We start from the raw sequence: 111,894 nt of genomic DNA, 5'->3' as shown, positions 1-111,894 counted from the left end.
GCCGCGGGAGGAAATGGTCGCTTGCCCCGCGGCAAGGACGTTCCGCAACCAGTCCACTTCCGTGCCGTAGGGCAGCGGTATGACGAACCCGCCGTCCGTCCGGTCCGCCACGACCGGGGTGGCGTACTGCTTGCCCGACCGTCGCCCGGTGTGATGGACGACCGATGCGTACCAATGCTTGCGGCCGGCCAGGCGCAACATCAGTGGGTTGAGCAGGTATCTGTTGGAAACGCGGATCGCGCCCAGCAACGGCTTGGGCCACGTCTCGGGTAGCAGCGCACTCATGACCCCACGATGACCCATGGGCCGGAGCCGAAGCCAGGGTCTTTAGTCGCCGGATTCGATGAGCGCCGAAGCCGCCTGCAGATGCTTGATCGCGTCGCGCACCACCGAGTCGATCAGTTCGGCGCACGACGGCAGGTCCTCGAGGATGCCGGCCACCTGGCCGGAGGCGAGCACCCCGGCCTCGGTGTTGCCCTCGACCAGCCCGGCCTTCAGCAGCATCGGGGTGTTGGCCGCCATCACCACCTGCGACCAGGTCAGCTCCTTGCCGTGGCGCATCGCCAGGCCGTCGCGGATCATCGACCGCCAGGTCATCTGCGACATGTGCTTGAACTTCGCCGCGTTACGCACCGCCGCCGTGAGACCCCTTACCGGCGAGCCGCTTTCCAGCCTCTCGACCAGGCCGGTGCGCAGCACGCGGTGCGGCATGCCGTCGACGCGCGTGGTGACCACCGTGCCGTCCAGCGCCGCCTCCAGGTACCGCCGCTTGACCGCGTCGGGCACGGTCGAGTCGGAGGTCAGCAGAAAACGGGTGCCCATCGCCACCCCGGCGGCGCCGTAGCTCAGCGCCGCCGCGAGCCCGCGCCCGTCGAAGAATCCTCCCGCCGCGATCACCGGGATTCCGGTGCCCTGCACGGCGTCCAGCACCGAGGGCAGCAGCAGCGTCGTGGCGACGGGTCCGGTGTGCCCGCCGCCCTCGCCGCCCTGCACGATCATCGCGTCGGCGCCCCAGGCCGCGACCTTGCGCGCGTGCTTGGCCGCGCCGATCGACGGAATCACCACCGCACCGGCCTCTTTCAGCCGGGCGATCAGCTCCTGCTTGGGCGCCAGGGCGAACGACGCCACCTTCACGCCCTCGCGGATCATCAAGTCGACGCGGTCGCCTGCGTCGGCGGCGTCGGCGCGGATGTTGACCCCGAACGGCTTGTCGGTGGCGGCCTTGACCTTGCCGATCGCCGTCGCCAACTCGTCCAGCGTCATCGTGGCCGACGCCAGGATGCCCAGCCCGCCCGCGTTGGCCGTGGCGGCCACCAGCCGGGCACCGGCAACCCAGCCCATCCCGGTTTGCACCACCGGGTGCTCGACACCGACCAGCTCGGTCAGCGGCGTGCGCAACCTCATCAACGGATCTCCCTGTCGCGCAGGGACTTCGGATCGATCACCTCGCGGATCAGGCGCAGCTCGTCCTCCGTCGGCAGCCTGGTCTCGCCGGCCTCGTCCAGGCCGTGCACCTCGAACGACGTGGCCTCGCGGACGTCGCCGGGCGACACCCCGGGATGCAGGGACACGGCGCGCATGCTGTGGTCCGGCCCGCCGAAGTCGAACACCCCGAGGTTGGACACCACCCGATACGGGTTGGCGAAGCGGAACGCCGGATTGCCGGAGTCGATCTTGTCCCAGCCGATGCCGCAGACCACGTCGACGGCCGCACAGAACACCCGCTTGGAATGGTTGCCCACCCAATAGCTGGTCGCGTGGTTGATCGCGTTGCCGGGAGCGCCCCTCAGGCCGAACATCTGCCTGGTCGGGTGTTGCAGCGGACCGAACGCCGAGATGTTCTGATTGCCAAAGCGGTCAACCTGATTCGCGCCCATCACGACGTGCCGCCGCCCCCAGGCCAGCGTCTCGAACACCCGGCCGAACGGCATCCAGCCCTCCACGGGTCCGGTCTTGCCCAGAGCCGGCGTGTCCGCCAGCAGCTGTGCCTCGCCGTCGGTCAGCAAGATGTCCGGTGAAAAGGTCAACCGGGCCAGCCGCGCGCCGACCGAGGCCATGTTCGTCATCGGGCTGACCATGATTTCGCCCGCTCCGGCGAACAATTCGGCACAGGCGACGGCGCACACTTCGGCGCGGGTGCTGCTCACTTTTCAGCCCTCCTCTGCGAACGCGCGGACCGCCGCCTGGTAGTCGTCCTCGCTGCCCGACAGGTAGGTCTGGACGAAGGCCTGCCAGCCCTCGTCGGTGGCGGCCGCCTCGGCGTAGTGCCGCTGAAACTTCTCGTCGCGGCCGTAATCCGGTGCGGCGGTGGTGAAGTGGGCGCCGCCCGGCGCCTCGACCACGGAATCGACCATCATCCGGTTCACCAGCAGGGCCTGCGGGGGAACGGCCTTGACCAGCTCCTCCGTGGAGACGACGCGCTCGACCGACAGGAAGCGCTTGTCGGCGGCCATCAGGAACAGGTCGTCGAAGTAGGGATCGATCCCGGTGTAGGCCGCATTGCCCCGGCAGTCTCCGAGATTGAGGTGCGCGAAGGCCGCGTCCAGGCGCAGCGCCGGCATGGCGATCAGCGTCTCGTGCCCGCCGTCCGTTTTGTAGGGCGAAGTCACGGTTTGCAACTCGCCCTCCCAGAAGTCCGGCACCGAGCTGCCCAGCCCGGCGCGAATCGGCAGGAACGGCAGGCGTTGCGCGGCGGCTTGCAGGCCGCAGCGCAGCATGCCCTCGTCCATTTCCCGGGCCTCGAGGGCGCCACTGGTGCGGGCCTTGGCGAACCAGGGGTCGTAGAAGGGCGGGGAATCCAGCGATACGAAGCCGTAGTAGACGCGCTTGACCTTGCCGGCCGAGCACAGCAACCCCAGGTCGGGCCCGCCGTAGGTGACCACCGTCAGGTCTTTGACGTCGGTGCGCAGCATGGCCCGCACGAACGCCATCGGTTTGCGCCGCGAGCCCCAGCCGCCGATGCCGATCGTCATGCCGCTGCGCAACTGCGCGACGGCCTCGTCGAGGGTGGTTCGCTTGTCGGTCACTTGTCCTTGCCCTTTGCCGTACCGGCGAACGCATCGCGGTGTTCATCGGCGACCCCGGCCAGATTGAGTTCGAACGTAAAGCCTTGTTCCATGCGGTAACTCGAATTCACGCGCTGCACGTCGATGAGGTTGAGCGCCTCCTTGGCCGCGCGGATGACGCGGGTGTCCTTGGCGGCGATGTCTCTCGCGACCCGCAACGCGGCCTCGTCCAGCTGGTCGCGCGGCACCACCTCGTGCACCGAGCCGAAGTGGTGCAGGGTGGCGGCGTCCACCGTGGCGGCGGTGAAGAACAGCCGCCGCATCATGTGCTGCGGCACCAGCCGGGACAGGTGGGTGGCCGCGCCGAGTGCGCCGCGTTCGACCTCGGGCAGCCCGAAGGTGGCGTCGTCGGAGGCCACGATGACGTCGGAGTTGCCGACCAGGCCGATGCCGCCGCCGACGCAGAACCCATTCACGGCGGCAACGACGGGCACCGGGCATTCGTAGACCGCGCGGAAGGCGGCGAAGCAGCCGCGGTTGGCGTCGATCAGCGCGGTGAATCCCTCGGTGCGCTGCATCTCCTTGATGTCGACCCCGGCGTTGAAGCCGCGGCCCTCCGCCCGCAGGATGACGACGTGGGTCTCGGGGTTCTGGCCGGCGGCCGTGATGGCGTCGGCCAGCTCGAACCAGCCGCGCGATGGGATGGCGTTGACCGGGGGAAAGTCGACGGTGACCGCGACGATGCCCGGTTCGGTGGTTGTCGATGTGATGGGCAAGGTGCCACTTCCTTATGGGGCTTCCGGGGGCAACTACCTAAGCAAGCACTTGCTTGGTACGCTAGCACAGTGACCCGCGCCTCAGCACCCGACGCCATCAACTTGGGGCTGGCCGGGCGGGTGGTTCTGGTCACCGGCGGGGTTCGCGGGGTGGGCGCCGGCATCAGCTCCGTCTTCGCCGGGCAGGGCGCCACGGTCGTCACCTGCGCACGGCGGCCCGTCGAGGGCCTGCCCTATGAGTTTCACTCCTGCGACGTCCGCGACGACGACGCCGTGCAGGCGCTCATCGACTCCATCGTCGACCAGCACGGCCGGCTGGACGTGGTGGTCAACAACGCCGGCGGCTCGCCCTACGTGCTGACCGCGGAGTCCAGCGCGAAGTTCAACCGCAAGATCATCGAGCTCAATCTGATTGGCGCACTGTCGGTTTCACAACACGCGAATGACAAGATGCAAACCCAGGACGGCGGCGGGTCGATCATCAACATCTGCAGTCTCAGCGGTCGACGGCCCTCGCCCGGCACCGGCGCCTACGGGGCGGCCAAAGCCGGCCTGGAAAGCCTCACGCAGACACTGGCCGTGGAATGGGGCCCGAAGGTCCGGGTGAACGCGTGCGTGGTCGGCATGGTCGAGACCGAGCAGTCCGAACTGTTTTACGGTGACGCCGAGTCCATCGCCGCGATCTCCAAGAACGTGCCGTTGGGTCGGCTGGCCCAGCCCGAGGATGTCGGTTGGGCCGCGGCATTTTTGGCGTCCGACGCGGCGTCCTACATCAGCGGCGCCTCGCTGGAGGTGCACGGCGGCGGCGAGCCGCCGCACTATCTGGCCACCACCAACGCCAACGCGATCAAATAGAGGAGACACGAACAATGGGAGTGGTTGACGGCCGCGTCGTCATCGTCACCGGAGCGGGCGGCGGCATCGGCCGCGCGCATGCGCTGGCCTTCGCGGCCGAGGGCGCGCGCGTGGTGGTCAACGACATCGGCGTGGGCCTGGACGGCTCACCGGCCGGCGGGGGCAGCGCCGCCCAGGGCGTGGTCGACGAAATCATCGCCGCCGGTGGGGAAGCCGTCGCCAACGGATCCAACGTCGCCGACTGGAGCGAATCGGCCGGCCTGATCCAGACCGCCGTCGACACCTTCGGCGGGCTGGACGTTCTGGTCAACAACGCGGGCATCGTGCGCGACAGGATGATGGCCAACACCAGCGAGGAGGAGTTCGACGCCGTCATCGCCGTGCACCTCAAGGGCCATTTCGCCACGATGCGGCACGCCGCGTCGTACTGGCGTGGGCTGTCCAAAGAGGGCAAGACCGTCGACGCGCGCATCATCAACACCAGTTCCGGTGCCGGCCTGCAGGGCAGCGTCGGGCAGGGCAACTACAGCGCCGCCAAGGCGGGCATCGCGGCGCTGACTCTCGTCGGCGCGGCCGAGATGGGCCGGTACGGCGTGACTGTCAACGCCATCGCGCCGTCGGCGCGCACCCGCATGACCGAGACCGTCTTCGCCGAGATGATGGCAACGCAGGACCAGGATTTCGACGCGATGGCGCCGGAGAACATCGCGCCGCTGGTGGTGTGGCTGGGCAGCGCCGAATCCCGTGACGTCACCGGCAAGGTGTTCGAGGTCGAGGGCGGCAAGATCCGGGTCGCGGAGGGCTGGGCGCACGGCCCGCAGATCGACAAAGGTGCGAAGTGGGACCCTGCGGAGCTCGGGCCCGTCGTCGCCGACCTGCTCGCCAAGGCGCGCCCGCCGGTCCCGGTGTACGGCGCCTAGCGGCCGCCGTTTGCGCCGAGCGTGAAACTGTTGCGAAAAAACGCGACTTTTCTCGCAACAGTTTCACTTTCGCCGAAGCGGTTCGCACACCACCAACGGGATTACCCGGTCGGCGGCCTCGCGGTACTCGCGGTAGCGCGGGTACATCTCGACTAGCTGGGGCCAATACTTGGCGCGCTCTTCTGCGGTGGAGTCGCGGGCGACCAGATCGAGCCGCTGCGCCCGAATCTGCACCTGCACTTCGGGATTCTCCTGGAGGTTGAGGTACCACGACGGGTTATCCTCCCGGCCCCCGAAGGACGCCGGCAGAATCACTTTTTCGCCGTCGCGCAGGTACAGCGTCGCGGTGGTGCGCGGCTCGTCCGACTTGCGTCCGGTCGTGGTCAGCAGCGCCGCTGGGAAGCGCAGCAGCTTCGCGCCGATCCTGCCGTCGGTTCGCCGATACACCCAAACGTGCGCACGCGCGAAGTACTTCAGCAGCAGGGCGATCGGTCGTGAGTTGCGAATCCAGTTGGGCATCGTGCTCGGGTGATTCCCGCCCGGCGCCCTGGGAAAACGCTACGGGTCGCAGATGACGACCGGGATCACCCGATCCGTCCACGACTGGTAGTCGTCGAAGTTGGGGTACATCGCCACCAGTTTCGGCCAGTACTGTGCGCGCTCTTCGGGTGTGGCGTCGCGCGCCTGTAACTGCAACACCTCGTCTTTGATCTGCACGGATACTTTCGGGTTGGCCTTGAGGTTGAGATACCACAGCGGGTGCTTGTCGCGGCCGCCTTGTGATGCCACCAGCAGCACGCGATCGCCTTCTCGCATGTAGAGCAACGGGCTCACGCGCGGTTGCCCGGTCTTGCGTCCGGTGGTGGTCAGCAGCGCGACCGGGTTCTTCTGAAACGTGCCGCCCCACTTGCCCTTGCTGAGGCGATACATCCAGGTATTGCCTCGCGACATCCACTTGATGATGAAACCGGTCATGGGCGAATTCAATGATTTGGGCTTTTCCACGACAGTCCTTAGCGCTGGATGAACGGTTGGAAGCGAACCTTGATGTGCTGGATTTCGGCTCTCCCGCTCGGAGTTTCGGCGGGGATCACGAAGGTCTCGTTGACCCGGGCGGCCAGTCGCCGGCCGCCGAAGGCCGCCTTGGTCAGCACGACGTACGCGGCATGCACCCGGTCGCCGTCGACCCGGTAGTCCGGCGGCGTCGTGTCCGCGAGCAATCGGTACTGGGGGCCGCGATTCAGGCTGCGGCGCAAATGGTTTCCGGAAAACCCGTTCTTCATCCCTTGCTCGATGCGGGTGCACCCGGCGGCGAACGGAACGGAGTCGCCGTCATGGCTGACGAGCGCGTCGATGTACGACTGCGCCGCGGCGATGCGGCTCTCTGCGGAGACCAGCACCGAGGGGCTAGATGCGCTCGATGATGGTGCCGGTGGACAGGGCGCCGCCCGCGCACATGGTGATCAGCGCGGTGCTCTGGTCGGTGCGCTCCAGTTCGTGCAGCGCGGTGGTGATCAGCCGGCTGCCGGTGCTGCCCACCGGGTGACCCAGCGCGATGGCCCCGCCGTTGACGTTGACCCTGGCCATGTCGGGCTCGTGGACGCGCGCCCAGGACAGCACTACCGACGCGAACGCCTCGTTGATCTCGACGAGGTCGATGTCGCCCATCTTCATGCCCGCCTTCTCCAGCACCTTGGCCGTCGACTGCACCGGGCCGTCCAGGTGGTAGTAGGGCTCGGCGCCCACCAACGCCTGGCTGACGATGCGCGCCCGCGGCCGCAGCCCGAGCGCCTTGGCCTTGTCCTCGTCCATCCACAGCACGGCCGCGGCGCCGTCGGAAATCTGCGACGACGTTCCGGCCGTGTGGATACCACCCTCGATGACCGGCTTCAGCGCGCTCAGTCCCGAGAGGGTGGTGTCGCGCAGGCCCTGATCGCGGGAGATGATGACCCGCTCCGACGTCGGTCGCTTGTTCTCGTCCAGCGCCGGCGCCTCGATCGGGGAGATCTCGCGGTCGAACCGGCCCTCTTCCCACGCCAGCTTGGCCTTGGCCTGGGACTGGTAGCCGAACTCATCGATGTCTTCGCGGGTGATGCCACGCCGCTTGGCGATCCGCTCGGCCGCGGTGAACTGGTCGGGCAGGTCGATGTCCCACGACTCGGGCCGCAGGATGGTGCGGTCGGGGCCGGCGTTGGCGCCGAGTCCGACGCGGCTCATGGCCTCGATGCCGCACGCGATGCCGATGTCGATGGCGCCCGCCGCGATCAGGCCGGCGATGAGGCCGTTGGCCTGCTGGCTGCTGCCGCACTGGCAGTCCACGGTCGTGGCGCCAACGTGCTCCGGCAGCCCCGCGACGAGCCAGCTCACCCGCGTGATGTTGTTGGACTGCTCGCCGTACTGCGTCACGCAGCCGCCGATGACCTGTTCGACGTCGCCGGCGTCGATGCCGGCCTTCTCAACCAATGCCTTCTGCACCGCACCGAGGAGCTCGGTGGCGTGCAGCCCTGACAGCCATCCATTGCGTTTGCCGATCGGGCTGCGCGTGGCTTCGACGATTACCGGGTTACCCATTCCGTCAGGCTAGAACACGTTTCATTAGTCTGACAAGCGAGGATGGCTACCTGCCTTTTATCTGCGGAAGAGCCGTGTTTTACTGGCACTAGAACACGTTGCAATTGAGGAGCGCACACATCATGGCACCCCCCAACATCCCCGCCGACTTCGACTTTCTCGATCCTGACGTCAACCTCGCAGGGTTGCCAGTCGAGGAACTCGCCTGGCTGCGCAAGGCGGAGCCGATCCACTGGGTCGAGATCCCCAACGGCGCGGGTGGCTTCGAGGACCACGGATATTGGATCGTCACCAAGCACGCCGACGTCAAGGAGGTGTCGAGGCGCAGCGACGTCTTCTCGAGCTGGATGAACGGCGCCATCCCCACATGGCCGCCGGAGATGAAGCGTGAGCAGGTCGAACTGCAGCGCAGCGTCATGCTCAACATGGACGCACCCCATCACACCCGGCTGCGCAAGATCATCTCCCGCGGGTTCACGCCCCGGGCCATCGGGCGGCTGGAAGCGGAACTGGCCCAGCGCGCCCAGAACATCGCCAAGACCGCGGCGTCCGAGGGCAGCGGCGACTTCGTCGAGCAGGTGGCGTGCGAGCTGCCGTTGCAAGCCATCGCGGGCCTGCTCGGGGTTCCGCAGGAGGATCGCGACAAGCTCTTCCGCTGGTCCAACGAGATGACCGGCGGCACCGACCCCGAGTACGCCGACGTCGATCCCGCGCAATCCTCGATGGAACTGATCACGTACGCCATGGCGATGGCCGCGGAGCGAAACCAGAATCCCACCGACGACATCGTCACCACGCTCATCCAGGCCGACATCGACGGCGAAAAGCTTTCCGATGACGAGTTCGGCTTCTTCGTGGTCATGCTCGCTGTGGCCGGCAACGAGACCACGCGCAACTCGATCACCCACGGCATGATCGCTTTTGCCAACAACCCCGATCAGTGGGAGCTCTTCAAGAAGGAGCGCCCGTCGACCGCCGCCGACGAGATCATCCGCTGGGCCACCCCGGTTTCCGCCTTCCAGCGCACCGCCAGCGAGGACACCGAGTTGTCCGGCGTGCGGATCAAGAAGGGTGAGCGGGTGGTGATGTCTTACCGGTCGGCCAACTTCGACGAAGAGGTCTTCGACGACCCGCACACGTTCAACATCCTGCGCGACCCGAATCCCCATGTCGGTTTCGGCGGGACGGGCGCCCACTACTGCATCGGCGCGAACCTGGCCCGCATGACCATCAACCTGATCTTCAACGCGGTCGCCGATCACATGCCGGACCTCGAGCCGATCGGTGAGCCCGAGCGGCTGCGGTCGGGCTGGCTCAACGGGATCAAGCATTGGCAGGTGGACTACACCCGCAAGGCGGCGGTGACGTCCTGATGGACTTCGACCTCACTGCGACGCAACAGGCCGTCGCCGATGTGGTGACGTCAGTTCTGGACCGGGAGCTCAGCTGGGATGCAATGGTCAACGGGGGCGTGACGGCGCTGCCGGTGCCCGAGCGTCTCGGCGGCGACGGCGTCGGCCTGCTCGAGGTCGCCACGGTGCTGACCGAGGTCGGTCGCCACGGCGCCGTCACGCCGGCGCTGGCCACGCTCGGCTTCGGCGTGCTGCCGCTGCTCGACCTGGCCTCCGACGAACAGCAGGACCGGATTTTGGCCGGTGTCGCCAAGGGCGGCGTGCTGACGGCCGCGCTCAACGAGCCCGGCACCGCCCTGCCCGATCGACCGACGACCGCCTTCGCGGGTGGCCGCCTGTCGGGCACCAAAGTCGGTGTCGCATATGCCTCGTCGGCGGACTGGATCGTCGTGACCGCCGACAACGCGGTGGTCGTGGTGTCGCCGACGGCCGACGGCGTCCAGCTGGTTCGGACGCCGACATCGAACGGCTCCGACGAGTACACGGTGACGTTCGCAGACGTCGCGGTCGCTGACTCCGACGTGCTCGCGGGCGCGACGGCGCACCGGGTCAATCAGCTGGCGCTGGCGGCCATCGGCGCCTACGCCGACGGGCTGGTGGCCGGGGCGCTGCGCCTCACCGCGGACTACGTGGCCAACCGCAAGCAATTCGGCAAACCGCTTTCGACGTTCCAGACCGTGGCCGCCCAACTCGCCGAGGTCTACATCGCTTCGCGCACCATCGATTTGGCGGCGAAGTCCGTCGCTTGGCGGCTGTCCGAAGGACGGGACGCCGACGACGACCTGGATGTCCTCGGCTACTGGATCACCTCGCAGGCGCCGCCGGTGATGCAGCTCTGCCACCACCTGCACGGCGGCATGGGCATGGACATCACCTATCCGATGCACCGGTACTACTCCACTGTCAAAGACCTGACCCGGCTGCTGGGCGGGCCTTCTCATCGTCTCGACCTCGTGGCGATCGCAAGCGCGGCGAAGCCGGGCGCAGCGGGTCGCCACGCAGAGAATCTGGTTGGGGCGCAATGTTCATAGACCTGACCCCGGAACAGCGTCAGCTGCAAGCGGAACTGCGGGAATACTTTTCGAACCTGATCTCCTCCGACGAGATGAAGGCGATGGAGCAAGATCGCCACAACGAGGCCTATCGTGCGGTGATCCGGCGGATGGGCCGGGACGGCAAGCTCGGCGTCGGGTGGCCAAAGGAGTTCGGCGGCTTGGGCTTCGGCCCGATCGAGCAGTCGATCTTCGTCAACGAGGCGCATCGGGCCGACGTGCCGCTGCCCGCGGTGACGTTGCAGACGGTCGGTCCCGTCCTGCAGCAGTTCGGCAGCGAGGCGCAGAAGAAGAAGTTCCTGCCGGCGATCCTGGCCGGCGAGGTGCACTTCGCGATCGGTTACACCGAGCCGGAGGCGGGCACCGACCTGGCTTCCCTGCGCACCACCGCCGTGCGCCAGGGCGACGAGTACATCGTCAACGGGCAGAAGATCTTCACCACCGGCGCCCATGACGCCGACTACATCTGGCTGGCCTGCCGCACGGATCCCGAAGCCGTGAAGCACAAGGGCATTTCGATCCTGATCGTCGACACCAAGGACCCTGGCTACTCCTGGACGCCGATCATCCTGTCCGATGGCGCCCACCACACCAACGCCACCTACTACAACGACGTGCGGGTGCCCGCCGACATGCTGGTCGGCGAGGAGAACGGCGGGTGGCGGCTGATCACCACCCAACTCAACAACGAACGGGTCATGCTGGGCCCCGCGGGCCGTACCGCCGGCATCTACGACCGGGTGCATGCCTGGGCGTCCAAGCCGGGTAGTGACGGGGTCACGCCCATCGACCACGCCGACGTCAAGCGGGCACTCGGTGAGATCCACGCGATGTGGCGGATCAACGAGCTGCTGAACTGGCAGGTGGCCGCCGCGGGTGAGGACATCAACGTGGCCGACGCGGCGTCGACGAAAGTCTTTGGCACGGAGAAGATTCAGTACATCGGCCGACTCGCCGAGGAGGTCGTCGGCAAGTACGGTAATCCCGCAGACTCGGATACCGCCGAGCTGCTTCGCTGGCTGGACTCGCAAACCAAGCGCAACCTGGTGATCACCTTCGGTGGAGGCGTGAACGAAGTCATGCGGGAAATGATCGCGGCCGCGGGCCTCAAAGTGCCGAGGGTGCCACGGTGACCGATATTCAGGAAGCGATCGCCGAGATCAAGGCGGCGGGCGACCCCAAGCCGCGCTCCGGCCGCGATCCGGTGAACCAGCCGATGATCAACAACTGGGTGGAGGCCATCGGCGATAGCAACCCCATCTACGTCGACGAGGCCGCCGCACGAGCCGTCGGACACCCGGGAATTGTCGCCCCGCCGGCCATGATTCAGGTGTGGACCATGTTCGGCCTGGGCGGGGAGCGTCCGAAGGACGACCCGATGGGCCCCATCATGGAGTTATTCGACAACGCCGGCTACATCGGCGTGGTCGCCACCAACTGCGAACAGACCTATCACCGCTACCTGCAGCCCGGTGAACACGTCAGCATCACCTCGGAGATGGGTGACGTGGTCGGGCCCAAGCAGACCGCACTGGGCGAGGGCTGGTTCATCAACCAGCACATCATCTGGCGCGTCGGAGACGAAGACGTCGCCGAGATGAATTGGCGCATCTTGAAATTCAAGCCGCGCTCGGAGTCTGAGACGTCCCAGGTGCCCGCTGACCTCGATCCCGACGCCATGATGCGTCCGGCGTCGTCGCGCGACACCGCCTTCTTCTGGGAGGGCGTCAACGCACACGAGCTGAGGATCCAGCGCCGGCCCGGCGGCAGCCTGCAGCACCCGCCCGTGCCGGCGGTGTGGCAGGACAAAGCCGCCCCGATCGACTACGTGGTGGCCAGCGGCAAGGGCACCGTGTTCAGCTTTGTCGTGCACCATGCCCCGAAGGTGCCCGGCCGTACGCTGCCGTTCGTCATCGCTTTGGTGGAGCTCGACGAGGGCGTGCGAATGCTGGGCGAGTTGCGCGGGGTGGACCCCGCCAAGGTGAAAATCGGAATGCCGGTCCGCGCAACCTATATCGACTTCCCGGCCGGCCCCGCCGGCCCCGAGTGGACCCTGTATGCCTGGGAGCCCGCGGCATGAGCGCACCCGCCATCCAAGTCGGCACCGTCCTGCCTGAGCTGAAGCTGCACGGCGACCCGACCTTCATCATCTCGACGGCCCTGGCGACGCGGGACTTTCAGGACGTGCACCATGACCGCGATCTGGCGCAGGCCAAGGGGTCGAAGGACATCTTCGTCAACATCCTGACCGACACCGGGCTGGTGCAGCGCTACGTCACCGACTGGGCGGGACCCTCCGCGCTGATCAAGTCCATCGGGCTGCGGCTCGGCGTGCCGTGGTACGCCTACGACACGGTGACCTTCTCCGGCGAGGTGACCGCCGTGGACGACGGCCTCATCACGGTGAAGGTGTTCGGGCGCAACAGCCTTGGCGACCACGTCATCGCGACCGTGACGCTCACGATGGGGGACTCCTGATGCTCTCCGGTAAAGCGGCGATCGCCGGAATCGGCGCCACCGACTTCTCGAAGGACTCCGGTCGAAGCGAGCTGCGGTTGGCGGCCGAGGCGGTGCTGGACGCCCTGGACGACGCCGGTCTTTCGCCGTCGGATGTCGACGGGCTGACCACCTTCACGATGGACACCAACAACGAGACCGCGGTCGCGCGCGCGGTCGGCATCGGTGACCTGAAGTTCTTCTCGCAGATCGGCTACGGCGGCGGCGCCGCGTGCGCGACCGTCCAGCAGGCGGCGCTCGCCGTCGCCACCGGGGTGGCCGAGGTCGTGGTGGCGTACCGGGCGTTCAACGAACGGTCGGGCATGCGGTTCGGTCAGGTGCAGACCCGACTGGCCGGAGATGCCCGCGCACAGGCCGATTCGACCGCGGCGGACAATGCGTTCTCCTACCCGCACGGGCTCTCGACCCCGGCCGCGCAGGTCGCCATGATCGCCCAGCGCTACATGCACCTGTCCGGTGCGACCAGTCGCGACTTCGGTGTCATCTCGGTGGCCGACCGCAAGCACGCCGCCAAGAACCCGAAGGCCTACTTCTACGAGAAGCCGATAACCATTGAGGACCACCAGAATTCGCGGTGGATCGCCGAGCCGCTGCGGCTGCTGGACTGCTGCCAGGAAACCGACGGCGCGGTCGCGATCGTGGTGACGTCCGTGGAGCGCGCGCGGGACCTCAAGCAGCGGCCGGCCGTCATCGAGGCGGCGTCGCAGGGCTCGAGCCCCGACCAATACACGATGGTCAGTTACTACCGGCCGGAACTGGGTCTGCCCGAGATGGGCGTGGTGGGTCAGCAGCTGTGGCAGCAATCCGGCCTGCAGCCCTCCGACATCCAGACCGCCATCCTGTACGACCACTTCACCCCCTTCACGCTGATTCAGTTGGAGGAGTTGGGGTTCTGCGGCAAGGGCGAGGCCAAGGACTTCATCGCCGACGGCGCAATCGAGGTTGGTGGCCGGCTGCCCATCAACACGCATGGCGGGCAACTCGGCGAGGCCTACATCCACGGGATGAACGGGATCGCCGAGGGCGTGCGGCAATTGCGCGGCACCTCGGTGAACCCGGTCCCCGACGTCGAGCACGTCCTCGTCACCGCGGGAACCGGTGTGCCGACCTCGGGCCTCATCCTCGGCTAACCCGACTCTTTTGGCCTCGAGCGTGACGCTGCGGTCACGCTGGGCCGCGACCGTGACCACAGCGTCACGCTCGAGCCGTGTCGGTGGTCGCTGACACACTGCGGCCATGGGAGAACCGTTCATCGGCAGCGAGGCCGTGGCCGCCGGAGCCCTATCGCATAGTCAACTGCGCCGGAAGTACACGCGGGTGTTCCGCGATGTCTATGTAACCGAAGGAACCGAGCTCACTCATCGGCTTCGTGCCCGGGCCGCGTGGCTGTGGTCGGGCCGCCGCGGTGTCATTGCCGGCTTCTCGGCCGCGGATCTGCACGGTAGTGAGTGGGTCGACGCACATCGGCCCGTGGACGTCATCCATGACAACCGGCATGCACTGCCGGGTCTGCAGATATGGGGGGATCGGCTCGAAAGTGACGAGGTCGGGCTGATCGACGGCATCGCGGTTACGACTCCGGCGCGCACCGCGCTCGACCTCGCTTGCTGGTATCCACAGACAACAGCGGTCGCCGCGATTGACGCGCTGGCTCGCGCCACCGATGTCAAGATGGCCGACGCCGAACTGTTGGTGGCTCGATACCGCGGACGTCGCGGAATTGAACGAGCACGCGGCTCACTCGACCTGGTGGACGCCGGCGCGCAGTCGCCGAAGGAGACCTGGTTGCGCCTGGTTCTGGTGCAGGCGGGTCTGCCACGGCCACAGACGCAGATCCCGGTGTTCGACGAATTCGGGAGTGCAATCGCATATCTGGACATGGGTTGGGAAGATGTCAAAGTCGCGGTCGAGTACGACGGGGACCAGCATCGCAACGATCGCTCCCAGTACCACTGGGACATCAGGCGACTAGAGAAGCTGCAACGTCGCGGATGGATAGTCATCCGGGTGGTCGCAGGCGACCGCCCAGCCGACATCGTTCGCCGAGTAAGGGCAGCACTGGCTTGTCGAGCGTGACGTTGCCGTCACGCTGGGCCCCGAATGTGACTGCAGCGTCACACTCGGGGCGAGGGCCCCTAGGCGGGCACCAACTCGACGCCGCTGAGCACCACAGCGTTGTCGCGCGAAGGCGCGACAACGCTGGCCAGCAGCCGCCCGCCTTCCTTCCAGATGCCGACGTTGAGCGTCTCGCCGGGGAACGCCACCCCGGCGAAGCGTGCGCCGTAGGCGGCCACCGCCCCGGCGTCGCCGTCCAGCAGCGTGTCGACGATCGCCTTGCACGTCATGCCGTACGTGCATAGGCCGTGCAGAATGGGCTGCGAAAAGCCGGCGGCCGCAGCGAATTCCGGATCGGAGTGCAGCGGGTTGCGGTCCCCGCACAGCCGGTACAGCAGCGCCTGCTGCGGCAGGATCGGCACCGCGACCTCCATGTCCGGCGCCCGGTCCGGCGCCGCGTCGCCCGTCGACGGGCCGCGCTCGCCGCCGAATCCGCCCTCGCCACGGGCGAAGATGGACCGCCGCTGCGTCCACAGCAGCGTGCCGTCTGGCGCGCTGACCGTCGTCTCGCTCCAGATCACCGCTGCCTTGCCCTTGTCCCAGATATCGGTGAACCGGGTGACGGCGCGGGCCGACCCCGAGGGCGGCAGCGGCCCGGGCACCTCCACCCGCTCGCTGGCGTGCAGCACCTTGCCCAGCTCGATGTCGATGCCGGGGAATTGCACGGTCGGCGGCTTGGTCATGTGGAAGGAGGCCGCGACGTTGCCGAACGTCGGCAGAACCTGCGGTGTGTCGTCAGCGAGGTAGCGCAGTTCGCGCGGGTCCATGGGGTCCTTACCCGCCCCCAGCGCAAGGTGGTAGAGCTGGACATCGCTGCTCGTCCACGAGAAGTCGATGGGCTCCAGCTCGGCGGCCAGCGCGACGTCTACGTCAATGGGCATCAGCGTTCCCCCGCAATGTGCAGTGCGGCCAGGTATCCGAAGGTCATCGCCGGCCCTATCGTGCCGCCCGGCCCCGGATAGGTGTGGCCCATCACCGGTGCGCTGACATTGCCTGCGGCATAAAGGCCTTCGATGATCGTGCCGTCGTCCCGCAGCGCACGGCCGTGGACGTCGGTGCGGACGCCGCCCTTGGTGCCCAAGTCCCCGGGCACCATCTTGGCGGCGTAGTACGGCGCGTGGGTGAGCTCGCCCAGGTTGGGATTCGGCTTGTTGGTCGGGTCGCCGTAGTAGCGGTCGTACGCGCTCTCGCCGCGGTGGTAGTCCTCGTCGACGCCCGAGCGGGCGAAGCCGTTGAATCGCGCCACCGTCGCGGTGAACTCGGCAACGGGCAGGCCGGCCTTCTGGGCAAGCTCCTCGAGCGTCTCGCCCTGGATGATGACCCCGGAATCCATCCACTTGCGGGGAATGCGTTGTCCCGGCTGCAATCCCGCGAAGATGTAGCGGTCCCGGTATTGCTGGTCGAACACCAGCCACGCCGGAATGTTCTCGCCCGGCCCGGGCCCCTGGCCGAATTCCCCGCCGTACATGTGGTGGCAGGCCTCGACGTAGGGCATCGACTCGTTCATGAACCGCTTGCCCGACATGTTGACGATGATCGATCCCGGCGAATTGCGTTCCGACAACGCGAACCACGGCGCACCCACCAGCGGCACCGTCGGGCCCCACCAGGCATCTTCCATCAGTTCCAGTGCGGCCCCGAGCTTTTCGGCGGCGAGGATGCCGTCGCCGGTGTTGGCCTTGGCTCCGACGGTCCACTCCGTGGTGATCGGCGCACGCTGATACTTCACCCGCATCTGTTCGTTGTGCTCGAAACCGCCGGAGGCGAGGATCACCCCCCGCCGGGCCCGGATCAGCCTCGGCTCGGATGACTCCGATGCGCCGGTGTCGCGGACATAGACCCCGCGCACCACGTCGTCCTCGACGTACAGGTCGGTCAGCGCGGTGTTGAGCAACACCGGAACGCCGGCCTCCTGCAACCCGATCCGCAGCGGGCCGATCAACGCCCGGCCCATGCCGACGAGGTTCTTGCCGGTCGCCTTCGCCCACATCGTGCGGGCGCCGACCCTCAGGCTGCGCAGCACGCCCCGCGGGTGCCGCTTCAGCTGGTTCAGCCGCACGTAGTCCTGTTGCATCACAACGACGTTGAGCGGCACCTTGCCGTAAGCCGGCTCCAGCCCGGGCATGTCGGCACCCAGCTTGCGGGCGTCGAATGGCTTCGGCTCGATCGAGCGGCCTTCGGCGCGGCCGCCCGGCGCCTCGGGGTAGTAGTCGGAGTAGCGCGGAACCCAGCACATCTTCAGCGGGGTGTGCTTCAGCACAAACGAGAGCATCTCGGGCCCACGGTCGAGGTAGGTGTCGATGCGCTCCGGTTCGACGATGTCGCCGATGATGCCGTGCAGGTAGGTCCGGGCCGCCTCGGCGCTGTCCCGGACGCCGTCACGCTTGAGCACCTCGTTGTTGGGAATCCAGACGCCCCCACCGGACCGTGCGGTCGAGCCGCCAAAATGCGCAGCTTTCTCGATGACTACGGTGGAAAGCCCCTGGTGAGCGGCGGTAAGGGCAGCCACCATGCCGGCTCCGCCGCTCCCGACCACGACGACGTCGTGCTCCTGTGCTGTCATGTAGAACACGTTATAGAATTGCGCGGGCCGGGCGCTACTGGGCCGGTCACACGGACGAGGGGACTTCTGCAGATGCTCAGTGTTGCGACACGAGACGAGCTTGCTGCCGACCTGGCGCAGGCCGAACGGAGCCGCCTGCCGATCGCTCCGCTGACCGCCGCCCACCCGGACATCGACGTCGTCGACGCGTATGAGATCCAGCTGATCAACATCCGCCAACGGGTCGCCGAGGGGGCCCGGGTGCTCGGCCACAAGGTGGGCCTGTCGTCGAAGGCGATCCAGCAGATGATGGGGGTCGACGAGCCGGACTACGGGCATTTGCTCGACGAGATGCAATTGTTCGAAGACACCCCGGTGGAGGTGGGTCGCTACCTGTGGCCGAGGGTCGAGGTGGAGGTCGGTTTCATCCTCAACGCCGACCTGCCGGGCGCCGACTGCACCGAGGACGACGTGCTGGCGGCCACCGAGGCGCTGGTCCCGTCGATCGAGTTGATCGACACCAGGATCACCGACTGGAAGATCGAGTTGTGCGACACCATCGCCGACAACGCCTCGTCGGCGGGCTTCGTGTTGGGCAAGGCTCGCGTCTCGCCGCACGACCTTGACGTCAAGGGGATCGATGCGGTCCTCACCCGCAACGGTGAGGTGGTCGCCAAGGGCCGCACCGACGCGGTGCTGGGCAACCCGGTCACCGCGGTGGCCTGGCTGGCCCGCAAGGTCGAGGGCTTCGGCGTACGTTTGCGCAAGGGCGACGTGGTGCTACCCGGATCGTGCACGCGAGCGATCGACGTGCACGCCGGCGACCAGTTTGTGGCCGACTTCGCCGGGCTTGGTTCCGTTCAGTTGTCATTCGAATAGTCTCGATTTAAATCGTCGGACTTAAATATCGAGACCTTCGCAAAGGAGCGTCATGCCGGCTAAGGCGAGTGTGGCCTTAAAAGTGGCGATTGTCGGGTCGGGAAACATCAGTACTGACCTGCTGTACAAGCTGCTGCGGTCCGACTGGCTCGAGCCGCGCTGGATGGTGGGCATCGACCCGGACAGCGAGGGCCTGGCCCGGGCCCGCAAGCTGGGCCTGGAGACCACGCACGAGGGGGTCGACTGGTTGCTGGCCCAGCCGGAGAAGCCCGACCTGGTGTTCGAGGCGACCAGCGCGTACGTGCACCGGGACGCGGCCCCGAAGTATGAGGCCGCGGGGATTCGGGCCATCGACTTGACCCCGGCAGCGGTGGGCCCGGCGGTAATCCCGCCGGCGAACCTGCGCCAGCACCTGGACGCGCCGAACGTCAACATGATCACCTGCGGCGGCCAGGCCACGATCCCGATCGTCTACGCGGTGTCGCGCGTGGTCGACGTGCCCTACGCCGAGATCGTGGCGTCGGTGGCTTCCGTTTCCGCGGGTCCCGGGACGCGGGCGAACATCGACGAGTTCACCAAGACCACCAGCAGGGGCGTGGAGACCATCGGTGGCGCCAAGCGCGGCAAGGCGATCATCATCCTCAACCCGGCCGATCCGCCGATGATCATGCGCGACACCATCTTCTGCGCCATCCCCGAGGACGCCGACCGCGACGCGATCGCCAAGTCCATCCACGACGTGGTGGCCGAGGTGCAGACCTACGTGCCGGGATACCGGTTGCTCAACGAGCCGCAGTTCGACGAGCCGTCGCTCAACTCCGGCGGCCAGGCGGTGGTCACCACCTTCGTCGAGGTGGAGGGCGCCGGCGATTACCTGCCCCCGTATGCGGGCAACCTGGACATCATGACCGCCGCGGCCACCAAGGTCGGCGAGGAGATCGCGAAGGAATCCCTGTCCGCGACGGCGGGAGGAATGCAAGCATGAGCACCAAGGAGATTTTCTTCAACCCGGTTTGGGACGTCCGGCTGACCGACACGTCGTTGCGCGACGGCTCCCATCACAAGCGCCACCAGTTCACCAAAGAAGAGGTGGGTGCCATCGTGGCCGCCCTGGACACCGCGGGGGTGCCGGTCATCGAGGTCACGCACGGTGACGGGCTGGGCGGGTCGAGTTTCAATTACGGGTTCTCCAAGACCCCCGAGCAGGAGCTGATCAAGCTGGCCGCCGAGACGGCGAAAGAGGCCAAGATCGCCTTCTTGATGCTGCCCGGCGTGGGCACCAAGGAGGACATCAAGGAAGCCCAGAACAACGGCGGGTCGATCTGCCGGATCGCCACCCATTGCACCGAGGCCGACGTCTCCATCCAGCACTTCGGCCTGGCCCGCGAGCTGGGCCTGGAGACCGTCGGGTTCCTGATGATGAGTCACACGATTCCGCCGGAAAAACTCGCGCAGCAGGCCCGAATCATGGCCGACGCCGGTTGCCAGTGCGTCTATGTGGTCGATTCGGCCGGCGCGCTGGTCCTCGAAGGCGTGCGCGACCGGGTGGCCGCACTGGTCGCCGAGCTCGGCGACGACGCCCAGGTCGGCTTCCACGGGCACGAGAACCTGGGTCTGGGGGTGGCCAACTCGGTGGAGGCCGTCCGTGCCGGGGCCAAGCAGATCGACGGCTCGTGCCGCCGGTTCGGCGCGGGCGCAGGCAACGCGCCCGTCGAGGCGCTCATCGGGGTGTTCGACAAGATCGGCGTCAAGACCGGCATCGATTTCTTCGACATCGCCGATGCCGCCGAAGAGGTCGTCGCCCCGGCCATGCCCGCCGAGTGCCTGCTGGACCGCAACGCCTTGATCATGGGCTATTCCGGGGTGTACTCGAGCTTCCTCAAGCACGCCATCCGCCAGTCCGAGCGCTACGGCGTGCCGGCCCACCAGCTGCTGCACCGCGCGGGTCAGCGCAAGCTCATCGGCGGCCAGGAAGACCAGCTCATCGACATCGCGCTGGAAATCAAGCGGGAGCAAGAAAGCGGCGCCGCCGCCACCAAATAGCCGCCCCTTCGCCCACAGGCTACGCAAAGCTGCCGCGGGTAACCTGGCGCGCATGACCGTGACATCCAGGACATCTCGTGGCAGCGGACGGTCCCGCGCACTCGCCGGAGGTTTGCTGGCGGCTACCGCCGCGACGGTGATCGCGTTCCCGGTGGCCAACGCGGCGCCCCAATGTGATCAGACCGTCGGCCAATCCATCGACTCGTATCTGCAGCGGCATCCCGACCTCCACCGGCAGCTGCAGGCCAAGGCGCAGGCGGAGGGCGGCAACGGCAACGTCATCGACTATCTGAATCGGCATCCGGACGTGCGGCAGCATCTGATCGACCTGTCGCAGCAGTGCGCGCCCTAGTGAGTCGGCCTCGTCGGTGAACTCCCCGTCCGAGGCGCGAGAACGTTCGCCATTGACGAAAAAGTAGAACACGTTCTAGCGTCTATGCGTGTTCTCTGATCCCCTTACCCAAGCGATCGCCGAGGCCGAGAAACTGGTCGCCGACGCACCCTTCATCGAGACCGAAGCGGACCTGCTCGAAGGCCTGCAATACCTGGCGGGCTGCGTCTCGGCCTGCATACACCTGGCCTTCGACTACGAGCGCGACCACCCCTTCCTGCAGTCCGGAACCGGGCCGTTCACCAAGATGGGTCTGGACAATCCCGACACCCTCTACTTCGGCACCCGGGTGCATGCCAATCACGACTACGTCGTCACCGGCCGGCGCGGCACCACGACCGACCTGAGCTTCCAGCTGCTCGGCGGCGAGTACACGGACGACAACGTGCCGGCCAGCCAGGCCGCGTTCGACGACCGCGAACTCGAGATCGCTGCCGACGGCAGCTTCGAGTGGCGGGTGCGGCCCACCAGTAACGGGCAGCTGGTCATCCGCGAGGTCTACGGTGACTGGTCGGCGCGGCGCGGCACGCTCGCCATTTCACGGCTGGACACCGCGGGCACCGCCCCGCCGCCCCTGACTCGCGAGACCATCGAAAAGCGTTACGCCACAGCCGGAAAGCAACTCGTCAACCGGGTGAAGACCTGGCTGCAGTTCCCGCAGTGGTTCTATCTCGATCTTCGCGTCAACACCATGGTCGCGCCCCGGTTGACGCCGGGCGGCCTGGCGACCCAGTATTCGTCGGTCGGCCACTACGACCTGCGATCCGATCAGGCGCTGGTGATCACCATCCCGGTCTCCGACGCGCCCTACCTCGGCTTCCAGCTGGGCAGCCTGTGGTACATCTCGTTGGACTACATCAATCACCAGACTTCGCTGAACAACACTCAGGCGCAAGCTGATCCGGACGGCAAGGTGCGTATCGTCGTCGCAGACCAGAACCCGGGAGTGACCAACTGGGTGGAGACGCTGGGCCATCGGCGTGGCTTCTTGCAGTTCCGCTGGCAGCGGGTGTCGCGTCAACTCACCGAGGCGGATGGCCCCGCCGTGCAGCTGGTCGACTTCGACGCCATCCCGGCCACGTTGCCATACTTCGAGCACAATAAGATCTCCGACGACGAATGGCGGGCGCGAATAGCGCTGCGCCAACAACAAATTGCGGCAAGGATGCTGGGGTGACGATGTCAGGCTTGCTCAACGGAAAGGTCGTCGTCATCAGTGGCGTCGGGCCGGGGCTCGGCACCACCCTGGCGCACCGGTGCTCCCAGGACGGCGCCGAGTTGGTGCTGGCGGCGCGCACGGTGGAGCGGCTGGAAAGCGTCGCTAAACAGGTCAACGACACGGGGCACAAGGCGTTGGCGGTGCGTGCCGACATCACCGACGACGACGAGGTCAACTACCTCGTCGAGACCACCATGGCGACCTACGGCAAGGTCGACGCGCTGATCAACAACGCCTTCCGGGTGCCATCCATGAAGCCGTTGGCGGGCACAAGTTTTCAGCACATCCGCGACGCGATCGAACTCAGCGCGCTCGGCGCATTGCGGCTCATCCAGGCTTTCACACCCGCGCTGGAAAAGTCGCACGGATCGATTGTCAACGTCAACTCCATGGTGCTGCGCCATTCGCAGGCCAAATACGGCGCCTACAAGATGGCCAAGTCGGCGCTCCTGTCCATGTCGCAGTCGCTGGCCACCGAGTTGGGCGAGAAGGGTATCCGCGTCAATTCGGTTGCCCCCGGCTATATCTGGGGCGACACCCTGCAGGCCTACTTCGAACATCAGGCGGGCAAGTACGGCACCACGGTGGACCAGATCTACGCGGCCACCGCGGCCAACTCCGATCTGAAGCGTTTGCCGACCGAAGACGAGGTGGCCTCGGCGATCATTTTCCTGGCCAGCGACCTGTCCAGCGGCATCACCGGGCAAACCCTGGACGTCAACTGCGGGGAGTACCACCACTGATGTCCGATCGCACCGATATCGGCACCGTCGAGGAATTGCACGCATCGGCCACCAAGCTGACCGGGCTCGACGACTTCGGTACCAACGACGACAACTATCTCGAAGCGCTTCAGGTGCTGCTGGACTCCTACCGGCGTGAAGCCGGCCTTACGGTGTTGGGCAGCAAGATGAATCGGTTCTTCCTGCGCGGTGCGCTGGTGGCTCGGCTGCTGTCCGAGGCTTCGTGGAAGCAGTACCCGCAGCACGCCGACGTCGTGATCGAACGCCCGATCTTCGTCACCGGCCTGGTGCGCACCGGCACCACCGCGCTGCACCGGCTACTGGGCGCCGACCCCGCGCATCAGGGCCTGCACATGTGGCTGGCCGAATTCCCGCAGCCGCGTCCACCGCGCGAAACCTGGGATTCGAACCCGATGTATCGCCAGCTTGACGCGCAATTCAACCAGCACCACCAGGACAACCCCGGCTACACCGGCCTGCACTTCATGGCCGCATACGAACTCGAGGAATGCTGGCAGTTGCTGCGGCAGTCGCTGCATTCGGTGTCCTACGAGACGTTGGCACACCTCCCGAGTTACGCGCACTGGCTCTCGGAGCAGGACTGGGCGCCGTCCTATCAGCGGCACCGCAAGAACCTCCAGCTGATCGGGCTCAATGACGCCGAAAAGCGCTGGGTGCTCAAGAATCCCAGCCATCTGTTCGCGTTGGACGCTTTGATGGCGACCTATCCCGACGCGCTGGTGATTCAAACCCACCGCCCGGTCGAGACGATCATGGCGTCGATGTGCTCGCTCGCGCAGCACACCACCGAGGGATGGTCGACGACGTTCGAAGGCGCCCAGATCGGTGCGGACGCAATGGATACCTGGTCGCGTGGACTGGAGCGCTTCAACACCGCGCGCGCCAAATACTCGCCGGCCCAGTTCTACGACGTCGACTACAAGGAGCTGATCGCCGACCCGATCGGCACGGTGGCCGACATCTACCGGCACTTCGATCTGACGCTGACCGACGAGGCGAGGGCGGCCATGGAAAAGGCGCACGCCGACAGCCAGTCCGGTGAGCGCGCGCCGAAACACCGGTACACGCTGGCCGATTACGGGCTGACCGCCGACACGGTCAAAGAGCGCTTCGCCGGGCTGTAGGTCAGTCGTCCCCGGGCACCGGCTCGCCCAGGTAACCCTCCGCGACCGCATGCTCGATGCTGTCGCTCAACTTGGGACACGACCGGGTGCGTGCGGTATCGCCACCGGAGTTGCGCACCTCGGTGAAGTACGCACACCGTTGCCAGGCTTCGGTGTTCCACTGCACCGCGGTGTGTCCCGGCCCGAGCCTTCGGACGGTGACCGTGACATGGCAGAACCGGCAGTCCACCGGCAGCAGGCCCGAAGTGAGGTAGCGCTCCCGGTCGGCGCGGCTGGCCTCGGCGACTGCGGCGGCGCGCTGCGGATCGTTGGCGAAATCCCTTGACTTCGACCAGGATCCCGAGCCACCCTCGCCCACGGGCGTGTCGTCGTGATCGTGGTGGTCACCGTGCAGCATCAGCATCGACCGCGCGAGCCGGTCGACGTCTGGTACCGCCGGTTCATCCTGGCTCATGGGAGTCAGTGTTGTTCCGCGGGCATTTCGTCTCTGGCCTTCAGGTTCTCTTCGACCTCGGCATTCCAGTACTCGTTGGCCCGCGTGGTGTCCACCTCGATCTCGAAGCGTTCCACCATCTCCGGCTGGATGTCGGCAACGTCGACGTAGAACTGCTGATACCAGCGGCGCAGCTGATAGACGGCGCCGTCCTCCTCGACCAGCAGCGGATTGTCGATGCGGGTCTTGTGCTTCCAGATCTCGACGTCCTGCAGGAAGCCCTTGCTGACGCCTTCGGTGAACACCCGCGACAGCTTGTCGGTCATCTCTTCGTCCATGCCCTTGGGCTTTTCGACGATGACGCCCCACTGCAGCACGAACGAGTTCTGGGTCACCGGGTAGTGGCAGTTGATCAGGATCGACTCGGCCTTATAGCCGCCGTAGCTGTTGTGCAGCCAGTTGATCATGAACGACGGTCCGAAGTAGGACGCCTCGGAGTCAAGGTGCGCCTCGCCGTAGGAGGTGCCCAGGTCGTTGACATCGGGCCGGCCCACGTTGTGCAGGTACTGCGACGCGATGTGCCCCTCGAAAACGTTCTTGAAGTACGTCGGCAGACCGAAATGGATGTAGAAGAAGTGCGCCATGTCGGTGACGTTGTCGATGATGTCGCGGCAGTTCGACCCCTCGATGAGGATGCGGTTCCACCGCCACTCCGTCCACTCGTCGCTGGCGGCTTCCGGGATGTCGGGAATCCGGACCGCGGGGTCGGGCGGATTCTGTTCGTGGTCGTGCCAGACGAACAGCAGGCCGCCGCGCACGTCGGTTGCCCACGAGCGGGTGCGCGCCGTCTTGGGCGTGCGCTTGGCGTACGGCACCAGCTTGCAGCGCCCATCGCCGCCCCAGCGCCAGTCGTGGAACGGGCAGGCCACCTCGTCGCCCTTGATGGTGCCCTGCGACAGATCGCCACCCATGTGCCTGCAGTAGCCGTCCAGAACCTTCAGGTCCCCATGTGAGTCGGCGAAAACCACCAGTTTGGTGCCGAACGCCTCGACCGAGTGCGGCTTACCGTCCTGGAATTCCTTCGCGACGCCCAGGCAGTGCCAGCCCCGGGCGTACCTCGTCGGCAATGCGCCGGGATCGATCTCCCGGATGCCGACCGCCTTGGTGTCGGTACTCACCTGTCACCTCCAACTCACGAGCCCTCTAACTAGAACACGTTACAGTTTTGCGGCGGGGGCGCGCAATGACGGCGGGTCCGACCGGGATACCCACGGCGTATGCGCGCTCGGGGTATATCTAGACGATGCCGCTGTTTGCTTTCGAGGGTCGGGCGCCGCGGGTCGATCCGACCGCGTTCGTGGCCCCCACCGCCACCCTGATTGGCGACGTTGTCGTCGAGGCCGGTGCGTCGGTGTGGTTCAACACCGTGCTGCGCGGCGATTACGGGCCAATCGTGGTGCGCGAGGGCGCGAACGTGCAGGACGGGTCGGTGCTACACGCGCCACCCGGCATCCCGGTCGACATCGGCCCCGGCGCCACGGTGGCGCACCTGTGCTGCATTCACGGCGTGCACGTCGGATCCGAGGCCCTGATTGCCAACCACGCCACGGTCCTCGATGGCGCGGTCATCGGCGCGCGCAGCCTGATCGCGGCCCACTCGCTGGTGACGGCCGGCACCCAGATTCCGGCCGGCATGCTGGCGGTGGGCGCGCCCGCCCAGATCAAGGGTCCGGTCGCCGGAACGGGCGCCGAGATGTGGGTCAAGGTGAATCCGCAGGCCTACCGCGAACTGGCTCAGCGGCACCTGGCCGGGCTCGAGCCGCTTTAGACCTTCCGGGCCGAGGCGGCCGCGCGGTCCATCTCCCAATAGGCGCGCAGCGCGATCAGCTTGCCCTCGTCGTCGGCCTTGTACGTGAAGACGCCCTCCGCGGTCACCTGGTAGTCGCCATGGGTGATGAGGATGTGCCCGACGTTGGCTTCCTCGTTGCCGCATTGGTAGGTGTCGCGGAACACGAACTCGATCCTGGTGGTGGGGGCAATGGCCTTGTCCCAGAAGGCCGAGATCGCGTCGCGGCCCCGGTGCCCCTTGCCTTCCGGGTCGAAGGCCGACGGCCCGATCGGGTCCTCGACGATGGCGTCGTCGGCGAACACCGCCAGCCACGCTTCTTTGTCCCTGGCGATGACCGCCTCGCGCGAGCGCCGGCCGGCCTCGTGCGCGGGATGCTCGCTCACGCGCCGACTTTCTCCGGCGTCGGCTTTTCCGCGCCGACCACCCACATGGAGTAGTACTGCGAGCCGCCGCCGTAGGCGTGCCCCAACGCCTTGCGCGCGCCCGGAACCTGGTGATCCCCGCCCTTGCCCATCACCTGAATCGCCGCCTCGGCGAACCGGATCATGCCCGAGGCGCCGATCGGGTTCGACGAAAGCACACCGCCCGACGGGTTGACCGGCAACCGTCCACCGATCGCCGTTTCGCCGGCTTCGGTCAGCTTCCAGCCCTCGCCCTCGGGCGCAAACCCCAGGTTTTCCAACCACATCGGCTCGAACCACGAGAACGGAACGTAGATTTCGGCGACGTCGATCTCGTCGATCGGGCTGGTGATGCCCGCCGCCTTCCACAGCGCGGCGGCCGCATCGCGTCCGGCCTGCGGGCTCACCTGGTCGCGGCCGGAGAACTGCAGCGGCTCGGTGCGCAGCGCGGTGGCGTGAATCCAGGCGACCGGATTGCCTTGCGCCAACCGGGCTTCGGCGGCCTCCTCGTTACCGATCACCACCGCGCAGGCGCCGTCCGACGATGGGCACGTCTCGTCGTAGCGGATGGGGTCCCACAGCATCGGCGACTGCATCACCTTCTCGAGGGTGATGTCGGGCTGGTGCAGGTGCGCCAAGGGGTTGCGGGCTCCGTTGAGCCGGTCCTTGACCGCCACCATGGCACCGATGTTCAACGGTGCGCCGGAGCGGCGGATGTACGACCGCACGTGCGGGGCGAAGTACCCGCCGGCACCAGCGCCCACCGGCTTGATGAACGGGACCGGAATCGACAACGCCCACATGGCGTTTGACTCCGACTGCTTCTCCCACGCCATCGCCAGCACGCGCCGGTACTTCCCGGACTGCACCAGGCTGGCGGCCACGATGGCGGTGGATCCGCCGACCGAACCCGCGGTGTGCACCCGGATCAGCGGCTTGCCGGTGGCTCCCATCGCGTCGGCCATGAACAGCTCCGGCATCATGACGCCCTCGAAGAAGTCGGGCGCCTTGCCGACGACGACGGCGTCGATGTCGTCGAACGTCGAACCGGAATCTTCCAGCGCACGGTCGATCGCCTCGCGCACCAGGCCGTTCATCGAAACGTCTTTGCGCTTGGCTACATACTTGGTTTGCCCGGTACCCAGTACCGCGGCGAGGTGCGCACCTGCACCGGCCATCAGTTCTTTCCTTCCATGACCGCGACCAGGTTCTGTTGCAACGCGGGCCCGCTGGTGGCGTGCGCGAGTACCCGTTCGGCCGACCCGTTCCAGATGTGTTGCGCCGCAAAGCCGATGCGCTCGAGGCCGGCTGAGAACATGGGGTTGGCGGCGAGCGCGCCGCCGGACGGATTGACTTTGGTCGGCCCGGGTATCCGGATGGCTTCCTCGATGATCAAGTGCTGGTGGGTGAAGGGCGCGCAAATCTCGGCCACGTCGAGGTTGCCGGTCTTTCCACCCGTGGCGACTTGGGCCGCCACCCTGGTCGACTCGGACTCGGTGAGGTCGCGCGCGCCCAGGGACGGGGTTTCGATGCGGTGCTCGATTCCCGTGATCCAGGCCGGGTTTTCGCGCAGCTCGCGCGCCCGGCCGTCCGCCGCGAGCACGATGGCGGCGGCGCCGTCGGTGATGGGCGCGATGTCATGGCGCCGCAGCGGCTCGGCGTAGAACGGCCTTTCGAGCAATTCCGCGACGCTGATCGCCGGTTCCACGGAGTCCACCCGGCGGGCATTGGCAAAGGAGTCGAACGCGACGCGCGCCATGTGCTCTTCGGTCCACTTACCGGTGTCGAGCCCCATGCGGGCTTGCAGCGCCGCCATCGACACCGAGTCCGGCCATAACGGCGCGACGGTGTAGGGGTCGGTCTGCCGCGACAAGATCTGGCGCAGGATCCCGGCCGAGGACTTGCCGAACCCGTACACCAGTGCGGTGTCGACCTCGCCGGTCAGGATCTTGATGTAGGCCTCGTAAAGGGCCCACGCCGCGTCCATCTCGACGTGTGATTCGTTGATCGGCGGTACGGCGCCGATCGAGTCGATCGCCGAGATGAACGAGAAGGCCCGGCCGGCAAGGTAATCGGACGATCCCGAGCACCAGAAGCCGATGTCGGCCTTGGTGATCCCGAGCTCCTTGTAGAGTTCGGCGAAACACGGCATCAGCATCTCGACGCCGTTGGTGGTGCCGTCGGTGCGGCGTACGTGTGGGGCGTGGGCGAAGCCGACGACCGCAACGTTGCGAGCGCTCATTGATAGGTAAGCCCTTTACAGGTGGTGCTTGTAGGTGTCGTAGTCGGCGTCGGGTTCCCCCGTCGGCCGGAAGTACTCGATGTTGTCGATGCCAAAGCCCCACTCCTCGCGGGGTTTCCACACCGCCTCGACGCGCATGCCCATCCGCACCTCGTGCGCGTCGACGTCGGCGACCAGATGCAGAAAGGGGATGTCGGCCCCGTCGAGCAGCACGTAGGCCGCCACGTAGGGCGGTTTGATGCGCTGCCCCTGGAACGGGATGTTGATGATCGCGAACGTCGTGACGGTGCCCTTGTCGGGCAGCTCGACGAACTCGGTGGTCGGCTGGCCGGTGGCCGGGTCTGCGCCGTGCGGCGGGAAGTAGACCTTCCCTTCCGCGCCGGTGCGCGCGCCCAGCAGCTTGCCCTGGGCGATGGCGCGCAGGTAGGCGCTCTCCTCGTGCGAGGCGGTGTGCTGGATCGTCAGCGAGATCGGTGTGACGATCATGGTCACCGGATCCTGTTCGCCCGCCGCCTGTTCGGGCACGGGTTCGGCTTTTTCGCCGAGCTCGAAGTAGGCGATGTCGGTGATGGCGCCCACCGGCTCGTCGGCCCAGTGCACGTGCACCCGCGAGCCGGTCTTGATGGCCGAAGGACCGGCGGCTCCCACATCCACGGCATGCATCATCGGCGTGTCCGCACCGTCGAGCTTGATCAGCGCCCAGGCGAACGGACGGTCCAGCGGCTGGCCTTCCAACGGTTCGGGTTGCCACGCCCAGGAAACGACGGTGCCGACACTGGACACCGGAACCATCTCGCCCAGCGGCTCGTAGGTGACCGGGTCGTATTCTGCCGGCGGTACGTGAACCCGGCCGTCGGATCCGCGCACCCCCAGGACGTGGCGCTCACGCAGTGCGGTGAAGAACTTGCTTAGCGTGGGGCCGACCGAACGGGTGTAGTCGAAAGCCAATGTCAGTGGCGCGGAGAGCGGTGGCTCAGTGGGATCCGTCAAGGTCGGGCTGCTCGAGCTGGCTGTCACGCCATCGAGTAGAACAGGTTCTAAGAACGGTTTCAACATCGGGATGCCCTAGGAAGGGTCAGTGACTATGAAGCTTGGGTTGCAGCTCGGATATTGGGGCGCTCAGCCGCCGGGGAATCACGCGGAGCTCGTCGCCGCGGCCGAGGAAGCCGGGTTCGACGCCGTGTTCACGGCCGAGGCGTGGGGGTCGGACGCCTACACGCCGCTGGCCTGGTTGGGATCGTCGACCCGCCGGCTGCGGCTTGGCACCTCGGTGATCCAGCTGTCCGCGCGCACCCCGACGGCAACTGCGATGGCCGCGCTCACGCTCGACCACCTGTCCGGGGGCCGGCACATCCTCGGGCTCGGCGTCTCCGGGCCGCAGGTGGTGGAGGGCTGGTACGGCCGGCCGTTCCCCAAGCCGCTGGCCCGTACCCGTGAGTACATCGACATCATGCGGCAGGTTTGGGCGCGGGAGAAGCCAGTCACCAGCGACGGCCCGCACTATCCGCTGCCGTTGACGGGCTCGGGGACCACCGGCCTGGGCAAGGCGCTCAAGCCCATCACGCACCCACTGCGCGCCGACATCCCGATCATGCTGGGGGCCGAGGGGCCGAAGAACGTGGCCCTGGCCGCCGAGATCTGCGACGGCTGGCTGCCCATCTTCTACACGCCGCGGATGGCGGACACCTACAACGAATGGCTCGACGAAGGGTTCGCGCGGCCCGGGGCCCGACGCAGCCGCAAGGACTTCGAGATCTGCGCGACCGCCAACATCGTCATCACCGACGACCGCGCCGCGGCCTTCGCGGCCATGAAGCCCTATCTGGCCCTCTACATGGGCGGCATGGGCGCCGAGGACACCAATTTCCACGCCGACGTGTACCGCCGGATGGGCTACGCCGAGGTGGTGGACGAGGTGACCAAGCTGTTCCGCAGCAACCAGAAGGACAAGGCCGCGGCGATCATCCCCGACGAGGTGGTCGACGACGCCGCGATCGTCGGCGACATCAACTACGTCCGTGAGCAGGTCAAGGTCTGGGAGGCCGCCGGCGTGACCATGATGGTGGTCAACGGACGCAACGAGGCGCAGATCAGGGAGCTCGCCACGCTGATCTGACCCGGTATTGCCCAATGAATAGAACGCGTTCTAGATTGGCCCGATGACAGCCTCGCAGCACACCATCGCGGGCACCGTACTGACGATGCCGGTGAAGATTCGCCAGGCAAATCAACACATGGCGATGTTCTCCGTCGACGCCGACGCCGCGCAGCAGATGATCGACTACAGCGGTCTGCGGGTCTGCCGCTACCTTCCCGGCCGCGCGATCGTGGTGCTGATGTTGATGCACTACATCGACGGCGACCTGGGCCGGTATCACGAGTTCGGCACCAGCGTGATGGTCACCCCACCGGGCTCGAAGGCGAGCGGGCCCCGCGCCCTGCAGTCGGCCGGCGCCTTCATCCACCACCTCCCCGTCGACCAGGCGTTCACGTTGGAGGCGGGAACCAAGATCTGGGGCTACCCGAAAGTGATGGGCGAGTTCACCGTTCGGGAAGGCCGGCAGTTCGGGTTCGACCTCAGCATCGACGGCCAACCGGTGATCGGCATGGACTTTCGCCGCGGCCTGCCGTTCCGGCTCACCCCGCGCCAACAATCGCAACGCACCTACTCACACCGCGATGGGATCACCCGCGAAACCGCCTTCGAACACACCCTGGACGGCGTGCGCACCCGATTCGGTGGCGTGAACGTCCGGCTCGGTGACCATCCGTACTCGAAAGAGCTTGCGTCGTTGGGTCTTCCAAAGCGCGCCCTAGTGTCCAGTTCCGTCGACCACGTACAAATGTCCTTCGGTGATGCCCAGGAGATCTCATGACCATGACCAGGCCCGACGTCGACCTCACCGACGGGACCTTCTACGCCGGTGACTCTCGGCCCGTCTACAAGTGGATGCGCGAGCACGAGCCGGTCTTTCGGGACCGCAACGGATTGGCCGCCGCCTCGACCTATCAGGCCGTGATCGACGCCGAGCGCAACCCCGAGCTGTTCTCGAACGCGGGCGGCATCCGCCCCGACCAACCCGGGGTCGAGATGATGATCGAGATGGACGACCCGCAACACCTGTTGCGCCGCAAGCTCGTCAACTCCGGCTTCACCCGCAAGCGCGTCAAAGACCAAGAGGCCAAGATCGTTTCGCTGTGTGACACGCTGATCGACGCGGTGTGCGAACGCGGTGAGTGCGATTTCGTCTGGGATCTGGCGGCACCCCTGCCGATGGCCGTCATCGGCGACATGCTCGGGGTGCTGCCGGAGGAACGCGAGATGTTCCTCAAGTGGTCCGACGATCTGGTCGGCGCGTTGAGCAGCACGGCTGCACAAGAGGACATGCAGGTCACCATGGATGCCTTCGCCGCCTACAGCCAGTACATGATGGGGATGATCGAGGCCCGCAAGTCCGAACCGACCGACGACCTGGTCAGCGTCCTGGTGCACGCCGAGGTCGAGGGCTCGCGGCTGGAGGACCACCAGATCGTCACCGAGGTGCTGCTGCTGCTGATCGGCGGCGACGAGACCACGCGCCACACGCTGTCCGGCGGGACGCGGCAGCTGTTGCTGCATCCCGATCAGCACCGGCGGCTGGCGGCCGACCTGAGCCTGCTGCCCAACGCGATCGAAGAGATGCTGCGGTGGACGGCGCCGGTGAAGAACATGGCCCGCACCCTCACCGCCGACACCGAATTCCACGGCGCCCAGCTGCACCAGGGCGAGAAGATGATCCTGCTGTTCGAGTCGGCGAACTTCGACGAGAAGGTCTTCGACGACCCGGAGACCTTCAACATGGAGCGCTACCCGAACAACCACCTCGCCTTCGGCTTCGGCACGCATTTCTGCCTCGGCAATCAGCTCGCGCGGCTGGAGCTGTCGATCATGCAGACCCGGTTGCTGCAACGTCTGCCCGACATGCGGCTGGCGTCGGACGCCGAGCTGCCCCTGCGGCCGGCCAATTTCGTGTCCGGCCTGGAGAAAATGCCGGTGGCGTTCGCGCCGAGCGCGCCGCTGGGCTAAGCGCCCTGGCGCCTCCGCGCCGAGCGCGCCGCTGGGCTAAGCGCCCTGGCGCCTCCGCGCCGAGCGCGCCGCTGGGCTAAGCGCCCTGGCGCCTCCGCGCCGAGCGTGAAGCTGCTGCGAAAAACCGGCGAAAATCTCGCGACAGTTTCACGCTCGGCGATCCCATGCCGCTGATACCCGGGCGATGATGCCGCCCTCGGTGTCCTCGGCCGTGACCCGGACGTCGATCCAGCCCAGCTCTGCAAGCGCTTCGGCGCGTCTGATGTCACGGTTGAACCGCCGCCGGTCGGTGCGGTGGTGGTCGCCCTCGTAGTCCACGGCGATCTTGACGTCCTCCCAGCCCATGTCGGCAACCGCGACCAGCTGGCCGTATTGGTCACGCACGGGGATTTGAGTGCGCGGCCGCGGAAAGCCGGCCCGGATGAGCAAGAGGCGCAACCATGTCTCGCGGGGCGATTCCGCACCGGCATCCACTAGGTCCAACGCGCAGAGCGCCCGCCGGATGCCTCGGCGTCCTTTGTAGCGCTCCGCGAGTAGCTCGACATCGGGCATCTTGAGGCGGGTTGCCCGGGCGAGGGCGTCGATCAGCGCGACCGCCCTGCCTGGCGGATAGCGCGATGCCAGGTCGAGGGCGGTGCGCGCCGGTGTGGTCACCGGCATTCCCTCAAGCGTCGCAACCTCGTCGTCCTCGATTCGATCAGCCCAGGTGCGGATTTGGGTGGGCGCGTGCCGATTGTCGTAGATGAGTTCGGCGGGTGCGTTTCCATCGATCCATTTGGCGCCGTGCAGAGCCGAGGCGGATCGGCCTGCGATGACGCCGCGCCGCCGCGACCACAGCCAAGCCGCCTCGGCGCGCAGCGTCGCGGTGATTTCGGTACCCCTCGTGACGTAGACGTCGCGGTGGATCGCGATAAACCTGCTGCGCAGCGCGTAGGGCGTAACGCGGCCGGATGCGACGGCCTCGCTACCTATGAATAGCTCTCCCACGCGCAGGAGTGTGCCGGGTAGGACCGACACCTCGCCGAGCGTGAAGCTGCGGAGAGAAAAATGCGGAAAACTCGCAACGGCTTCACGCTCGGCGCGCGAAGGAACGGGTGGTCAGCGGTTCTGGAAGTTGGGCTTGCGCTTCTCGGCGAACGCCCGGGGGCCTTCCTTGGCGTCGTCGGACAGGAACACCTTGATGCCGATCTGGGTGTCGATCTTGAAGGCCTCGTTCTCGTGCATGCCCTCGGTCTCGCGGATCGCCCGCAAGATGGCCTGTACGGCCAAAGGTCCATTATTTTCGATCACCTCGGCGATCTCGAGCGCCTTGGACAGCGCCTGCCCGTCCGGCACCACATGCCCGATCAGGCCCATCTCCTTGGCCTCGGCGGCGGTGATGTGCCGGCCGGTCAGCAGCAGGTCGCACGCGACGGTGTATGGGATCTGGCGCACCAGCCGCACGGCCGACCCGCCCATCGGGTACAGGCTCCACTTGGCCTCCGAGATGCCGAACTTGGCGCTCTCGCCGGCCACGCGGATGTCGGTGCCCTGCAGGATCTCGGTCCCGCCGGCGATCGCCGGGCCCTCGACTGCCGCGATGAGGGGCTTGGTCAGCCGACGGCCCTTCAACAACGCGTCGATTCGCGACGGGTCGTAGCTACCGTCCTTGAACGACTCACCCGGCGGCTTCTTGGTTGCCGCCTTGAGGTCCATGCCGGCGCAGAAGTAGCCACCGGCGCCGGTCAGGATGCAGCAGCGGATGTCCGGATCGTTGTCGACGCGGTCCCAGGCCTCGACCATGATTTGCATCATTTCGGTGCTCAGGGCGTTGCGTGCGTGTGGCCGGTTCAAGGTGACGATGAGGGTGTGCCCACGCTGTTCGACGAGGGCGTCGGGCTGTTCCTGGGGCTCGCTCAACGGGGTCCGCCTTCCTGCGCCGCTACCACAAACTTGTCAAGAAATGTAACACGTTCTAATTTGGTGGCCGTGGCCCTGAATATTGCCGATCTCGCAGAGCACGCCATCGACGCTGTGCCGGACCGTGTCGCCCTGATCTGCGGCGACGAGAAGATCACCTACGCCCAACTGGAGGAGAAGGCCAACCGCCTGGCCCACTACCTGATCGATCAGGGGGTGAAAAAGGACGACAAGGTGGGGCTGTACTGCCGTAACCGCATCGAGATCGTCATCGCGATGCTCGGCATCGTGAAGGCCGGGGCCATCCTGGTGAACGTCAACTACCGCTACGTCGAGGGCGAGCTTCGCTACCTGTTCGACAACTCCGACATGGTCGCCCTGGTCCACGAGCGCCAGTACTCCGACCGGGTGGCCAACGTGCTGCCGGACACCCCCAACGTCAAGACCATCCTGGTCATCGAGGACGGCTCCGACAACGACTATCAGCGCTACGGCGGCGTCGAGTTCTACTCGGCGATCGCGCAGGGCTCACCCGAGCGCGACTTCGGCGATCGCAGCGCCGACGACATCTACCTGCTATATACGGGTGGCACGACCGGCTTTCCTAAGGGCGTGATGTGGCGCCACGAGGACATCTACCGGGTGCTCTTCGGCGGAACCGACTTCGCCACAGGCGAATTCGTCAAGGACGAGCACGACCTGGCCAAGGCCGCGGCCGCCAACCCGCCGATGGTCCGCTACCCGATTCCGCCGATGATCCACGGCGCCACCCAGTCGGCCACCTGGATGTCGATCTTCTCGGGCCAAACCACCGTGCTGGCACCGGAATTCAACGCCCACGAAGTGTGGCGCACGATCCACGAGCACAAGGTGAACCTGCTGTTCTTCACCGGGGACGCGATGGCGCGGCCGCTGCTCGACGCGCTCGACACCGACCACGACTACGACCTCTCGTCGCTGTTCCTGCTCGCCAGCACCGCGGCGCTGTTCTCGCCGAGCATCAAGGAAAGACTCCTCGAGCTGCTGCCCAACCGGGTCATCACCGACTCGATCGGCTCCTCGGAGACCGGATTCGGCGGCACCAGCATCGTCGCCAAAGACGCGCCGCACAGCGGCGGACCACGCGTGACGATCGACCACCGCACCGTCGTCCTCGACGAGGAAGGCAACGAGGTCGAGCCCGGCTCGGGCGTGCGCGGTTTCATCGCCAAGAAGGGCAACATCCCGATCGGCTACTACAAGGACGAGAAGAAGACGGCCGAAACCTTCAAGACCATCAACGGGGTCCGCTACGCCATCCCCGGGGACTGGGCCACGGTCGAGGAGGACGGCACGGTCACCATGCTGGGCCGCGGCTCGGTGTCGATCAACAGCGGCGGCGAGAAGATCTACCCCGAAGAGGTGGAGGCGGCGCTCAAGGGCCACCCCGACGTCTTCGACGCGCTGGTGGTCGGCGTTCCCGATCCCCGCTATGGCCAACACGTGGCCGCCGTCGTGCAGCCCCGACCGGGCACCCGGCCGTCGCTGGCCGAACTGGACCGCTTCGTGCGCTCCGAGATCGCCGGATACAAAGTGCCGCGGAGCCTTTGGCTGGTCGACGAGGTGAAGCGCTCACCTGCCGGCAAACCCGACTACCGCTGGGCCAAGGAGCAGACGGAGGCGCGTCCGGCCGACGACGTCCACGCCGCTCACGCCACCGCTTGAGCGACTTCGTCAAGCAACACCCGGCCGCACCCCGCGGCTACTTCGCCTGGGAAGCCGCCGGATTGCGATGGCTGGCCGGCGTCGACGGCGGCGTGCCGTGCGCACAGGTCGTTTCGGTCGATGCCACGAGCCTGACCCTGCGCCGGCTTGATTCGGTGACACCCACCCGCGATGCCGCGCACGCGTTCGGCGGCCGGCTCGCCGTGACGCACGAAGCCGGCGCCCCCGCCTTCGGGGCCGGGCCCGACGGATGGGACGGGCCCGGGTTCTTCGGGCCGCTGTCCCAGCCCCTGCCGATGTCGCTGCGGCGGCACCGCCGCTGGGGCGACTTCTACGCCGAGGAGCGGCTGATCCCGATGGCCGAGCTCGCGGCGGCGCGGCTCGACGCTCCCACCCGCGGCGCGATCGACTCCGTCGTAGCGCGTTGTCGCGCGGGCGACTTCGACGACGACGATCGGCCCGCGCGGTTGCACGGCGACCTGTGGAGCGGCAACGTCATGTGGACGCCCGACGGGGTTGTGCTGATCGACCCGGCCGCGCACGCCGGTCATCGCGAAACCGACCTGGCGATGCTCGCGTTGTTCGGCTGCCCGCACTACGAGGCGGTCCTCGACGGCTACCAGCGGGTGCGGCCGCTGAAACAGGGCTGGCGCAACCGGACCGGGCTGCATCAGCTCTTCCCGCTGCTGGCGCACGTCGTGCTGTTCGGCGGCGGGTACGCAGCGCAGACGCACGCGGCCGCCCGCGCGGCACTGGCCGCGTAACGTCCGTCTACTGTTGGATGTCGATGACGGTCGATGTGTGGATGCAGCACCCCACTGCGCGGTTCCTGCGCAGCGACATGCTGGCGTCCCTGCGGCGCTGGACCGGCGACTCCATACCCGACGCCGACGTCCCGATCGAGGCGAGCGTCGCGGCGATGGACGCGGCCGGCGTTCGCTTCGGCTTGCTCAGCGCGTGGCGCGGCCCCGGCGGGCAGGATTTGATCTCCAACGACGAGGTCGCCGAGTGGCTTGGCCTGCACCCGAAGCGGTTTGGCGGACTGGCCGCCGTCGACCTCGATCGCCCGATGGAAGCGGTCCGCGAACTGCGGCGCCGCGTTCGAGAAGGATTCCTGGGCCTGCGGGTGGTGCCGTGGTTGTGGAACGCCCCGCCCACCGATCGCCGGTACTATCCGCTGTTCGCCGAATGCGTGGAGCTGGGGGTGCCGTTTTGCACCCAGGTCGGCCATACCGGTCCGCTGCGGCCATCGGAGACCGGCCGGCCGATTCCCTACATCGACCAGGTCGCCCTCGACTTTCCCGAACTGGTGATCGTATGCGGCCACGTCGGTTATCCGTGGACGGAGGAGATGATCGCCGTCACCCGCAAGCATCCGAACGTCTACATCGACACGTCCGCCTACGCCCTGCGACGGCTGCCGCCGGAGCTGGTGGCGTTCATGAAAACCGGGACCGGGCAACGAAAGGTGTTGTTCGGCACCAACTATCCGATGATGACCCACGCGCACGCCTTGGCGGGGCTGGGGGAACTCGGCCTGACCGACGAGGGTCGCCGGGATTTCCTGCACGGCAACGCCGAGCGCGTTTTCAACTTGGAGGCCAACCCGTGAACGGTGCCCAGGCCCTGATCAACACCCTGGTCGACGGTGGCGTCGAGGTGTGCTTCGCCAACCCGGGCACCTCGGAGATGCACTTCGTGGCCGCATTGGACACCGTCCCGCGAATGCGCGGCGTGCTGGCCCTGTTCGAGGGTGTCGCCACCGGCGCGGCCGACGGCTACGCCCGCATCGCCGGCCGGCCGGCGGCGGTGCTGCTGCACCTGGGCCCCGGCCTGGGCAACGGCCTGGCCAACCTGCACAACGCCCGGCGCGCTCAGGTGCCGATGGTGGTTGTCGTCGGCGACCACGCCACGTATCACAAAAAGTACGACGCCCCACTGGAATCCGACATCGACGCGCTGGCCGGCACGGTCTCGGGGTGGGTGCGTCGCACCGAACACATCGCGGACGTCGCGTCCGACACCGCCGAGGCGATCGCCACCAGCCGTGCGGGCTCGCAGATTTCGACGCTGATCCTGTCCGCCGATGTGTCGTGGTCGGACGGGGCGCAACCTGTCGTGACGATGCCCACGGAGCCGGCGGGCGCCGAACCGCGGCTGGCCTTCGAGGTGATCGAGGTGCTGCGCTCGGGCGAACCCACCGTGCTCATGGTCGGCGGCGACGCCACCCGAGGTCCGGGCCTCGCGGCCGCCGCGCGGATCGGGCAGGCGACCGGGGCCCGGGTGTTGTGCGAGACCTTCCCGACCCGGCTGGAGCGCGGGGCGGGCATTCCCGCCGTGGAGCGGCTGGCCTACTTCGCCGAGGCCGCCACCGCGCAGCTGGACGGTGCCAAGCACCTGGTGCTGGCGGGGGCCAAGTCGCCGGTGTCCTTCTTCGCCTACCCGGGCATGCCCAGTGACCTCGTCCCGGCGGGCTGCGAGGTGCATTTGCTCGCCGGGCACAGCGGGGCCGCCGAGGCGCTGACCGCGGTGGCCGACGAGGTGGCGCCCGGCACCGTTGCGCCCGTGGCGGTTGCGGCGCGGCCGCAGCTGCCGACGGGTGCCCTGACGTCCGTGTCGGCGGCCGACGTGATCGGTGCGCTGCTGCCGGAAGGGGCGATCGTCGTCGACGAGTCGAACACCTCCGGTGTGCTGCTCGCCCAGGCCACGGCAGGGGCCCCGGCCCACGATTGGCTGACCCTGACCGGCGGGGCGATCGGGTACGGCATCCCGGCCGCCGTGGGTGCCGCGGTGGCCGCCCCCGATCGGCCGGTGCTCTGCCTGGAATCCGACGGCTCGGCGATGTACACGATCTCGGGGTTGTGGACTCAGGCGCGGGAAAACCTCAACGTGACCACCGTGCTCTACGACAACAGCGCCTACGACATCCTGCGGATCGAGTTGGCGCGAGTAGGCGCCGGATCGGCTCCCGGGCCCAAGGCGCTTGACCTACTCGATTTATCCCGGCCCACAATGGATTTCGTCAAGATCAGCGAAGGGATGGGGGTACCGGCCCGCCGCGTCACCACCGCCGGGGAACTCGCCGACGCGCTGCGCCAAGCCATGGGGGAGCCCGGCCCGCACCTGATCGACGCGGTGGTGCCGTCAATAACGGGCTAGCCCGGGAAGCCGGCCGAGGACCCACTCCGACATCGCGTTGAGGACGTCGATGCCGGTTTCCAGGACCCCGTCGTGAACCCTGGCGGCCAGCGCTACGCCCCACTGCCCCGATGGCGTGGGCACGATCCCGAACTGCCGCACCAGGTAGTCGCCGTGCAGCCCGGGCCCCCAGCCGCCCTTCGCCGCAAGGCCTTTGGCGGCCAGCCCCCAGCGGTGGCCGCTGGAAAGGCGCTGCATCAGGTCGATGACGTCGGCCGAATCGGGGATCGAGGGCAGCTCGGCCGCGAATCGGGCTTGTCGCTGCAGGGTCCACTGGGTTTGGCCGAACGCGGTATACCCGCGCCGAAGCCGACGTGATTCGACGACGGTGGCGGTGTCACCGCCCTCGGCGATCACACCCTGTACCCGCCGTGCGGCTTCCTCGGGATCACCCAACCCCGACCACAATTGCTCCGACGCGCGATTGTCGGATTCCGTGATGGCCTTGACGGCGAGGTCCTTGGCGCGCAACCAATCACTGCGCAGCGCCGCGATCGCCAGCGGCACCTTGATCGTCGACCACGCGACGCCTGACCACCATCTGCCCAGCGAGTAGGTGCGGTCCGGCCGGGCGATCGCAATGCCGACGTCCGCGGGTACCGTGGCGGACAGCTGCTCGAAGCTCGCTTCGAGCGCGGTCTCGAGGGGCCGGGAAGTCATGCGCTGATCGGACCCACCATCGCGTCTCCTTCGCTCCGACATGTCTGTGCAGTGTCGCATTATCGTCGACGGTCCTAACGCACAGTGCATCAACGGTGGCGGCGCGTCGCTAGCTAGCTCCTCCCGGATTTTGAATCCGGGACGTTCCCCTTCCCGGTTTGCGGCCGGATCCGCAGCACCGGGTCGTCGCAGTCGACACCCTGTGCGGCCAACTGGCGCTTGAGCACCTTGAAGGTCACCGTGCGCGGCAGTTCGGCGCTGACCCGAACGTACGACGGCCACTGCTTGGGCCCCAGGTCCGGCTGCTCGGCCAGGAAGGCGCGGAACTTCTCGGCATCGAACTCGGCTCCCGGAGCCATCACCAATGCGGCCATCACCTGGTCACCGACCACCGGATCCGGCACCGCGTATACGGCCACCTCTCTCACGTCTGGGTAGCGCAGCAGCACCCGCTCGATCGGGGCGGCGCCGAGGTTCTCACCGTCGACGCGCATCCAATCACCCAGTCGCCCCGCGAAGTACGCATAGCCGGCGTCGTCGCGGTAGGCGAGGTCGCCGCTGTGGTAGACCCCGCCCGCCATCCGGTCGGCTTCGGCGGCCTCGTCGTTGTAGTAACCCTCGAAGCGGCCCGGTCCGGTAGTGTTCACCAGCTCGCCGACCACGCCCGCGGGGCAGGGCTCACCCGTGTCGGGGTCGACGATGTCGACCCCGGGCGGTAACGGCCCCAACGCGCCCGCAGGGGTATCGGGGGTGCGTGCGATCGCCACCCCGCCCTCGGTGGAGCCGAAGCCGTCCTGGACCACGCAGCCGAACCGGCGCGCGAAGCGCTCGATATCGCCGGGCACACCCTCGTTGCCGTACACCGCACGCAGCGGATTGTCGGCATCGTCGGGCTGCTCGGGTGTGGCCAGCACATACGACAGGGGCTTGCCGACGTAGTTGGCATAGGTGGCGCCGAAGCGGCGGACGTCGACCAAGAAATTGGAGGCGGAGAACTTGCGCCGCAACGCCAGTGAGCCCTGGCACGCCGCCGCCACGGCCCACCCGACCAGCACCGCGTTGGAATGAAACAGCGGCATCGACACATAGCAGACGTCGTCGCGGCCGAGGTCGAATCGCTGGGTCATCGTCACGCCCGCGATGGCAACCTTGCCGTGGCTGCACTTCACCGCCTTCGGCTCGCCACTGGTGCCCGAGGTGAAGATCAGCATGAAAAGGTCCGCGGCCGTGGCAGATTGGAATCGCGGCTCGGCGTCGCGATGCGCGGTCACTTCGTCGGCCCACTCGGCGGAGTCGACGTTCACATGGTCGATGCCACCCAGTGCCTCAGCCGAGGCCGAGTCTGCCAGCACCACTTGACAGTCGGCGTGGGCGATGTCGCGGGCCAGCGCGTCGCCGCGGCGCACCGGGTTGAGCCCCACCGGCACGATCCCGGACATGCCGGCCGCCGCCAGTATCGCCGAGAAGAACGGGGTGTTCTCCAGCAGCACGCCGACGTGCGGCGGCTTCGCCGGGTCCAGGCGATCGCGCAGCGCGGCCGCGATCGCGGCGCCGCGGCGCAGGTGATCCCGCCAGCTGGTGTAGGAGTCTTCGAAGTAGACTCCACGGTCGTCGATTTCGGCCAGCGGCACCAATAGCTTCGTGACGGTCGGGTCGGCAGGAATCACGAAGCTCATCGTCTTGGTTCCGTGGACCGGATCTTTTCAGGCGGGCGTTTCCGCCAGCTCGCGGCCGATGCGGCGCAGTTGACCGGTGGCACCGCCCAACGCGAACTCGGCCTCCTTGGCGGCCAGGAAGTAGCGGTGCACCGGGTGGTCGGTGTCGACGCCGACCCCGCCGTGCACGTGCACGATGGTGTGCGCCACCCGGTGACCGGCGTCGGCGGCCCAGAACGCCGCGCTGGCCACGTCGATGTCTGCGGGCAGGTCTTCGGAGACGCGCCAGGCCGCCTGGGTGAGCGTGAGCCGCAAGCCCTTGACGTCGATGTAGCCGTCGGCCAACCGCTGCGACACCGCCTGGAAGCTGCCGATCGGGCGGTCGAATTGTTCGCGCTCGCGCGCGTATTCGGCGGTGAGCTGCAGCCCGCGTTCGAGCACGCCCAGCTGGAACGCGCTGCGGCCCAGGGCTGCAAGCGTGTCGAGCCAGGCGACCACCTCGGCGCCGCCGACCATCCGGGTGCCGTCCACTTGGGTGCCGTCGAGCGCCAGGCGCCCGACACTGCCCAGGCCGGTGGTCGCCAGCGGGGTCACCGAAACCCCGGGATCGCCGGCGGCGACAACGAAAACGGCTGTGCCGGAATCGGTGTCGGCCGGAACGAGGAAGGCGTCGGCCGCCGGGCCGAAGCCGACTTGCGTGCGGGTACCGGTGAGGCGGTAGCCGTCACCGGCGCGGGCGGCCTGCACCGGTCCCTCACCCATCTCGCCCAAAAGCGCGACGGTGAGGACCTTCTCGCCGCTGACCGCCGGTGCGCCCCAATCCTGTTGCAGCTCCTCGGTGCCGAAGCGGGCCAATGCGCCGGCGCCCAGCATCACCGACTCCAGGTACGGCACGGCCGCCAGCTGGTGACCCAACGCCACCAAGATGGCGACCTGCTCGAGTACCCCGAATCCGTCGCCGCCCACCGAGGCAGCCGAGGCGCTGGTCAGGATGCCGGCGTCGATCAGCTTGCCCCACAGCTCGCGGTCGAACCGTTGGTCGAGCTTGTCGAGCTCACGTTGATGCTCCGGCGTGCATACCGAGTTCACGATCGTGTCGACCAGGCCGCCGAGGTCGGTTGCCGCTTCGGTTGTCGAAAAGTCCATCGATGTTCGTCCTTTCCGAAGAGGGGATCAGCGGTTTCGGGGCAGGCCCAAGGCGACCATGCCGATGATGTCGCGCTGCACTTCGTTGGTTCCGCCGCCGAAGGTGAGGATCAGGCACGCGCGGTGCATCCGCTCGACCCGGCCGCGCAGCAGCGCCCCCGGAGAATCCTGGCGCAGCGTCGCCGCGGTCCCCAGTACCTCCATCAGCAGCCGGTACGCCTCGGTGGCCAGCTCGGTGCCGTAGACCTTGGCCGCCGACGCATCGGCCGGCGACAGGGACTCGCTGTTCGACGAGGCGAGCTCCCAGTTGATCAGCTTGAGCACCTCTGCCTTGGCGTGCACGCGGGCCAGGTTGATCTGCACCCACTCCGAGTCGATCAGCCGGGCGCCGCCGCCGTCCTTGGTGTTCTGCGCCCACTCACGAACCTCGCGCAGCGCCACGAAGATCGGTTGCGCTGACACCAGGGCGACGCGTTCGTGGTTGAGCTGGTTGGTCACCAGCTTCCAACCGCCGTTCTCCTCGCCGATCAGGTTGGCCACGGGGACCCGCACGTCGGAGTAGTAGGTGGCGCTGGTGTCGACGCCGGCCATGGTGTGCACGGGCGTCCAGGAGAATCCCTCGGCGGTCGTCGGCACGACCAGCATCGAGATGCCGCGGTGCTTCTTTGCCTCGGGGTTGGTGCGCACGGCCAGCCAGACCCAGTCGGCGTAGGCGATCAGGCTGGTCCACATCTTCTGGCCGTTGATGACGTAGTCGTCACCGTCGCGGACGGCTGTGGTGCGCAGGTTCGCCAGGTCGGTGCCGGCGCCGGGCTCCGAGTAGCCGATGGAGAAGTGCAGTTCGCCGGCGGCGATCTTGGGCAGGAAGAACTTCTTCTGCTCCTCGGTGCCGAACGCCATGATGGTCGGCGCCACGCTGTTGATCGTCAGGAAGGGCACTGGCACGCCGGCGATCGCAGCCTCATCGGTGAAGATCAGCGAGTCCATCGGGGAGCGGTCCTGGCCGCCGTACTCCTTGGGCCAGTTCAGGGTGAGCCAGCCGTCCTTACCCATCTGTGCAACGGTGTCGCGATACGCGTTGCCGGTTCCGACCTCGCCCTGCGTCGAGGTGAGTGCCTCGCGGCGCTCCGGCGTCATAAGCCTGGTGAAGTACGACCGCAGTTCGCGACGCAGCTCCTCCTGTTCAGGGGTGTAACTGATGCGCATTCCAGCCGTCCTTTGTTAACGTGACCCGCCTCGATTAGCCGACGTTACTCGGCCGAGGAACACCCATTCGTCTTCCCGGTTGTAACACGTTCTAGTCTGAGATTCCAGCGACCGTTTCCCCAGCGGTATCCGGACCCTATGGTGGTCCTACATACTGATGGGGCATGTCCTCAGGTGAGGCCCAGGTGCAAGGAGGGTGCTGTGCGGGTGATCGTCGACCGTGACAGGTGCGAAGGTAACGCTGTGTGCGTGGGAATCGCGCCGGATATCTTCGACCTCGACGACGAGGATTACGCCGTCGTGAAGCTCGACCCGATCCCCGCCGATCGGGAGCAGCTGGCCGAGCAGGCGATCGCCGAATGCCCGCGAGCCGCGCTGTCGCGCGCGGACTGACCCGAGCCCGAGTGGGTCCTGAGAAACTAGAGGTATTCATAAATTGACTAGCAGCACGAACGCGACCGATCTCTCCGGAATGGTTGCGGTGGTGACCGGTGCCGCCGCTGGACTGGGTCGTGCCGAGGCGCTCGGGCTGGCCCGGCTGGGCGCGACCGTCGTCGTCAACGACATCGCCGCCGCCCTGGATGCCTCCGACGTCATCGACGAGATCAATACCGCGGGCTCCAAGGCCGTCGCGGTGGCCGGCGACATCAGCGAACGGGCGACCGCCGACGAGTTGGTCGCGCAGGCGGACGGCCTCGGTGGGCTCGACATCGTGGTCAACAACGCGGGGATCACCCGCGACCGGATGCTGTTCAACATGACCGACGAGGAATGGGATCTGGTCATCGCGGTGCACCTGCGCGGCCACTTCCTGCTGACCCGCAACGCGGCCACCTACTGGCGCTCGAAGGCCAAGGAAGCGGGGGGAACCGTCTTCGGCCGCCTGGTCAACACCGCGTCCGAGGCGGGGCTGGTCGGCCCGGTCGGGCAGGCTAACTACGGGGCCGCCAAGGCGGGCATCATTTCGCTCACCCTGACGGCCGCGCGGGCGCTGGGCCGCTACGGCGTGTGCGCCAACGCGATTTGTCCGCGCGCCCGCACCGCCATGACGGCCGATGTCTTCGGTGCCGCACCTGAAGTGGAGCCGGGCGGGATCGACCCGCTGTCGCCCGAGCATGTGGTCAGCCTGGTCAAGTTTCTGTCATCTCCCGCGGCCGCAGACGTCAACGGGCAGGTCTTCATTGTTTACGGGCCCCAGGTGACCTTGGTTGCGGCGCCGACCGCGGAGCACAGATTCAGCGCCGAGGGGCCGGCGTGGGAGCCCGCTCAACTGAGCGCGACGCTGCAGGAGTACTTTGCTGGACGTGATCCGGAGCGGAACTTTTCCGCAGTCGGGCTGATGGAGTAGTCGCTGTGTGACATTACTTCGCGGGGGGAAATGAGCGTGTAGAACGTGTGTCAATTTAGAATGTTGGAATGATGTCTGACCTGGCAAATTAACGTTTTAGACAAAGAAATGCCGTTCATTGACACCATTAACTTGTTCTGAGTTAATATGATCCGGCTCACACCGAGCCGCGTGCGACGGAAGACACCGCTAAGGCGACGCACAGACTTCGCCGCGAGCAGCGAGGGGGCTGGCCAAGTTGATGGAACAACTTGCGGTTCCCGCTCGCGCCGTCGGCGGATTCTTCGAGATGATGATCGACACCGGCCGCCAGACTTTTCGCCGGCCGTTTCAGTTGGGTGAGTTCCTGGAGCAGACGTGGATGATCGCGCGCGTGTCGCTGGTCCCGACCCTGCTGGTGTCCATTCCGTTCACCGTGCTGGTGGCATTCACCCTCAACATCCTGCTGCGTGAAATCGGGGCCGCCGACTTGTCCGGCGCCGGAACGGCATTCGGCACGATCACCCAGTTGGGTCCTGTGGTGACCGTGCTCGTCGTGGCGGGTGCCGGTGCCACCGCGATCTGCGCCGACCTCGGCGCGCGGACCATCCGGGAAGAGATCGACGCGATGCGGGTGCTCGGCATCGACCCGATCCAGCGACTCGTCGTGCCCCGGGTGCTGGCGTCGACCGTGGTAGCCCTGCTGCTCAACGGCCTGGTGTGCGCCATCGGCCTGTCCGGTGGCTACGTGTTCTCCGTCTTTTTGCAGGGCGTAAACCCCGGTGCGTTCATCAACGGGCTGACCGTCCTGACCGGGCTGCGCGAGCTGGTGCTCGCCGAGATCAAGGCGCTGCTCTTCGGCGTGATGGCCGGGCTGGTCGGCTGCTACCGCGGCCTGACCGTCAAGGGCGGGCCCAAGGGCGTGGGCAATGCCGTCAATGAAACGGTCGTGTACGCGTTCATCTGTCTGTTCGTCATCAACGTGGTGATGACCGCCATCGGTGTGCGAATCTCGGCGAAGTGAGTACTCGATGAGCTACGACGTCACCTACCGGCTGCGCAGCCTCGCCTCCCGGTTGCAGGAGCCGGTCGATGACTTCGGTGAGCAGGCCTTGTTCTACGGCCAAACGATCCGTCACGTCCCCCACGCGATCACCAAGTACCGCCAGGAGACGGTCCGGCTGATCGCCGAAATGACCATGGGCGCTGGGGCACTCGTGATGATCGGCGGCACCGTGGGTGTCGCCGCCTTCCTCACCTTGGCCTCCGGCGGGGTCATCGCCGTGCAGGGCTACTCCTCGCTGGGCAACATCGGTATCGAGGCGCTGACCGGCTTCTTGTCCGCTTTTCTCAATGTCCGCGTCGTTGCGCCGGTGATTGCCGGCATCGCGCTGGCGGCCACCATCGGCGCCGGTGCCACCGCGCAATTGGGCGCCATGCGGGTGTCCGAAGAGATCGACGCGGTCGAATGCATGGCGGTGGAATCGGTTTCCTATTTGGTGTCCACCCGCCTAATCGCCGGGCTCATCGCGATCATTCCGCTGTATTCGCTTTCGGTGCTGGCAGCGTTCTTCGCCGCCCGCTTCACCACCGTGTACATCAACGGGCAGTCCAAAGGCCTCTACGACCACTACTTCAATACTTTCCTCATCCCCTCGGACCTGTTGTGGTCGTTCCTGCAGGCGATCGTGATGTCCATCGCGGTGATGCTCGTCCATACCTACTACGGCTACAACGCCAGCGGCGGCCCGGTCGGCGTCGGCATCGCGGTCGGCCAGGCCGTGCGGACCTCGCTGATCGTCGTCGTCGTGATCACGTTGTGCATCTCACTCGCCGTTTACGGCGCGTCCGGCAACTTCAACCTCTCCGGCTAACGGGACCGCTCAAAGGAACATGGCAGACACAGGATCGCGACGAACGCATGTCAGGCTGGCAGCCGCGGTGCTGGCCAGCCTGTTGGTGGCGTTCGCGGTCGTCACTTACCTTTCCTACACAGCGGCTTTCGCCTCGATCGACAAGGTCACGGTCTCAGCGCCCCGGGCCGGGCTGGTGATGGAGACGGGCGCCAAGGTCAAGTACCGCGGCATCCAGATCGGCAAGGTCGAGACCATCGACTATTCCGGTGACCAGGCGCGGCTGACGTTGGGCATCAACAGCAGCGATATGCACTTCATCCCCTCCAACGCGACGGTGCACATCGCGGGGAACACCATTTTCGGCGCCAAGGCGGTGGAATTCCTTCCGCCACAGAACCCTTCGCCGACCGCGCTGCGCCCGAACGCGCACGTCGCGGCCTCGGCGGTGCAGCTGGAAGTCAACACCCTGTTCCAGTCGCTGATGGACCTGCTGCACAAGGTCGACCCGGTCGAACTCAACGGGACGCTGAGCGCGCTGTCCGAAGGACTGCGCGGTCACGGCGACGACCTGGGCGGCACCTTGTCGGGCCTGAACACACTGACGCGGCAAGCGAATCCGAAGCTGCCTGCCCTGCGGGAGGACTTCCGCAAGGCGGCGGTGGTCGCCAACACCTACGCCGACGCCGCCCCGGATCTGAACACCGTGTTCGACAACCTGCCGACGATCAACAAGACTGTCGTCGACCAGCAGAACAACCTCAACGACACGCTGCTGGCCACAATCGGCCTGGCCAACAACGCCTACGAGACCTTGGAGCCGGCCGAACAGAACTTCATCGACGCCATCAACCGGCTGCGGGCCCCGCTGAAGGTGACCGCCGACTATTCACCGGAATTCGGCTGCCTGTTCGCCGGAATCGAGCGCGGCATCAAAGAATTCGCCCCGCTGCTCGGGGTCCGCAAGGCGGGCCTGTTCACATCCTCGAGCTTCGTGCTCGGTGCGCCGTCGTACACGTACCCGGAGTCCCTGCCGATCGTCAACGCCTCTGGAGGCCCGAACTGCCGTGGCCTGCCCGACATTCCGACCAAACAGACCGGTGGGTCGTTCTACCGCGCCCCGTTCCTGGTCACCGACAACGCCAACATTCCGTACGAGCCGTTCACGGAACTGCAGTTTGACGCGCCTTCGACGTTGCAGTTCCTGTTCCACGGCGCCTTCGCCGAACGGGACGACTTCTGATGGCGGCTGGGGCCATGCCGACGCACCGGTCGATGATGATCAAGGTCAGCATCTTCACGGTGGCCATGCTGATCGTGTCCGCGGGACTGGTGGTGGTCTTCGGCGACTTCCGGTTCGGCCCCGAAAGCACCTACCACGCAACGTTTACCAACGTTTCGCGGTTGAAGGCGGGGCAAAAGGTGCGCATCGCCGGCGTGCCGGTCGGTGCGGTGTCCGGCGTGAAACTCAACCCGGACAACACCATCGACGTGGCATTCGGACTCGACAAGCGCTATAGGCTCTATTCCTCGACACGCGCGGTGATCCGGTACGAAAACCTGGTCGGTGACCGCTATTTGGAGATCACCTCGGGCCCGGGGGAGCTAAGAAAGCTGCCGCCGGGCGGAACGATCGACGCCCAGCACACCCAGCCGGCGCTGGATCTCGATGCGCTGCTGGGCGGCCTTCGGCCGGTCCTCAAGGGCCTGGATGCGGACAAGGTCAACACGATCAGCAGCGCGGTCATCGAGCTGCTGCAGGGCCAGGGCGGCGCGCTGTCGAACGTGTTGGCCGACACCAGCGCGTTCTCGTCGGCGCTGGGACAGCGCGACCAACTCATCGGCGACGTGATCAACAACCTCAACACGGTGCTCAAGACCGTCGATGCGCGCAGCGCGCAGTTCTCGGCCAGTGTGGACCAGTTGCAGCAACTGATCAGCGGGCTGGCCAAGAACTCCGACAACATCGCGGGCGCCATTCCGCCGTTGGCCTCAACGACGACGGATCTGACCGAGCTGCTGAAGAATTCACGCCGACCGCTGCAGGGCATCCTGGAGAACACCCGCCCGCTGGCGACCGAGCTGGACAACCGCAAGGCTGAGGTCAACAACGACATCGAGCAGCTGGGCGAGGACTACCTGAGGCTGGCCGCGCTTGGCGCCTACGGGTCGTTCTTCAACATCTATTTCTGCTCCGTGCAGATCAAGATCAACGGCCCGGCCGGTAGCGACATCCTGCTGCCCCTCGGTGGCCAGGTTGATCCGAGTAAGGGGAGGTGCGCTTTTGCCAAGTAACGCAAAGCGTGAGCGCGATCCACTGCGCACCGGCATTTTCGGGGTGGTGCTGGTGGTCTGCGTCGTGCTCATCGCATTCGGCTACGCGGGCCTTCCGTTCTGGCCGCAGGGAAAGATCTACGACGCCTATTTCTCCGACGCCGGCGGCATCCATCCCGGTAATGCCGTATACGTTTCAGGATTCAAGGTCGGCAAGGTGACATCGGTCGGCCTGGCCGGAGACAGTGCCAAGATCAGCTTCAGCGTGGACCGCCATGTCGCCGTGGGTGATCAGTCGCTTGCCGCCATCCGCACCGACACCATCCTCGGGGAGCGGTCCATCGCGGTGACTCCCGCCGGCAGCCGCAAGGCGACCACGATCCCGCTCAGCCGAACGACCACGCCGTACACGCTCGCCGGCGCGCTGGAGGATCTGGGTCAAAACGCCGACAACCTGAACAAGCCCCAGTTCGAGCAGGCGTTGAACGTATTGACCGACACGCTGCACGACGCCACCCCCGAGCTGCGCGGTGCGCTCGACGGTGTGACGACGCTGTCGCGCACCCTGAACCGCCGTGACGAGGCCCTGCAAAGCCTTCTGGCGCACGCGAAGTCGGTGACCGCGGTGCTGTCCCAGCGCGCCGGCCAGGTCAACAAGCTGGTCGACGACGGCAACGAGTTGTTCGCCGCGCTCGACGAGCGGCGCGCCGCCCTCGGGCGGCTGATCTCGGGGATCCAGGGCCTCTCGGCGCAGATCTCCGGCTTCGTCGCCGACAACCGCAAGGAGTTCGGCCCGGCACTGAGCAAGCTCAACGACGTGCTGAGCAATCTCAACGAGCGCCGCGACTACATCACGGAGGCCCTCAAGCGGCTACCCACCTACGCCACCGAGCTGGGCGAGGTCGTGGGGTCCGGGCCGGGCTTCAACGTCAACGTCTACGGTGTGATCCCCGCGCCGCTGATCGCGACGATGTTCGACTTCTTCTACCAGCCCGGCAAGATGCCGGCCAGCCTCGCCGATTACCTGCGCGGCTTAATCCAGGAACGCTGGATCATCAGGCCGAAGTCGCCATGATGCAGCGGATCGCCGGCAGCCGGGGGCTGCGCTACACCACCGCCATCGCGCTCATCGCGGTGCTGGTGGCCAGCGTGTATGTGCTGTCCTCGACCGGCAATACGCGAACCATTGTCGGGCATTTCACGTCCGCCGTCGGGCTCTACCCCGGGGACCAGGTCCGCGTCCTCGGCGTCCCGGTGGGTCAGATCGACACGATCGAGCCACGGCCCTCCGACGTCAAGATCACCATGTCGGTGTCCAAGGACGTGAAGATCCCGAAGGACGCCAAGGCCATCATCGTCTCGCCGAACCTGGTGGCGGCCCGGTTCATTCAGTTGACACCGGCCTATACCGGCGGGGCGGTCCTGCCCGACGGCGCGAGCATCGGCCTGGACCGCACCGGGGTCCCGGTGGAGTGGGACGAGGTCAAAGAGTCGCTGACCAAATTGGCCGCACAGCTGGGTCCCACCGCGGGCTCGATGCAGGGCCCCTTGGGCCGGACGATCAACCAGGCCGCGGACACGCTCAACGGCAATGGCGAGTCCTTCCACAACGCGTTGCGCGAACTCTCGCAAGCCGCTGGGCGGCTGGGGGATTCGCGCAGCGACATCTTCGGCACGGTCAAGAACCTTCAGGTTCTGGTAAACGCGCTGTCGGCCAGCAACGAACAAATCGTGCAGTTCGCCGGGAACGTCGCCTCAGTGTCCCAGGTGCTCGCCGACAGCTCGCGTCACCTCGACACCACCCTGGGCACCCTGAACAAGGCGCTGTCCGACATCCGCGGTTTCCTGCACGAGAACAACTCCACGATCATCGATACGGTCAACAACCTCAACGACTTCGCGAAGACGCTGAGCGACCAGAGCGAGAACATCGAGCAGGTGTTGCACGTGGCGGGCCCCGGCATCGCGAACTTCTACAACATCTACGACCCGGCGCAGGGCACGCTCAACGGCCTGTTGTCGATTCCGGAATTCGCCAACCCGGTGCAGTTCATCTGCGGTGGATCCTTCGAAACGGCGGCAGGCCCACGTGCGCCCGACTACTTCCGGCGCGCCGAACTCTGCCGTGAGCGGCTGGGGCCGGTGCTGCGCCGGCTCACCGTGAATTACCCGCCGATCATGTTCCACCCGCTCAACACGATTACGGCCTACAAGGGCCAGATCATTTACGACACACCGGAAACTCAAGCGAAGGCGGCGACTCCGGTTCCTGAGCTGACCTGGATCCCGGCCAACGGCGCCAAGACGCCGCCGGCCGCACAGAACCCTGCGGACCTGCAGGCGTTGCTTGTCCCGACGGCCCCGCAGACCGGCCAGGCCCCGGGTCCGGCCTTGGGAAATGCCGGGCCTGCCGGGGGCAGCGCCTTCGGGCCGCTGCCCGGACCACCGCCAGGCCAGGCGGCTGCACCGCCGCCGCCTACCGACGGAGGGGGCGGCTGATGAAGCGAATGTGGTTGCGTGGCAGCGCTTTGGCGACGGGCAGCGCGCTGCTGGCCGGCTGCCAATTCGGCGGGTTGAACTCGCTGTCGATGCCGGGCACCGCCGGTCACGGTGGCGGCGCCTACTCGATCACCGTCGATCTGCCCGACGTGGCGACGCTGCCGCAGAACTCGCCGGTCATGGTCGACGATGTCACCGTCGGCAGTGTCGCCGGGATTGAGGCCATGCAGCGATCCGACGGTTCTTTCTATGCGGCCGTGAAGCTGGCGTTGGACAAGAACGTCGTGCTGCCGGCCAACTCGACGGTGACGGTCGCCCAGACGTCGCTCCTTGGTTCGATGCATATCGACCTGGCCCGCCCGAAGGACGAGCCGGCCGTCGGCCGACTGACCGACGGGTCGAAAATCTCCGAGTCCAAAACCGGCCGCTATCCCACCACCGAAGAGGTGTTGTCGGCCCTCGGTGTCGTGGTGAACAAGGGCAATGTCGGTGCCCTGCAAGAGATCACCGACGAGACGTACCAGGCCGTCGCGGGCCGGCAGAGCCAGTTCGCCGACCTCGTTCCCCGACTGGCGGAACTGACGGCCGGGCTCAACCGGCAGGTCAATGACATCATCGATGCGGTCGACGGCTTGAACCGATTCTCGGCGAGCCTGGCGCGCGACAAGGACAACCTGGGCCGGGCGCTGGACACGCTGCCCGACGCGATTCGGGTACTGAACAAGAACCGCGACCACATCGTCGAGGCGTTCGCCGCTCTCAAGAAGCTGGCGATGGTCACATCAAACGTGCTGGCCAAAACGAAGGTGGACTTCGCCGCCGACCTCAAGGACCTCTACGCGGCCGCCAAGGCGCTCAACGACAACCGGAAGAACTTCGTGACGTCGTTGCAGCTGCTGCTGACCTTCCCCTTCCCCAACTTCGGCATCAAGAATGCGGTGCGCGGCGACTACCTCAACGTGTTCAGCACCTTCGACCTCACGCTGCGCCGGCTGGGTGAAACGTTCTTCACCACGGCGTATTTCGACCCGAACATGGCCCATATGAACGAGATTCTCAACCCGCCCGATTTCTTGGTCGGCGAATTGGCCAACCTGTCCGGACAGGCGGCCGACCCGTTCAAGATTCCGCCCGGCACGGCTTCAGGACAATAGGGGGCGGACGCAGATGCACGACAAACTCACCAGGATCCAGCTGTGGATATTCGCGGTGATCACGGCCATCACTCTGACCGTGATGGCGGTGTTCTACCTGCGACTGCCGTCAACGTTCGGACTCGGAACGTACGCCGGGACCGCCGATTTCGTCGCCGGCGGCGGCCTGTACAAGAACGCCAACGTCACCTATCGCGGCGTCGCGGTCGGCCGGGTGGAGTCCGTGGGGCTCAACCCCAACGGTGTCACCGCCGAGATGCGGCTGAACAGCGGGACGCCCATCCCGTCGAATGTCACGGCCACCGTCAAGAGCGTGTCGGCGGTCGGTGAGCAGTACATCGACCTGGTGCCATCGGGCACACCGGCAGCAACCAAGCTGCGCAACGGCTTTCGGATCGAGCGGCAGAACACCCGGATCGGCCAGGACGTCGCCGACCTGCTGAAGCGGGCGGAGGCGCTGACCAACAGCCTGGGCGACACCCGGCTGCGCGAGCTGCTACACGAGACGTTCATCGCGACCAACGGGTCGGGCCCCGAGCTGGCCCGGCTGTTCGAGTCCGCCCGGCTGTTGGTGGACGAGGCCAATGCCAACTACCCGCAGGTCTCCCAGTTGATCGACCAGGCCGGCCCGTTCCTGCAAGCACAGATTCGCGCAGGCGCCGACATCAAGTCGCTGTCCGACGGGCTGGCGCGCCTCACCTCCGAGGTGCGTCAGGCCGACCCGGAGCTGCGTTCGACGCTGGCAACCGCCCCGGGCGCGACCGACGAGGCCAGCACCGCGTTCTCCGGCATACGTCCCTCGTTCCCGGCGTTGGCGGCCAGCCTGGCCAACCTGGGCCGGGTGGGCGTCATCTATCACAAATCGATCGAGCAGCTGTTGGTGGTGCTGCCCGCGCTGTTCGCCGCGATCACCACGGCCGCCGGCGGCTCACCCCAGGACGAGGGAGCCAAGCTCGACTTCAAGCTGGACCTCAACGACCCGCCGCCGTGCGCCGTCGGATTCCTGCCGCCGCCGTTGATGCGCACGCCGGCCGACGAGACGCTGCGCGAGCTCCCGAAGGACATGTACTGCAAGGTCGCGCAGAACGACCCCAGCACCGTGCGCGGCGCCCGCAATTATCCGTGCCAGGAGTTCCCGGGCAAACGGGCGCCGACCGTTCAGCTCTGCCGCGACCCGAAGGGCTACGTTCCCGTCGGCCGCAACCCGTGGCGCGGTCCGCCGGTGCCCTACGACACGCCGGTAACCAACGGGCTGAACGTGTTGCCCCCCAACAAATTCCCATACATCCCGCCCGACGCCGAGCCCGATCCCGGCACGCCCATCGTCGGGCCGCCTCCACCGGGTGTGGTGCCCGGACCGGGCCCGCTGCCCAACCAGCCGGCATACGATCCGCCGCCACCCAACAACAACGGGCCACCACCGCCGTTCACGTCGTGGCAGCCGCCCGGGGTTCCGCCGGTGCCGCCGCAGCTGCCCTACCCGAAGTGGCTGCCTCCGCCGCCGGCGCCGGAGGGGATCAGTCCTCCGCCGGCGGGCCCGGGACCGGAGAAGCCGTGGGGCCCCCCGCCCGGGCCGCAACCGCAGGCGAGCGGACCGGCGTATGCCACCTATGACGAAAAGACGGGCGCATTCAAGGACCCGGCAGGCGGCACTGGTATTTTCGCGGCCGGTGCTAGCGGCGCGTCCGGCGCCGAGAATTGGGTGGACTTGATGCTTGATCCGAGGCCGATGTAGTGGCAGACGAGCCAACGACCAGTCCGCGCGCGCGTCGTCGGGCCTCCCGTCCGGCCGGCCCCGCGAAAGACGAGCCGGATCAGGCCGCCACGGTGCGCGTCGATGCCGCGCCACCGCAGCCGGCCAAGCCGGTCAAGGCCCTCAAGTCGGTCAAGCCGCCACCGCGGCGGCGGCCGCACCGCGCCCTGGTGGCATGGATCTCGTTCGCGGCGGCGGTGCTGGCCATCGGCGCGCTGGCGGGTTGCCTCGCCGTGCTCGTCGTCCAGCAGCGGCACGCCGACGCCCAACAGGCGCGCAGCCAACGTTTCGTCGACACCGCCACCCAGACGGTGGTCAACATGTTCAGCTACAAGCAGGACAACATCGACGAGAGCGTGAACCGCTTCTACAACGGCACCAGCGGACCGCTGCGCGGAATGCTGGGCGCCAACAACAACATCGAGAACCTCAAGGGCATATTCCGCTCCACCAACGCGACGTCGGAAGCCGTGATCAACGGCGCCGCCCTGGAGGGCATCGACGCCGTCACCGACAACGCGTCCGTGCTGGTCTCGGTGCGCGTCACGGTCGCCGACATCGACGGCGTGAACAAGCCCTCCATGCCCTATCGCCTGCGGGTCATCGTGCACGAGGACGAGCAGGGGCGGATGACGGGCTACGACCTGAAGTATCCCAACGGGGGCAATTGATGCGGTGGCGGCGCCGGCTGCTCGTCATCGCGGGCTACCTGCTGGTTGTGGTGTTCGTCGGGTTGTCGGCGGCGGCCGGCTGGTTCTACTGGGGCCGGGTAGAGACGCGCGGCGAGGAGGCGGCGCGGGCGGTGCTACCGGGCTTGGCTACCAAGGAGATTCCCGAAGTCTTCGCCTACGACTACCAGACGGTGGAACGCAGCCTCGCCGAGGTGTATCCGCTGTTGACCCCCGACTATCGCCAGGAATTTCGCAAAAGCGCCAACGCACAGATCATTCCGGAGGCCAAGAAGCGCGAGGTGGTCGTCCAGGCCAGCGTCGTGGGCGTGGGAGTCATGTCCGCCACGCGTGATTCGGCGTCGTTGATGGTCTACATGAACCGCACCGTGACCGACAAATCACGGCAGCCGCTCTACGACGGCAGCCGGTTGCGGGTGGATTTCAAAAAGATCGGCAAGCAATGGCTGATCGCCTACATCACACCGATCTAGTAGCACATCGCAATGCCGTTGCAGTACAACGGATAACGTTCGACCGGGCTGGGCGGCGGCCCGGCCAGCTGGAGTGAGAACGGTTGCTTCTTCATCTCCGGCTGCATCCCACAGACCGCGCCGTGCAGGATGGTGTGGGTGCCGTTCATATTCTCGTCGCTGAAGGCGTAGGTTTCAGTGGACGGCGCGGTGCCGCCGCTCGGACACGAGACGCCGTCCGGCTTCTCGACTTTGAAGGTCCACAACATGCTGGACATCCGTGCCCTGCCGCTGAAGTTTTGCGCCTTGTCCGCGGGGGTGATGTGTTCGGCCGTCGAACTGACGATGTTCAGGGCGCAGTTCATGGCGAAGACGATCGGGTCGGAATAGTCGTTCATGTTCCGGGTTCCGGACGGCTGATCGCACAGCGCCGAGATCGTCCAGGTCACCCCGGAGACCCCCGCCTCGTTGTAGTTGTAGTTGCCATCCGGCGGCGGCCCGATCGCGTGCGCCGGGTGACCGGAGTCCAGCGCGATTCCGATGGCGACCGCCGAGAAGATGCCGGCGCCGGCGGCCAGTCCGCGACGGAGCTTCACAGTTCCCTCCCTTCCCGGCCGTCCCCCGCACCGATGCATCGAGTATCACAGCGATTGCGCGGCAACACCATGGGCGGGGTCTACTCGGCATCCTGGGAATGTGGCTCCGCCAACGCGTCCAGGAAGGACCGCGCCCAGCGGTCGACGTCGTGGGCGAGCACCTGGCGCCGCATCGACCGCATCCGGCGCCTGCCCTCCTCGACGGTCTGGTTGAGTGCCGCTTCGATGGCGTCCTTGACGCCCTCGAGGTCGTGCGGGTTGACCAGATAGGCCTGGCGCAGCTCGGCGGCGGCCCCCGTGAATTCCGACAGGACCAGCGCACCGCCGAGGTCGCTGCGGCAGGCGACGTACTCCTTGGCCACCAGGTTCATGCCGTCGCGCAGCGGGGTGACCAGCATGACGTCGGCGGCCACGAAGAAGGCGATCAATTCGTTGCGGGGGACCGGCCGGTGCAAGTAGTGCACCACCGGATGACCGACCTCCGCGTATTCGCCGTTGATGTGGCCCACCTGGCGCTCGATGTCGTTGCGCAGAATCTGGTAGCTCTCCACGCGTTCCCGGCTCGGCGTCGCGAGCTGGACCAGCACGGTGTCGTCGCGTTTCGCGCGCCCCTCCGCGAGCAGCTCCGAGAAGGCCTTCAGCCGAACGTCGATGCCCTTGGTGTAGTCGAGCCGGTCGACGCCCAGCAGCACCTTGCGGGGGTTGCCCAGCTCGGCCCGGATCTCGCGGGCGCGGCGCCTGATGTCGCGGTCGCGAGCGGTGTGGTCGAGCGAGCCGGAATCGATGGAGATGGGGAAGGCGCCCACCCGGACCACGCGCGACCCGAGCTCGACCTCGCCGAACCGCGCGCGCACGCCGACCGAGCCGCGGGAGGTGTTGACGCCGATCAATCGGCGGGACAGGAACAGGAAGTTCTGGGCGCCGCCGGCCAGGTGGAAGCCCACCAGGTCGGCGCCGAGCAGGCCCTCGATGATCTCGGTGCGCCAGGGCAGCTGCATGAACAGTTCCACCGGCGGGAACGGGATGTGCAGGAAGAACCCGATGGTCAGGTCGGGCCGCAGCTCGCGCAGCATCGCCGGCACCAGCTGCAGCTGGTAGTCCTGCACCCAGATGGTCGCGCCCTGGGCGGCGGCGCGGGAGGTGGCTTCCGCGAAGCGCCGGTTGACCTCGACGTAGCGTTCCCACCATTCGCGGTGGTAGATCGGTTTGACGATGACGTCGTGGTACAGCGGCCACAGCGTGGCGTTGGAGAACCCCTCGTAGTACTGGGCGATGTCGTCGGCGCTCAGCCGCACCGGCCGAAGCTCCAGGTCCTCCTGGACGATGGGCTCGTCAGCGAAATCGGTCTCTTCCTCGGCGACGCCCGCCCAGCCGACCCACGCGCCACGCCGGCGGCGAAGCAGCGGTTCCAGCGCCGTCACCAGCCCGCCGGGGCTGCGCTTCCACCCGGTCGTGCCGTCGGGACGCCGCTCCCGGTCTACCGGCAGCCGGTTGGCGACCACCACGAAGTCGGAATTCCCGAAGGTTGGCGACTTCGAGTCCCGCCCGTCCCCGGGAGCCATCTACGCGTCGAGTTTTGCGGGCCCAATACCGAGCATCGACAGGAAAACGCGGCACTCGTCGGCGTCGTTCGCATACGCCGCGACAACTCGCCTGGCCTGGCTGGCCGTGCTGTCGGCAAGCGGTTCGACGTCGCCGATCTCGCCAGGGTCAGATTTCGTAGCCATGACTTAACTGTAGGTGATGCAGGATGAGCAGGTGGGTGAGGACTTGATGTTCGAGTTCCTCGACGTCGTCGTAGAGCGGCAGAAGGTGCGGGCGTTGGACGGCCTGACGGCCGCCATTCCGGGCCGGGGCGTGACCGCCGTCTTCGGACCGTCGGGGTCGGGGAAATCGACGCTGCTTCGACTGTGCAATCGACTCGAGGTGCCCACGAGCGGCACGGTGTCGTTCTACGGCAAGGACGTCGCCGGCATCGATCCGCTGTGGCTGCGCCGTCGCGTGGGCATGTGTTTCCAGCGGGCGACGCCGTTTCCGGGGACAGTGGCCGACAACCTGCGGGCGGCCGACGCCGACGCATCCGACGCGCGGATGCGGGACACCTTGGCCCGGGTGGCCTTGACCGGCGCGTGGCTGGACCGCGACGCCACCGCGCTGTCGGGCGGGGAGGCGCAGCGCATGTGCCTGGCCCGCACGCTGATGGCCCAACCGCAGGTGTTGCTGCTCGATGAACCCACCTCGGCCGTCGACGCCGAAGCCGCGCGGGTGATCGAGCGCGCCGTCCGTGACCTGGCGGACGACGGAATCCCCGCTCTGTGGGTCACCCACGATTCGGCGCAGGTCGAGCGCGCCGCCGACCGGGTTCTGCACATCGAGCGGGGCCGCAGCCTGGGGCTTGGCCCGGTCGGGTCGGTGGCGTGATGAACGGCCAGGTTGGCTGGATGGGCCTGGCGGCGTCGCTGATCCTGGTGGCGCTCGCGGCGGGGGTGTCGCTCTGGCAGCGGTTGGGCCTTGAGCGGCAGTTGGTGTGGGCGGCCGCCCGCGCCCTGGCCCAGTTGCTGCTCGTGGGCGGCGCGCTGACGTTGCTGTTCGAGCCCGGCCGTTCCCTGTGGTGGTCGTGGGCGTGGGTGGCCGGCATGGTCGCTTACGCCGGGGACATCGCCCGCCGCCGGGCCCCGGAGGTGCCGAGACTGGCGCCGCTGACCATCGCCGCGTTCACCGCGGCGGCCGTCGTCACCCTGGGCGTGATTTTCGGGCTGCGGGTGTTCCCCCTGCAGCCGCGGACGTTGGTGCCGGTCGCCGGGATGATGATCGGCAACTCGATGACCGCCACGGTGTTGGTGGCGCGGCGGTTGGTCGACGAGTTGCGCGACAAGCGTGACGAGGTCGAAGCCAGGCTCGCCCTCGGGCAGGCCTCCCGCCAGGCCGCTTCCCCGTACCTGCGGACCGCGTTGCGGTCGGCGATATCGCCCCAGATCGAAACCACGAAAGCCACCGGGCTGGTTTTCCTGCCGGGCGCCATGACGGGCCTCATCCTCGCCGGCGTGCACCCGGTGCAGGCCGTGCTGGTCCAGGCGGTCGTGATGTTTTTGATCCTGGGCTCGGTGGCGGCCACCACCGTCGTCGTCGGCCTCGGGCTGGTCCGCCTGTCGTTCACCCGTGACCATCGCCTGCTGCCGTTCGGCATGCCGCCGGACGGCCCCCGCGGCTGATCAGGTCTAGCTTGGCCCCACCGGTGAGCCGCTTACACACTGGCCGTAATGTGTAAACATCGACCTGACAACGAGTGAGGTGGGCCGAATGACACTGTCCGAGCAAGCCGGTGCCCAGACGGGCAACGCCGATGCTGACGAGCTGGTGAGCTACGAAACCCTCGACGAGGGCCGCATCGCGCGGATCTGGCTGAACCGGCCCGACGCTCACAACGCGCAAAGCCGCGGCCTGCTGATCCAGCTCGACGAGGCGTTTCTGCGCGCCGAGGCCGACGACACCGTGCGCGTGGTGATCCTGGCCGCGCGCGGCCGCAACTTCTCTGCCGGCCACGACCTGGGCTCGGAGCTGGCGATCGCCGAGCGCAGCCAGCTCCCCAGCTTCCGCATCAACGGCGGGACCCGCGACCCGATCGCGGAGAAGATCTACCTGCAGGAGTGGCACTACTTCTTCCAAAACACCTGCCGCTGGCGGGATTTGCGCAAGATCACCATCGCCCAGGTGCAGGGCAACGCCATCTCGGCGGGCCTGATGCTGATCTGGGCGTGCGATCTGATCGTGGCCGCCGACAATGCCAAGTTCAGCGATGTCGTCGCCGTGCGCTTGGGCATGCCGGGCGTCGAATATTACGCTCACCCTTGGGAATTCGGCCCGCGCAAAGCCAAAGAACTGCTGCTGACCGGAGACGCTCTCGACGCCGAGGAGGCCTATCGGCTTGGCATGGTGTCCAAGGTGTTCCCGGTTGACGAATTGGCCGAAAAGACACTGGAGTTCGCCCGGCGCATCGCCGACCGGCCCACGATGGCCGCGCTGCTCGTCAAGGACTCGGTCAACGCCGCCTCCGACGCAATGGGATTCACCGAGGCGTTGCGGCACGCGTTCCACATCCACGAGTTGGGGCATGCGCACTGGGCGGCCCACAACGAGAACAGGTACGCGGTCGGCCTGCCGCCCGACGTCGAGGACTGGCGCAGCGCCAAGCCGACGCAGGTGGCTCGCCGCGATACGCCGTGACTCCCCGCGATACGCCGTGACTCCCCGCCGAACGTGGAGTTGTTGCGGAAAATACCCTTGATTCGCCGCAACAACTCGACGTCCGGCGTCACAGGGTAAGGAGACCGAGTGCAGCTTTCCTTCGAAAAACGGACCTATCTGGTCACCGGCGGTGGCAGCGGAATCGGCAAGGGTGTGGCCGCCGGGCTTGTCGCAGCCGGCGCCTCGGTCATGATCGTCGGCCGCAACCCTGACCGGCTGGCGGGGGCCGTGAGCGAGATCGAAGCCCTCGGGGGCGGCGGCTCCATTCGCTACGAGCCGACCGACGTCACCAACGAAGAGGAGGCCGCTCACGCGGTGGGCGCCGCGACGGCCTGGCACGGCCAACTCCACGGGGCGGTGCATTGCGCGGGCGGCTCGGAAACCATCGGGCCCGTCACTCAGATCGACTCGGAAGCCTGGCGGCGCACCGTCGACCTGAACGTCAACGGCACCATGTATGTGCTCAAGCACGTCGCGCGCGAGCTGGTGCGGGGCGGCGGCGGTTCGTTCGTGGGCATCTCGTCGATCGCGGCCAGCAATACCCACCGGTGGTTCGGCGCCTATGGGGTCAGCAAGTCGGCCGTCGACCACATGATGCAGTTGGCCGCCGACGAGCTCGGCCCGTCCTGGGTGCGGGTCAACAGCATCCGGCCGGGCCTGATCCGCACGGATCTGGTCGCGCCGGTGTTCGCCGTCCCGGCGGTCAGCGAAGACTACCGGGAGTGCACGCCGCTGCCCCGGCCCGGCGAGGTCGAGGACGTCGCCAATCTGGCGATGTTCCTGCTCAGCGACGCGGCCTGCTACATCACCGGGCAGGTCATCAACGTCGACGGCGGGCTGATGCTGCGGCGCGGCCCGGACTATTCCGCGATGCTGGAACCCGCGTTCGGCGCCGACGGGCTACGCGGAGTCGTCTGACGCCAAGCCGGCGTCCCGGTCGGCGAGCGTGGCGAGCGCCGACCAGTCCAGGTGCCCGCCACCCGTTGCCACGAGCGTGAGCAGGCGGTCGCGCAGCACGCTGGCCACCGGCAGCGGTACCTGAAGCTGCTCCGCGGCGGCGAGCACCAGCCGGACGTCCTTGAGCCCCAAGGTCGCCGCCATGCCGGCCGGCTCGAACTCCTGGCGCGCGATCAGGCCGCCATAGGTCTGATAGGCCGGGGCGGCGAACAACGTCGAGGTGAGGATGTCGACGTACTGCTGTTTGTCGATGCCGTCCTTGGCGACCAAAGCCGCGGCCTCGCTGATGGATTCGATGGCGGATGCGATCAGAAAGTTGCCGCTCAGCTTCACCAGGTTGGCGGTGTGTGGCCGCTCGGACACCACGAAGGTCCGCTGCCCGATCGCGTCGAACAACCCGAACAGCGGCTGCAGCACCTGCGGCTCACCCGCGGCGACCACGAAAAGCTTTGCGGCCGCGGCCGCCTCGGGCCTGCCGAACACCGGCGCCGCGGCATACCGCTGACCGGCCCCGGCGTGCGCGGCCGCCAGGCGCTCGGAGAGGGCGACGCTGATGGTGCTCGACGAGACGTGCGTGGCGCCGGGCGCCAGTGCAGCGACGATGCCGCCCTGCTCGAAAACCACGCCCTCGACGGCCCGGTCGTCGGCCAGCATGGTGAAGACGACCTCGGCGTTGCACGCGTCGGCGACGGTCTGTGCCGCCGCTGCGCCCTCCTGCACGAGCGCCTCCGCCTTGTCGGGGGAGCGGTTGTAGACGGTGACGTGGTGGCCCGCCTTGACGAGGTTCGCGGCCATGCCCCGGCCCATCTTTCCCAGGCCGATGAATCCGATGTCCATGCCTCCACTGTGCCCTTTCTCCCGCCTTTCCAAAGATCCGCATGGGCCGCTCCTTACGATGATGGGCACCTAGTGACGGGAGCGGCGGATGAAGCGACTCGAGGGCAAGCGGATCCTGGTGACCGGCGCCGCGTCGGGGATCGGGCAGGCGACCGCGCTGCGCCTGCTCGACGAGGGCGCGACCGTCGTGGCCTCCGACGTCGCGGAGGATGGCCTGGACGCCACGCGGTCCCGCGCCGGCGAGGACGGGACCGCCGAGCGCCTCACCACCGTGCCGATGGACGTGGGCAACGAGGACTCGGTGATCGGCGGCGTGCGCCTGGCCGTCGAAACGCTCGGCGGCCTGGATTCGTTGGTCAACGCCGCAGGCATCCTGCGCGCCGCGCACACCCACGAGACCACCCTGGAGCTGTGGAACCAGATCGTCGGCGTCAACCTGACCGGCACGTTTGTCGTTGTCCGAGAAGCGCTTCCGGCGTTGCTAGCGAATTCCCGCAGCGCGATCGTCAACTTCAGTTCGACGTCGGCCTCTTTCGGCCATCCCTACATGGCGGCGTACGCGGCGAGCAAGGGTGGAATCCAGGCCTTTACCCATTCGCTCGCGCTCGAATACGCGCACCAGGGCCTGCGCGCGGTGTGTGTGGCACCGGGCAGCATCAAGTCCGGCATCACCGACGCGACCGGCGGCTACATCCCGAAAGACGCCGACTGGACGCTCTTTTCGAGGTTGATGCCGATCCTGCCGACCACGGTGGAGTCCAGCGGCGCCGGGATGGCGGACCCGTCCGTGGTCGCCGGGGTGATCGCCATGCTGGTGTCCGAGGACGGCGCGTTCATCACCGGGACCGAAATCCGCATCGACGGCGGAACGCACGCTTAGGTGAAGGGCGGCGCCCGGCTTCGCCGCGCTTGCGATCGCCGCTGGCCTGATGGCGGCGACCCGCGGCGCCCGGCTTCGCCGCGCTTGCGATCGCCGCTGGCTAGTTAACGCACGGCACGCCGCCGCCGTCGATCGGCTTCCCCTGATCGGGTGTCGGATAGGTGGTGGTGGTGCCGTTGTAGTAATACGGCTTGGCCTTGCTGGACGTTGTGGTCGTCGGCGTTTCCCCCGTGCCGTCGTCGACCATCGAGACCGTGAAATTAGTGTCCACGGTCACCCTGATGTGTCCGGGCTGGACGCTGGGATCGGGCCGGCTGGGCGCGTCGAGGCCGAGCAGTTTGGCCACGTTACTCGCGTCGGTTTGCGCACCGACGCCGTACGCGACCGTGCTCTCGGTCGGTTCGCCAGAATTGCGGTCGCGGGTCTGACCGGTGGTGTAGCCATGGTTTTGCAGGGCGCGGGACACCTCGGTCGCGAGTCCGCTCGTGCTGCCGGCATTGACCACATCGACGATCGTCGACGGACTCGGCTTGGCGGCCGTGGTGGCGGGTGCCGTGGTGGTGGGGGAGGCGCCGATCGCCGTGGCCACCTCGGCCTTGATCGCCGCCGGGTCGATGATGTTGACGTCCTGGCCGTCGATGTTGTCGTAGCGCACCACCGGCAGCGTCCGGAACTCGACCTGGCCGCCGGAGGCCAGCGAACCCAGCCGCTGGATCATCTCCTCGTCCCAACCGGCCGACAGCACCACATCCTTGCGCGCCACCGCCATGAGGCTCTTGAGCTTGTCCAGGTTGGTGAAGGTGCCTGCGGCCTGCAGCTCGTGCATGACCGACGAAATGAATGCCTGCTGCCGATGGGTGCGGTCCAGGTCCCCGTTTTCCAGGCCGTGGCGCTGGCGGACAAATGACAAGGCCTCGGAGGCGTCCAACGTCTGCCGCCCGGCCGGGAAGTCGGCACCGGAGTACGAGTCGTAGACGGGATGGTTCAGGCAGACCTCCACCCCGCCCAGGGTTTGGGTCAGGTCGTAGAAGCCGGCCAGGTTGACTTCGGCGAAGTAGTCGATGGGAACGCCGGTCAGGTTTCGCACCGCGCGCAGCGTCGCGGCCCGCCCAGCCTCGCGGCCCTTGGTCTCGAGTTCCTTTTGACTGCTGACGCCCTGATTGGCGAGCTTTTGCGCGACGTACTGCTTGGTGAGGCCGTACGCCTCTTTGATCTTGATGTGGTTGTAGCCGGGAACCCCGGTGAAGGGCACCCAGTCGTCGCGTGGGATCGAGAAGGCGACGACCTTGTTGTCGGCACTGACGTGCACGAGGATCAGCGTGTTGGTGTTGTAGCCGCCGTCATCGGAATCGCCGGCGTGCAAATGCTTCAAGATCGACCAGGGCAGGTCGTTGCCGTCTTGATCTTTACGCGAGTCCAGCCCGATCAGCAGGATGTTCATATCGTCGCCGCTGGACCGCGGGTCGTCGGGCAGCAGGGCGTTCGAAACCGTGATACCGCCCAGCGCGCCGTGGGCCACGTAGTAGCCCGCCCCGGTCAACCCGATCGCTGCCACCGAGACGAGGGCGCCCAAGGTACGCGTCAGCCCTTTGCGGAATCGTGAGGGTTGACGAACGGCTCGATGACGGCGATGGGCGCCGCCCGAGCGGGCCATCACAAACCTCTGCCCACACCCAGCGCATCACCAGGCACCGCGCTGGCGGTTTGCGGCGATGTCGCTTCAAGCATGGTGTCAAGTATGCGTTAGCTTGCTGTGAAGCCCCCAATCGAGAACGGCTCCCGGGCGGGCCCGGCCCCCCGTGCCGGACCCGATCTCAGCACACTAATTCACCCCTGACCAGCGCTTTCTTACTCCGGCGTCGCGCGGCGGTATCGACAAGGTCACACGGCCGGCGAGACCGCCTCGAACTTGTTACCGAGCCGATATGACGGCTACCGGGCTTTGACCAGGTCCTCGCCCGATTCGTAGAAAATGGTGATATTCGAACCGGTCATGACCTCGGCGAAGTACACGCCGAGCGGCTCGACCTCGTAGAAGTAGTGAACGTTGCCCTCGCGGTCCACCGCCGTGGCACACGACAAGCCCGGGGCCCCGCATCGCTGCTTGACGGGTATCGCGAGAACGGCCAGCACCACCACCACGGCGACGCCGACCATCACCGGGACTCTGCTCAATGCCTGCCTGGTCGTCGGCGCCGGATGCGTCACCGCTGGAGTGTAAGCGGCACGCCGCCCCAGGTTCACCCAGGCGCAGTAGGGTGTCTCGGCTATGACCACTGCAAGCCCGGACGGCGCGCCGCCGCAGACCCGGGTCGAGGTACTGGGCAACATCGGGCCCAACTGGTTCGCCTCGGTGATGGGCACCGGAATCGTCGCGATCGCCGGTGCCACCCTGCCGGTGCACGTTGCGGGGTTGCGCGCATTCGCCCAAGTCGTCTGGGTGATCGCCGCCGTCCTGCTCGTGGCGCTGATCGTCCTGGTTGGTGGTCCCTGGTTGCGCCACCCCACAGTGGCGCGCAGTCACGCGCGTAATCCGCAGATGGCGCACTTCTACGGCGCGGCGCCCATGGCGTTGATGACCGTGGGGGGCGGAGCGGTGCTGGTCGGAAGGGACCTGCTCGGTGAGCGCATCGCCGTCGACCTGGATTGGGTGCTGTGGACCGGGGGGACGCTGGGCGGGCTGTTCACCGCGGTGAGCATTCCGTTCTTGATGTTCACCCAGCACAATGTCGAGCCCGACGCGGCGTTCGGTGGCTGGCTGATGCCGGTGGTTCCGCCCATGGTGAGCGCTGCCACGGGCGCGCTGCTGCTGCCACATATGTCGGCGGGCGCCGGGCGCGAGAACTTGCTCTTCGGCTGCTACGCGATGTTCGGGCTCTCCTTGCTGGCCTCCCTGAACATCATCGCCATGATCTGGGCGCGCCTGACGCTGTATGGCACATCGGGCACCGCGCGCGTGCCCACGCTGTGGATCGTGTTGGGCCCACTCGGCCAATCCATCACCGCCGCAGGTCTTTTGGGTGCCACCGCCGGACTCGCCGTCGACCGCGAGCTGGCCGAGGACATGAATGGCTTCGCCATCCTCTACGGGGTCCCGGTGTGGGGGTTCGCGGTGTTGTGGATCGCGCTGGCCACCGCGCTGACCGTGCGCACACTGCGGCGCGGCATGCCGTTCGCCCTGACGTGGTGGAGCCTGACCTTCCCGGTCGGAACGTTCGTCACCGGAACCTCCCAGCTCGCCGGGCATAGCCACCTGCCCGCCTTCCGGGTGGCCGCGGCCATCGCGTACGCCGGGCTGTTGTTCACCTGGGTGCTGGTCGCCGCGCGCACCGCGCGGGGAAGCCTGCGCGGCAACCTGCTCCAGCTGCCGCCGAGCGCCGCGCCGATCAAGGCCAGCAAGCAACCGGTGTCCTGAGCGTCGGCGCTCGGCGTCTTGGTCCCCGGGGTCTGCGGGTAGGCCTCCGGGACGTCTGACGCCGCCGGAGCCGTCCGAGCGTAGGTCGCGGACAAAAGATCTCGGCTAGGACCGGAGGTTAAGGATGCGTGCTGAGGAAGGCGACGAAACCGTCTAGGGCCCGGCGCACCGGGTTAGTCACGCGGGCGCCGGATACCGCTGAACCCACGGGCTCGCTTCTTCGAGCTGGGCGGCCAACTGGAGGAGGTCGCCGTCCCCGCCCAGCCGCCCCACCAACTGCACACCAAGGGGAAGCCCGCCGTCTGTCCAGTGCAATGGCACGCTGATCGCTGGGCGTCCGGTGATGTTGGCGAGTTGCGTGTACGGCACCCAACCGAGACTTTCCTGGACCAGTTGATCGAGAATCCCGCTGCGCGCCATGACCTTTCCCGCACGCAGCTTGCTGGCGATGCGGGCCATCCGTTGTAGCGGGCGCGAGGTTGCCGTGGCACCGACGCGAAGGGGCGGGGTGGCCAGGGTGGGGGTGAGCAGGCAGTCGAAGCTTTCGTGGAACGTGGCCAGGGATCGGATGTGGTTGTTCCTGTTCTCCAACGCAAAAATGGGCGCGAGAACGCCGCTGGCCCTGGCGAGTTCGCTCACGGCCAGCGTGTCGGCCTCGAAATCACTGTCGCGGGCGCCGGTGCGTTGTCTGGCGTCGGCGACGTGATAGTAGAGCTGCGCGAACCAGATGGTGAGAAAGTCCCGCGCCAAGGCGGCGTCGTCGTACGGGGGCGCAACCTCCTCGACCCGGTGTCCCAGATCGCGCAGCAGCGCCGCCGCCCGTTCCACCGCCGCGACGGCTTCCCGGTCGGGATGTTGGTTGATCGCCGAGGACCACGAGTACCCGATCCGTAGCGTGCCCGGACGACGCTTGATGTGATCGGCGAAAGAGCCTGAGGGCAGGGCGACTTCGTAGGCGGCATGCGTGTTGCGGCCGATAATCGCGTCGCAGAGCGCGGCGCTGTCACGCACGGTGCGCGACACGACGCCCTGGGTCACCATCCCGAACATCGGCTCGCCGATCTGCGGGCCGTAGGGCGACAGCCCCCGGCTCAGCTTGAGGCCCACCAGCCCGTTGCACGCGGCGGGGATGCGGATCGATCCGCCGCCGTCGTTGGCCCCGGCCGCCGGAACGATCCCGGCCGCCACCGCCGCCCCGGATCCGCCCGATGAGCCGCCGGGAGTGTGCCCGGTGTTCCACGGGTTGCGCGCCGGCCCCCAGTAATCCGATTCCGTCACGCCCTTGGCCCCGAACTCGGGGGTGTTGGTCATGGCGAAGATCACCAGACCCGCGTCCAGGAATCGCTGAGTGACCAGGGCATGCCGGTCGGCCACGTCGTTGGCCAGCGACCGGGAACCGCTGGAGGTCGGAAAGCCGCGGTACTCCTGGGCGAGGTCTTTGATCACGAAGGGCACGCCGGCGAACGGCCCGCGCAGGTTCGGGTCGGTGGCCTGGCGGTCCGCGACGTCGCCGAGGTGCCGGACGATCGCGTTCAGCCGCGGATTGACCGCGTCCGCTCGTTGTCGTGCCAACGCGAGGAGCTCGGGCGGGGTGACCTGCCTGCGCTCGACCAGTTCGGCCAGCGCGGTCGCATCCAAGGACATGTACTCGTCAAGCTGCATCGGTTTCTCCTCCGGACGCTCCGCTGCATCGTATTGGAGCCGCTTCGGCGCCGGGCCGCCGCCGAGGCGGCTTAGTATCACCTGATGCCCATGGCAGTTGAACCGTTTTCGATCCAGGGACCCGGCGGCGTGCGCATCGTCGCGGACCGGCTGGGCGATCCGCAAGCGCGCGCCGTGGTGTTCCTGCACGGCGGCGGGCAGACCCGCCGTTCGTGGGGCAAGGCCGCCGCCGCCGTCGCCCAGCGTGGCTGGCAGGCCGTCACCGTCGACCTGCGCGGCCACGGCGAATCCGACTGGTCCGACGACGGCGACTACCGCGTCGTCAGCTTCGCCGGTGACGTCCAGGAAGTGCTGGCCACGCTGCCCCCGCAGCCGGTGCTGGTCGGCGCCTCGCTGGGCGGGTTCACCTCGATGCTGCTCGCCGGCGAGCTCTGCCCGGGCATCGCCAGCGCGGTCGTGTTGGTCGACATCGTGCCGAACATGGACCAGTCCGGGGCGAACCGGATACACGCCTTCATGTCCGAGCGGGTGGAATCGGGGTTCGCCTCGCTCGACGAGGTCGCTGACGCGATCGCCGAGTACAACCCGCACCGGCCGCGGCCAACCGACCTGGATGGCCTGACCACCAACCTGCGCCGCCGTGGCGATCGCTGGTACTGGCACTGGGATCCCCAGTTCATCAGTGGGACCGCCGCGTTTCCCCCCTTCGAGGTCACCGACCCCGACCGCATGCACGCCGCCGTCGACGCGATCCTGCGCGGTGGCGTGCCGATGCTGTTGATTCGCGGCCAGATGAGCGACCTCGTCAGCCAGGAACGCGCCGACGAATTCCTGACGCGCTTTCCGCAGGTCGAGTTCACCGATGTGCGCGGTGCGGGGCACATGGTCGCCGGCGATCGCAACGACATCTTCGCCGACGCCGTGCTGAACTTCCTTGCCCGGCATGTCGGCGACTGATCGTCCGTATGTCGAGGGCGAAGCCTCCGTCCGCCAAGGCGGTTGCTAAACGGTTGGTCGCGCTTCGGTTGCCGACGCCGGTGGGCCCGGACTCGGCGCGCGGGCGGCTGAAACCTGCTCGCGCTGTTAGCATGCTGCCCGACACATCAAGAGAGGCGGCGTGGCCATGCGGTGGTTGCGAGGGTGGGGCTTGGTGGGTGCGCTGATCGTCACCGCGACGATGCCGGCGAACCCGGCGCGGGCGGATGCCGGGGTGACTCCGGGCATCAAGGTCGAAGCCGAAAACAGCTCGTGCACATCGGGTTTCGCGGCCCAGGGTGACGACGGCAGCTATTACCTGATGACCAGCGGCCACTGCGACGCCCACGACGGTTCATTGTGGACGTACGGGGACGACGTGCCGCTGGGGAAGATCGCCGCCAGCGAGAAGGAGGGCGACACAAGGGACGCCGCGATCATCCTCCTTGGCCCGAGCGTGGGTGCGCCGACGGGTGATGTCGGTGGTAGGTATGTGGTCCGGGATGTCTTGAGCAGGAACCAGATTCGCGTGGGTATGCCGTTTTGCAAATTGGGTGCGGTCACCGGTGAGACGTGTGGTGCCGTCAGGCATGTCGATGGTGGCGTTGTCGAGGCCAGCGTGTTCAGCCTCAACGGCGATAGCGGTAGTCCGGGGTATGTGAAGAACGGCGACGGCACCGTCAGTGCGGTGGGCCTGTTGATGTCTTCGCCCGATGGTGACGACTACACGACCTACTTCACCCTCATCGATCCACTGCTGGACAGGTGGGGGTTACGCGTTCTGCCGTGACAGGTAGCAGCCCCCGTTGGCGCGCGGCAATCCGCTCGCCGTGGCAGGCTCCGGGAATGGATGTGCGAGAGAACGTCCGCCGGGCCATCGACGTGATGACGGCATGGACGTCCGACAGCGGCAACGAATTCGCCTGGAGCCGGCTCGTCGAGAACGTCATCGATGAGCCCGATGGAGAAATCATGCTGTTGATGGGCTTCGTCAACCTCGCGGGCGAACTGGGGATCAAGCTGGAGAAGGCCACGGGGCAAGATGTGCGGTCGCACCTGCAGGACATCGCCCTGAAGTACCTCTGATCGCGCGGGCTACTGCGGATGAGTGGCCAGGTAGTCCCCGACGGGGATCGGTGAGGGCGCGGCGTAGCCGACGGGGAGCAACACGTCGCCGGCGGTGGTGACGTAATAGACGTCCCACCGGTAGTAGGTGGGAAACGCGGCCGGATCGGCGGCGATCAGTGTGGCGTATTGGTCGACCGCCTGGACGTATTGGTGCGCGTGGTTGTAGCCGTAGATGGCGTGAGCGGGATCGTTGGCGAAGCCGTTGGCGGCGAGGAAGCGTCCCGCCGCCATGATGCTGTCGCGCGGCGAGTTGATATCGCCGCCCTGGCCGTAGCTGGCGAACGTCGACGGCAGGAACTGCATCGGGCCCTGCGCGCCGGCGGTGCTCGCGCCGTGGATGCTGCCGAAGCGGGTCTCGACAAGGTTGATCGCGGCCAGGTAGTTCCACCCGACGCCGGTCTCCGCTTCCGCCGCGTGGTAATCGTTCATCAGTTCGTCGGCGGGGACGGGCGGCTCGATGTGCCAGGCGGGCAGGGTGTCTTTCGCGGGTGTCATCGCCTGCAGCTGCCGACGGGCATCGAGGTTGCGGTCGTAGACGTCGACTAGCTCCGCCGGGATGCGGGGCCGCGCGATCGAGTCCCACTCGGGGTGTCGCGCGATGGCCCGATACGCGGCCTGCTCGCGGTGCGCCGCCGCCACCAGTGCCGGCTCCGGTGTCGACGGGTCACGCAGCGCGCGCTCGTCGGCGACGAGGTCGTCGGCCATCTGCGCCGGGTCCGACGCCAGTTGGGGTTGCGCGCCGAGGGGCGGGTTCGGTGCTGCGGCAACGGTTCTCGAGGCGAGTGGGGTAGCGGCCGCGGATGCGGTCAACTTTGTTGCGGCGGGTGGCGTCGCCGACGCCGAACAGCCGACAACCGCGAACATCACCGCGCCGAGGAACGGCGGCGCGGCAGCAGCGACTACACGGTTATGTCTCACGGTGGTTACTTCCGTCGATTGCTCCGGACAGTCTTTCCCATCTGACCGCAGGACATCAATGCGCTAACCGACGATCGTCCGGTGCCGGACCGCGGTCAAGGAATTCAGGATGGCTTGGTAGCGGCGGAATCGCTGTTGGGGCGGTCGGAGAAGATCGGAAGTTGCACCGGTTCGCCATCGCGAGCGGTGGGTGAGACGACCTCGGGCTCGTAGCGATGCGAAAACAGGTCGGACGATGTCATAAAGCGGGGTCCTTGATTGGTTTGGCTTCGGCCCAAACGTGAGCGTGTGGAGCGAAGGGCGAGCAATTCGTAGATGTGCTCATGTGCACAAGAAGATGGCTACGGGCAGTTGCGAACGGGAACTGCTGTCACCAATCTACACGCCATTGCGAGCGGAGGAGTCGCGCCGGGTGGCTGGCGGCGCTGATCAGCCCCGAAGCCACAAATCTTGATCCCCGCCCGACCGCCCGGGTGTGCTCCGAGTAGTCAATGAACCCCTCAACGCGATGTGGGCTGGCGGGAATCACCCACCAGCCCACACGGGGTAGAGCGTCGCGCTAGACGGAGGTCACTCCGACTGCCTGCGGGCCCTTGGCCCCCTGCTCGATGTTGAACTCAACTCGTTGGTTCTCCTCGAGCGACCTGTAGCCGTTACCCTGGATTTCCGAGTAATGGACGAACACATCTGCTGCGCCGCCGTCCGGAGCGATAAAACCGAAGCCTTTTTCGCTGTTAAACCATTTCACAGTTCCCTGTGTCATACCTTCAACTTCTCTCATTTTGAACGGATGCCGACGGGCATCCACGGCCAGCGTAGCACGTGCGGCAGCTAAGGCCTCTAATCCACTGCGACAGAGTACTTTTCATGACCCAGGCGCTGACGAGCGGCCAATCGGTTCTAGAGTATCCAATACCCGTGCCGCAGGGCATGATTCAACGAATTCGAGGCTAGCTCGTCTGTCGCGTTCGAATGCGGTGCCGGGCGCGGTGGCAACGCCCCTTGACGCGGTGCGCCGACGACGGCAAGCCGGCTGAGCTCATGTCCGCGGGCGGGCAGGGAACGCAAGCGGGCGTGTTCGCCGCCATCCGCCGGCAGTGCCACCCCGACTAACGGGACTTGTGACATTGTCGTGACACTCGCAGACTGTTGATATGCGCGACCGCGAGACGATCGACTCAGAATTGCGGCGCATCGCCCTTAGCCGCCGATCGGTCCGCGAGCAGGGCGGTCAGCCGTCGGCCCGGGAGGCCGACGAGCTGCTCGACGAGCTCCTGGCCCAGACCGCGGGGGCCTCGCCAACCCACGCGGTGCAAACGCCCGCGACCGGGGTTGTCGCGGACACCTGGCCGCGGGGCACCAAAACCGGCACCGCGCCCCGTCGGCGTAAGGGTGCGCTGCGCCGGTTGGGCCTTTTCGCGGCGTTGCCGCTATCCCTGGTGGCAGTCGTCGCCGCGGTGGTGGTGATGTTCGCGGCCCGCCAACAGGATTCGTCGGCGCAGTCGGCGGAAGGTCCGCCGTCGGTCGCGCCGCCACCCAGTCGAATTGCACCGAAAGCACCGCCTCCGCGCATCGATATGGCCGACGCCGCGTTCATCGGTGCGTTGAAGCACGAAGGCGTGCCAATGCCCAGCCAGGAATACGCGATGACCCAGGGGCACGCGGTGTGCGACTTCCTGACGCGACAACACAATTTCGCGGACGCGGTCCAATTCGTGCAACGGTCGTCGATATGGGATGCCAACCAAAGCGTCGAAGTCACCGCGGGCGCCATCGTCGCGTATTGCCCTCAGTCTCAACCTGCCGGCCCGGGCGAGATGTTGCCGGCCTATCAGAATGCCCTGTCCGATCTGCAGGCCATCGAAGGAAAACTGCAAGGCATCCAAGGGAACCTGCAAGATATCCAGGGAGATCTGGAAGGCATCCCAGGCCACCCATAACCCGGGTCATCGCCTCCACCGAATGCGAGCCCCCTGTCAGGATTGAACTGACGACCGCTCGCTTACAAGGCGAGTGCTCTACCACTGAGCTAAGGAGGCGGGGTCAAACCGGTCCAAGCTTAATCGGTCACTCGTCGCTATTGATCACGCGCGTTGAGCGCACCACCCGGGACGAGGTACGCCGGCGACCGGGCAGCGGGATGCGGTCGGCGATGTTGCTCAGGGGGTTGACCACCATGGTGAGCGCGACGACGGCGTCCTGCAGGGTGGCGATGGCGGGCTCGAGCGCCTCCATTCCGGGCGTCAGCCGCGCCAGGGTGTCGGCGACGTCGGCGAGCTGGTCGAGTGGTCCATGTTTCGCCGTCAGCTTGTCCACCAGGCCGCCGTCGCTGAGCAGCCGATCGGCCAGGCCATCCTCGGCCAGCAGCCGTTCGATCAACCCGTCCTCGGAGACAAGTTGATCGGCCAGCCCGCCGGGCTGCAGGGTGCGGTGCAGGCCTCCACCCTCCGCGGTGAGGCGGTCAAGCAGACCGCCCTCCGACGTCAGCATGTCGACCACCCCGCCGGGGCGCAGCAGCCGGTCGATCGGTCCGTCCGGCGCCACCGCCCGCCCCAGGGGCGCGTCGTCGTCGAGCAGCCGGGCTAGTCGGTTGGCGCGAACGATCGCGTCGTCGATACCCAGCATGGACGTCATGGCGTTCGTTCCGGTGGTCCCGCCGTCGCCCAAAGCTCGTTTCGCCACACCCACCGCAGCGGTTGCGACGGTCAAGCCGGCGTCCGCGGCGGCAAGCCCGACCCGTGCCGGGGCGGTCGCGGCCGAGACGATCCGCGCGGCGAGGTTCATCCCACGAGTCTATTCGCGACGCGACCGCAACAAGCCGTGCAGGTCCAAGCCGGTGCGGCAATTCCTGGCAGACTACTATCAGAGTGTTGGCACTGAGCTTTCAGCAACCACACAATTTTTTCACAGGTAACGCTCAACCAGGGGGCACAAGAATCGATGACCGCGGCAACCCCAAGTGAAACGAAACCCGAGGCTCGCGTCCTGGTGGTCGACGACGAGGCCAACATCGTCGAGCTGCTCTCGGTGAGCCTGAAGTTCCAGGGTTTCGAGGTCTATACGGCGACCAACGGAGCCCAGGCCCTGGATCGGGCCCGCGAGGCCCGTCCCGACGCGGTGATCCTCGACGTGATGATGCCGGGCATGGACGGGTTCGGGGTGCTGCGGCGCCTGCGCGCCGACGGCATCGACGCCCCGGCGTTGTTCCTCACGGCCCGCGACTCGCTGCAGGACAAGATCGCCGGCCTGACCCTGGGCGGCGACGACTATGTGACCAAGCCCTTCAGCCTGGAAGAGGTCGTCGCGCGGCTGCGGGTGATCCTCCGCCGCGCCGGCAAGGGCGGCGCCGAACCCCGCAGCGCCCGCCTGACGTTCGCCGACATCGAACTCGACGAGGAAACCCACGAAGTATGGAAGGCCGGCGAACCGGTCTCGCTGTCGCCGACCGAGTTCACGCTGCTGCGTTACTTTGTGATCAACGCGGGCACGGTGCTGAGCAAGCCCAAGATCCTCGACCACGTGTGGCGATACGACTTCGGAGGTGACGTCAATGTCGTCGAGTCCTACGTGTCGTACCTGCGGCGCAAGATCGACACCGGCGAGAAGCGCCTGCTGCACACCCTGCGCGGAGTGGGTTATGTGTTGCGGGAACCGCGCTGAGCGCGCGGTCGGTCACCGCCGTTAGCGAAGAATCACCCACAATGGCCAAACAGCATCGACGTGGATTGCCGCTCCGGGTAGGGCTGGTCGCCGCCACCCTGGTGCTGGTGGCGTGCGGACTGGCCGTCTCGGGCATCGCGGTCACGTCGATCCTGCGGCACAGCCTGGTCACCCGGATCGACCAGACGCTGCTCGAGGCGTCGCGCACGTGGGCGCAGTCTCCGTGGAAACATTCGACGTCGAACGCGCAAGGCTTCGACCCCGCCCGCCCGCCGTCCAAGTTCTACGTGCGCGGCATCAGCCCTGACGGCCGCACCGTTACGGCGATCAATGACCGCAACGCGGAACCGGCGCTACCGCCCAACAACGACGTGGGCCCCAATCCGACGACGCTGCCCTCGGTCAACGGGTCCGACATCCAGTGGCGCGCGGTGTCGGTGCGGGCTGTGCACGGTGGGCTGACCACCGTCGCGGTCGACCTCTCCGACGTACAACACACGGTGAGCTCCCTGGTCTGGTTGCAGATCGGCATCGGGGTGGCGGTACTGGTCGTGGTCGGCATCGCCGGGTTCGCGGTGGTGCAGCGCAGCCTGCGGCCGCTGTCCGAAGTCGAACAGACCGCCGCGGCGATCGCCGCCGGCCAACTGGATCGCCGTGTGCCAGAACGCGATCCGCGCACCGAGGTGGGCCGACTGTCGCTCGCCCTCAACGGCATGCTTGCGCAGATCCAGGAAGCCCTCGCGTCCTCGGAGTCGTCGGCCGAGAAGGCTCGCGGTTCCGAGGAGCGGATGCGGCGGTTCATCACTGACGCCAGCCACGAGTTGCGCACCCCGCTGACGACCATCCGGGGCTTCGCGGAGTTGTATCGCCAGGGCGCCGCCCGTGACGTCGCCATGCTGTTGTCGCGAATCGAAAGCGAAGCCAGCCGGATGGGTCTGCTGGTCGACGACCTGCTGCTGCTGGCCCGGCTCGACGTGCAACGACCGCTCGAACACAATCGGGTCGACTTGCTGGCGCTGGCCAGCGACGCCGTGCACGACGCGCAGGCGATGGATCCGAACCGCACCATCACCATGGAAGTGCTCGACGGCCCGGGCACCCCGGAGGTGCTCGGCGACGAACCGCGGATCCGGCAGGTGCTGAGCAACCTGGTCGCCAACGCCTTGCAGCACACCCCGGAGGGCGCCGACGTCACCGTTCGGGTCGGCACCGTCGGCGACGACGCGGTTTTGGAGGTGGCCGACAAGGGTCCCGGCATGACGGAGCAGGACGCGTCGCGGGTGTTCGAGCGGTTCTATCGCACCGACTCGTCGCGGGCACGCGCCAGCGGCGGCACCGGATTGGGACTATCGATCGTCGACTCGCTGGTGCGCGCGCACGGTGGCACCGTCCAGGTGACGACCGCGCCCGGGGAGGGCTGCTGTTTCCGTGTCACGTTGCCGCGTGTCAGCGAGGTGCCGGCGCAGGAGCCGGTTCACGCCAGCTGAGCCAGGGCCGCCTTGATCTTCGCCTGCGCCGCGTCCAAGGATTCCGGCGACGGGTTGCGGTCGACGTTGGCGAAGCCGAAGTCGCTCAGGCGGCGGGTGGGAAACACGTGGACGTGCAGATGCGGCACCTCCAGCCCGGCGATGATCACGCCGGCCCGCTCTGTCTTGAAGGCCTTGCACACCGCCTTGCCGATGAGCTGACTCACGGACATGATCCGGGTAAACGTCGCGCCATCGACGTCCTGCCACTGATCGATCTCGGCCCGCGGCACCACCAGTGTGTGCCCCTGAGTCATGGGCTCGATCGTCAGAAACGCGACGACCTCGTCGTCCTCGTAGACGAACCGGCCGGGAAGTTCGCGGTTGATGATCTTGGTGAAGATCGACGCCATGGCCCCAGCATAGGGGCGGCGTTCGGACGCCCCGCGTCAGCCTTCCTGGCCGAACTCCATCACGTCGAGGTTCCAGTATCCGCGCATGTTGGTGATCAGCCCGGCGTCGTTGACCTTGTAGGTGAACACGCCGCGCACCTTGCTGGTCATCCCGCCCTCAAACTTGCTCTGCAGCACCAGGATATGGGCGATCTCGTCAGGGGAGCTCGACGGGAAGGTCTCCTCGCACGTGATGGTCAGCTGATTCTTGGCGATGTTGTTGTCGAAAAATTCGCCGACGGCCGCCTTACCGCGCACACCCGTGCCGTCGGGATTGGTGACCGACTTGCCGATCGGGTCCTCGATGACGACGTCGTCGGTCATCAGTGCCAGCCAGCCGTCGCGGTCTTTGGCTTGAGCGCAGCGCCATGACGACTGCGACGCGGTCAGTGCCGGGGATTGGGCGGTTTGGGTCATCGTTACCTCTCCTGTCATTAGATTGCGCACGCGGCGCGCGCGCCTTCCTCGGTGGCCTTTCGGATCAGCCCCAGGCCGGTGCAGTCGCCGGCGGCGTGCACGTCGGCCCCGGGCAGGGCGGCGACCAGCGCGTCGAACAAAGCGGTGTCGGGTTCAATTGTGCCCGCCAGCACGACGCTGTCGGCCTGCAGATGCCGGGCGATGCCACCGGCGGGGGTGAACACCACCGCTTCGGTGGTGATCCGCTCCACGGTTGCCCGGACGTGCACGGTGACGCCCAGCCGGTCGAGGCGATCCATGTGCTCAGTCTTGCGTTTGTTGCCCACTTCCGGGGCGATGTTCTTGCCCGATTCGAGTATCGACACCAACCGGCCCCGGCTCGCCAGGAATTCGGCCAGTTCCAGGGCGACCAGGTCGCCGCCGATGATGGCGACTCGGCGCCCGAGCGGCATCCAGGCGCGGCTGGCCAGCCGGACCGCGGCGGGCCGCACCAGTCGTTGCCGCCAGCCGCCGAGCGCGGAAGCCCCCAGCCGCTGCCAAGCCGGGGCGGTGGATTCGGCTCGGCCGCCGAGCAATTCGCGTAAACCCGGTCCGGTGTAGACGTGCGGTAGGTCGGACCCGGGGATCGCCGGCACGGCGACACGGCCCCCGGTCGCCACGACCACCGCATCGGGGCCGACTTTGACGATGTCCCGAGCCGAAATATCCTGGCCGAGGCGGACTTCCGCGCTGCTGAGCTTTATTTCCTCGCGCAGGTAGTGCAGGAACGACTGGTTCTCCGGATGCAGAACCGCCGCCCAGCGCAGCGCCCCGCCCAGCGCGGTGCTGCGTTCGAAAAGCGTGACGCGGTGGCCACGCTCGGCGGCGACCCGCGCGGCTTCCAGTCCTGCCGGACCGCCGCCGACCACCGCCACGCGCTTGGCGCGCGTGGCGGGAGCCGCCACCATTTCCCGCTCCCTACCGGTGCGGGGATTGACGGCGCAGTCTACGGAGAAGCGCTGTTCCATTGCATCGATGCAGTTTTCACAGGAGATGCATTTGCGAATCCGGTGCGCTTGCCCGTCGCGCAGTTTGCGCGGCAGTTCGGGGTCGGCCAACAGGGGACGCCCCATGGCGATGAAATCGGCGCGGCCGTCGGCCAGGATCCGTTCGGCCCGCACCGGGTCGTGGATGCGGCCGACGGCGATCACCGGCACGTCGACCACCTGCTTGACGGCCGCCGCGGCCCCGACGTTGAGCGCGTCGCCGTCGTCAGCGCCGTTGACCATCCCGGTCACCAGCCGGTCGATCACTCCGCCGCTGACGTGGAACGCGTCGACGCCGGCGGCGACGAATTCCGGTGCCAGCTGTGCGGTCTCGAAGATGGGCCGTCCGCCGGCGACCCGTTCGTAGCCGGAGATACGCAACGTGATCGGCAGTGCGTCGCCGACCTCGGAGCGGATCGCGGCCAGCGCATCCAGCACCACCCGCGCCCGCCCGCGCGCAGAATCGCCGCGGTATTCGTCGCTGCGCCGATTGCGTTGCGGGGCAAGGAACGAGCCCAGCAGCATGTACCCGTGCGCGGCGTGCAGTTCGATGCCGTCGTAGCCGGCCTCGACGGCGCGGCGCACCGCGGCCTTGAACAAATCGAACACTCCGCACAGCTGTTGCTTGCTGATCTCGGCCGACGGACGCCCGGTGAGGTAGGAGGGAATCACCGACGGCCCCAACGACGTGACACCGAACAGCTCGGGTCCCAGGCCGTCGGGCCCGGCGTGCACGATCTGGGGCTGGATCTTGGCGCCGTGCTCGTGCACGACGTCGACCAGCGCCCGGTGTGCGTCGACCGCCTCGTCGGTAGCCAGGTGCAGGCCGCCGGGCGTCTCCGGGTGTTGGTGGTCAATCCCGGTGGCGCCCAGCGTGATCAGGCCGACACCGCCCCTCGCGCGGGCGGCGAAGTAGTCGCGGGTGCGCTCCGATGGCAGCCCGTCCGGGGTGCCGTACATGGTCTCCATCGGAGACATGACCACGCGGTTGCGCACCGTCATGGCGCCGATCTGTCCCGGCGCCATCAGGTGACCGAACCCGGTCACTCGGGAACCCCGTGGGTGGGTGTTACCGGTCGGCGTCCGTGTACCGGATGACGCCGCGAATGTTCTTGCCTTCCAGCATGTCCTGGTAGCCCTCGTTGATCTGCTCGAGGCGGTACTGGGTGGTGACCATGTCGTCCAGGTTCAGCTTGCCGGCCTTGTACATCGACAGCAGCTGCGGGATGTCGTACTGCGGATTGCCGCCCCCGAAGATGGTGCCCTGCAGGTTCTTCTGCATCAGGGTGAGCATCGCCAGGTTCAGGGTGACGTTGGTGTCCAACAGGCTGCCGATGGCGGTCAGCACGCAGGTGCCACCCTTTTGGGTGATGTTGAGGTAGTTGTCGATGTCGGCACCGTGCAGTTCGCCGACCGTGACCACGACCTTGTGGGCCATCAGGCCGTAGGTGACCTCGGCCATGCCCATCAGCGCCGCGTCGATGTCGGGATAGACGTGCGTCGCACCGAATTTCAGCGCCTGGTCGCGCTTCCATTCCACCGGGTCGATCGCGAAGATGTAGCGCGCGCCGGCGTTGACGGCGCCCTGCAGCGCTGCCATGCCCACACCGCCGACGCCGACGATGGCCACGTCTTGACCCGGGCGGATGTCGGCGGTGCGGACCGCCGAGCCGTAACCGGTGGTGACACCGCAGCCGACCAGCGCGGCCACCTCGAACGGTACCGACGGGTCGATCTTCACCACCGAGCTGCGGTGCACCACCATGTACGGCGAGAAGGTGCCAAGCAGCGTCATGGGATAGACATTCTGGCCGCGGGCCTGGATGCGGAACGTGCCGTCGGAGACCGCGGCACCGCCCAGCAGCCCGGCCCCCAGGTCGCAAAGGTTACGCATGCCGGCCTGACATGTCGGGCATTGTCCGCAGGACGGGATGAACGACAGCACCACGTGGTCGCCCGGAGCGATGTCTTCGACGCCGGGCCCGACTTCGGTGACGATGCCCGCGCCTTCGTGCCCGCCGAGCACCGGGAAGCCGGCCATCGGGATTCCGCCGGTGACGAGGTGATGGTCGGAGTGGCACATGCCCGCCGCTTCCATCTGGATCTTGACCTCGTGCGCTTGCGGGTCGCCGATCTCGATCTCCTCGATGGACCAGGGCTGATTGAACTCCCAGATCAGTGCGCCTTTTGTCTTCACGATGGTCCTGACCCCATTTCGCCTTTGAATCGATCAGAGCTGCCCGGCCCCTTCATGCCGGACAACTTGGTGACGGGCGCCACAGGCACCCCCGCGTCAGCATAGCGCGTGCAACAAATCAAATGCTTGGTTGGTTCGGCGACGCAAGCGTCGCGCCATTGGCGTCGTCACCAAATCGGCACCGGCGCCTGGCCAAGCGGGTAGTAGCCGGGCAGCTTCTCGCCGGCGATGCTGCGCTCGATCCGCTTCTGCATGGCGGCGGACAGATCGCCGGACTCGATCAACTTCGCGTACATCTTCGCGACGTGGCCGAAGTCGAAGAAGTCCCGCTGCCACTCGATGAGGTTGTCGGCGTTGAGGCGAAACCAGCTGCCGCCGATGCCGTAGATCTCGTCCTGGGTGCCGTCGGACTTGTTGACGATCTGCTTCCAGAAGCCGACGATCTCGCCCTGCTTCTCATCGATGAGCACCTTCTGGTACTCGTAAACCCAGTTCTCCAGCCCTTCCATCTCCAGGCCGAGCGCGATGTCGCGGATCTCGTCGACGCCGACACACATCACGTCTTCCTTGGGGCCGATGTTCCAGCCATAGGTGGCGTCTTGGGTGTAGAAGTCGGCAAGCGGCCGCCAGTCACCGGCCTTCTCGCAGTCCTTGTTGGCCTGCAGCCAGCGGTCGACCCATGCCTCGAGTTCCTCGCGTGACGCCATTAGTGGTCTTCTTTCTCTTTGATGAACAGTGCGTGCGTTGGGCACATCTCGACCGCGCGCTCGATTTCCTCGCGGCCGTCCTCGGGCGGTTCGGGGTCGAGGATCTCGACCTTGCCCCGCTTGGGCACCCGGAAGTAGTCCGGCGCCTCTAGTTCGCACATGGCGTGGCCCTGGCAGAGATCCATATCCGCTTCGATTCGAAATCCCATGACCAATCAGGCTTTCCGCTTGCGGTAGCGTACCTTCGCCGGCCGCGCGAGCTGGACAACCATCTTGGAGTGGTCGTTGTGATAGCTGTCGGTCGGTTGCGCCATCTCGAACTCGTACTCACGAAGGAGAACCGAGAAGATCGCCTTGATCTGCATCTGGGCGAAAGCGGCACCGACGCAGCGGTGCCGGCCCGCACCGAACGGAATCCAGGTCCAGCGGTTGACGATGTCGGCCTGCTCGGGCTTGTTGTAACGGTCGGGCTTGAACGCGTCCGGGTCGGGGAAGTCCTCCGGGATCCGGTTCGAGATGGCCGGGGAGGCCGCGACGAAGTCGCCCTTGTGAATCGGGAAGCCCTGCACCTCGAACTCGCCCTGCGCCACGCGCATCAGGATGATCAGCGGCGGGTGCAGCCGCAGGGTCTCCTTGACCACGTTGTCCAGCTTCGGAATCGACCGCAGCGCATGGAAACTCACCTCCTGGCCGTCGGCGTACAACTCCTCGAGCTCCGCCAGCACCTGGGCGTAGACATCGGGATGGCGAATCAGCTCGATCAACGTCCACGCCGAGGTTCCCGAGCTGGTGTGGTGCCCCGCGAACATCAGCGAGATGAACATCCCGGTGATCTCGTCGGCGGAGAAGCGCGGATTTCCTTCCTCGTCCTTGATCCAGACCAGCACGTCGAGCATGTCGCGGTCGGACTTGTCCGTCGGCGGATTGGCCAGCCGCTGGTTCATGATCTCCTGCACCAGCGCAACGAGCTTGACCCGCGCCTCGTCGCGGAGCCTGAAACTCTCGATCGGCAGGTATGGGTCGACGTAACACAGCGGATCGGTGCCGCGCTCCAGCATGTGGTAGTACTCCGCGAACCGGTGGTCGAGCTGCTCGCGGAACTTCAGCCCGATCAGGCAGGCCGTCGAGGTGTAGATGGTCAGCTCGGCGAAGAAGTCGAGCAGCTCGATCTCGCCCTCGTCGCCCCAGTTGGCGATCATCTTCTTGACTTCGCCCTCGATGGTGGCGGCGTGGCCCTTCATCTGCTCGCCGCGCAGCGCCGAGTTGTGCAGCATCTCCTTGCGCCGCTCGGGGCTGGCGTCGAACACCACGCCCTTGCCGAAGATCGGCGTCATGAACGGGTACGCCTCGGCCTGGTCCAGATCCTCGTCGGCGGAGCGGAAGAAGAATTCGTTGGCCTCCGCGCCGGACAACAGTATGACGTGTTTGTCGACGAGCTGGAACCAGCCGACATCCCCGCATTCATCGCGGACGCGCTTCATCAAACCGATTGGGTCGGTGCGGAATTCCTCGAGGTGACCGTGCTCTTCCTCGCCGCCGGAAACGCGCGGCACGATGGCGGTCGTCATTGTTCTGGCATCCCCTCTTCGCCGAGCGCGAGCTTTTGGCGATCTTTCTTGTCGGCCAACGGGGCTTCGGGCTGAAGCTCCATGTTCGCGATGAAGCCACCGCGCGGTGTTTCGGCGACGAACGTGATGGCGCGCGCCAGGTCCGCCGCGCGCAGGAAGTAGTCGTGGCGGGCCTGGCCCCACTTGGCCCAGTCCTCCAGCGCGGGGCCGATCTTCTCGGCCGGCAAACTCCAGCCCATCGACGTTTTCGTCGGGCCGGGGTGCACGATCGAGGCCCGCACGCCCGTCCCCTCGAGCTCCATCTGGAAGTTGGTGACCATCGCGACCAGCGCGGCCTTGGCCGCGCCGTAGGCGCCCATGTGCGGGCGCTGGCGCAGGGCCACGTCGGAGCCGACGAAGATCAAGTCCCCGCGCTGCCGGTCCAGCATGCCCGGCAGCACGGCGGCGGCCAGCCGGTTGGCGCCGACGAGGTGGATCTGCAGCTGCGACTCGAACTCTTCGGTGGTGATTTCGGCGAGCTTGCCGAAGTACGTGTCGCCCGCGCCGGCGACCAGTATCTCGATGTCACCCAGCGCATCGACAGACTGGGCGACAAAGGATTTCACCGAGTTGGGGTCGGTGACGTCCAGATGGAATCCGACCGCCTCGCCGCCTTCGGCGTTGATCTTGCCGACGATGTCGTTGAGCTTCTCGACCCGGCGGGCGCCCAGGGCGACCGGGAAGCCATGCGCCGCAAGCTCGATGGCGGTGGCCTCTCCGATGCCGGAGGAAGCGCCGGCCACGATCGCCGGCCGGCGTTCGGGCAGGGGGTCAAAGCGGGGCATTCAGCGGACCTCCAGGGTCATGGGTAGGTGGGCGAACCCGCGGACATTGCTGGAGTGGACGCGGACGGCGTTGGCCTCGTCCACCTCATATCCGCGGATTCGCTTGAACAACTCGGTGAGCGCGACCCGGGCTTCCATCCGGGCCAGGTGGGCGCCCAGGCAGAAGTGTGCGCCACTACCGAAACTCAGCAGCTTGGGCCCGATTTCGCGCCCGATCAGGTAGTCGTCGGGGTTGTCGAAGACCCGCTCGTCGCGATGGCCCGAACCGGGCAACAGCAGCAGGACGTCGCCCTCGGGGATGGTGGTGTCGTACAGGGTGAGCTCCCCGATCACGGTGCGGGCGAGGATCTGGCTGGAAGTGTCGTAGCGCAGGGTCTCTTCCACCCACAGCGGCACCCGCGACAGGTCGGCGTAGACCGGGATCAGTTGATCAGGGTTCTTGTGTCCCCAAAACGCGGCGTTGGCAAGGAGTTTGGTCGTGGTCTCGTTGCCGGCGATCACCATCAGGAACATGAAACCGAGGACTTCTTCGTCGGTGAGCCGGTCGCCGTCGATCTCCGCCTCCAGCAGCGCCGAGGTCAGGTCGTCGGTCAGCTTCTTGCGCCGCTCGGCCACCATCCCCTGGTAGTAGACGATGAGGTTGATGGAGGCCTCCACGGCCTCCGGCGGCACGTCGGTAACCCCCGCCTCGCGGTGCATCACCCCGTCGGCCCAGGCCCGGACCTGCGCTCGATCCGGCTTGGGGACACCCATCAACTCGGAGATGACGTCCATGGGCAGCTTGCCGGCGAACTCGTCGACATAGTCGACCGTGCCGCCCTTCGCTTTGTCCAGCATGGTGTCGAGGTGCTGCGTCGCGATCTCGGTCACGCGCGGCTCGAGTTCCCGAATCCGCCTGGGCGTGAACCCTTTCGACACCAGGGTCCGCAGCCGCAGATGGGCGGGATCGTCCATGGCGAGAAACGACATCGTCTTGGACGCGTGCGGGCCGCGCGACGCCGGATCCAGCGAGACGCCGTACTTGTTGGAGAGCGTCGTGCTGTTGCGGAAGCCCTGCAGCACATCCTGGTGCCGCGACAGCGCCCAGAACTTCAGGTCCTCATTGCGATACAGCGGCGCCTCGTCGCGAAGGCGCTTGTAGTACGGATATGGGTCCTCGTGGAAGTCGTAGTCGTAGGGATCGAGGACCAGCTCGTGGTCGCCAACATGAACGGTCATCCGGTGCTTGTCTCCTGGCTCGTCTCCCCCGCGCCGGCGAGAATCAGCCGCACCACATAGGCCAGCCGGTCGGCGATCTCGCGATAGGTGAATTCGCCGCTCCCGGCCTGAACGAGCGCCCCGAAGAAAGCCATCTCCAGCGCCGAGACGGCGGTGGGGTCGGCGTCGGGGCCCATGGCGGACGTGATGCGGCGGTGGATCTCAGCGCCGATCCGGTCGCGCGCGGCGGTCACCGCGGGCTCGGCGCCCCCGCTGAGCAACGCCGTCGTGCAGGCGGCGCTGACCTCGGGTTCGTCGGCGACCACCAGGGCCAGGTGGCGCAGGACCTGCTCCACCCGGTTGGGCATCGGTTCGTTGACGTCGGTGAAGTATGGGACTTGCCGCACCAGGTCCAGGTAGACCTCGGCGATCAGATGATTCTTCGACGAGAAGTAGGTGTATGCGGTGGCCGGGGCGACTTTGGCGCGGGCCGCCACCGCGCGCACCGTCAGGTCCGCATACGACTTCTCGCGCAGCGTCTCGATGCCGGCCGCGAGCACCTTGCGGAAGGTCTCCTCCTGGCGGCGGTTGCGCACCGGCCGACCGGGCTGGCGCTCGGCCTGAGACGTGATTGTCACCAGTGCATCGCTGGACACATGTCCAAGCTATCGGACCGAGGAGTCCGGAAGCAAGGCTGATCGGTAAACATCATGGTTAGTGCGCTTTTTCTCGTCGGTGAGCTGTCGCCGGCGAGATCGACCCTTGCACCGCTGACTGCCCGGCGGCTATGGTTCGACCGGACAACTGTCCACTCGATTCGCGTGCGATTTGGCGCGCGCAGACGGGAGCGGGAGATGGCCTTGCTGGCCGACGGCGTGAGTGCACTCTTCATCGACGGGAAGATGTCACCCGGCAGCGCCGGCACCTTCCCGACGATCAATCCGGCGACCGAGGAAGTGCTGGGCGCCGCGGCCGATGCCGACGCCGAGGACATGGGTCGCGCCATCGACGCCGCGCGGCGCGCATTCGACGACACGGACTGGTCGCGCAACACCGAACTGCGGGTGCGGTGCGTGCGGCAGCTGCGCGAGGCGATGCAGCAGCACCTCGAAGAGCTGCGTGACCTGACCATCGCCGAAGTCGGGGCGCCCCGGATGCTCACCGCGATCGCTCAGCTCGAAGTCCCGGTCAACGACCTGGCCTTTGCGGCGGATACCGCCGAATCCTATGTTTACAGCCAGGATCTCGGCGAGGCGTCGCCGATGGGTATCCGTACCCGGCGCACGATCGCGCGTGAGGCCGTCGGCGTGGTGGGCGCGATCACCCCGTGGAACTTTCCCCACCAGATCAACCTCGCCAAGATCGGGCCCGCGCTCGCCGCCGGAAACACCGTCGTCCTGAAGCCCGCCCCCGACACCCCGTGGTGCGCGGCCGTGCTCGGGGAACTCATCGCCGAGCACACCGACTTTCCGCCCGGTGTGATCAACATCGTCACGTCCAGCGACCACGGCGTCGGTGCGCTGTTGGCCAAAGACCCTCGCGTCGACATGGTTTCGTTCACCGGGTCGACCGCCACCGGCCGCAGCGTGATGGCCGACGGCGCCGCCACCATCAAGAAGGTCTTCCTCGAGCTGGGTGGCAAGTCGGCGTTCATCGTCCTCGATGACGCCGACCTGGGCGCCGCGGTGGGCATGGCCGGGTTCTCGGTATGCATGCACGCGGGCCAAGGATGCGCGATCACCACCCGGCTGTTGGTGCCGCGGGCGCGGTACGACGAAGCCGTCGCCATCGCGGCCGCGACGATGGGCGGTATCAAGGCCGGCGACCCGACCGACCCCGGAACCATCTGCGGGCCGGTGATTTCGGCGCGCCAGCGCGATCGGATACAGGGCTATCTCGACTCAGCGATTGCCGAGGGCGGCACTTTTGCCTGCGGTGGCGGCCGCCCGGCCGACCGCGAAGTCGGATTCTTCATCGAGCCCACGGTGATCGCGGGGCTGGGCAACGACGCGCGCTGCGCGCGCGAGGAGATCTTCGGCCCTGTCCTGACGGTGATCCCCCACGACGGCGACGACGATGCCGTGCGCATTGCCAACGACTCGCCATACGGATTGTCGGGCACCGTGTTCGGCGCCGACCCGGTCAGGGCGGCCGGAGTTGCCGCGCGGGTCCGCGCGGGAACCATCAACGTCAACGGCGGCGTCTGGTACTCCGCGGACTCGCCGTTCGGCGGCTACAAGCAGTCCGGAAACGGCCGCGAGATGGGTCTCGCCGGATTCGAGGAGTACCTGGAAATCAAAACCATTGCGACAGCGGTTAACTAGAGGAGCCTGCGAGCATGCGATTCGAGAACAAGGTCGCCATCGTCACCGGGTCGGGCGGCGGTATCGGCCAGGCCTACGCCGAGGCGCTGGCCCGCGAGGGCGCGGCCGTTGTCGTGGCCGATGTCAATGCGGAGGCGGCCCAAGGGGTCGCCAAGCAGATCGTCGCCGACGGCGGCATGGCGCTGGCCGTTCCGGTCGACGTGTCTGACCCGGCGTCGGCCAAGGCGATGGCCGATCACACGCTGGCCGAGTTCGGCGGCATCGACTATCTGGTCAACAACGCCGCGATTTTCGGCGGGATGAAGCTGGACTTCCTGCTCACCATCGACCCCGAGTACTACAAGAAGTTCATGAGCGTCAACCTCGACGGCGCCTTGTGGTGCACCCGCGCCGTGTACAAGAAGATGGCCAAGCGCGGCGGCGGGGCGATCGTGAACCAGTCCTCCACGGCGGCGTGGTTGTACTCGAACTACTACGGTCTGGCCAAGGTCGGCGTGAACGGCCTCACCCAACAGCTATCCCGTGAGCTGGGCGGCCAGAACATCCGGATCAACGCGATCGCGCCCGGGCCCATCGACACCGAGGCGAATCGGACCACCACCCCCCAGGAGATGGTCGCCGACATCGTCAAGGGCCTTCCCTTGTCGCGCATGGGAACTCCCGAGGATCTGGTCGGGATGTGCCTGTTCCTGCTCTCCGATGAAGCATCGTGGATCACGGGACAGATTTTCAACGTCGACGGCGGGCAGATAATCCGATCATGAGCCAGGATTTGAAGCTTGGGTACATCGGCCTGGGCAACATGGGCGCGCCGATGGCCACCAAGATGACCGAGTGGCCCGGCGGGGTGACCGTTTACGACATCCGGACGGAGGCGATGACACCGCTGGCCGAGAAGGGCGCCGGCTTGGCCGACAGCGTCGCCGACGTCGCCGCCGCCGACATCATCCACGTCACTGTGTTCGACGATGCGCAGGTGCGCGAGGTCGTCGGCGAACTGGCGGCACACGCCAGACCCGGCACCGTGATCGCGATCCACTCGACGATCAGCGACACCACCGCCGCGGAGCTGGCCCGCGAGCTGAAACCGCGGGGCATTCACGTCGTCGACGCGCCGGTCAGCGGTGGCGCGGCTGCGGCGGCGAAGGGCGAGCTCGCCACCATGGTGGGCGCCGAACGCGAGGTGTACGAGCGGATCAAGCCGGCATTCAAGCACTGGGCGGCGATGGTCATCCACGCCGGTGAGCCGGGTGCGGGAACGCGAATGAAGTTGGCCCGCAACATGTTGACCTTCACCTCGTACGCGGCGGCCTGCGAAGCCATGAAGCTGGCGGAGGCGGCCGGCCTGGATCTGCAGGCGCTGGGCCGGGTGGTGCGCCACACCGATGCCCTCACCGGCGGTCCCGGCGCGATCATGGTGCGCGAGGACATGAAAGACCTTGGGCCGGAGAACTTCTTGTACGAGCCGTTCATGCACACCCGCGGTCTGGGGGAGAAGGATCTGAGCCTGGCGCTGGCGCTGGGCGACGCGGTGTCGGTCGACCTGCCGCTCGCCCGGTTGGCGTACGAGGGGCTGGCCGCCGGGCTCGGGGTGCCACACACAGAGAAAGAGGCGTGATGGACGAACTTCGCCGCAAGGGCCTCGCGAAGATGAACGAGGTGTACGGCTGGGAGATGCCCAACATCGAGGGCGACGCGTATTTCGACCTCACCGTCGACCACCTGTTCGGCAGCATCTGGACGCGACCGGGATTGTCGATGCGCGACAAGCGCATCATGACGTTGACCGCGGTGACCGCGATCGGAAACCGCGACCTGGCCGAGATCCAGATCAACGCCGCGTTGCTCAACGGGGAACTGACCGAGACCGAACTGAAGGAGATGGCGGTCTTCCTCACCCACTATCTCGGCTTCCCGCTCGGCTCGGCGCTCAACGGCGCCGTCGACGCCGTCGTCGCCAAGCGCAAGAAGGCCGCGGCGAAGGGCGCCGGGGAGGACAAGAAGTCCAATGTGGACGCCGCGTTGAAGATGCACTCGGGTAAGACGCGCGACTAAGACTTTCCCTGACCTCCCCGCACCGACGGCCCTCTGTAATCCCTTGTGTCACTTTGGCTTCTGTGGTCACAAGATGGTCTTTTTTGTCGGTGGGTGTTCGTAGGGTTTGAGGCGTGGGTGCCAGCAGTCGTGAGGAGATCGTTGAGGTCTTCGACGCGCTCGACGACGACGTGGACCGGCTGTGCGCGTTGTCCTTTGACGTGCTGACCACCCCGGAGCGGTTGCGCGCCCTGGAGCGCCTGGAACGCGTGGCGCGGCGGCTGCGCACCCCCCAGCATGCGTTGATCAACCAGCTCGATGCGCAGGCCAGCGCGCAGGAGTTGGGTGGGTCGCTGCGCTGCGGGTTGGCCGACCGGTTGCGCATCATCAAGGCCGAGGCCGCCCGGCGCCTCGGGGAAGCCCGCGATCTTGGGGAGCGCCGGGCGTTGACCGGGGAACCGCTGGCGCCGCTGTTGGCCGCGACCGCGGCCGGGCAACGCGACGGGCTGATCGGGGATGGGCACATCAAAGTGATCCGCGGCTTTTTTGCCCAGCTGCCCGCCGCGGTGGACGTGTGCACCCGCCAAGCCGCCGAGGCCGACCTGGCCGCCAAAGCCGCCGGATATCGGCCCGACGAGTTGGCCAAATACGCCCAGCGGATCATGGACTGGCTGCACCCCGACGGGGACTTCAGCGACGCCGAGCGGGCCCGCAAACGCGGCATCACCCTGGGCGCCCAGGAATTCGACGGCATGTCCCGCCTGAGCGGCCTGCTGACCCCGGAGTTGCGGGCCGCCGTCGAGGCGATGTTGGCCAAGCTGGCCGCCCCCGGGGTGTGTAATCCCGACGACCAAGCCCCGGTGGTCGACGCCACCCCCGACCAAGACGCGGTGCGCCGCGACACCCGCTCCCCGGCGCAGCGCAACCACGACGCCTTGCTGGCCGGGCTGCGCGGGCTGCTGGCCTCCGGACAACTGGGCCAACATAACGGGCTGCCGGTGTCGATCGTGGTCACCACCACACTGCAGGATCTCGAGGCGGCCGCCGGCAAGGCCCTGACCGCCGGGGGCACCCTGGTGCCCATGTCCGATGTGATCCGCTGGGCCGGCCACGCCCACCATTATCTGGCCATCTTCGAGCAGAGCAAACCCCTGGCCCTGTATCACACCAAACGGCTGGCCTCCCCGGCGCAACGGATCATGTTGTACGCCAAGGATCGTGGCTGTACCAAGCCGGGCTGTGATGCCCCGGCCTACCACAGCCAGGTCCACCACATCACAGGCTGGCAAGCCACCGGCCGCACCGACATCGACGACCTCACCCTGGCCTGCGGCCCCGACAACCGGCTCGCCGAAAACGGCTGGACCACCCGCACCAACGCCAAAGGCGAAACCGAATGGCTCCCACCACCCCACCTCGACCACGGCCAACCCCGCACCAACAGCTACCACCACCCCGAACGACTCCTCAACGACAGCGACGACGACGAACCCGTTTGACGTCAGGAAAACCGCGATCTGTGCAACCCGCATGATCTACCAGGCCCTCGGATAACGTAGCGGCCTCCTGTAGGCGGAGGGCGTGTGCACGGCTAGTCTGACCTGTCGTGCGAGTCCTGGTGATCGGTTCGGGTGCCCGAGAACATGCGCTGCTGCTGGCGCTCCGGAAAGACCCGCAGGTCACGGGGTTGTTCGTCGCCCCCGGCAACGCCGGCACCGCCCGGGTAGCCGAGCAGCACGATGTCGACATCACCTCGGGCGACGACGTCGTCGCCCTGGCGCGCGAGGTCCGGGCCGATCTGGTGGTCATCGGTCCCGAGGTGCCGCTGGTGCTGGGCGTCGCCGACGCCCTGCGGGCCGCCGGCATCGTCTGCTTCGGACCCAGCAAGGACGCGGCCCGTATCGAAGGGTCGAAGGCGTTCGCCAAAGAGGTCATGGCCGCGGCCGGCGTGCGCACCGCGGCCAGCGAAACCGTTGACAGCCCAGCCCATTTGGACGCCGCCCTGGACCGGTTCGGGCCGCCCGCGGGTGACCCGGCCTGGGTGGTGAAAGACGATGCCCTGGCCGCCGGTAAGGGCGTGGTGGTGACCCCCGATCGGGAGGCGGCGCGCGCCCACGCCGCCGGGCTGCTGGAGTTGGGGCACCCGGTATTGCTGGAGTCCTTTCTCGACGGCCCCGAGGTCTCGCTGTTCTGCGTCGTCGACGGCCGCACCGTGCTGCCGCTGTTGCCGGCGCAGGACTTCAAGAGAGTCGGCGATGGTGACACCGGACCCAACACCGGCGGCATGGGCGCCTACGCCCCGCTGCCCTGGCTGCCCGATGAGGTGTATCGGGAAATCGTCGATCAGGTCGTCGAACCCGTTGCGGCCGAAATGGTTCGGCGAGGCAGCCCGTTCTGCGGTTTGTTGTACGTCGGACTGGCGATCACCGCGAACGGGCCTGCCGTGGTCGAATTCAACTGCCGGTTCGGCGATCCGGAGACCCAGGCCGTGCTGGCCCTGCTGGAATCACCGCTGGGCCAGCTGCTGTACGCGGCGGGTACCGGCACGCTGGCCGATTTCGGCGAGTTGCGGTGGAGCGAAGGCGCCGCGGTGACGGTGGTGCTGGCGGCCGAGAACTATCCCGGCCGTCCCCGGGTCGGAGACCTCGTCGTCGGCTCAGAAGCCGACGGCGTGCTGCACGCGGGCACGGCACGGCGCGACGACGGGGCGATCGTCTCCTCGGGGGGCCGGGTGTTGTCGGTGGTGGGCACTGGAGCGGACCTGTGCGCCGCGCGCGCGCAAGCCTACGAAATCCTACATTCGATTCGATTGCCCGGCAGTCACTTCCGAAGCGACATCGCGCTGTTGGCCGCGGAAGGCAAGATCAGCGTCTAGAAGCCCGCGGCTTGGCCGTCACGGCGGGGATCGCTCGCGGCGAAATAGCCGCCGTCGAGCCGCCAGATCGCCTGGCAGCTGCCGAACTGGTTGTAGTCGTCCACCGCAATCAGGTCGTGTCCGCGGCGGCTAAGCTCGTCGAGCGTCGTCTGCGGGAAGCCCTTCTCGCAGGCGACCTGCATGCCCTGCACCCACCGGAACCGTGGGCCGTCGCATGCGGCCTGCGGATTCTGCCCGTGGTCGGCGATGCGCACCATCACCTGGGTGTGGCCCTGGGGTTGCATCGTCCCGCCCATCACGCCGAAGCTCATCACCGGGGCGCCGTCTTTGGTGACGAAGCCTGGGATGATCGTGTGGTAGGGGCGTTTGGCCGGGCCCACCCGGTTGGGATGACCCTCGGCTGCAGCGAAATTCGCGCCGCGGTTCTGCAGCGATATCCCGGTGCCCGGCACCACGACGCCGGATCCGAACCCCATGTAGTTCGACTGGATCATCGATACCATCGTCCCCGCGGCGTCGGCGGCGGTCAGATACACCGTTCCCCCACTCGGGGCGCCGGCGGAGGCCGGCTTCGCCCGTGCGCGATCGATCAATCCCGCGCGCTGCCTCAGGTACGCACCGTCCAGCAGGTGTTCCGGGCGCAGCGGCATGTGCTCGATGTCGGCGACATAGGCCTGCGCGTCGGCGAAGGCCAGCTTCACCGCCTCGATCTGTAGGTGCACCGCATCGGCGGAATCGACTGGGAGCGAAGCCATGTCGAAGTGCTGCAGGATCCCCAGGGCGATCAGCGCGACGATCCCGTGCCCGTTGGGCGGGATCTCATGCACGGTGTAACCGCGATAGGTGCCGCTGATGGTGCCCACCCAGTCGGCGCGGTGGGCGGCGAGGTCGCTGGCCCGCAGCACGCCGTCGTGGGCCAACGCGTGCGCCTCGAGTTGGGCGGCCAGCTCGCCGAGGTAGAAGGCCTCACCGTTGCTGCTGGCGATCTTCTCGAGCGTGGCGGCCTGATCGGTAAACGTGAATCTCTCACCGGGTTTCGGTGCCCTGCCGGCGGGCATGAATGCCTCGGCAAAGCCGGGCTGCTTTTCGAACAGCGGTACCTGCGACGCCCACTGCTCCGCGACCCTCGGCGAGACCAGAAAACCGTTGCGGGCGTAACGAATTGCGGGCTCGAAGAGCTTTTCGAACGGGAGCTTGCCGAACTTGGCGTGTAGTTCGGTCCACGCCGACACCGCGCCGGGCACGGTCACCGCGTTCCAGCCGAGCGCGGGAACGGCGTTGCCGCCGAAGTATTCCGGTGTCCAAGCCGCCGGCGAGCGGCCAGACGCGTTCAGCCCGTGCAGTTGCCGGCCATCCCACACGATGGCGAAGGCATCCGAGCCGATGCCGTTCGATACCGGTTCCACCACCGTGAGGGCAATGGCGGTGGCGATCGCCGCGTCCACCGCGCTGCCGCCCTCGGCGAGCATCCGAAGGCCCGCTTGGGCGGCCAGCGGTTGTGACGTGCACACAACGTTTTCCGCCAGGATGGGCTTTCGCGGCCAGGCGTAGGGGAAGTTCCAATCGAAAGGTGCGGTCACCCTGCGATCGTCGCACGAGTGCGCACGCCAGCCGAACAAAAGCACGGCCGGCCAAAGGAATGGCGCCCTTGCCGGAATTGCGGCCTTCCCGGAATTGATATCGCACGCGATATCAACTTTTCGATTCGCATGGTGCCCTGTTGCTGGTGCTGAAGTGGCCGGCGTGACGCAGGCCCACGACAACGCGCGTCAGGCCGTCAAGAGCGGCGCCATCCAGGTCAGCTCGGCCGGTAGCTGCGAACTCCAGAACTCTGCGTTGTGCCCACCGGGTGAGAAACCGCCCGCGGGCGGATGGGGCAGTTGCGCGATGAACTGCTTGGTCGCGCCGTAGAACGGATCGCTGTCGCCGCAATCCACCCGGATCGGGATCGAGGCCAGCGCCGGCATCCCGAACACCGAGTTCGCCGCGAAGTCGTCCGGCCCGTCGAACGCACCAGGCGCGGCCGCACCGGAGGAGAGCCACAGTGCGGGACTGACCGCGCAGATCGCCGCGGTGCGTGCCGGCCCCAGCCGACCGCCGAGCAACAAGGCCCCGTAGCCGCCCATCGACCAGCCCAAGAACGCCACCCGCGAGGTGTCCAGGTCCTGGGTGCCGAGCATGGGAATGAGCTCGTCGAGCACCATGGCCCCGCTGTCCTCGCCGGAGGCCCTCTTGTGCCAATAGCTGCCCCCGCCGTCGACGGCGACCACCGCAAAGGGCGACAGCCCCGCGTTGACGGCCTGGGCCAGACCCTGTTCGACGCCGCCGGCCATCACCGTGGACGCGTCACTGCCCTTGCCGTGCAGCGCGATCACCGGCCGTAGCGCCTTGGTTTGGCCCGGCGGACGTGCAATGGCCCAGTTGGTGTTGACGCCGCCGCGCGCCGCCGACACGAAGGAACCCGTCACCATGGTGGGTGCCGGCTCGAGAGGTGGGGACTGCGGCGGTGCCAGCGGCGCCCGGGTGCCGGCCGGTGACAGCGGCACGGCCTGAGACGGGCGGGGCTTGAACACGATGTCGAGCGCATATGTGCCGACTGCGCCCGCGGCCGCGCTGGCGCCGAGGCCCAGCAGGGCGCGGCGGCTCAAGTCGGGCATGCGGGCCATCATGCCAGGGCGTTTGGCCGAAATGGCAATGCAGTACCACTTTGACTGGCACGATGGCTACTCGTGACGGCAGCAGTCACTCCCAAGGGAGAACGTCGACGGTATGCGCTCGTGAGCGCCGCCGCCGAGCTGCTTGCCGAAGGCGGCTTCGAAGCGGTGCGTCACCGCGCGGTCGCCCGGCGCGCCGGGCTGCCGTTGGCGTCTACCACGTATTACTTCTCGTCCCTTGACGATTTGATCGCACGCGCCGTCGAACACATCGCGATGATCGAGGTGGCGCAGTTGCGGTCGCGGGTTGCGGCCCTTTCCCGCCGGCGGCGCGGACCCGAAACCATCGCCGAGGTTCTCGTCGACCTGCTTGTCGGAGATGTGTCCAGCCCGGGACTCAGCGACCAGTTGATATCGCGTTACGAGCGACACATTGCATGCACCCGGTTGCCCGCGTTGCGCGAAACCATGCGTCGCAGCCTGCGGCAGCGCGCCGAGGCCGTGGCCGAAGCCATCGAGCGATCGGGCCGCACGGTGCACATCGAGCTGGTGTGCACGTTGATCTGCGCGGTCGACGGTTGTGTGGTGTCCGCCCTGGTCGAGGGCCGCGATCCGCGCGCGGCCGCGCTGGGGACGGTGGTCGATCTCATCGACGTGCTCGCGCCGATCGATCAGCGGCCCGTGCGGTCGGCGGGTAGTGACGGCGTCACGATGTATCCGGTGGCGAAGTCGCCGTAAATCGTTACGTCCCCCGGGCGGCGCTGCGCGTACAACGCCACATAGGCGCATACGACGGCGTCGACGGGATCCTCGGCGCTGCGCAGCTCGCTCTTGCGCCGGGCGGTGGTGACGCGCTTGCGCAGCCGAACCCAATCCTCATGATCCATCACGTGTAAGGGCACCGCGGCCTGCGCGAGCCTCTCGATGCCGTCCATCAGCAGGAGCAGCTCGGATTTGAGCTGGTCGACGCCTCGGCCGGGCTTGGCCTTGTACTTGAGCGTTCGCGCCAGCCGGAACAGCACCACAGTCGCCGGATGCGGGTAGACCTCGATCGCGCGGCGCCGAGCCGGTGAGCGCGGGTCCATGTCGAGGCCCATCGCCCGCGCCAATCGCGCCGCGCGCGGCCCGTCGGCGAACTCCGGTTTCGCGGTGTTGGCCGGATGCGCTCCCGCTTCGTACCTGCGGAAGTCGCGGCCCAGCGCGGCTTCGGCGGGGCGCTGGCCGGTCGGGTTAGTCACCACCAGCGGCGCGTCGAAGGCGACCAGGCAATCCCCCTGGACGTACGGCGACAACGCGGCGAGCACGTCGGCGTCGTCGCCGGCGGCGCCAACGTGCACGAGGCGGCCCGCGGCGTCGACGACCGCCACCCCGGTGGGGTTGCGCCCGGCCCAGGCCAGATCGACGCCGGCAAAGTACATCCGCCCCAGGGTACGGCCTCGCTTCCGGCGGCCTCGAGCGTAACGTGGCTGCGATTTTCGGCCCGATTTTTCGCAGCCAGGTCACGCTCGGCGACGAAGCGGGGAAGGCCGATCGTAAGCTCTATGCCTGTGAGCATTCCGAACGTCCTGGCCACCCGGTACGCCAGCGCGGAAATGGTCGCGATCTGGTCGCCGGAGGCCAAGGTGGTCGCGGAGCGCCGACTGTGGCTGGCGGTGCTGCGGGCACAGGCGGAACTGGGGGTGGACGTTCCGCAGGACGCCATCGCCGACTACGAGCGGGTGCTCGAGGACGTCGATTTGGCCTCGATCGCGGATCGCGAACGGGTGCTGCGCCACGACGTCAAGGCGCGCATCGAAGAGTTCAACGCGCTGGCCGGCCACGAGCACGTGCACAAGGGGATGACCAGCCGGGATCTGACCGAGAACGTGGAGCAGCTGCAGGTCCGGCGGTCCCTGGAATTGGTCTTCTCGCATGGCATCGCGGTGGTGGCGCGGCTTGCCGAGCGGGCGGTGGCCTACCGCGATCTGGTGATGGCCGGACGCAGCCACAACGTCGCCGCGCAGGCCACCACGCTGGGCAAGCGGTTCGCTTCCGCCGCGCAGGAGATGGTGATTGCGCTGACCCGGCTGCGCGAACTGATCGATCGCTACCCGCTGCGCGGCATCAAGGGCCCGATGGGCACCGCCCAGGACATGCTGGACCTGCTGGACGGTGACGCGGCCAAACTGGCCGAACTCGAGCGGCGTGTGGCCGAATTTCTCGGCTTCGCAAGCGTTTTGACCAGCGTCGGGCAGGTCTATCCCCGTTCGCTGGACCACGACGTACTCTCGGCTCTGGTGCAGCTCGGTGCCGGGCCGTCATCGATGGCGCATACCATTCGGCTGATGGCCGGGCACGAGCTCGTCACCGAGGGCTTCGCGCCGGGCCAAGTCGGCTCGTCGGCGATGCCGCACAAGATGAACACCCGCAGCTGTGAGCGGGTCAACGGGCTGCAGGTGGTGCTGCGCGGCTACGCCTCGATGGCCGCCGAACTGGCGGGTGCGCAGTGGAACGAGGGCGACGTATTCTGCTCGGTGGTACGCCGAGTTGCGTTGCCGGACAGCTTCTTTGCCATCGATGGGCAGATCGAGACGTTTTTGACCGTGCTCGACGAGTTCGGCGCCTACCCCGCGGTGATCGCCCGCGAGCTCGATCGCTACTTGCCGTTCCTGGCCACCACCAAGGTGCTCATCGCCGCGGTCCGCGCGGGGATGGGGCGCGAGGCCGCGCACCACGTGATCCGCGAACACGCGGTCGCGACGGCCCTGGCCATGCGGGAACACGGCGCCGAGCCCGACCTGCTGGACCGGTTGGCCGCCGACGAGCGGCTGCCACTGGACCGGGCGGCGCTGGACGCCGCGCTGGCCGACAAAAAGGCGTTCATCGGCGCCGCCGGCGACCAGGTGGACACGGTGACCGCGATGGTGGACGCGTTGGTGAGCCGCTACCCGGATGCCGCGAAGTACGCCCCGGGTGCGATCCTGTGACCCTCGCCCGCGCGCTCGCGCGGATCGACTTCACCGATCTGGACAATTTCGCCGACGGATTCCCACATGACTTGTTCGCCATCCACCGGCGCGAGGCGCCGGTGTACTGGCACGCGCCGACCGACAACACCCCCGATGGCGAGGGATTCTGGTCCGTCGCTACCTACGCAGAAACCCTTGAGGTGCTGAAGGATCCGGCGACATACTCCTCGGTCACCGGCGGCGGCCGGCCGTACGGCGGCACGCTGCTGCAGGACCTGGCCATCGCCGGCCAGGTGCTCAACATGATGGACGACCCGCGGCACTCGCAGATCCGGCGGCTGGTCAGCTCCGGGCTGACACCGCGAATGATCCGGCGGGTGGAAGACGATCTACGGGTGCGCGCGCGCCGGCTGCTGGATGCGGTGGTGCCCGGCGAACCGTTCGACTTCCTGGTCGACATCGCCGCCGAGCTGCCGATGCAGATGATCTGCATATTGCTGGGAGTGCCCGAGTCCGAACGACATTGGTTGTTCGAGGCCATCGAGCCGCAGTTCGATTTCGGCGGTTCGCGCAAGGCGTCGCTCTCGCAGCTGTCAGTAGAAGAGGCCGGGTCACGAATGTACGACTACGGCCAGCAGTTGATCGCGTCGAAGCGGGCGGAGCCGACCGACGACATGTTGTCCGTCGTCGCGAACGCGATGGTCGACGACTCGGATGCGCCGTCCCTGTCGGATCTCGAGCTGTACCTGTTCTTCAGCCTGTTGTTCAGTGCCGGCGCGGAAACGACGCGCAACGCGGTCGCGGGTGGGTTGCTGGCGCTGGCCAACCATCCGGAGCAACTGAGGGCGCTGCGTGCGGATCTCGACGCGCTGCCGACCGCCGTCGAGGAGATCGTGCGGTGGACGTCGCCGTCGCCCTCCAAGCGGCGGACCGCCACGCGCAACGTCACCCTCGGTGGGCAGTCGATCGAGGCGGGACAGAAGGTCCAGGTCTGGGAGGGCTCGGCGAACCGCGACGCCGGCGTATTCGAGCGCGCCGATGAGTTCGATATCGCTCGAAAGCCCAATCCGCACTTGGGTTTCGGTCAGGGTGTGCACTACTGCCTGGGAGCCAATCTGGCCCGGTTGGAACTGCGGGTGCTCTACGAGGAGCTGTTCTCCCGGTTCGGTGCGGTGCGCGTCGTCCGGCCGGTCGAGTGGGCTCGCAGCAATCGGCATACCGGCATTCGGCACCTGGTTGTGGAACTCCTCGAGGAGCGGTGACGATCCGACGCGCCGAGGTCGAGCCCACACCGGACGTCTTCGCCGCGGTGATGGCAACCGGAATCCTGTCGATCGCCGCGCACAATCACGGCTACGGGTGGATCAGTGACACGCTGGGCGTCATCGCCACTCTCGGCCTGGTGTTGCTGGTGGCCCTGGTGATCGCGACGGCCGTCGGCAGGCGCCCGACGGTGCGCTGGGACCTGACGGATCCCGATGTCACCCTTCGGCTGTTCACCTTCGTCGCCGCCTGCGCGGTGATCGACACCCGTCTGTCGTCGAATGTCTGGGTGCTGCGGGTGCTCGGCGCGGTGGGCCTGTGCTCCTGGCTGGCGCTGATCGTGCTCAGCGCGCGGAATATGTTGGCGCGCCGGTGGACTGCGCTGCGCGACCATGCCCACGGGGCGTGGGAACTGGGCAGCGTGGGAACGTCCGGATTGGCGATCGTGATCGCCGGGGCGGCCTTCCACACCGGTCATCGCTGGTGGCTGGCCGTGGCCGTGATCGTGTGGCTGGCGGCGATCTTCATCTACGGGCTGATGACCTGGCTGATCCTCTGGCGGGTCGTCAACGAGCGACAGGACCGCGACGGATTCGAACCGGACACCTGGATCCTGATGGGCGGCATGGCGATCGCGACGCTGGCCGGTGACAACATCCACCCCCTGGCACCCGCCTGGCTGGCCGGACCGGTGCGCATCGTCACCGTCGTGACATGGGTGACGGCCACCCTCTGGATACCTCCACTGATTTACTTCGTCCTGCACCGGATCAGGCGGCGCCCCAGCATGCTGCACTTTGCCGGTGTGTGGTGGGCGTTCGTGTTCCCGCTCGGCATGTACTCCGCTGCCAGCTACGCGATGGCGGCCGAGATCGGCCAGCGCTCATTGCTCACGGTTTCGCTGGTCTTCTTCTGGGATGCGTTGGCGGCCTGGCTCGTTGTGGTCGTCGCCGGGCTGCTGCTCCTCGGTCGCGCGCTGCTAGCGCCCGCCGATCGAGATGCCGGCCGCCCGTAGTTCGAGCGCGGCCAGGGCCCTGATGGTGAGCGGATCCTCCCGGCGCCACCCACCGACGGGGTCCACACTGACCGCCGCGAGCTTTGCCGGGGGCCGGCTCGTCAGCGCCCGCAGGGCCAGCAGCTGCTCGCCGGCGGGAGTTGCGGCCAGGGCACTCACCGCCAACTTGCGTCGAAAGAACCGCAGCCGCAGCAAAACCCACGGTACGTCCACTAGCAGGATCGGGACCGCGACGACGGCCATCGCAAGCAGGATCGCCAGCCAGCTCGCGGTGGACTCGAGGTCGTGCCCGGCGCCGGCGAGGTCCAGCGCCGCCTGGCTGGCGGAGTTCAGCGGCTTGCTGACCGCGTCCCCCAGCACGGGAATGTGCTCGGCGCCGTGGCCCGCCGACGCCAGGTTGCCGGCGATGCCGTGCGCGCCACTCTCGACCTGGCGGCCGGCGTCGGCGATGGTCGACACGGCGTCGTAAACCGCCAGCCCGACCAGCAGCCACAGGCCGGTCCACATCACGACGGCGAAGTCGCTGAGCAGCTGGGCCATCAGCCGGCCGGGTCTGGTGGAGTAGGGCAACAACCGCGAAGTCATGGTTACGATCCCAGCACAACTCCCGATACACGGCCCCTTTGCAGGTGCCCGATAGGCTGACCGGATGCGCCCTGCACTGTCCGACTATCAGCACCTGGCCAGCGGGAAGGTCCGGGAGATCTATCGCGTCGACGACGAACATCTGCTGCTGGTCGCGACCGACCGGATCTCGGCGTACGACTACGTCCTGGACAGCACGATCCCGGACAAGGGCCGCATCCTGACCGCGATGAGCGTCTTCTTCTTCGATCTGGTCGACGCGCCCAACCATCTGGCCGGACCACCGGATGACCCGCGCATCCCCGATGAGGTCCTGGGCCGCGCCCTGGTGGTGCGGCGGCTGGACATGCTGCCGGTCGAGTGTGTGGCGCGCGGTTACCTGACCGGGTCGGGATTGCTGGACTATCAGGCCACCGGCAAGGTCTGCGGCATCGCCCTGCCGCCCGGACTAGTGGAGGCCAGCAAGTTCTCCGAACCGCTGTTCACGCCGGCCACCAAGGCCGCGTTGGGGGACCACGACGAGAACATCTCGTTCGACAGGGTGATCGAGTTGGTGGGCGCGGTGCGCGCCAACCAGCTGCGCGACCGCACGCTGCAGACCTATGTCCAGGCGGCGGATCACGCACTGACGAGGGGAATCATCATCGCCGACACCAAGTTTGAGTTCGGCACCGACCGCGACGGCAACCTCCTGCTGGCCGACGAGATCTTCACCCCGGACTCCTCGCGATACTGGCCCGCCGAGGATTACCGGGTTGGCGTGGTGCAGACCAGTTTCGACAAGCAGTTCGTGCGTAACTGGCTGACCAGCCCCGAGTCGGGCTGGGACCGCCACGGCTCGCAACCACCACCACCGCTGCCCGACCACATCATCGACGCCACCCGGGACCGCTATATCGATGCCTACGAGCGCATCTCCGGCTTGAGTTTCGCCGACTGGATCGGCGCATGACGAAATCACCCGTCGGTGGCCCGGTGCCGCCTGTCGCCAAGCGGCAGGAAACCCGTCGCGAGCATCACGGGGACGTCTTCGTCGACCCGTATGAATGGCTGCGCGACAAGTCCGATCCCGAGGTCGTCGCCTACCTAGAGGCGGAGAACGACTACACCGACCAGATGACGGCCGATCTCGAGCCGTTGCGGCAAAAGATCTTTGATGAGATCAAGGCGCGTACCAAGGAGACCGACCTGTCGGTTCCGACGCGGCAGGGTGACTGGTGGTATTACGCCCGCACCTTCGAGGGAAAGCAGTATCGGGTCCAGTGCCGCTGCCCGGTACGCGATCCCGATGACTGGAACCCGCCCATCCCGGAAGACGACACCGAAATACCCGGCGAGCAGATCCTGCTCGACTCGAACGCCGAGGCGCAGGGTCACGAGTTCTTTGCGCTCGGGGCCGCCACCGTCAGTTTGGACGGGAATCTGCTGGCCTATTCGGTCGACACCGTCGGCGACGAACGCTATACGTTGCGCTTCAAGGACTTGCGCACCGGCGAACTGTACCCGGACGAGATCGCCGACATCGGGGCGGGCGCGACCTGGGCGGCCGACAACCGCACCGTGTACTACTCGACTTTGGATCCGGCCCACCGCCCCGACAAGGTCTGGCGCTACCGCGTGGCCTCCGGAGAGCCGTCGGAGTTGGTGTATCACGAGACCGACGAACGGTTTTGGCTTGGCGTGGGGCTCACCCGCAGCGAAGCCTACGTCTTCATCGCGTCGGGTTCCTCGATCACCTCCGAGTACCGCTACGCCGACGCCGCCGATCCGCAAGCACCCTTCACCGTCGTGCTGCCGCGGCGCGAAGGCATCGAGTACACGGTCGAGCACGCGGTGGTCGGCGGCCAGGACCGGTTTCTGATTCTGCACAACGAGGACGCGGTCAACTTCACCCTGGCCGAAGCGCCGGTCAGCGACCCGACTCAACAGCGCACCCTGATCCCGCACCGCGAGGACGTACGACTCGACGGCGTGGACGCCTTCGCCTCCCATCTGGTGGTCAGCTACCGGCGGGAGGCGTTACCCCGGCTCCAGGTGTGGGACATCGATTCCGGCGGGCAATACGGCGAGCCCGGGGAGATCACGTTCGACTCCGAGCTGATGTCGGCGGGTCTTGCCGGTAACCCGAACTGGGATGCGCCCAAGCTGCGGATAAGGGCGGGGTCGCTAGTCGTCCCGGCGCGGGTATACGACATCGACCTCGCCACCGGCGAACGCACACTGCTGCGCGAGCAACCCGTGCTCGGCGGTTACCGCGCCGCCGACTACGTGGAGCGGCGCGACTGGGCGCTCGCCGGCGATGGCACCCGCATCCCGGTGTCCATCGTGCACCGCGCCGGTATCGAATTTCCGGCGCCGGCTTTGCTCTACGGCTACGGCGCCTACGAGATATGCACCGACCCCAGCTTCTCCATCGCTCGGCTGTCGCTGCTCGACCGCGGCATGGTGTTCGCCATCGCCCACGTCCGCGGGGGTGGTGAAATGGGCCGGCCGTGGTACGAGCACGGCAAGCTGCTGGAGAAGAAGAACACCTTCACCGACTTCGTCGCGGTGGCAAGGCACTTGGTCGACACGGGAGTCACGCGACCCCGCCAGCTGGTGGCGCTGGGTGGCAGCGCCGGTGGCCTGCTGATGGGAGCGGTCGCCAACCTGGCGCCGGAACTCTTCGCCGGGATCCTCGCTCAGGTCCCGTTCGTCGACCCGCTAACCACCATCCTCGATCCCTCCTTGCCGCTGACCGTCACCGAATGGGACGAATGGGGAAACCCGTTGCAGGACAAGGACGTCTACTGCTACATGAAGTCATATTCGCCCTATGAGAATATCGAGGCCAAGCGCTATCCCGCCATCTTGGCGATGACTTCCCTCAACGACACCAGGGTCTACTACGTAGAGCCCGCCAAGTGGGTGGCGGCACTGCGGCACGCCAACGCCAACGGCAGCCCGATCCTGCTGAAGACCCAGATGAACGCCGGGCACGGCGGGGTCAGTGGCCGTTACAAGGCGTGGCAGGAAACCGCCTTTCAATACGCCTGGCTGTTAGCTGCCGCCGATATCCACCGCGATTGCGGCGGCCAGGAAGGCGACGGTGCCGCTATGTGATCCCAGCAATCGACGATGCGGTTCGAGGTCTGGGCGCTCTACTCGTCGATGGTTTGGAACGCCGGCTTCTTGGGTAGGAACGCCGCCGGGATGACGGTCGACGCTATCAAGATGACGGCCAGCAAAAAAACGACCGTGTAGGCGTGCGAGAGGCCGTGACCCACCATGCTCGCGAAATCAGGGTTGAGGCTTTGCCGCGGTATTGCCGACTGGTCAACCGTGACCCCATGCCGGCTCGCGTCCTGTTGCGCTGCCGCCAGCTTGTTCGCGGCGAGTATGTAGTCGTTGCGATTGAACTCATTGGTGAGAATCACCGCCATGAGTGCCGCTCCGATGGAGCCGCCGACCTGCTGGTTGACGGTGATCAGCGTCGTGCCGCGCGCGACCTGATGCGGGGCCAGCGCCTGAAGAACCGTCGAAGAGATGGGCGTCGTGGTGCAGCCGATGCCCAGGCCCATGATGAACATCCCGGCCAGCAGCGTCGGTGTGTACTCGGCCTGCCTCGCGACACCGTAGGTGAACAGGCCCAGGCCCAACGCCATCACCGGTAGGCCAAGCAGCACAACTTTGGCAGATCCATGTCTATCCGTGAACGCCCCGGCGAATGGCATCGTCAATACGGCGCCGATCCCGACCGGCACCATGCGCAGCCCCGACTGCATCGGCGTCTCGTGCAGCACGAGCTGGAAGTAACTGGGAAGTAGCACCCCGGTGCCGACAAAAGCGACGGAGAATACCAGCAAGGTGATGTTGGCGTGGGTGACCACGCGGTTCTTGAACAGCCTCAGGTCGATAAGCGGGTGATCCGCGCGATACCAGGCGTGGAAGACGAACGCGACGATCAACAGCGAACCGATGATCATCGGCACCAGCACGTAGCTGTCGGCGATCGTGCGCCGCCCGGGGATGGACGACACGCCGGCCAGGAAAATGGCCGCGCCGGGCGACAACAGCAGCACCCCGACGATGTCGAGCGACTCCGACCGGGCCGGGCGATCCTGCGGGAACATCACTGCCGCGAGGGCGATAGCTGCCAATCCGACCGGGAGGTTTATCAGGAAGATCGACTTCCACCCGTAGGCGCCAACCAGCCAGCCGCCCAGCACCGGCCCACCGATGGGCCCCAGCAAGATTGGGATCCCCCCTACCGCCATCAAGCGGCCGACACGCTTCGGACCTGCCTCGTGGGTCAGGATGACGAAGCTGAGGGGCACCACCATACCGCCGCCGATACCCTGCAGCACCCTAAATATGATGAGCAGCAATATGTTCGGCGCCAGTGCGCAGAGCAGCGAGCCGATTGTGAATGCCAGAACCGACCAGATGAAGAGCCGTTTGGTGCCGAACCGGTCGGCCGCCCAACCCATTAACGGGATCACTGTGGCAAAGGCCAGCATGTAGCCGGCTATCGTCCAGGAAACGATGGCCTGAGTGGAGTTGAACTCGGCGATGAACGTGCGTTGGGCGACCGCGACAGCGGTGTTGTCCAGGATCGCCATTATGCAGGCCAGGCCGCATACCCCGGCGATCTTGAGCAGCGCCCAGTCCAGCTTGTCCGGATAGTCACGTGCGTCCGTGCCCGGTTGCCCGGGCATGGCGTGTAACGGCACACGGGAAGCCGCCTGAACTGGCTTCTCCGTGGCGTCGCTTAACATGTCGGTACCATATAGGGATCGTTCCCGTCGCCACCGTCTTTTATGCGTATTCGCTTTTCGACTCCTTATTGCGCTTCCGCCACCAGCAGGGTCTCCCGTTGTCGGCTTGACTGTTGGGTGGGCGCCACTTGAGCTGTCTCGACACGACTCAAGGCTTTTGCTCCGATCTGCTTCGCGACCGGCGGCGGCGCCCTCCTCGAAGAAACGGCCCGCGATGCGTGCCCGCTATTGCGCGTCCTTCACCATACTGGCAGCGCGATCGGGAAGCTTCGAGCGCCTTGCGCCGGTGAGTCCCTTCGTCGGCGCGGCCCAAATCGGCCCACCGTGCTACTCGCCGACCGTTTGGCTCGCCGGTTTTTTCGGTAGAAAGGACGCCGGAATGATCGTGGACACCACCAGCACCACCGCTACCACAAATACCGCCGTATAGGCGTGCGAAAGGTCGTGCACCACATCGCCCCAAAAGCCCGCTCCCAGGCTCTGCCGCGGTATTGCCGACTGGTCGACCGGCACGCCGCTGACGGCGGCCTGCTGCTGTAACGCCGCGAGCTTGTTCGCGGCGACGATGTTCTCACTCCGATTGAACTGGTTGGTCAGGATCATCGACATCAGCGCGGTGCCCATCGACCCACCCACCTGATGGCTGACGCTCATCAGCGTCGTACCCCGGGCGATCTGGTGTGGGTTCAGCGCCTGCACGGCCGCGACGGACAGCGGCATCATGGTGCAGCCCATACCGAGGCCCATGATCGCCAGGCCGACAAGCAGCATGGGCAGGTAGTCCGCCTGCCTCGCGACGCCGATGGCGAAGATGCCCAGGCCGGCAGTGATCAGCGCGATGCCGACCAGCACGATCTTGCCGGGCCCCTGTCGGTCCACCAACGGCCCGGTGAGTCGCATGGTCAGCATGGCGCCGAGTCCCTGGGGAACCATGCGCAGGCCCGCCTGCATCGGCGTCTGGTGCAGCACCTGCTGGAAGTAGCTCGGCAGCAACAGGGCGGCGCCGAAGAAGGCGCCGGCAAAGACCACCATTGTCACGTTGGCGTGGGTGAGGACCGGGTTGCGAAACAACCGCAGATCGATGAGGGGATGATCGGCGCGGCGCCAGGCGTGCGCGACGAACCCGGCGATCAGCGCCAGGCCGATGGCCGCCGGTATGAGCACGTGGCGGTCGGCGACGGTGCCGCATCGCGGGATCGACGACACCGCGAACAGGAAGGTGGCCAGACCGGGTGACAGCAGCAGCACGCCGACGAGGTCGAAGGTCTCCGACCGCGACGGGTGGTCCCGGGGGAAGATGAGCGCCGCGAGCGCGATGGTGGCGAGCCCGATCGGCAGGTTGATCAGGAAGATCCATCGCCAACTGGACGTGCCGATGAGCCAGCCGCCCAGGATGGGGCCACCGATCGGGGCGAGCAGCATCGGAATGCTCAGAATCGACATCAGCCGGCCGAGCCGCCGCGGGCCCGCTTCCCGGGTCAAGATCATGAAACTCAGCGGCAACAGCATGCCGCCGCCGATGCCTTGGATCACCCGAAAGACGATGAGCTGCAGAATATTTGCGGCCAGTGCGCACAGTAGGGAGCCCAGCGCGAAGGCGAGCACGGAGGCCATGAAAAGCCGCTTGGTGCCGAACCGGTCGGCGGCCCACCCGGTGATCGGTATTACGGTCGCCAACGCCAGCGTGTAACCGGTCATCGTCCATGCGACGACGGCCTGTGAGGACGCGAATTGATCGATGAAGGTGCGTTGCGCGACGCTGACGACGGTGACGTCGATGATCGCCATGACCGTGGCCAGGATGCACACGCCGGATATCCGTAACAGGCCGGCGTCCAGCTTGTCGGGATAGTCCCGCTCACCACCGCCCGGCTGCGGGGCGGGGTCGTAGGGCAGCGGCGTGTCGGCCGCTACGTATGGGGCCTGATCCATGGCGTTGCTTAGCATATCGAATCGATTGCCCCGCCGCGCGCGCCCGGCGGTGTCGATATACGCCTGCTGTCTGCGTGTTCTTCACCATTCCGACACCTGAGATCGTCAAACTGCGGGTGTGGCTGGAAAATTGATCGTCTCGGTCTCGGGGATAGGTGAACGCACCCTGCCTGACGTCGAGGCGTTCTGCGCGCAAATGGATGCCCGAAACGTGCCGGTGTCGCTGTTGGTGGCTCCGCGGCTGTCCGGTGACTACCGCCTGGACCAGGATCCGCGCACCGTCGAATGGCTGACCGACCGACGGTCCGGCGGTGACGCCATCGTGCTGCACGGTTATGACGACGCGGCCACCAAGAAGCGCCGCGGTGAATTCGCCATCCTTCGGGCGCACGAGGCCAATTTGCGGCTGATGGCTGCCGACCGGGTGCTCGAGCACCTCGGGCTGCGCACGCGGCTGTTCGCGGCACCCGGCTGGGTCGTGTCCCCGGGGGTCGTCAAGGCGTTGCCGAACAACGGTTTTCGGATGCTCGCCGACCTGCACGGGATAACCGACCTGGTTCGGCACACCACCGTGCGCTCCCGCGTATTGGGCATCGGAGAAGGCTTTCTCAGCGAACCGTGGTGGTGCCGGATGGTGGTGCTGTCGGCCGAGCGGATCGCCCGCCGCGGCGGCGTGGTGCGGGTCGCGGTGGCCGCTCGCCACCTACGCAAACCGGGTCCGCTGCAGGCCATGGTGGACGCCGTCGATCTGTCCCTGATGCACGGCTGCACACCGACGGTGTACCGCTGGCAGCGTGACAAGGCGATACTCGACGCGGCCTGACGAAGCGTCTCCTCAACCGGCCCGGTGCGGGCGCTACGCTGGACCCACATGAGCGATTCTTCGGCCGCGGGGTTGGGCGCCGACGCCATCGTCGTCGGGGCGGGGCTCGCTGGCTTGGTGGCCGCCTGCGAGTTGGTCGACCGAGGCCTGCGCGTGCTGATCCTCGACCAGGAGAGCAGTGCCAACCTGGGCGGCCAGGCCTTTTGGTCGTTCGGCGGACTGTTCTTCGTCGACAGCCCCGAGCAGCGGCGGCTGGGGATCCGCGACAGCCACGAGCTTGCCCTGCAGGACTGGCTCGGTACCGCGGCGTTCGACCGACCCGAGGACTACTGGCCGCGCCAATGGGCGCACGCCTATGTCGATTTCGCGGCGGGGGAGAAGCGCCGTTGGCTGCGTGACCGGGGACTGAAAATCTTTCCGCTGGTGGGCTGGGCCGAACGCGGCGGTTACAACGCGCAGGGACACGGCAATTCGGTGCCCCGCTTCCATATCACCTGGGGCACCGGGCCCGCCTTGGTCGAGATCTTCGCCCGTCAGCTGCGGGACCGTTCGACGGTGCGCTTCGCGCACCGCCACCGGGTCGACGAGTTGATCGTCGAGGGTGGCGCGGTGACCGGCGTCCGGGGCACCGTGTTGGAGCCCTCGGCCGTGCCGAGGGGTATGGCGTCGTCACGAACGGCCGTGGGGCAGTTCGAGTTTCGCGCGCCCGCGGTAATCGTCACCAGCGGCGGCATCGGCGGCAACCACGAGCTGGTGCGCAAGAATTGGCCGAAGCGCATGGGCCGCATACCCGAACAGTTACTCAGCGGGGTGCCCGCTCACGTCGACGGCAGGATGATCGGCATCTCCCAGCAGGCCGGTGCGCGGGTCATCAACCCGGACCGGATGTGGCATTACACCGAGGGCATCACCAACTACGACCCGATCTGGCCGCTGCACGGGATCCGCATCATTCCGGGACCGTCGTCGCTGTGGCTCGACGCGACCGGCAAGCGGTTGCCGGTGCCGCTCTATCCGGGTTTCGACACGCTCGGCACGCTGGAATACATCACAAAATCCGGCTATGACTACACGTGGTTTGTGTTGAACACCAAGATTATTGAGAAGGAATTCGCGCTCTCCGGACAGGAGCAGAATCCCGATCTGACCGGGCAGAGCCTGCGCCAGCTGCTGCGTAACCGGGCCCGCTCCAGGCCGCCCGGGCCCGTGCAGGCGTTCGTCGACCGGGGCGTCGACTTCGCCAGCGCAAACTCCTTGCGGGAGTTGGTGACCGCGATGAACCAGCTGCCCGCCGTGGCGCCACTGGATTACGCAACCGTGGAGGCTGAAGTGACGGCCCGCGACCGGGAGGTGGCCAACAAGTTCAGCAAGGACGGCCAGATCACCGCGATCCGCGCCGCCCGCGGCTATCTGGGCGACCGGCTGGGCCGGGTGGTCGCGCCGCACCGGCTGACCGATCCGAAGGCGGGGCCGATGATCGCGGTGAAGTTGCACATCCTGACTCGAAAGACATTGGGCGGCATAGAGACCGACCTGGCCGCCCGCGTATTGAAGGCCGATGGCACGCCCCTCAACGGGCTGTACGCCGCCGGTGAGGTGGCCGGTTTCGGCGGTGGCGGCGTGCACGGCTACCGCGCCCTGGAGGGCACCTTCCTGGGTGGTTGCATCTTCTCCGGGCGGGCCGCCGGCCGCGGCGTCGCCGACGACATCGCCTAGCCTGACTGGGCGGGCGCCTGCTCGCGCTAGAAGGTGACCGCGTTTTCCTCGGGGAGCACCTGGAAGTCGGTAGTGGTCATCTCGGTAAGCCGGCCGTAGTAGATGCCCCGCGCATCCGGGGCGATGATCCCTTGGTGGATGGGTACGGCGCGCGCGGGCGCGACCGCGCGCAGGTAATCGACGGCTTCTGAGATCTTCATCCACGGGGCGGCCGCCGGCGTCGCCAGAACGTCCACCGGCTCCTCGGGCACGAACAGCGCATCACCGGGATGCATCAGCCTCGCGCGATGATCGCCGTCGCCCACTAGAAACGAGATGTTTTCTATTACAGGGATTTCCGGGTGAATGACGGCATGTTTGCCGCCAACGGCACGAACCGTCAGCTCGCCGATCCGCAGCTCGTCGCCGACGTGCACCGCCTGGCACGGCGCGCCCAGCTGCGCGGTGGTTTGCGGGTCGGCATACAGGGCGGCGCCGGGGTTGCCCTCGAGCAGCGCCGGCAGCCGGGTGACGTCGACGTGGTCGGGGTGCTGATGGGTGATCAGGATGGCCGACAACCCCGTGATGCCCTCGAAACCGTGCGCGAAGGTTCCAGGATCGAAGAGCACGCGCGCGTGGTCGAACTCTGCAAGTAGGCAGGAATGGCCAAAATGCGTCAGTTGCATGTCTACGATTGTGCCCTGACGGGGGTGATGCCGATGCGGGTAATCCTGGCGACGATGGTGGTGGTCGGCGGCCTCGCGGTCGCTTTCGTCGGCGTAGTGCCCGCCCACGCCGAGCCGCAAACCTGCCCGCCCGTGTGCGATCAGATCCCCGACTCCGCGTGGATCCAGCGACGCGCCGTGCCGCTGGATTCGGTATACGGCTGGCCCCCGTTGTCGAGCCTGGCGGCGCATGTGACCGGCACGTCCCCCGGACCCCGATTCCGGTTCGAGGAGCTCTGCGGCATACCCCCGGTGCCGCGTGACCCGCGCGGGTCCGCGGTCGTGGCGCGCGCCACCGTGGCCCACCCGGACGGGCAGTGGCAGCTGCAGGCCCAGATCCTGCACTGGCGCGGCGATACGGCCAGCGGCGGTTCCATCGCGGCGTCGGTGTTCGCCAATGCCGTCGCTGCGCTGCGCGCCTGCCAGCAACGGGCGCCGCTGCAATCGCCGTCGATCACCAGCGACGAATCGAACCGGATGGCGGCGGTGATCA

The 111,894-nt window shown here is 67.1% G+C and carries 113 protein-coding genes, 1 tRNA gene and 1 pseudogene (2 of these 115 running past the window's edge); 63 read left to right on the top strand and 52 right to left on the bottom strand.

The features are described from left to right. The 5 genes in view from KXD96_RS00885 to echA20 are tightly spaced (at most 42 nt apart) and all read right to left on the bottom strand, a layout consistent with a single transcriptional unit that may run on beyond the window. Positions 1-285, bottom strand: partial view of a nitroreductase family deazaflavin-dependent oxidoreductase gene (locus tag KXD96_RS00885; RefSeq protein ID WP_260742336.1) — the 5' portion only. It extends 129 nt beyond the left edge of the window; the window shows 285 of its 414 coding nt (coding positions 1-285); its start codon is at positions 283-285; the stop codon falls past the left edge of the window. Between the two features lie 42 nt (positions 286-327). Beyond that, positions 328-1,404, bottom strand: a complete 1,077-nt coding sequence (gene ipdC, locus KXD96_RS00880; RefSeq protein ID WP_260742335.1) for a (3aS,4S,5R,7aS)-5-hydroxy-7a-methyl-1-oxo-octahydro-1H-indene-4-carboxyl-CoA dehydrogenase — start codon at positions 1,402-1,404, stop codon at positions 328-330. Further along, positions 1,404-2,147, bottom strand: coding sequence for a cholesterol ring-cleaving hydrolase subunit IpdB (gene ipdB / locus KXD96_RS00875; RefSeq protein ID WP_260742334.1), 744 nt, complete (start codon positions 2,145-2,147; stop codon positions 1,404-1,406). Before ipdB ends, ipdC begins: the two co-directional genes overlap by 1 nt. Positions 2,148-2,150: 3 nt before the next feature. Then, positions 2,151-3,026, bottom strand: a complete 876-nt coding sequence (ipdA, locus tag KXD96_RS00870) for a cholesterol ring-cleaving hydrolase subunit IpdA (RefSeq protein WP_260742333.1) — start codon at positions 3,024-3,026, stop codon at positions 2,151-2,153. Beyond that, positions 3,023-3,781 carry a (7aS)-7a-methyl-1,5-dioxo-2,3,5,6,7,7a-hexahydro-1H-indene-carboxyl-CoA hydrolase gene (gene echA20 / locus KXD96_RS00865; protein ID WP_260742332.1) on the bottom strand — a complete coding sequence of 253 codons (759 nt, stop codon included), beginning with the start codon at positions 3,779-3,781 and terminating at the stop codon, positions 3,023-3,025. Before echA20 ends, ipdA begins: the two co-directional genes overlap by 4 nt. Before the next feature lie 69 nt (positions 3,782-3,850). Between echA20 and KXD96_RS00860 the strand changes: the two genes are divergently transcribed. After that, positions 3,851-4,636: an SDR family oxidoreductase gene (locus KXD96_RS00860; protein WP_396877693.1), complete on the top strand. Its 786-nt coding sequence runs from the start codon at positions 3,851-3,853 to the stop codon at positions 4,634-4,636. Positions 4,637-4,650: 14 nt separating this feature from the next. Further along, positions 4,651-5,556, top strand: a complete 906-nt coding sequence (locus KXD96_RS00855; protein WP_260742331.1) for an SDR family oxidoreductase — start codon at positions 4,651-4,653, stop codon at positions 5,554-5,556. Positions 5,557-5,619: 63 nt separating this feature from the next. Here KXD96_RS00855 and KXD96_RS00850 read toward each other — a convergent pair whose 3' ends face one another. From KXD96_RS00850 to KXD96_RS00835, 4 genes are read right to left on the bottom strand one after another with little or no spacing between them, the layout of a single operon-like run. After that, positions 5,620-6,075 (bottom strand): nitroreductase family deazaflavin-dependent oxidoreductase, encoded by a 456-nt coding sequence (locus KXD96_RS00850; RefSeq protein ID WP_260742330.1) that lies wholly within the window; start codon positions 6,073-6,075, stop codon positions 5,620-5,622. Between the two features lie 39 nt (positions 6,076-6,114). Continuing rightward, positions 6,115-6,531, bottom strand: coding sequence for a nitroreductase family deazaflavin-dependent oxidoreductase (locus KXD96_RS00845; protein WP_260742329.1), 417 nt, complete (start codon positions 6,529-6,531; stop codon positions 6,115-6,117). 38 nt (positions 6,532-6,569) lie between these two features. Continuing rightward, positions 6,570-6,956, bottom strand: a complete 387-nt coding sequence (locus KXD96_RS00840) for a hypothetical protein (RefSeq protein ID WP_260742328.1) — start codon at positions 6,954-6,956, stop codon at positions 6,570-6,572. Positions 6,957-6,963: 7 nt separating this feature from the next. Beyond that, positions 6,964-8,127 carry a steroid 3-ketoacyl-CoA thiolase gene (locus tag KXD96_RS00835; RefSeq protein WP_260742327.1) on the bottom strand — a complete coding sequence of 388 codons (1,164 nt, stop codon included), beginning with the start codon at positions 8,125-8,127 and terminating at the stop codon, positions 6,964-6,966. 122 nt (positions 8,128-8,249) lie between these two features. Between KXD96_RS00835 and KXD96_RS00830 the strand changes: the two genes are divergently transcribed. The 7 genes from KXD96_RS00830 (at position 8,250) to KXD96_RS00800 (ending at position 15,184) form a co-directional block, all read left to right on the top strand. Next, positions 8,250-9,500: a cytochrome P450 gene (locus tag KXD96_RS00830; RefSeq protein ID WP_260742326.1), complete on the top strand. Its 1,251-nt coding sequence runs from the start codon at positions 8,250-8,252 to the stop codon at positions 9,498-9,500. After that, complete coding sequence (locus tag KXD96_RS00825) at positions 9,500-10,570, top strand: acyl-CoA dehydrogenase family protein (RefSeq protein WP_260742325.1); 1,071 nt, start codon at positions 9,500-9,502, stop codon at positions 10,568-10,570. Before KXD96_RS00830 ends, KXD96_RS00825 begins: the two co-directional genes overlap by 1 nt. Beyond that, positions 10,561-11,724, top strand: a complete 1,164-nt coding sequence (fadE29, locus tag KXD96_RS00820; protein WP_260742324.1) for an acyl-CoA dehydrogenase FadE29 — start codon at positions 10,561-10,563, stop codon at positions 11,722-11,724. The genes KXD96_RS00825 and fadE29 overlap by 10 nt, the downstream gene beginning before the upstream one ends. After that, positions 11,721-12,671, top strand: coding sequence for a bifunctional MaoC family dehydratase N-terminal/OB-fold nucleic acid binding domain-containing protein (locus tag KXD96_RS00815; protein WP_260742323.1), 951 nt, complete (start codon positions 11,721-11,723; stop codon positions 12,669-12,671). Before fadE29 ends, KXD96_RS00815 begins: the two co-directional genes overlap by 4 nt. Beyond that, the gene (locus KXD96_RS00810; protein ID WP_260742322.1) at positions 12,668-13,069 is read left to right on the top strand and encodes a MaoC family dehydratase; all 402 of its coding nucleotides are present in this window, start codon (positions 12,668-12,670) and stop codon (positions 13,067-13,069) included. Before KXD96_RS00815 ends, KXD96_RS00810 begins: the two co-directional genes overlap by 4 nt. Next, positions 13,069-14,238 carry a lipid-transfer protein gene (locus KXD96_RS00805; protein WP_260742321.1) on the top strand — a complete coding sequence of 390 codons (1,170 nt, stop codon included), beginning with the start codon at positions 13,069-13,071 and terminating at the stop codon, positions 14,236-14,238. The genes KXD96_RS00810 and KXD96_RS00805 overlap by 1 nt, the downstream gene beginning before the upstream one ends. 106 nt (positions 14,239-14,344) lie before the next feature. Beyond that, positions 14,345-15,184, top strand: coding sequence for a hypothetical protein (locus tag KXD96_RS00800; protein WP_260742320.1), 840 nt, complete (start codon positions 14,345-14,347; stop codon positions 15,182-15,184). A 59-nt stretch (positions 15,185-15,243) separates the two neighbouring features. On the opposite strand, the gene KXD96_RS00795 is transcribed toward KXD96_RS00800, so the two are convergent. Together KXD96_RS00795 and kstD are read right to left on the bottom strand one after the other, a co-directional pair. Then, positions 15,244-16,104 carry a MaoC/PaaZ C-terminal domain-containing protein gene (locus tag KXD96_RS00795; RefSeq protein ID WP_260742319.1) on the bottom strand — a complete coding sequence of 287 codons (861 nt, stop codon included), beginning with the start codon at positions 16,102-16,104 and terminating at the stop codon, positions 15,244-15,246. Further along, positions 16,104-17,786, bottom strand: coding sequence for a 3-oxosteroid 1-dehydrogenase (kstD, locus tag KXD96_RS00790; protein ID WP_260742318.1), 1,683 nt, complete (start codon positions 17,784-17,786; stop codon positions 16,104-16,106). The genes KXD96_RS00795 and kstD overlap by 1 nt, the downstream gene beginning before the upstream one ends. Positions 17,787-17,858: 72 nt before the next feature. Here kstD and KXD96_RS00785 point away from each other — a divergent pair, with 72 nt between their 5' ends. The 7 genes from KXD96_RS00785 (at position 17,859) to KXD96_RS00755 (ending at position 24,185) form a co-directional block, all read left to right on the top strand. Next, positions 17,859-18,644 carry a 2-keto-4-pentenoate hydratase gene (locus KXD96_RS00785; protein ID WP_260742317.1) on the top strand — a complete coding sequence of 262 codons (786 nt, stop codon included), beginning with the start codon at positions 17,859-17,861 and terminating at the stop codon, positions 18,642-18,644. A 52-nt stretch (positions 18,645-18,696) separates the two neighbouring features. Further along, entirely contained in the window at positions 18,697-19,629 is a 933-nt protein-coding gene (locus KXD96_RS00780) for an acetaldehyde dehydrogenase (acetylating) (RefSeq protein ID WP_260742316.1), read from the top strand. Beyond that, a complete protein-coding gene (gene dmpG / locus KXD96_RS00775) occupies positions 19,626-20,687 on the top strand; it encodes a 4-hydroxy-2-oxovalerate aldolase (protein ID WP_260742315.1) in 1,062 nt (353 codons plus the stop codon). Before KXD96_RS00780 ends, dmpG begins: the two co-directional genes overlap by 4 nt. A 52-nt stretch (positions 20,688-20,739) precedes the next feature. Next, positions 20,740-21,039 (top strand): hypothetical protein, encoded by a 300-nt coding sequence (locus KXD96_RS00770; protein WP_260742314.1) that lies wholly within the window; start codon positions 20,740-20,742, stop codon positions 21,037-21,039. A gap of 88 nt (positions 21,040-21,127) precedes the next feature. Further along, the gene (locus KXD96_RS00765; RefSeq protein WP_260742313.1) at positions 21,128-22,255 is read left to right on the top strand and encodes a hypothetical protein; all 1,128 of its coding nucleotides are present in this window, start codon (positions 21,128-21,130) and stop codon (positions 22,253-22,255) included. Between the two features lie 2 nt (positions 22,256-22,257). Continuing rightward, positions 22,258-23,040, top strand: a complete 783-nt coding sequence (locus KXD96_RS00760; protein ID WP_260745574.1) for an SDR family oxidoreductase — start codon at positions 22,258-22,260, stop codon at positions 23,038-23,040. After that, positions 23,040-24,185 carry a sulfotransferase gene (locus KXD96_RS00755; protein ID WP_260742311.1) on the top strand — a complete coding sequence of 382 codons (1,146 nt, stop codon included), beginning with the start codon at positions 23,040-23,042 and terminating at the stop codon, positions 24,183-24,185. Before KXD96_RS00760 ends, KXD96_RS00755 begins: the two co-directional genes overlap by 1 nt. 1 nt (position 24,186) lies before the next feature. On the opposite strand, the gene KXD96_RS00750 is transcribed toward KXD96_RS00755, so the two are convergent. Then, positions 24,187-24,639, bottom strand: coding sequence for a hypothetical protein (locus KXD96_RS00750; protein ID WP_260742310.1), 453 nt, complete (start codon positions 24,637-24,639; stop codon positions 24,187-24,189). 5 nt (positions 24,640-24,644) lie between these two features. Continuing rightward, on the bottom strand, positions 24,645-25,796 hold the full coding sequence (locus tag KXD96_RS00745) for a 3-ketosteroid-9-alpha-hydroxylase subunit A (RefSeq protein WP_260742309.1): 1,152 nt from the start codon (positions 25,794-25,796) through the stop codon (positions 24,645-24,647). 125 nt (positions 25,797-25,921) lie between these two features. Between KXD96_RS00745 and KXD96_RS00740 the strand changes: the two genes are divergently transcribed. Beyond that, positions 25,922-26,446, top strand: a complete 525-nt coding sequence (locus tag KXD96_RS00740; protein WP_260742308.1) for a gamma carbonic anhydrase family protein — start codon at positions 25,922-25,924, stop codon at positions 26,444-26,446. Here the strand turns inward: KXD96_RS00740 and KXD96_RS00735 are convergent. Genes KXD96_RS00735 through KXD96_RS00720 form a run of 4 tightly spaced genes read right to left on the bottom strand, consistent with a single transcriptional unit; the run spans position 26,443 to position 30,127 of the window. Next, positions 26,443-26,850, bottom strand: coding sequence for a nuclear transport factor 2 family protein (locus KXD96_RS00735; RefSeq protein WP_260742307.1), 408 nt, complete (start codon positions 26,848-26,850; stop codon positions 26,443-26,445). The genes KXD96_RS00740 and KXD96_RS00735 overlap by 4 nt on opposite strands. Then, the gene (locus KXD96_RS00730; RefSeq protein WP_260742306.1) at positions 26,847-28,046 is read right to left on the bottom strand and encodes a thiolase domain-containing protein; all 1,200 of its coding nucleotides are present in this window, start codon (positions 28,044-28,046) and stop codon (positions 26,847-26,849) included. The genes KXD96_RS00735 and KXD96_RS00730 overlap by 4 nt, the downstream gene beginning before the upstream one ends. Next, positions 28,046-29,110: a thiolase domain-containing protein gene (locus tag KXD96_RS00725; RefSeq protein ID WP_260742305.1), complete on the bottom strand. Its 1,065-nt coding sequence runs from the start codon at positions 29,108-29,110 to the stop codon at positions 28,046-28,048. The genes KXD96_RS00730 and KXD96_RS00725 overlap by 1 nt, the downstream gene beginning before the upstream one ends. Positions 29,111-29,125: 15 nt before the next feature. Next, positions 29,126-30,127: a Zn-ribbon domain-containing OB-fold protein gene (locus KXD96_RS00720; protein ID WP_260742304.1), complete on the bottom strand. Its 1,002-nt coding sequence runs from the start codon at positions 30,125-30,127 to the stop codon at positions 29,126-29,128. A 67-nt stretch (positions 30,128-30,194) separates the two neighbouring features. Between KXD96_RS00720 and KXD96_RS00715 the strand changes: the two genes are divergently transcribed. From KXD96_RS00715 to KXD96_RS00705, 3 genes are read left to right on the top strand one after another with little or no spacing between them, the layout of a single operon-like run. After that, positions 30,195-31,226 carry an LLM class F420-dependent oxidoreductase gene (locus KXD96_RS00715; RefSeq protein WP_260745573.1) on the top strand — a complete coding sequence of 344 codons (1,032 nt, stop codon included), beginning with the start codon at positions 30,195-30,197 and terminating at the stop codon, positions 31,224-31,226. Between the two features lie 43 nt (positions 31,227-31,269). Beyond that, entirely contained in the window at positions 31,270-31,986 is a 717-nt protein-coding gene (locus KXD96_RS00710) for an acetoacetate decarboxylase family protein (protein ID WP_260742302.1), read from the top strand. Between the two features lie 2 nt (positions 31,987-31,988). Continuing rightward, positions 31,989-33,176, top strand: a complete 1,188-nt coding sequence (locus tag KXD96_RS00705) for a cytochrome P450 (protein WP_260745572.1) — start codon at positions 31,989-31,991, stop codon at positions 33,174-33,176. 147 nt (positions 33,177-33,323) lie between these two features. Here KXD96_RS00705 and KXD96_RS00700 read toward each other — a convergent pair whose 3' ends face one another. Together KXD96_RS00700 and KXD96_RS00695 are read right to left on the bottom strand one after the other, a co-directional pair. After that, a complete protein-coding gene (locus KXD96_RS00700; protein WP_260742300.1) occupies positions 33,324-34,163 on the bottom strand; it encodes a hypothetical protein in 840 nt (279 codons plus the stop codon). A gap of 111 nt (positions 34,164-34,274) precedes the next feature. After that, positions 34,275-35,075 (bottom strand): crotonase/enoyl-CoA hydratase family protein, encoded by an 801-nt coding sequence (locus KXD96_RS00695; RefSeq protein WP_260742299.1) that lies wholly within the window; start codon positions 35,073-35,075, stop codon positions 34,275-34,277. 63 nt (positions 35,076-35,138) lie between these two features. Between KXD96_RS00695 and KXD96_RS00690 the strand changes: the two genes are divergently transcribed. The 4 genes from KXD96_RS00690 to KXD96_RS00675 are packed head-to-tail and all read left to right on the top strand — an operon-like array spanning position 35,139 to position 39,938. Beyond that, positions 35,139-36,779: an acyl-CoA synthetase gene (locus KXD96_RS00690; protein ID WP_260742297.1), complete on the top strand. Its 1,641-nt coding sequence runs from the start codon at positions 35,139-35,141 to the stop codon at positions 36,777-36,779. Continuing rightward, a complete protein-coding gene (locus KXD96_RS00685) occupies positions 36,776-37,543 on the top strand; it encodes a fructosamine kinase family protein (RefSeq protein ID WP_260742296.1) in 768 nt (255 codons plus the stop codon). The genes KXD96_RS00690 and KXD96_RS00685 overlap by 4 nt, the downstream gene beginning before the upstream one ends. 23 nt (positions 37,544-37,566) lie before the next feature. Then, the gene (locus KXD96_RS00680; RefSeq protein WP_260742295.1) at positions 37,567-38,391 is read left to right on the top strand and encodes an amidohydrolase family protein; all 825 of its coding nucleotides are present in this window, start codon (positions 37,567-37,569) and stop codon (positions 38,389-38,391) included. Further along, positions 38,388-39,938, top strand: a complete 1,551-nt coding sequence (locus tag KXD96_RS00675) for an acetolactate synthase large subunit (protein ID WP_260742294.1) — start codon at positions 38,388-38,390, stop codon at positions 39,936-39,938. Before KXD96_RS00680 ends, KXD96_RS00675 begins: the two co-directional genes overlap by 4 nt. Here the strand turns inward: KXD96_RS00675 and KXD96_RS00670 are convergent. The 4 genes from KXD96_RS00670 to KXD96_RS00655 form a co-directional block, all read right to left on the bottom strand. After that, positions 39,924-40,637: a class A beta-lactamase-related serine hydrolase gene (locus KXD96_RS00670; RefSeq protein ID WP_260742293.1), complete on the bottom strand. Its 714-nt coding sequence runs from the start codon at positions 40,635-40,637 to the stop codon at positions 39,924-39,926. The two genes, KXD96_RS00675 and KXD96_RS00670, sit on opposite strands and share 15 nt — an antisense overlap. A 113-nt stretch (positions 40,638-40,750) precedes the next feature. Then, complete coding sequence (fadD17, locus tag KXD96_RS00665; RefSeq protein WP_260745571.1) at positions 40,751-42,304, bottom strand: long-chain-fatty-acid--CoA ligase FadD17; 1,554 nt, start codon at positions 42,302-42,304, stop codon at positions 40,751-40,753. Positions 42,305-42,340: 36 nt separating this feature from the next. After that, positions 42,341-43,438 (bottom strand): acyl-CoA dehydrogenase family protein, encoded by a 1,098-nt coding sequence (locus KXD96_RS00660; RefSeq protein WP_260742292.1) that lies wholly within the window; start codon positions 43,436-43,438, stop codon positions 42,341-42,343. 27 nt (positions 43,439-43,465) lie between these two features. Then, positions 43,466-44,644, bottom strand: coding sequence for an acyl-CoA dehydrogenase (locus KXD96_RS00655; RefSeq protein WP_260742290.1), 1,179 nt, complete (start codon positions 44,642-44,644; stop codon positions 43,466-43,468). 201 nt (positions 44,645-44,845) lie between these two features. On the opposite strand from KXD96_RS00655, the gene KXD96_RS00650 reads away from it, so the two are divergent. The 12 genes from KXD96_RS00650 to KXD96_RS00595 all read left to right on the top strand — a co-directional run bounded on the left by KXD96_RS00650 (position 44,846) and on the right by KXD96_RS00595 (position 56,666). Next, positions 44,846-45,037, top strand: coding sequence for a ferredoxin (locus KXD96_RS00650; protein ID WP_260742289.1), 192 nt, complete (start codon positions 44,846-44,848; stop codon positions 45,035-45,037). A 79-nt stretch (positions 45,038-45,116) separates the two neighbouring features. Beyond that, complete coding sequence (locus KXD96_RS00645; protein ID WP_260745570.1) at positions 45,117-45,992, top strand: 3-oxoacyl-ACP reductase; 876 nt, start codon at positions 45,117-45,119, stop codon at positions 45,990-45,992. A 238-nt stretch (positions 45,993-46,230) separates the two neighbouring features. After that, positions 46,231-46,995 carry an ABC transporter permease gene (locus KXD96_RS00640; protein WP_260742288.1) on the top strand — a complete coding sequence of 255 codons (765 nt, stop codon included), beginning with the start codon at positions 46,231-46,233 and terminating at the stop codon, positions 46,993-46,995. Positions 46,996-47,002: 7 nt separating this feature from the next. Further along, complete coding sequence (locus KXD96_RS00635) at positions 47,003-47,845, top strand: ABC transporter permease (protein WP_260742286.1); 843 nt, start codon at positions 47,003-47,005, stop codon at positions 47,843-47,845. Between the two features lie 19 nt (positions 47,846-47,864). Beyond that, positions 47,865-49,067 carry an MCE family protein gene (locus KXD96_RS00630; RefSeq protein ID WP_260742285.1) on the top strand — a complete coding sequence of 401 codons (1,203 nt, stop codon included), beginning with the start codon at positions 47,865-47,867 and terminating at the stop codon, positions 49,065-49,067. Beyond that, positions 49,067-50,119 (top strand): virulence factor Mce family protein, encoded by a 1,053-nt coding sequence (locus KXD96_RS00625; protein WP_260742283.1) that lies wholly within the window; start codon positions 49,067-49,069, stop codon positions 50,117-50,119. The genes KXD96_RS00630 and KXD96_RS00625 overlap by 1 nt, the downstream gene beginning before the upstream one ends. Further along, positions 50,109-51,173 (top strand): virulence factor Mce family protein, encoded by a 1,065-nt coding sequence (locus KXD96_RS00620; protein WP_260742282.1) that lies wholly within the window; start codon positions 50,109-50,111, stop codon positions 51,171-51,173. Before KXD96_RS00625 ends, KXD96_RS00620 begins: the two co-directional genes overlap by 11 nt. Then, positions 51,170-52,597 carry a virulence factor Mce family protein gene (locus KXD96_RS00615; protein WP_260742280.1) on the top strand — a complete coding sequence of 476 codons (1,428 nt, stop codon included), beginning with the start codon at positions 51,170-51,172 and terminating at the stop codon, positions 52,595-52,597. Before KXD96_RS00620 ends, KXD96_RS00615 begins: the two co-directional genes overlap by 4 nt. After that, positions 52,597-53,751, top strand: coding sequence for a virulence factor Mce family protein (locus KXD96_RS00610; protein ID WP_260742279.1), 1,155 nt, complete (start codon positions 52,597-52,599; stop codon positions 53,749-53,751). Before KXD96_RS00615 ends, KXD96_RS00610 begins: the two co-directional genes overlap by 1 nt. 13 nt (positions 53,752-53,764) lie before the next feature. Beyond that, complete coding sequence (locus tag KXD96_RS00605) at positions 53,765-55,486, top strand: virulence factor Mce family protein (RefSeq protein WP_260742278.1); 1,722 nt, start codon at positions 53,765-53,767, stop codon at positions 55,484-55,486. Beyond that, positions 55,486-56,175, top strand: a complete 690-nt coding sequence (locus KXD96_RS00600) for a mammalian cell entry protein (protein WP_260742277.1) — start codon at positions 55,486-55,488, stop codon at positions 56,173-56,175. Before KXD96_RS00605 ends, KXD96_RS00600 begins: the two co-directional genes overlap by 1 nt. Continuing rightward, on the top strand, positions 56,175-56,666 hold the full coding sequence (locus KXD96_RS00595; RefSeq protein WP_260742276.1) for a mammalian cell entry protein: 492 nt from the start codon (positions 56,175-56,177) through the stop codon (positions 56,664-56,666). Before KXD96_RS00600 ends, KXD96_RS00595 begins: the two co-directional genes overlap by 1 nt. Here KXD96_RS00595 and KXD96_RS00590 read toward each other — a convergent pair. The 3 genes from KXD96_RS00590 to KXD96_RS00580 all read right to left on the bottom strand — a co-directional run bounded on the left by KXD96_RS00590 (position 56,663) and on the right by KXD96_RS00580 (position 58,968). After that, on the bottom strand, positions 56,663-57,241 hold the full coding sequence (locus KXD96_RS00590; protein WP_260742275.1) for a hypothetical protein: 579 nt from the start codon (positions 57,239-57,241) through the stop codon (positions 56,663-56,665). The genes KXD96_RS00595 and KXD96_RS00590 overlap by 4 nt on opposite strands. Before the next feature lie 80 nt (positions 57,242-57,321). Then, positions 57,322-58,803 (bottom strand): trehalose-6-phosphate synthase, encoded by a 1,482-nt coding sequence (locus KXD96_RS00585; protein ID WP_260742274.1) that lies wholly within the window; start codon positions 58,801-58,803, stop codon positions 57,322-57,324. Beyond that, the gene (locus KXD96_RS00580) at positions 58,804-58,968 is read right to left on the bottom strand and encodes a hypothetical protein (protein ID WP_260742273.1); all 165 of its coding nucleotides are present in this window, start codon (positions 58,966-58,968) and stop codon (positions 58,804-58,806) included. A 16-nt stretch (positions 58,969-58,984) separates the two neighbouring features. Here KXD96_RS00580 and KXD96_RS00575 point away from each other — a divergent pair, with 16 nt between their 5' ends. The 4 genes from KXD96_RS00575 (at position 58,985) to KXD96_RS00560 (ending at position 62,404) form a co-directional block, all read left to right on the top strand. Beyond that, the gene (locus KXD96_RS00575) at positions 58,985-59,662 is read left to right on the top strand and encodes a phosphate ABC transporter ATP-binding protein (RefSeq protein ID WP_260742271.1); all 678 of its coding nucleotides are present in this window, start codon (positions 58,985-58,987) and stop codon (positions 59,660-59,662) included. Beyond that, on the top strand, positions 59,662-60,453 hold the full coding sequence (locus tag KXD96_RS00570) for an ABC transporter permease (RefSeq protein ID WP_260742269.1): 792 nt from the start codon (positions 59,662-59,664) through the stop codon (positions 60,451-60,453). Before KXD96_RS00575 ends, KXD96_RS00570 begins: the two co-directional genes overlap by 1 nt. 88 nt (positions 60,454-60,541) lie before the next feature. Further along, positions 60,542-61,465, top strand: a complete 924-nt coding sequence (locus KXD96_RS00565; RefSeq protein WP_260742267.1) for an enoyl-CoA hydratase — start codon at positions 60,542-60,544, stop codon at positions 61,463-61,465. A gap of 108 nt (positions 61,466-61,573) precedes the next feature. Further along, on the top strand, positions 61,574-62,404 hold the full coding sequence (locus tag KXD96_RS00560; protein ID WP_260742266.1) for an SDR family oxidoreductase: 831 nt from the start codon (positions 61,574-61,576) through the stop codon (positions 62,402-62,404). Here the strand turns inward: KXD96_RS00560 and KXD96_RS00555 are convergent. Further along, positions 62,387-63,280 carry an NAD(P)-dependent oxidoreductase gene (locus KXD96_RS00555; protein WP_260742265.1) on the bottom strand — a complete coding sequence of 298 codons (894 nt, stop codon included), beginning with the start codon at positions 63,278-63,280 and terminating at the stop codon, positions 62,387-62,389. The genes KXD96_RS00560 and KXD96_RS00555 overlap by 18 nt on opposite strands. Before the next feature lie 88 nt (positions 63,281-63,368). Here KXD96_RS00555 and KXD96_RS00550 point away from each other — a divergent pair, with 88 nt between their 5' ends. Beyond that, positions 63,369-64,160, top strand: a complete 792-nt coding sequence (locus KXD96_RS00550; protein ID WP_260742264.1) for an SDR family NAD(P)-dependent oxidoreductase — start codon at positions 63,369-63,371, stop codon at positions 64,158-64,160. Positions 64,161-64,260: 100 nt separating this feature from the next. On the opposite strand, the gene KXD96_RS00540 is transcribed toward KXD96_RS00550, so the two are convergent. Both KXD96_RS00540 and KXD96_RS00535 read right to left on the bottom strand, forming a co-directional pair. Continuing rightward, positions 64,261-65,814 carry an LCP family protein gene (locus tag KXD96_RS00540; protein ID WP_260742263.1) on the bottom strand — a complete coding sequence of 518 codons (1,554 nt, stop codon included), beginning with the start codon at positions 65,812-65,814 and terminating at the stop codon, positions 64,261-64,263. Positions 65,815-66,092: 278 nt separating this feature from the next. Next, complete coding sequence (locus KXD96_RS00535) at positions 66,093-66,317, bottom strand: hypothetical protein (RefSeq protein ID WP_396878933.1); 225 nt, start codon at positions 66,315-66,317, stop codon at positions 66,093-66,095. Between the two features lie 112 nt (positions 66,318-66,429). Here KXD96_RS00535 and KXD96_RS00530 point away from each other — a divergent pair, with 112 nt between their 5' ends. Beyond that, positions 66,430-67,575 carry a TDT family transporter gene (locus KXD96_RS00530; protein ID WP_260742262.1) on the top strand — a complete coding sequence of 382 codons (1,146 nt, stop codon included), beginning with the start codon at positions 66,430-66,432 and terminating at the stop codon, positions 67,573-67,575. A 177-nt stretch (positions 67,576-67,752) separates the two neighbouring features. On the opposite strand, the gene KXD96_RS00525 is transcribed toward KXD96_RS00530, so the two are convergent. Continuing rightward, a complete protein-coding gene (locus KXD96_RS00525; protein WP_260742260.1) occupies positions 67,753-69,237 on the bottom strand; it encodes an amidase in 1,485 nt (494 codons plus the stop codon). 90 nt (positions 69,238-69,327) lie between these two features. Here KXD96_RS00525 and KXD96_RS00520 point away from each other — a divergent pair, with 90 nt between their 5' ends. The 3 genes from KXD96_RS00520 (at position 69,328) to KXD96_RS00510 (ending at position 71,298) form a co-directional block, all read left to right on the top strand. Next, positions 69,328-70,194, top strand: coding sequence for an alpha/beta fold hydrolase (locus KXD96_RS00520; RefSeq protein WP_260745568.1), 867 nt, complete (start codon positions 69,328-69,330; stop codon positions 70,192-70,194). Between the two features lie 160 nt (positions 70,195-70,354). Then, positions 70,355-71,002 (top strand): S1 family peptidase, encoded by a 648-nt coding sequence (locus tag KXD96_RS00515; RefSeq protein ID WP_260742259.1) that lies wholly within the window; start codon positions 70,355-70,357, stop codon positions 71,000-71,002. 56 nt (positions 71,003-71,058) lie between these two features. Further along, positions 71,059-71,298: a hypothetical protein gene (locus KXD96_RS00510; protein ID WP_046185545.1), complete on the top strand. Its 240-nt coding sequence runs from the start codon at positions 71,059-71,061 to the stop codon at positions 71,296-71,298. A 9-nt stretch (positions 71,299-71,307) separates the two neighbouring features. Here KXD96_RS00510 and KXD96_RS00505 read toward each other — a convergent pair whose 3' ends face one another. The 3 genes from KXD96_RS00505 to KXD96_RS00495 form a co-directional block, all read right to left on the bottom strand. Further along, a complete protein-coding gene (locus KXD96_RS00505) occupies positions 71,308-72,204 on the bottom strand; it encodes a transglycosylase SLT domain-containing protein (protein WP_260745567.1) in 897 nt (298 codons plus the stop codon). A 158-nt stretch (positions 72,205-72,362) separates the two neighbouring features. After that, a complete protein-coding gene (locus KXD96_RS00500; RefSeq protein ID WP_260742256.1) occupies positions 72,363-72,500 on the bottom strand; it encodes a hypothetical protein in 138 nt (45 codons plus the stop codon). A 317-nt stretch (positions 72,501-72,817) separates the two neighbouring features. Then, complete coding sequence (locus KXD96_RS00495) at positions 72,818-73,021, bottom strand: cold-shock protein (RefSeq protein ID WP_260742255.1); 204 nt, start codon at positions 73,019-73,021, stop codon at positions 72,818-72,820. Between the two features lie 391 nt (positions 73,022-73,412). Between KXD96_RS00495 and KXD96_RS00490 the strand changes: the two genes are divergently transcribed. Continuing rightward, positions 73,413-74,198 (top strand): DUF732 domain-containing protein, encoded by a 786-nt coding sequence (locus KXD96_RS00490; protein ID WP_260742253.1) that lies wholly within the window; start codon positions 73,413-73,415, stop codon positions 74,196-74,198. A gap of 27 nt (positions 74,199-74,225) precedes the next feature. Here KXD96_RS00490 and KXD96_RS00485 read toward each other — a convergent pair. Together KXD96_RS00485 and KXD96_RS00480 are read right to left on the bottom strand one after the other, a co-directional pair. Further along, positions 74,226-74,297 (bottom strand) — tRNA-Thr (locus KXD96_RS00485). A 28-nt stretch (positions 74,298-74,325) separates the two neighbouring features. Continuing rightward, on the bottom strand, positions 74,326-75,042 hold the full coding sequence (locus tag KXD96_RS00480) for a hypothetical protein (RefSeq protein WP_260742251.1): 717 nt from the start codon (positions 75,040-75,042) through the stop codon (positions 74,326-74,328). 156 nt (positions 75,043-75,198) lie between these two features. Between KXD96_RS00480 and phoP the strand changes: the two genes are divergently transcribed. Both phoP and KXD96_RS00470 read left to right on the top strand, forming a co-directional pair. Beyond that, entirely contained in the window at positions 75,199-75,918 is a 720-nt protein-coding gene (phoP, locus tag KXD96_RS00475; RefSeq protein ID WP_067201572.1) for a two-component system response regulator PhoP, read from the top strand. A gap of 41 nt (positions 75,919-75,959) precedes the next feature. Next, positions 75,960-77,421 (top strand): annotated as a pseudogene (locus tag KXD96_RS00470) (sensor histidine kinase). Here KXD96_RS00470 and KXD96_RS00465 read toward each other — a convergent pair. The 10 genes from KXD96_RS00465 to KXD96_RS00420 all read right to left on the bottom strand — a co-directional run bounded on the left by KXD96_RS00465 (position 77,393) and on the right by KXD96_RS00420 (position 86,427). Next, the gene (locus KXD96_RS00465; RefSeq protein WP_260742245.1) at positions 77,393-77,797 is read right to left on the bottom strand and encodes an HIT family protein; all 405 of its coding nucleotides are present in this window, start codon (positions 77,795-77,797) and stop codon (positions 77,393-77,395) included. The pseudogene KXD96_RS00470 and the gene KXD96_RS00465 sit on opposite strands and share 29 nt — an antisense overlap. 36 nt (positions 77,798-77,833) lie before the next feature. After that, positions 77,834-78,253, bottom strand: coding sequence for a ketosteroid isomerase family protein (locus KXD96_RS00460; RefSeq protein ID WP_260742243.1), 420 nt, complete (start codon positions 78,251-78,253; stop codon positions 77,834-77,836). A 17-nt stretch (positions 78,254-78,270) separates the two neighbouring features. Continuing rightward, complete coding sequence (locus KXD96_RS00455; protein WP_260742242.1) at positions 78,271-80,325, bottom strand: FAD-dependent oxidoreductase; 2,055 nt, start codon at positions 80,323-80,325, stop codon at positions 78,271-78,273. A gap of 22 nt (positions 80,326-80,347) precedes the next feature. Then, the gene (locus tag KXD96_RS00450) at positions 80,348-81,475 is read right to left on the bottom strand and encodes an NDMA-dependent alcohol dehydrogenase (RefSeq protein WP_260742241.1); all 1,128 of its coding nucleotides are present in this window, start codon (positions 81,473-81,475) and stop codon (positions 80,348-80,350) included. 167 nt (positions 81,476-81,642) lie between these two features. Beyond that, on the bottom strand, positions 81,643-82,182 hold the full coding sequence (locus KXD96_RS00445) for a nuclear transport factor 2 family protein (protein ID WP_260742239.1): 540 nt from the start codon (positions 82,180-82,182) through the stop codon (positions 81,643-81,645). Next, positions 82,182-82,391: a ferredoxin gene (locus tag KXD96_RS00440; protein ID WP_260742238.1), complete on the bottom strand. Its 210-nt coding sequence runs from the start codon at positions 82,389-82,391 to the stop codon at positions 82,182-82,184. Before KXD96_RS00440 ends, KXD96_RS00445 begins: the two co-directional genes overlap by 1 nt. A 6-nt stretch (positions 82,392-82,397) precedes the next feature. Continuing rightward, positions 82,398-83,750, bottom strand: coding sequence for a cytochrome P450 (locus tag KXD96_RS00435; protein ID WP_260742237.1), 1,353 nt, complete (start codon positions 83,748-83,750; stop codon positions 82,398-82,400). Continuing rightward, positions 83,747-84,574: an SDR family oxidoreductase gene (locus KXD96_RS00430; protein WP_260742235.1), complete on the bottom strand. Its 828-nt coding sequence runs from the start codon at positions 84,572-84,574 to the stop codon at positions 83,747-83,749. The genes KXD96_RS00435 and KXD96_RS00430 overlap by 4 nt, the downstream gene beginning before the upstream one ends. Then, a complete protein-coding gene (locus KXD96_RS00425; RefSeq protein WP_260742233.1) occupies positions 84,575-85,792 on the bottom strand; it encodes a cytochrome P450 in 1,218 nt (405 codons plus the stop codon). It lies immediately after the preceding gene. Next, positions 85,789-86,427 (bottom strand): TetR/AcrR family transcriptional regulator, encoded by a 639-nt coding sequence (locus KXD96_RS00420; protein WP_260742232.1) that lies wholly within the window; start codon positions 86,425-86,427, stop codon positions 85,789-85,791. The genes KXD96_RS00425 and KXD96_RS00420 overlap by 4 nt, the downstream gene beginning before the upstream one ends. Positions 86,428-86,625: 198 nt before the next feature. On the opposite strand from KXD96_RS00420, the gene KXD96_RS00415 reads away from it, so the two are divergent. The 6 genes from KXD96_RS00415 (at position 86,626) to purD (ending at position 93,004) form a co-directional block, all read left to right on the top strand. Beyond that, on the top strand, positions 86,626-88,095 hold the full coding sequence (locus KXD96_RS00415) for an aldehyde dehydrogenase (protein WP_260742230.1): 1,470 nt from the start codon (positions 86,626-86,628) through the stop codon (positions 88,093-88,095). Positions 88,096-88,109: 14 nt separating this feature from the next. Continuing rightward, positions 88,110-88,859: an SDR family oxidoreductase gene (locus KXD96_RS00410; RefSeq protein WP_260742228.1), complete on the top strand. Its 750-nt coding sequence runs from the start codon at positions 88,110-88,112 to the stop codon at positions 88,857-88,859. After that, the gene (locus tag KXD96_RS00405) at positions 88,856-89,713 is read left to right on the top strand and encodes an NAD(P)-dependent oxidoreductase (RefSeq protein ID WP_260742227.1); all 858 of its coding nucleotides are present in this window, start codon (positions 88,856-88,858) and stop codon (positions 89,711-89,713) included. The genes KXD96_RS00410 and KXD96_RS00405 overlap by 4 nt, the downstream gene beginning before the upstream one ends. After that, the gene (locus KXD96_RS00400) at positions 89,713-90,150 is read left to right on the top strand and encodes a carboxymuconolactone decarboxylase family protein (protein ID WP_260742225.1); all 438 of its coding nucleotides are present in this window, start codon (positions 89,713-89,715) and stop codon (positions 90,148-90,150) included. Before KXD96_RS00405 ends, KXD96_RS00400 begins: the two co-directional genes overlap by 1 nt. Positions 90,151-90,263: 113 nt before the next feature. Next, positions 90,264-91,628 carry an HNH endonuclease signature motif containing protein gene (locus KXD96_RS00395; protein ID WP_260742224.1) on the top strand — a complete coding sequence of 455 codons (1,365 nt, stop codon included), beginning with the start codon at positions 90,264-90,266 and terminating at the stop codon, positions 91,626-91,628. A 107-nt stretch (positions 91,629-91,735) separates the two neighbouring features. Then, a complete protein-coding gene (gene purD / locus KXD96_RS00390; protein WP_260742223.1) occupies positions 91,736-93,004 on the top strand; it encodes a phosphoribosylamine--glycine ligase in 1,269 nt (422 codons plus the stop codon). Here the strand turns inward: purD and KXD96_RS00385 are convergent. Both KXD96_RS00385 and KXD96_RS00380 read right to left on the bottom strand, forming a co-directional pair. After that, a complete protein-coding gene (locus KXD96_RS00385) occupies positions 93,001-94,584 on the bottom strand; it encodes a gamma-glutamyltransferase family protein (RefSeq protein ID WP_260742221.1) in 1,584 nt (527 codons plus the stop codon). The genes purD and KXD96_RS00385 overlap by 4 nt on opposite strands. A 189-nt stretch (positions 94,585-94,773) precedes the next feature. After that, the gene (locus KXD96_RS00380) at positions 94,774-95,673 is read right to left on the bottom strand and encodes an alpha/beta hydrolase-fold protein (protein WP_260742220.1); all 900 of its coding nucleotides are present in this window, start codon (positions 95,671-95,673) and stop codon (positions 94,774-94,776) included. A gap of 60 nt (positions 95,674-95,733) precedes the next feature. On the opposite strand from KXD96_RS00380, the gene KXD96_RS00375 reads away from it, so the two are divergent. Then, complete coding sequence (locus KXD96_RS00375) at positions 95,734-96,396, top strand: TetR/AcrR family transcriptional regulator (RefSeq protein ID WP_396877659.1); 663 nt, start codon at positions 95,734-95,736, stop codon at positions 96,394-96,396. Here KXD96_RS00375 and KXD96_RS00370 read toward each other — a convergent pair. Further along, positions 96,330-97,076 (bottom strand): DUF429 domain-containing protein, encoded by a 747-nt coding sequence (locus KXD96_RS00370; RefSeq protein ID WP_313901604.1) that lies wholly within the window; start codon positions 97,074-97,076, stop codon positions 96,330-96,332. The two genes, KXD96_RS00375 and KXD96_RS00370, sit on opposite strands and share 67 nt — an antisense overlap. 129 nt (positions 97,077-97,205) lie before the next feature. On the opposite strand from KXD96_RS00370, the gene purB reads away from it, so the two are divergent. The 3 genes from purB to KXD96_RS00355 are packed head-to-tail and all read left to right on the top strand — an operon-like array spanning position 97,206 to position 100,884. Further along, positions 97,206-98,624 carry an adenylosuccinate lyase gene (gene purB, locus KXD96_RS00365; RefSeq protein ID WP_260742218.1) on the top strand — a complete coding sequence of 473 codons (1,419 nt, stop codon included), beginning with the start codon at positions 97,206-97,208 and terminating at the stop codon, positions 98,622-98,624. Next, complete coding sequence (locus KXD96_RS00360) at positions 98,621-99,868, top strand: cytochrome P450 (RefSeq protein ID WP_260742217.1); 1,248 nt, start codon at positions 98,621-98,623, stop codon at positions 99,866-99,868. The genes purB and KXD96_RS00360 overlap by 4 nt, the downstream gene beginning before the upstream one ends. After that, positions 99,865-100,884 carry a tellurite resistance/C4-dicarboxylate transporter family protein gene (locus KXD96_RS00355; protein WP_260742216.1) on the top strand — a complete coding sequence of 340 codons (1,020 nt, stop codon included), beginning with the start codon at positions 99,865-99,867 and terminating at the stop codon, positions 100,882-100,884. The genes KXD96_RS00360 and KXD96_RS00355 overlap by 4 nt, the downstream gene beginning before the upstream one ends. Here the strand turns inward: KXD96_RS00355 and KXD96_RS00350 are convergent. Next, the gene (locus KXD96_RS00350; RefSeq protein WP_260742215.1) at positions 100,849-101,469 is read right to left on the bottom strand and encodes a hypothetical protein; all 621 of its coding nucleotides are present in this window, start codon (positions 101,467-101,469) and stop codon (positions 100,849-100,851) included. The genes KXD96_RS00355 and KXD96_RS00350 overlap by 36 nt on opposite strands. 64 nt (positions 101,470-101,533) lie before the next feature. Here KXD96_RS00350 and KXD96_RS00345 point away from each other — a divergent pair, with 64 nt between their 5' ends. Both KXD96_RS00345 and KXD96_RS00340 read left to right on the top strand, forming a co-directional pair. Next, entirely contained in the window at positions 101,534-102,421 is an 888-nt protein-coding gene (locus tag KXD96_RS00345; protein WP_260742214.1) for a phosphoribosylaminoimidazolesuccinocarboxamide synthase, read from the top strand. After that, positions 102,418-104,571, top strand: coding sequence for a S9 family peptidase (locus tag KXD96_RS00340; protein WP_260742213.1), 2,154 nt, complete (start codon positions 102,418-102,420; stop codon positions 104,569-104,571). The genes KXD96_RS00345 and KXD96_RS00340 overlap by 4 nt, the downstream gene beginning before the upstream one ends. 38 nt (positions 104,572-104,609) lie before the next feature. Here the strand turns inward: KXD96_RS00340 and KXD96_RS00335 are convergent, their stop codons facing one another. After that, positions 104,610-106,226 (bottom strand): DHA2 family efflux MFS transporter permease subunit, encoded by a 1,617-nt coding sequence (locus tag KXD96_RS00335; protein ID WP_260742212.1) that lies wholly within the window; start codon positions 106,224-106,226, stop codon positions 104,610-104,612. Between the two features lie 327 nt (positions 106,227-106,553). After that, a complete protein-coding gene (locus KXD96_RS00330) occupies positions 106,554-108,173 on the bottom strand; it encodes a DHA2 family efflux MFS transporter permease subunit (protein ID WP_260742211.1) in 1,620 nt (539 codons plus the stop codon). 103 nt (positions 108,174-108,276) lie between these two features. Between KXD96_RS00330 and KXD96_RS00325 the strand changes: the two genes are divergently transcribed. Then, positions 108,277-108,981: a DUF2334 domain-containing protein gene (locus KXD96_RS00325; protein ID WP_260742210.1), complete on the top strand. Its 705-nt coding sequence runs from the start codon at positions 108,277-108,279 to the stop codon at positions 108,979-108,981. Positions 108,982-109,029: 48 nt separating this feature from the next. Continuing rightward, a complete protein-coding gene (locus KXD96_RS00320; protein ID WP_260742209.1) occupies positions 109,030-110,697 on the top strand; it encodes an FAD-binding dehydrogenase in 1,668 nt (555 codons plus the stop codon). A gap of 26 nt (positions 110,698-110,723) precedes the next feature. On the opposite strand, the gene KXD96_RS00315 is transcribed toward KXD96_RS00320, so the two are convergent. Beyond that, a complete protein-coding gene (locus KXD96_RS00315; RefSeq protein WP_260742208.1) occupies positions 110,724-111,362 on the bottom strand; it encodes an MBL fold metallo-hydrolase in 639 nt (212 codons plus the stop codon). Here KXD96_RS00315 and KXD96_RS00310 point away from each other — a divergent pair. After that, positions 111,339-111,894, top strand: the 5' portion of a protein-coding gene (locus KXD96_RS00310) for an ATPase (protein WP_260742207.1). 179 nt of this gene lie beyond the right edge of the window; only the first 556 of its 735 coding nucleotides appear in the window; it begins with the start codon at positions 111,339-111,341; its stop codon lies beyond the right edge, outside the window. The two genes, KXD96_RS00315 and KXD96_RS00310, sit on opposite strands and share 24 nt — an antisense overlap.

Origin of the sequence: Mycobacterium sp. SMC-2, from assembly GCF_025263485.1 — a bacterium.
Lineage (GTDB): Bacteria > Actinomycetota > Actinomycetes > Mycobacteriales > Mycobacteriaceae > Mycobacterium.
This window is presented reverse-complemented; position numbering and strand designations above follow the sequence as displayed.

Bases quoted from the DNA above. Each gene is read 5' to 3' on its own strand.
- ipdC (WP_260742335.1), bottom strand. From the start codon at position 1,404: ATGAGGTTGCGCACGCCGCTGACCGAGCTGGTCGGTGTCGAGCACCCG.
- KXD96_RS00855 (WP_260742331.1), top strand. From the start codon at position 4,651: ATGGGAGTGGTTGACGGCCGCGTCGTCATCGTCACCGGAGCGGGCGGC.
- KXD96_RS00850 (WP_260742330.1), bottom strand. From the start codon at position 6,075: ATGCCCAACTGGATTCGCAACTCACGACCGATCGCCCTGCTGCTGAAG.
- KXD96_RS00845 (WP_260742329.1), bottom strand. From the start codon at position 6,531: ATGACCGGTTTCATCATCAAGTGGATGTCGCGAGGCAATACCTGGATG.
- KXD96_RS00835 (WP_260742327.1), bottom strand. From the start codon at position 8,127: ATGGGTAACCCGGTAATCGTCGAAGCCACGCGCAGCCCGATCGGCAAA.
- KXD96_RS00830 (WP_260742326.1), top strand. From the start codon at position 8,250: ATGGCACCCCCCAACATCCCCGCCGACTTCGACTTTCTCGATCCTGAC.
- KXD96_RS00825 (WP_260742325.1), top strand. From the start codon at position 9,500: ATGGACTTCGACCTCACTGCGACGCAACAGGCCGTCGCCGATGTGGTG.
- fadE29 (WP_260742324.1), top strand. From the start codon at position 10,561: ATGTTCATAGACCTGACCCCGGAACAGCGTCAGCTGCAAGCGGAACTG.
- KXD96_RS00810 (WP_260742322.1), top strand. From the start codon at position 12,668: ATGAGCGCACCCGCCATCCAAGTCGGCACCGTCCTGCCTGAGCTGAAG.
- KXD96_RS00805 (WP_260742321.1), top strand. From the start codon at position 13,069: ATGCTCTCCGGTAAAGCGGCGATCGCCGGAATCGGCGCCACCGACTTC.
- KXD96_RS00800 (WP_260742320.1), top strand. From the start codon at position 14,345: ATGGGAGAACCGTTCATCGGCAGCGAGGCCGTGGCCGCCGGAGCCCTA.
- KXD96_RS00795 (WP_260742319.1), bottom strand. From the start codon at position 16,104: ATGCCCATTGACGTAGACGTCGCGCTGGCCGCCGAGCTGGAGCCCATC.
- kstD (WP_260742318.1), bottom strand. From the start codon at position 17,786: ATGACAGCACAGGAGCACGACGTCGTCGTGGTCGGGAGCGGCGGAGCC.
- KXD96_RS00785 (WP_260742317.1), top strand. From the start codon at position 17,859: ATGCTCAGTGTTGCGACACGAGACGAGCTTGCTGCCGACCTGGCGCAG.
- KXD96_RS00780 (WP_260742316.1), top strand. From the start codon at position 18,697: ATGCCGGCTAAGGCGAGTGTGGCCTTAAAAGTGGCGATTGTCGGGTCG.
- dmpG (WP_260742315.1), top strand. From the start codon at position 19,626: ATGAGCACCAAGGAGATTTTCTTCAACCCGGTTTGGGACGTCCGGCTG.
- KXD96_RS00770 (WP_260742314.1), top strand. From the start codon at position 20,740: ATGACCGTGACATCCAGGACATCTCGTGGCAGCGGACGGTCCCGCGCA.
- KXD96_RS00760 (WP_260745574.1), top strand. From the start codon at position 22,258: ATGTCAGGCTTGCTCAACGGAAAGGTCGTCGTCATCAGTGGCGTCGGG.
- KXD96_RS00755 (WP_260742311.1), top strand. From the start codon at position 23,040: ATGTCCGATCGCACCGATATCGGCACCGTCGAGGAATTGCACGCATCG.
- KXD96_RS00750 (WP_260742310.1), bottom strand. From the start codon at position 24,639: ATGAGCCAGGATGAACCGGCGGTACCAGACGTCGACCGGCTCGCGCGG.
- KXD96_RS00740 (WP_260742308.1), top strand. From the start codon at position 25,922: ATGCCGCTGTTTGCTTTCGAGGGTCGGGCGCCGCGGGTCGATCCGACC.
- KXD96_RS00730 (WP_260742306.1), bottom strand. From the start codon at position 28,046: ATGGCCGGTGCAGGTGCGCACCTCGCCGCGGTACTGGGTACCGGGCAA.
- KXD96_RS00725 (WP_260742305.1), bottom strand. From the start codon at position 29,110: ATGAGCGCTCGCAACGTTGCGGTCGTCGGCTTCGCCCACGCCCCACAC.
- KXD96_RS00715 (WP_260745573.1), top strand. From the start codon at position 30,195: ATGAAGCTTGGGTTGCAGCTCGGATATTGGGGCGCTCAGCCGCCGGGG.
- KXD96_RS00710 (WP_260742302.1), top strand. From the start codon at position 31,270: ATGACAGCCTCGCAGCACACCATCGCGGGCACCGTACTGACGATGCCG.
- KXD96_RS00705 (WP_260745572.1), top strand. From the start codon at position 31,989: ATGACCAGGCCCGACGTCGACCTCACCGACGGGACCTTCTACGCCGGT.
- KXD96_RS00680 (WP_260742295.1), top strand. From the start codon at position 37,567: ATGACGGTCGATGTGTGGATGCAGCACCCCACTGCGCGGTTCCTGCGC.
- KXD96_RS00670 (WP_260742293.1), bottom strand. From the start codon at position 40,637: ATGACTTCCCGGCCCCTCGAGACCGCGCTCGAAGCGAGCTTCGAGCAG.
- KXD96_RS00660 (WP_260742292.1), bottom strand. From the start codon at position 43,438: ATGGACTTTTCGACAACCGAAGCGGCAACCGACCTCGGCGGCCTGGTC.
- KXD96_RS00655 (WP_260742290.1), bottom strand. From the start codon at position 44,644: ATGCGCATCAGTTACACCCCTGAACAGGAGGAGCTGCGTCGCGAACTG.
- KXD96_RS00645 (WP_260745570.1), top strand. From the start codon at position 45,117: ATGGTTGCGGTGGTGACCGGTGCCGCCGCTGGACTGGGTCGTGCCGAG.
- KXD96_RS00635 (WP_260742286.1), top strand. From the start codon at position 47,003: ATGAGCTACGACGTCACCTACCGGCTGCGCAGCCTCGCCTCCCGGTTG.
- KXD96_RS00630 (WP_260742285.1), top strand. From the start codon at position 47,865: ATGGCAGACACAGGATCGCGACGAACGCATGTCAGGCTGGCAGCCGCG.
- KXD96_RS00625 (WP_260742283.1), top strand. From the start codon at position 49,067: ATGGCGGCTGGGGCCATGCCGACGCACCGGTCGATGATGATCAAGGTC.
- KXD96_RS00615 (WP_260742280.1), top strand. From the start codon at position 51,170: ATGATGCAGCGGATCGCCGGCAGCCGGGGGCTGCGCTACACCACCGCC.
- KXD96_RS00610 (WP_260742279.1), top strand. From the start codon at position 52,597: ATGAAGCGAATGTGGTTGCGTGGCAGCGCTTTGGCGACGGGCAGCGCG.
- KXD96_RS00605 (WP_260742278.1), top strand. From the start codon at position 53,765: ATGCACGACAAACTCACCAGGATCCAGCTGTGGATATTCGCGGTGATC.
- KXD96_RS00595 (WP_260742276.1), top strand. From the start codon at position 56,175: ATGCGGTGGCGGCGCCGGCTGCTCGTCATCGCGGGCTACCTGCTGGTT.
- KXD96_RS00585 (WP_260742274.1), bottom strand. From the start codon at position 58,803: ATGGCTCCCGGGGACGGGCGGGACTCGAAGTCGCCAACCTTCGGGAAT.
- KXD96_RS00580 (WP_260742273.1), bottom strand. From the start codon at position 58,968: ATGGCTACGAAATCTGACCCTGGCGAGATCGGCGACGTCGAACCGCTT.
- KXD96_RS00575 (WP_260742271.1), top strand. From the start codon at position 58,985: ATGCAGGATGAGCAGGTGGGTGAGGACTTGATGTTCGAGTTCCTCGAC.
- KXD96_RS00570 (WP_260742269.1), top strand. From the start codon at position 59,662: ATGAACGGCCAGGTTGGCTGGATGGGCCTGGCGGCGTCGCTGATCCTG.
- KXD96_RS00565 (WP_260742267.1), top strand. From the start codon at position 60,542: ATGACACTGTCCGAGCAAGCCGGTGCCCAGACGGGCAACGCCGATGCT.
- KXD96_RS00555 (WP_260742265.1), bottom strand. From the start codon at position 63,280: ATGGACATCGGATTCATCGGCCTGGGAAAGATGGGCCGGGGCATGGCC.
- KXD96_RS00550 (WP_260742264.1), top strand. From the start codon at position 63,369: ATGAAGCGACTCGAGGGCAAGCGGATCCTGGTGACCGGCGCCGCGTCG.
- KXD96_RS00540 (WP_260742263.1), bottom strand. From the start codon at position 65,814: ATGGCCCGCTCGGGCGGCGCCCATCGCCGTCATCGAGCCGTTCGTCAA.
- KXD96_RS00535 (WP_396878933.1), bottom strand. From the start codon at position 66,317: ATGGTCGGCGTCGCCGTGGTGGTGGTGCTGGCCGTTCTCGCGATACCC.
- KXD96_RS00530 (WP_260742262.1), top strand. From the start codon at position 66,430: ATGACCACTGCAAGCCCGGACGGCGCGCCGCCGCAGACCCGGGTCGAG.
- KXD96_RS00525 (WP_260742260.1), bottom strand. From the start codon at position 69,237: ATGCAGCTTGACGAGTACATGTCCTTGGATGCGACCGCGCTGGCCGAA.
- KXD96_RS00520 (WP_260745568.1), top strand. From the start codon at position 69,328: ATGGCAGTTGAACCGTTTTCGATCCAGGGACCCGGCGGCGTGCGCATC.
- KXD96_RS00510 (WP_046185545.1), top strand. From the start codon at position 71,059: ATGGATGTGCGAGAGAACGTCCGCCGGGCCATCGACGTGATGACGGCA.
- KXD96_RS00505 (WP_260745567.1), bottom strand. From the start codon at position 72,204: ATGTTCGCGGTTGTCGGCTGTTCGGCGTCGGCGACGCCACCCGCCGCA.
- KXD96_RS00500 (WP_260742256.1), bottom strand. From the start codon at position 72,500: ATGACATCGTCCGACCTGTTTTCGCATCGCTACGAGCCCGAGGTCGTC.
- KXD96_RS00495 (WP_260742255.1), bottom strand. From the start codon at position 73,021: ATGACACAGGGAACTGTGAAATGGTTTAACAGCGAAAAAGGCTTCGGT.
- KXD96_RS00490 (WP_260742253.1), top strand. From the start codon at position 73,413: ATGCGCGACCGCGAGACGATCGACTCAGAATTGCGGCGCATCGCCCTT.
- KXD96_RS00480 (WP_260742251.1), bottom strand. From the start codon at position 75,042: ATGAACCTCGCCGCGCGGATCGTCTCGGCCGCGACCGCCCCGGCACGG.
- phoP (WP_067201572.1), top strand. From the start codon at position 75,199: ATGACCGCGGCAACCCCAAGTGAAACGAAACCCGAGGCTCGCGTCCTG.
- KXD96_RS00465 (WP_260742245.1), bottom strand. From the start codon at position 77,797: ATGGCGTCGATCTTCACCAAGATCATCAACCGCGAACTTCCCGGCCGG.
- KXD96_RS00460 (WP_260742243.1), bottom strand. From the start codon at position 78,253: ATGACCCAAACCGCCCAATCCCCGGCACTGACCGCGTCGCAGTCGTCA.
- KXD96_RS00445 (WP_260742239.1), bottom strand. From the start codon at position 82,182: ATGGCGTCACGCGAGGAACTCGAGGCATGGGTCGACCGCTGGCTGCAG.
- KXD96_RS00440 (WP_260742238.1), bottom strand. From the start codon at position 82,391: ATGGGATTTCGAATCGAAGCGGATATGGATCTCTGCCAGGGCCACGCC.
- KXD96_RS00435 (WP_260742237.1), bottom strand. From the start codon at position 83,750: ATGACGACCGCCATCGTGCCGCGCGTTTCCGGCGGCGAGGAAGAGCAC.
- KXD96_RS00430 (WP_260742235.1), bottom strand. From the start codon at position 84,574: ATGCCCCGCTTTGACCCCCTGCCCGAACGCCGGCCGGCGATCGTGGCC.
- KXD96_RS00425 (WP_260742233.1), bottom strand. From the start codon at position 85,792: ATGACCGTTCATGTTGGCGACCACGAGCTGGTCCTCGATCCCTACGAC.
- KXD96_RS00415 (WP_260742230.1), top strand. From the start codon at position 86,626: ATGGCCTTGCTGGCCGACGGCGTGAGTGCACTCTTCATCGACGGGAAG.
- KXD96_RS00410 (WP_260742228.1), top strand. From the start codon at position 88,110: ATGCGATTCGAGAACAAGGTCGCCATCGTCACCGGGTCGGGCGGCGGT.
- KXD96_RS00405 (WP_260742227.1), top strand. From the start codon at position 88,856: ATGAGCCAGGATTTGAAGCTTGGGTACATCGGCCTGGGCAACATGGGC.
- KXD96_RS00400 (WP_260742225.1), top strand. From the start codon at position 89,713: ATGGACGAACTTCGCCGCAAGGGCCTCGCGAAGATGAACGAGGTGTAC.
- KXD96_RS00380 (WP_260742220.1), bottom strand. From the start codon at position 95,673: ATGATGGCCCGCATGCCCGACTTGAGCCGCCGCGCCCTGCTGGGCCTC.
- KXD96_RS00370 (WP_313901604.1), bottom strand. From the start codon at position 97,076: ATGTACTTTGCCGGCGTCGATCTGGCCTGGGCCGGGCGCAACCCCACC.
- KXD96_RS00350 (WP_260742215.1), bottom strand. From the start codon at position 101,469: ATGACTTCGCGGTTGTTGCCCTACTCCACCAGACCCGGCCGGCTGATG.
- KXD96_RS00345 (WP_260742214.1), top strand. From the start codon at position 101,534: ATGCGCCCTGCACTGTCCGACTATCAGCACCTGGCCAGCGGGAAGGTC.
- KXD96_RS00340 (WP_260742213.1), top strand. From the start codon at position 102,418: ATGACGAAATCACCCGTCGGTGGCCCGGTGCCGCCTGTCGCCAAGCGG.
- KXD96_RS00335 (WP_260742212.1), bottom strand. From the start codon at position 106,226: ATGTTAAGCGACGCCACGGAGAAGCCAGTTCAGGCGGCTTCCCGTGTG.
- KXD96_RS00330 (WP_260742211.1), bottom strand. From the start codon at position 108,173: ATGCTAAGCAACGCCATGGATCAGGCCCCATACGTAGCGGCCGACACG.
- KXD96_RS00320 (WP_260742209.1), top strand. From the start codon at position 109,030: ATGAGCGATTCTTCGGCCGCGGGGTTGGGCGCCGACGCCATCGTCGTC.
- KXD96_RS00315 (WP_260742208.1), bottom strand. From the start codon at position 111,362: ATGCAACTGACGCATTTTGGCCATTCCTGCCTACTTGCAGAGTTCGAC.